This is a genomic window from Cryobacterium aureum, assembly GCF_002954245.1.
Classification (GTDB): domain Bacteria; phylum Actinomycetota; class Actinomycetes; order Actinomycetales; family Microbacteriaceae; genus Cryobacterium; species Cryobacterium aureum.
In genome coordinates, this window is the sequence record NZ_PPTG01000002.1 from 57,672 (window position 1) to 168,333 (window position 110,662).

At 65.4% G+C, this 110,662-nt stretch carries 124 protein-coding genes and 2 tRNA genes (2 of these 126 only partly in view); 40 read left to right on the forward strand and 86 right to left on the reverse strand.

Translation table 11 applies throughout. The features are described from left to right. Nucleotides 1-114: the 3' end of a hypothetical protein gene (locus CJ028_RS01000; protein WP_205683902.1), read on the forward strand. The gene continues 591 nt to the left of window position 1, outside the view; the window shows 114 of its 705 coding nt (coding positions 592-705); the start codon falls outside the window, past its left edge; the stop codon is at nt 112-114. A gap of 7 nt (nt 115-121) precedes the next feature. After that, complete coding sequence (locus tag CJ028_RS01005) at nt 122-1,066, forward strand: aldose 1-epimerase family protein (RefSeq protein ID WP_105033423.1); 945 nt, start codon at nt 122-124, stop codon at nt 1,064-1,066. 10 nt (nt 1,067-1,076) lie between these two features. Here CJ028_RS01005 and CJ028_RS01010 read toward each other — a convergent pair whose 3' ends face one another. Continuing rightward, complete coding sequence (locus CJ028_RS01010) at nt 1,077-1,988, reverse strand: LysR family transcriptional regulator (RefSeq protein ID WP_105033424.1); 912 nt, start codon at nt 1,986-1,988, stop codon at nt 1,077-1,079. A gap of 168 nt (nt 1,989-2,156) precedes the next feature. Between CJ028_RS01010 and CJ028_RS01015 the strand changes: the two genes are divergently transcribed. Beyond that, the gene (locus tag CJ028_RS01015; RefSeq protein WP_205683903.1) at nt 2,157-3,095 is read left to right on the forward strand and encodes a DMT family transporter; all 939 of its coding nucleotides are present in this window, start codon (nt 2,157-2,159) and stop codon (nt 3,093-3,095) included. A 63-nt stretch (nt 3,096-3,158) separates the two neighbouring features. Here CJ028_RS01015 and CJ028_RS01020 read toward each other — a convergent pair whose 3' ends face one another. Then, nucleotides 3,159-4,664, reverse strand: coding sequence for an APC family permease (locus tag CJ028_RS01020; RefSeq protein WP_105033425.1), 1,506 nt, complete (start codon nt 4,662-4,664; stop codon nt 3,159-3,161). A 205-nt stretch (nt 4,665-4,869) separates the two neighbouring features. Beyond that, nucleotides 4,870-5,814, reverse strand: a complete 945-nt coding sequence (locus CJ028_RS01025) for an AraC-like ligand-binding domain-containing protein (RefSeq protein WP_105033589.1) — start codon at nt 5,812-5,814, stop codon at nt 4,870-4,872. A 264-nt stretch (nt 5,815-6,078) separates the two neighbouring features. Between CJ028_RS01025 and CJ028_RS01030 the strand changes: the two genes are divergently transcribed. After that, complete coding sequence (locus CJ028_RS01030; RefSeq protein WP_105033426.1) at nt 6,079-6,297, forward strand: hypothetical protein; 219 nt, start codon at nt 6,079-6,081, stop codon at nt 6,295-6,297. A 110-nt stretch (nt 6,298-6,407) separates the two neighbouring features. On the opposite strand, the gene CJ028_RS01035 is transcribed toward CJ028_RS01030, so the two are convergent. After that, on the reverse strand, nt 6,408-7,004 hold the full coding sequence (locus tag CJ028_RS01035; protein WP_105033427.1) for a TetR/AcrR family transcriptional regulator: 597 nt from the start codon (nt 7,002-7,004) through the stop codon (nt 6,408-6,410). A 162-nt stretch (nt 7,005-7,166) separates the two neighbouring features. On the opposite strand from CJ028_RS01035, the gene CJ028_RS01040 reads away from it, so the two are divergent. Beyond that, nucleotides 7,167-9,095 carry a primary-amine oxidase gene (locus tag CJ028_RS01040; protein ID WP_105033428.1) on the forward strand — a complete coding sequence of 643 codons (1,929 nt, stop codon included), beginning with the start codon at nt 7,167-7,169 and terminating at the stop codon, nt 9,093-9,095. A gap of 148 nt (nt 9,096-9,243) precedes the next feature. Here the strand turns inward: CJ028_RS01040 and CJ028_RS01045 are convergent, their stop codons facing one another. From CJ028_RS01045 to CJ028_RS01055, 3 genes are all read right to left on the reverse strand, one after another. Continuing rightward, nucleotides 9,244-11,340: a heavy metal translocating P-type ATPase gene (locus tag CJ028_RS01045; protein WP_240607017.1), complete on the reverse strand. Its 2,097-nt coding sequence runs from the start codon at nt 11,338-11,340 to the stop codon at nt 9,244-9,246. A 185-nt stretch (nt 11,341-11,525) separates the two neighbouring features. Beyond that, on the reverse strand, nt 11,526-12,122 hold the full coding sequence (locus CJ028_RS01050; RefSeq protein WP_105033430.1) for a DUF305 domain-containing protein: 597 nt from the start codon (nt 12,120-12,122) through the stop codon (nt 11,526-11,528). 64 nt (nt 12,123-12,186) lie between these two features. Continuing rightward, the gene (locus CJ028_RS01055; RefSeq protein WP_105033431.1) at nt 12,187-12,726 is read right to left on the reverse strand and encodes a hypothetical protein; all 540 of its coding nucleotides are present in this window, start codon (nt 12,724-12,726) and stop codon (nt 12,187-12,189) included. A 212-nt stretch (nt 12,727-12,938) separates the two neighbouring features. Between CJ028_RS01055 and CJ028_RS01060 the strand changes: the two genes are divergently transcribed. The 3 genes from CJ028_RS01060 (at nt 12,939) to CJ028_RS01070 (ending at nt 16,185) form a co-directional block, all read left to right on the forward strand. After that, nucleotides 12,939-14,219 (forward strand): DUF445 domain-containing protein, encoded by a 1,281-nt coding sequence (locus CJ028_RS01060; protein ID WP_105033432.1) that lies wholly within the window; start codon nt 12,939-12,941, stop codon nt 14,217-14,219. Between the two features lie 91 nt (nt 14,220-14,310). Then, nucleotides 14,311-15,534: a GAF domain-containing protein gene (locus CJ028_RS01065; RefSeq protein WP_105033433.1), complete on the forward strand. Its 1,224-nt coding sequence runs from the start codon at nt 14,311-14,313 to the stop codon at nt 15,532-15,534. An 81-nt stretch (nt 15,535-15,615) separates the two neighbouring features. Continuing rightward, a complete protein-coding gene (locus CJ028_RS01070) occupies nt 15,616-16,185 on the forward strand; it encodes a pyridoxamine 5'-phosphate oxidase family protein (RefSeq protein WP_105033434.1) in 570 nt (189 codons plus the stop codon). A 68-nt stretch (nt 16,186-16,253) separates the two neighbouring features. Here CJ028_RS01070 and CJ028_RS01075 read toward each other — a convergent pair. Next, a tRNA-Lys gene (locus CJ028_RS01075) sits at nt 16,254-16,326 on the reverse strand. A 96-nt stretch (nt 16,327-16,422) separates the two neighbouring features. On the opposite strand from CJ028_RS01075, the gene CJ028_RS01080 reads away from it, so the two are divergent. The 4 genes from CJ028_RS01080 to CJ028_RS01095 all read left to right on the forward strand — a co-directional run bounded on the left by CJ028_RS01080 (nt 16,423) and on the right by CJ028_RS01095 (nt 19,911). Further along, a complete protein-coding gene (locus tag CJ028_RS01080) occupies nt 16,423-17,052 on the forward strand; it encodes a DNA-directed RNA polymerase subunit beta (protein ID WP_105033435.1) in 630 nt (209 codons plus the stop codon). Nucleotides 17,053-17,457: 405 nt separating this feature from the next. Then, nucleotides 17,458-18,042 (forward strand): sigma-70 family RNA polymerase sigma factor, encoded by a 585-nt coding sequence (locus CJ028_RS01085; RefSeq protein WP_167395120.1) that lies wholly within the window; start codon nt 17,458-17,460, stop codon nt 18,040-18,042. Further along, the gene (locus CJ028_RS01090; protein ID WP_105033437.1) at nt 18,039-18,959 is read left to right on the forward strand and encodes an anti-sigma factor; all 921 of its coding nucleotides are present in this window, start codon (nt 18,039-18,041) and stop codon (nt 18,957-18,959) included. The genes CJ028_RS01085 and CJ028_RS01090 overlap by 4 nt, the downstream gene beginning before the upstream one ends. Before the next feature lie 64 nt (nt 18,960-19,023). Then, nucleotides 19,024-19,911, forward strand: a complete 888-nt coding sequence (locus tag CJ028_RS01095) for an aminodeoxychorismate lyase (protein ID WP_105033438.1) — start codon at nt 19,024-19,026, stop codon at nt 19,909-19,911. Between the two features lie 116 nt (nt 19,912-20,027). Here CJ028_RS01095 and CJ028_RS20830 read toward each other — a convergent pair whose 3' ends face one another. Together CJ028_RS20830 and CJ028_RS01100 are read right to left on the reverse strand one after the other, a co-directional pair. Next, nucleotides 20,028-20,192, reverse strand: a complete 165-nt coding sequence (locus tag CJ028_RS20830) for a hypothetical protein (RefSeq protein WP_161498853.1) — start codon at nt 20,190-20,192, stop codon at nt 20,028-20,030. Between the two features lie 31 nt (nt 20,193-20,223). Further along, nucleotides 20,224-20,481, reverse strand: coding sequence for a S24/S26 family peptidase (locus CJ028_RS01100; protein ID WP_105033439.1), 258 nt, complete (start codon nt 20,479-20,481; stop codon nt 20,224-20,226). Nucleotides 20,482-20,485: 4 nt separating this feature from the next. On the opposite strand from CJ028_RS01100, the gene CJ028_RS01105 reads away from it, so the two are divergent. The 4 genes from CJ028_RS01105 (at nt 20,486) to CJ028_RS01120 (ending at nt 24,706) form a co-directional block, all read left to right on the forward strand. Continuing rightward, nucleotides 20,486-21,088: a hypothetical protein gene (locus CJ028_RS01105; RefSeq protein ID WP_129590335.1), complete on the forward strand. Its 603-nt coding sequence runs from the start codon at nt 20,486-20,488 to the stop codon at nt 21,086-21,088. A 175-nt stretch (nt 21,089-21,263) separates the two neighbouring features. Then, nucleotides 21,264-22,574, forward strand: coding sequence for a UDP-glucose dehydrogenase family protein (locus CJ028_RS01110; protein ID WP_105033441.1), 1,311 nt, complete (start codon nt 21,264-21,266; stop codon nt 22,572-22,574). A 181-nt stretch (nt 22,575-22,755) separates the two neighbouring features. Then, nucleotides 22,756-23,862, forward strand: a complete 1,107-nt coding sequence (locus CJ028_RS01115) for a YeiH family protein (protein ID WP_105033442.1) — start codon at nt 22,756-22,758, stop codon at nt 23,860-23,862. 58 nt (nt 23,863-23,920) lie between these two features. After that, the gene (locus CJ028_RS01120) at nt 23,921-24,706 is read left to right on the forward strand and encodes a glucosamine-6-phosphate deaminase (RefSeq protein ID WP_105033443.1); all 786 of its coding nucleotides are present in this window, start codon (nt 23,921-23,923) and stop codon (nt 24,704-24,706) included. Nucleotides 24,707-24,990: 284 nt separating this feature from the next. Here the strand turns inward: CJ028_RS01120 and nagA are convergent, their stop codons facing one another. After that, nucleotides 24,991-26,244 carry an N-acetylglucosamine-6-phosphate deacetylase gene (gene nagA / locus CJ028_RS01125; RefSeq protein WP_105033444.1) on the reverse strand — a complete coding sequence of 418 codons (1,254 nt, stop codon included), beginning with the start codon at nt 26,242-26,244 and terminating at the stop codon, nt 24,991-24,993. Between the two features lie 70 nt (nt 26,245-26,314). Beyond that, the gene (locus CJ028_RS01130; protein ID WP_105033445.1) at nt 26,315-27,100 is read right to left on the reverse strand and encodes a DeoR/GlpR family DNA-binding transcription regulator; all 786 of its coding nucleotides are present in this window, start codon (nt 27,098-27,100) and stop codon (nt 26,315-26,317) included. A 256-nt stretch (nt 27,101-27,356) separates the two neighbouring features. On the opposite strand from CJ028_RS01130, the gene CJ028_RS01135 reads away from it, so the two are divergent. Further along, complete coding sequence (locus tag CJ028_RS01135) at nt 27,357-29,570, forward strand: acyltransferase family protein (protein WP_105033446.1); 2,214 nt, start codon at nt 27,357-27,359, stop codon at nt 29,568-29,570. A gap of 88 nt (nt 29,571-29,658) precedes the next feature. On the opposite strand, the gene CJ028_RS01140 is transcribed toward CJ028_RS01135, so the two are convergent. Next, nucleotides 29,659-30,282: a flavin reductase family protein gene (locus CJ028_RS01140; RefSeq protein WP_105033447.1), complete on the reverse strand. Its 624-nt coding sequence runs from the start codon at nt 30,280-30,282 to the stop codon at nt 29,659-29,661. Between the two features lie 94 nt (nt 30,283-30,376). Between CJ028_RS01140 and CJ028_RS01145 the strand changes: the two genes are divergently transcribed. From CJ028_RS01145 to CJ028_RS01175, 7 genes are all read left to right on the forward strand, one after another. Then, nucleotides 30,377-31,144, forward strand: a complete 768-nt coding sequence (locus CJ028_RS01145) for an HAD-IIB family hydrolase (RefSeq protein WP_105033448.1) — start codon at nt 30,377-30,379, stop codon at nt 31,142-31,144. A 240-nt stretch (nt 31,145-31,384) separates the two neighbouring features. Next, complete coding sequence (locus CJ028_RS01150) at nt 31,385-32,440, forward strand: acyltransferase family protein (RefSeq protein WP_161498854.1); 1,056 nt, start codon at nt 31,385-31,387, stop codon at nt 32,438-32,440. Continuing rightward, complete coding sequence (locus CJ028_RS01155; protein ID WP_105033450.1) at nt 32,437-33,354, forward strand: alpha/beta hydrolase; 918 nt, start codon at nt 32,437-32,439, stop codon at nt 33,352-33,354. Before CJ028_RS01150 ends, CJ028_RS01155 begins: the two co-directional genes overlap by 4 nt. Nucleotides 33,355-33,459: 105 nt before the next feature. Then, complete coding sequence (locus tag CJ028_RS01160) at nt 33,460-34,950, forward strand: tyrosine-protein kinase domain-containing protein (protein ID WP_105033451.1); 1,491 nt, start codon at nt 33,460-33,462, stop codon at nt 34,948-34,950. 101 nt (nt 34,951-35,051) lie between these two features. After that, complete coding sequence (locus CJ028_RS01165) at nt 35,052-36,038, forward strand: glycosyltransferase (RefSeq protein WP_205683904.1); 987 nt, start codon at nt 35,052-35,054, stop codon at nt 36,036-36,038. After that, nucleotides 36,035-37,150: a hypothetical protein gene (locus CJ028_RS01170; protein ID WP_205683905.1), complete on the forward strand. Its 1,116-nt coding sequence runs from the start codon at nt 36,035-36,037 to the stop codon at nt 37,148-37,150. The genes CJ028_RS01165 and CJ028_RS01170 overlap by 4 nt, the downstream gene beginning before the upstream one ends. Further along, the gene (locus CJ028_RS01175; protein ID WP_105033453.1) at nt 37,147-38,328 is read left to right on the forward strand and encodes a glycosyltransferase family 4 protein; all 1,182 of its coding nucleotides are present in this window, start codon (nt 37,147-37,149) and stop codon (nt 38,326-38,328) included. The genes CJ028_RS01170 and CJ028_RS01175 overlap by 4 nt, the downstream gene beginning before the upstream one ends. Here the strand turns inward: CJ028_RS01175 and CJ028_RS01180 are convergent. Continuing rightward, entirely contained in the window at nt 38,323-40,239 is a 1,917-nt protein-coding gene (locus CJ028_RS01180; RefSeq protein ID WP_105033454.1) for a right-handed parallel beta-helix repeat-containing protein, read from the reverse strand. The two genes, CJ028_RS01175 and CJ028_RS01180, sit on opposite strands and share 6 nt — an antisense overlap. A 578-nt stretch (nt 40,240-40,817) precedes the next feature. Next, nucleotides 40,818-42,380: a right-handed parallel beta-helix repeat-containing protein gene (locus tag CJ028_RS01185; RefSeq protein ID WP_105033455.1), complete on the reverse strand. Its 1,563-nt coding sequence runs from the start codon at nt 42,378-42,380 to the stop codon at nt 40,818-40,820. Nucleotides 42,381-42,853: 473 nt separating this feature from the next. Between CJ028_RS01185 and CJ028_RS01190 the strand changes: the two genes are divergently transcribed. Then, on the forward strand, nt 42,854-43,312 hold the full coding sequence (locus CJ028_RS01190; RefSeq protein ID WP_105033456.1) for a hypothetical protein: 459 nt from the start codon (nt 42,854-42,856) through the stop codon (nt 43,310-43,312). Next, complete coding sequence (locus tag CJ028_RS01195) at nt 43,305-43,619, forward strand: transcriptional regulator (protein ID WP_240607018.1); 315 nt, start codon at nt 43,305-43,307, stop codon at nt 43,617-43,619. Before CJ028_RS01190 ends, CJ028_RS01195 begins: the two co-directional genes overlap by 8 nt. A 106-nt stretch (nt 43,620-43,725) precedes the next feature. On the opposite strand, the gene CJ028_RS01200 is transcribed toward CJ028_RS01195, so the two are convergent. The 14 genes from CJ028_RS01200 to CJ028_RS01260 form a co-directional block, all read right to left on the reverse strand. After that, nucleotides 43,726-44,775, reverse strand: a complete 1,050-nt coding sequence (locus CJ028_RS01200) for a glycosyltransferase family 2 protein (protein WP_161498855.1) — start codon at nt 44,773-44,775, stop codon at nt 43,726-43,728. Next, nucleotides 44,772-45,821 (reverse strand): polysaccharide pyruvyl transferase family protein, encoded by a 1,050-nt coding sequence (locus tag CJ028_RS20835; RefSeq protein ID WP_161498856.1) that lies wholly within the window; start codon nt 45,819-45,821, stop codon nt 44,772-44,774. The genes CJ028_RS01200 and CJ028_RS20835 overlap by 4 nt, the downstream gene beginning before the upstream one ends. Continuing rightward, the gene (locus tag CJ028_RS01205; protein WP_105033458.1) at nt 45,818-47,053 is read right to left on the reverse strand and encodes a glycosyltransferase; all 1,236 of its coding nucleotides are present in this window, start codon (nt 47,051-47,053) and stop codon (nt 45,818-45,820) included. Before CJ028_RS01205 ends, CJ028_RS20835 begins: the two co-directional genes overlap by 4 nt. Then, nucleotides 47,050-49,974 (reverse strand): oligosaccharide flippase family protein, encoded by a 2,925-nt coding sequence (locus tag CJ028_RS01210; RefSeq protein ID WP_105033459.1) that lies wholly within the window; start codon nt 49,972-49,974, stop codon nt 47,050-47,052. The genes CJ028_RS01205 and CJ028_RS01210 overlap by 4 nt, the downstream gene beginning before the upstream one ends. Then, on the reverse strand, nt 49,971-51,002 hold the full coding sequence (locus tag CJ028_RS01215; RefSeq protein WP_205683906.1) for a glycosyltransferase family protein: 1,032 nt from the start codon (nt 51,000-51,002) through the stop codon (nt 49,971-49,973). The genes CJ028_RS01210 and CJ028_RS01215 overlap by 4 nt, the downstream gene beginning before the upstream one ends. An 86-nt stretch (nt 51,003-51,088) precedes the next feature. Continuing rightward, a complete protein-coding gene (locus CJ028_RS01220; protein WP_105033460.1) occupies nt 51,089-52,528 on the reverse strand; it encodes an O-antigen ligase family protein in 1,440 nt (479 codons plus the stop codon). Nucleotides 52,529-52,658: 130 nt separating this feature from the next. Then, nucleotides 52,659-53,225 (reverse strand): YdcF family protein, encoded by a 567-nt coding sequence (locus CJ028_RS01225; RefSeq protein WP_129590337.1) that lies wholly within the window; start codon nt 53,223-53,225, stop codon nt 52,659-52,661. Next, nucleotides 53,222-54,316, reverse strand: coding sequence for an acyltransferase family protein (locus CJ028_RS01230; RefSeq protein ID WP_105033462.1), 1,095 nt, complete (start codon nt 54,314-54,316; stop codon nt 53,222-53,224). The genes CJ028_RS01225 and CJ028_RS01230 overlap by 4 nt, the downstream gene beginning before the upstream one ends. Before the next feature lie 13 nt (nt 54,317-54,329). Beyond that, nucleotides 54,330-55,184: a hypothetical protein gene (locus tag CJ028_RS01235; protein ID WP_205683907.1), complete on the reverse strand. Its 855-nt coding sequence runs from the start codon at nt 55,182-55,184 to the stop codon at nt 54,330-54,332. A gap of 70 nt (nt 55,185-55,254) precedes the next feature. Beyond that, nucleotides 55,255-55,728 carry a VanZ family protein gene (locus tag CJ028_RS01240; protein ID WP_105033464.1) on the reverse strand — a complete coding sequence of 158 codons (474 nt, stop codon included), beginning with the start codon at nt 55,726-55,728 and terminating at the stop codon, nt 55,255-55,257. A 30-nt stretch (nt 55,729-55,758) separates the two neighbouring features. Next, a complete protein-coding gene (locus CJ028_RS21265; protein WP_338064122.1) occupies nt 55,759-55,950 on the reverse strand; it encodes an MFS transporter in 192 nt (63 codons plus the stop codon). 184 nt (nt 55,951-56,134) lie between these two features. Beyond that, nucleotides 56,135-56,208, reverse strand: a tRNA-Pro gene (locus tag CJ028_RS01250). 63 nt (nt 56,209-56,271) lie between these two features. Further along, on the reverse strand, nt 56,272-57,264 hold the full coding sequence (locus CJ028_RS01255) for a metallophosphoesterase (RefSeq protein ID WP_105033465.1): 993 nt from the start codon (nt 57,262-57,264) through the stop codon (nt 56,272-56,274). Further along, nucleotides 57,261-59,867, reverse strand: coding sequence for a transglycosylase domain-containing protein (locus tag CJ028_RS01260; protein ID WP_240607019.1), 2,607 nt, complete (start codon nt 59,865-59,867; stop codon nt 57,261-57,263). The genes CJ028_RS01255 and CJ028_RS01260 overlap by 4 nt, the downstream gene beginning before the upstream one ends. A 71-nt stretch (nt 59,868-59,938) precedes the next feature. On the opposite strand from CJ028_RS01260, the gene sp36 reads away from it, so the two are divergent. Further along, nucleotides 59,939-60,106 carry a Sp36 family protein gene (sp36, locus tag CJ028_RS21055; protein ID WP_167395121.1) on the forward strand — a complete coding sequence of 56 codons (168 nt, stop codon included), beginning with the start codon at nt 59,939-59,941 and terminating at the stop codon, nt 60,104-60,106. 2 nt (nt 60,107-60,108) lie between these two features. Next, on the forward strand, nt 60,109-60,579 hold the full coding sequence (locus CJ028_RS01265) for a RidA family protein (protein WP_105033467.1): 471 nt from the start codon (nt 60,109-60,111) through the stop codon (nt 60,577-60,579). A 6-nt stretch (nt 60,580-60,585) separates the two neighbouring features. Here the strand turns inward: CJ028_RS01265 and CJ028_RS01270 are convergent, their stop codons facing one another. Together CJ028_RS01270 and acs are read right to left on the reverse strand one after the other, a co-directional pair. Then, on the reverse strand, nt 60,586-61,800 hold the full coding sequence (locus tag CJ028_RS01270) for an acyltransferase family protein (protein WP_161498857.1): 1,215 nt from the start codon (nt 61,798-61,800) through the stop codon (nt 60,586-60,588). Between the two features lie 201 nt (nt 61,801-62,001). Then, nucleotides 62,002-63,975 carry an acetate--CoA ligase gene (gene acs, locus CJ028_RS01275; protein ID WP_105033469.1) on the reverse strand — a complete coding sequence of 658 codons (1,974 nt, stop codon included), beginning with the start codon at nt 63,973-63,975 and terminating at the stop codon, nt 62,002-62,004. A gap of 482 nt (nt 63,976-64,457) precedes the next feature. Between acs and CJ028_RS01280 the strand changes: the two genes are divergently transcribed. The 3 genes from CJ028_RS01280 to CJ028_RS01290 all read left to right on the forward strand — a co-directional run bounded on the left by CJ028_RS01280 (nt 64,458) and on the right by CJ028_RS01290 (nt 67,119). Next, nucleotides 64,458-65,675 carry a TadA family conjugal transfer-associated ATPase gene (locus tag CJ028_RS01280; protein ID WP_105033470.1) on the forward strand — a complete coding sequence of 406 codons (1,218 nt, stop codon included), beginning with the start codon at nt 64,458-64,460 and terminating at the stop codon, nt 65,673-65,675. Between the two features lie 42 nt (nt 65,676-65,717). After that, entirely contained in the window at nt 65,718-66,884 is a 1,167-nt protein-coding gene (locus CJ028_RS01285; RefSeq protein ID WP_105033471.1) for a type II secretion system F family protein, read from the forward strand. Between the two features lie 109 nt (nt 66,885-66,993). Then, nucleotides 66,994-67,119: a DUF4244 domain-containing protein gene (locus CJ028_RS01290; RefSeq protein ID WP_240607020.1), complete on the forward strand. Its 126-nt coding sequence runs from the start codon at nt 66,994-66,996 to the stop codon at nt 67,117-67,119. A 15-nt stretch (nt 67,120-67,134) separates the two neighbouring features. Here the strand turns inward: CJ028_RS01290 and CJ028_RS21665 are convergent, their stop codons facing one another. Then, nucleotides 67,135-67,392, reverse strand: coding sequence for a helix-turn-helix domain-containing protein (locus CJ028_RS21665; RefSeq protein WP_148666430.1), 258 nt, complete (start codon nt 67,390-67,392; stop codon nt 67,135-67,137). Between the two features lie 127 nt (nt 67,393-67,519). Between CJ028_RS21665 and CJ028_RS21860 the strand changes: the two genes are divergently transcribed. The 4 genes from CJ028_RS21860 to CJ028_RS01315 all read left to right on the forward strand — a co-directional run bounded on the left by CJ028_RS21860 (nt 67,520) and on the right by CJ028_RS01315 (nt 68,924). Beyond that, nucleotides 67,520-67,687, forward strand: coding sequence for a helix-turn-helix domain-containing protein (locus tag CJ028_RS21860; protein ID WP_369126450.1), 168 nt, complete (start codon nt 67,520-67,522; stop codon nt 67,685-67,687). Nucleotides 67,688-67,990: 303 nt separating this feature from the next. Continuing rightward, nucleotides 67,991-68,179 carry a hypothetical protein gene (locus CJ028_RS20575; protein WP_129590338.1) on the forward strand — a complete coding sequence of 63 codons (189 nt, stop codon included), beginning with the start codon at nt 67,991-67,993 and terminating at the stop codon, nt 68,177-68,179. Continuing rightward, complete coding sequence (locus CJ028_RS01310; RefSeq protein ID WP_129590339.1) at nt 68,176-68,592, forward strand: hypothetical protein; 417 nt, start codon at nt 68,176-68,178, stop codon at nt 68,590-68,592. The genes CJ028_RS20575 and CJ028_RS01310 overlap by 4 nt, the downstream gene beginning before the upstream one ends. Nucleotides 68,593-68,675: 83 nt before the next feature. Beyond that, nucleotides 68,676-68,924, forward strand: a complete 249-nt coding sequence (locus CJ028_RS01315; protein ID WP_105033477.1) for a hypothetical protein — start codon at nt 68,676-68,678, stop codon at nt 68,922-68,924. A gap of 92 nt (nt 68,925-69,016) precedes the next feature. Here CJ028_RS01315 and CJ028_RS01320 read toward each other — a convergent pair whose 3' ends face one another. The 6 genes from CJ028_RS01320 to CJ028_RS01345 all read right to left on the reverse strand — a co-directional run bounded on the left by CJ028_RS01320 (nt 69,017) and on the right by CJ028_RS01345 (nt 71,663). Continuing rightward, nucleotides 69,017-69,505, reverse strand: a complete 489-nt coding sequence (locus CJ028_RS01320) for a hypothetical protein (RefSeq protein ID WP_105033478.1) — start codon at nt 69,503-69,505, stop codon at nt 69,017-69,019. A 107-nt stretch (nt 69,506-69,612) separates the two neighbouring features. Then, complete coding sequence (locus CJ028_RS01325; RefSeq protein WP_105033479.1) at nt 69,613-69,945, reverse strand: hypothetical protein; 333 nt, start codon at nt 69,943-69,945, stop codon at nt 69,613-69,615. Between the two features lie 465 nt (nt 69,946-70,410). After that, nucleotides 70,411-70,614, reverse strand: a complete 204-nt coding sequence (locus CJ028_RS01330; protein WP_105033480.1) for a hypothetical protein — start codon at nt 70,612-70,614, stop codon at nt 70,411-70,413. Between the two features lie 2 nt (nt 70,615-70,616). Then, entirely contained in the window at nt 70,617-70,934 is a 318-nt protein-coding gene (locus CJ028_RS01335; RefSeq protein WP_105033481.1) for a hypothetical protein, read from the reverse strand. A gap of 2 nt (nt 70,935-70,936) precedes the next feature. After that, nucleotides 70,937-71,269 (reverse strand): hypothetical protein, encoded by a 333-nt coding sequence (locus tag CJ028_RS01340; RefSeq protein WP_105033482.1) that lies wholly within the window; start codon nt 71,267-71,269, stop codon nt 70,937-70,939. A 4-nt stretch (nt 71,270-71,273) separates the two neighbouring features. Next, on the reverse strand, nt 71,274-71,663 hold the full coding sequence (locus tag CJ028_RS01345; RefSeq protein WP_105033483.1) for a hypothetical protein: 390 nt from the start codon (nt 71,661-71,663) through the stop codon (nt 71,274-71,276). Nucleotides 71,664-71,790: 127 nt separating this feature from the next. Between CJ028_RS01345 and CJ028_RS20845 the strand changes: the two genes are divergently transcribed. Both CJ028_RS20845 and CJ028_RS01355 read left to right on the forward strand, forming a co-directional pair. After that, complete coding sequence (locus tag CJ028_RS20845) at nt 71,791-71,937, forward strand: hypothetical protein (protein WP_161498859.1); 147 nt, start codon at nt 71,791-71,793, stop codon at nt 71,935-71,937. Nucleotides 71,938-71,991: 54 nt separating this feature from the next. Then, a complete protein-coding gene (locus CJ028_RS01355) occupies nt 71,992-72,426 on the forward strand; it encodes a hypothetical protein (RefSeq protein ID WP_105033485.1) in 435 nt (144 codons plus the stop codon). A 95-nt stretch (nt 72,427-72,521) separates the two neighbouring features. Here the strand turns inward: CJ028_RS01355 and CJ028_RS01360 are convergent, their stop codons facing one another. From CJ028_RS01360 to CJ028_RS01425, 15 genes are all read right to left on the reverse strand, one after another. Then, nucleotides 72,522-74,762, reverse strand: coding sequence for a hypothetical protein (locus tag CJ028_RS01360; protein ID WP_129590340.1), 2,241 nt, complete (start codon nt 74,760-74,762; stop codon nt 72,522-72,524). Then, complete coding sequence (locus CJ028_RS01365; protein WP_105033487.1) at nt 74,762-75,844, reverse strand: hypothetical protein; 1,083 nt, start codon at nt 75,842-75,844, stop codon at nt 74,762-74,764. The genes CJ028_RS01360 and CJ028_RS01365 overlap by 1 nt, the downstream gene beginning before the upstream one ends. 41 nt (nt 75,845-75,885) lie before the next feature. Further along, nucleotides 75,886-76,626, reverse strand: a complete 741-nt coding sequence (locus tag CJ028_RS01370; RefSeq protein WP_161498860.1) for a peptidoglycan DD-metalloendopeptidase family protein — start codon at nt 76,624-76,626, stop codon at nt 75,886-75,888. 2 nt (nt 76,627-76,628) lie between these two features. Continuing rightward, complete coding sequence (locus CJ028_RS01375) at nt 76,629-77,660, reverse strand: hypothetical protein (RefSeq protein WP_105033489.1); 1,032 nt, start codon at nt 77,658-77,660, stop codon at nt 76,629-76,631. 7 nt (nt 77,661-77,667) lie between these two features. Then, nucleotides 77,668-78,522 (reverse strand): hypothetical protein, encoded by an 855-nt coding sequence (locus CJ028_RS01380; RefSeq protein ID WP_105033490.1) that lies wholly within the window; start codon nt 78,520-78,522, stop codon nt 77,668-77,670. After that, nucleotides 78,523-81,708, reverse strand: coding sequence for a phage tail tape measure protein (locus tag CJ028_RS01385; protein WP_105033491.1), 3,186 nt, complete (start codon nt 81,706-81,708; stop codon nt 78,523-78,525). A gap of 183 nt (nt 81,709-81,891) precedes the next feature. Beyond that, nucleotides 81,892-82,428, reverse strand: a complete 537-nt coding sequence (locus CJ028_RS01390; protein WP_105033492.1) for a hypothetical protein — start codon at nt 82,426-82,428, stop codon at nt 81,892-81,894. 83 nt (nt 82,429-82,511) lie between these two features. Next, nucleotides 82,512-83,258 carry a hypothetical protein gene (locus CJ028_RS01395; RefSeq protein ID WP_105033493.1) on the reverse strand — a complete coding sequence of 249 codons (747 nt, stop codon included), beginning with the start codon at nt 83,256-83,258 and terminating at the stop codon, nt 82,512-82,514. Between the two features lie 78 nt (nt 83,259-83,336). Next, the gene (locus tag CJ028_RS01400) at nt 83,337-83,765 is read right to left on the reverse strand and encodes a hypothetical protein (protein WP_105033494.1); all 429 of its coding nucleotides are present in this window, start codon (nt 83,763-83,765) and stop codon (nt 83,337-83,339) included. Next, the gene (locus tag CJ028_RS01405) at nt 83,758-84,162 is read right to left on the reverse strand and encodes a hypothetical protein (RefSeq protein WP_105033495.1); all 405 of its coding nucleotides are present in this window, start codon (nt 84,160-84,162) and stop codon (nt 83,758-83,760) included. Before CJ028_RS01405 ends, CJ028_RS01400 begins: the two co-directional genes overlap by 8 nt. Before the next feature lie 10 nt (nt 84,163-84,172). After that, nucleotides 84,173-84,514 (reverse strand): hypothetical protein, encoded by a 342-nt coding sequence (locus CJ028_RS01410; protein WP_105033496.1) that lies wholly within the window; start codon nt 84,512-84,514, stop codon nt 84,173-84,175. Next, nucleotides 84,514-84,930 (reverse strand): head-tail connector protein, encoded by a 417-nt coding sequence (locus CJ028_RS01415; RefSeq protein WP_105033497.1) that lies wholly within the window; start codon nt 84,928-84,930, stop codon nt 84,514-84,516. The genes CJ028_RS01410 and CJ028_RS01415 overlap by 1 nt, the downstream gene beginning before the upstream one ends. A gap of 2 nt (nt 84,931-84,932) precedes the next feature. Continuing rightward, nucleotides 84,933-85,106 carry a hypothetical protein gene (locus CJ028_RS20850; RefSeq protein ID WP_161498861.1) on the reverse strand — a complete coding sequence of 58 codons (174 nt, stop codon included), beginning with the start codon at nt 85,104-85,106 and terminating at the stop codon, nt 84,933-84,935. 2 nt (nt 85,107-85,108) lie between these two features. Continuing rightward, the gene (locus CJ028_RS01420) at nt 85,109-85,495 is read right to left on the reverse strand and encodes a hypothetical protein (protein ID WP_105033498.1); all 387 of its coding nucleotides are present in this window, start codon (nt 85,493-85,495) and stop codon (nt 85,109-85,111) included. 2 nt (nt 85,496-85,497) lie between these two features. Continuing rightward, nucleotides 85,498-85,836, reverse strand: coding sequence for a hypothetical protein (locus tag CJ028_RS01425; RefSeq protein ID WP_205683908.1), 339 nt, complete (start codon nt 85,834-85,836; stop codon nt 85,498-85,500). A gap of 150 nt (nt 85,837-85,986) precedes the next feature. Between CJ028_RS01425 and CJ028_RS01430 the strand changes: the two genes are divergently transcribed. Beyond that, nucleotides 85,987-86,505, forward strand: coding sequence for a hypothetical protein (locus CJ028_RS01430; protein WP_105033499.1), 519 nt, complete (start codon nt 85,987-85,989; stop codon nt 86,503-86,505). On the opposite strand, the gene CJ028_RS01435 is transcribed toward CJ028_RS01430, so the two are convergent. The 8 genes from CJ028_RS01435 to CJ028_RS01470 all read right to left on the reverse strand — a co-directional run bounded on the left by CJ028_RS01435 (nt 86,502) and on the right by CJ028_RS01470 (nt 93,676). Then, entirely contained in the window at nt 86,502-87,716 is a 1,215-nt protein-coding gene (locus CJ028_RS01435) for a phage minor capsid protein (protein WP_105033500.1), read from the reverse strand. The genes CJ028_RS01430 and CJ028_RS01435 overlap by 4 nt on opposite strands. A 23-nt stretch (nt 87,717-87,739) precedes the next feature. After that, nucleotides 87,740-88,069 carry a hypothetical protein gene (locus CJ028_RS01440; protein WP_205683909.1) on the reverse strand — a complete coding sequence of 110 codons (330 nt, stop codon included), beginning with the start codon at nt 88,067-88,069 and terminating at the stop codon, nt 87,740-87,742. A gap of 75 nt (nt 88,070-88,144) precedes the next feature. Continuing rightward, nucleotides 88,145-88,411 (reverse strand): hypothetical protein, encoded by a 267-nt coding sequence (locus CJ028_RS01445; RefSeq protein WP_105033501.1) that lies wholly within the window; start codon nt 88,409-88,411, stop codon nt 88,145-88,147. A gap of 75 nt (nt 88,412-88,486) precedes the next feature. Next, a complete protein-coding gene (locus CJ028_RS01450; RefSeq protein WP_105033502.1) occupies nt 88,487-89,425 on the reverse strand; it encodes a major capsid protein in 939 nt (312 codons plus the stop codon). Nucleotides 89,426-89,443: 18 nt separating this feature from the next. Then, nucleotides 89,444-90,163 carry a hypothetical protein gene (locus CJ028_RS01455; RefSeq protein ID WP_105033503.1) on the reverse strand — a complete coding sequence of 240 codons (720 nt, stop codon included), beginning with the start codon at nt 90,161-90,163 and terminating at the stop codon, nt 89,444-89,446. A gap of 65 nt (nt 90,164-90,228) precedes the next feature. After that, complete coding sequence (locus tag CJ028_RS01460) at nt 90,229-91,821, reverse strand: phage portal protein (RefSeq protein ID WP_105033504.1); 1,593 nt, start codon at nt 91,819-91,821, stop codon at nt 90,229-90,231. Nucleotides 91,822-91,854: 33 nt separating this feature from the next. Then, nucleotides 91,855-93,135, reverse strand: a complete 1,281-nt coding sequence (locus CJ028_RS01465; protein WP_161498862.1) for a PBSX family phage terminase large subunit — start codon at nt 93,133-93,135, stop codon at nt 91,855-91,857. Then, on the reverse strand, nt 93,125-93,676 hold the full coding sequence (locus CJ028_RS01470; RefSeq protein WP_161498863.1) for a helix-turn-helix domain-containing protein: 552 nt from the start codon (nt 93,674-93,676) through the stop codon (nt 93,125-93,127). Before CJ028_RS01470 ends, CJ028_RS01465 begins: the two co-directional genes overlap by 11 nt. Before the next feature lie 120 nt (nt 93,677-93,796). Between CJ028_RS01470 and CJ028_RS01475 the strand changes: the two genes are divergently transcribed. Beyond that, the gene (locus CJ028_RS01475) at nt 93,797-94,390 is read left to right on the forward strand and encodes a hypothetical protein (protein ID WP_129590343.1); all 594 of its coding nucleotides are present in this window, start codon (nt 93,797-93,799) and stop codon (nt 94,388-94,390) included. 213 nt (nt 94,391-94,603) lie between these two features. Here the strand turns inward: CJ028_RS01475 and CJ028_RS01480 are convergent, their stop codons facing one another. The 11 genes from CJ028_RS01480 to CJ028_RS01525 form a co-directional block, all read right to left on the reverse strand. Further along, nucleotides 94,604-94,822: a hypothetical protein gene (locus tag CJ028_RS01480; RefSeq protein WP_105033508.1), complete on the reverse strand. Its 219-nt coding sequence runs from the start codon at nt 94,820-94,822 to the stop codon at nt 94,604-94,606. Between the two features lie 165 nt (nt 94,823-94,987). After that, nucleotides 94,988-95,179 (reverse strand): hypothetical protein, encoded by a 192-nt coding sequence (locus CJ028_RS01485; protein WP_105033509.1) that lies wholly within the window; start codon nt 95,177-95,179, stop codon nt 94,988-94,990. 463 nt (nt 95,180-95,642) lie between these two features. Continuing rightward, entirely contained in the window at nt 95,643-95,864 is a 222-nt protein-coding gene (locus CJ028_RS01490) for a helix-turn-helix domain-containing protein (protein WP_105033510.1), read from the reverse strand. Continuing rightward, nucleotides 95,840-96,703 carry a hypothetical protein gene (locus CJ028_RS01495; protein WP_105033511.1) on the reverse strand — a complete coding sequence of 288 codons (864 nt, stop codon included), beginning with the start codon at nt 96,701-96,703 and terminating at the stop codon, nt 95,840-95,842. The genes CJ028_RS01490 and CJ028_RS01495 overlap by 25 nt, the downstream gene beginning before the upstream one ends. Next, nucleotides 96,700-96,963, reverse strand: a complete 264-nt coding sequence (locus CJ028_RS01500) for a hypothetical protein (RefSeq protein ID WP_105033512.1) — start codon at nt 96,961-96,963, stop codon at nt 96,700-96,702. Before CJ028_RS01500 ends, CJ028_RS01495 begins: the two co-directional genes overlap by 4 nt. Continuing rightward, complete coding sequence (locus CJ028_RS01505; RefSeq protein WP_205683910.1) at nt 96,960-97,427, reverse strand: ASCH domain-containing protein; 468 nt, start codon at nt 97,425-97,427, stop codon at nt 96,960-96,962. The genes CJ028_RS01500 and CJ028_RS01505 overlap by 4 nt, the downstream gene beginning before the upstream one ends. Before the next feature lie 11 nt (nt 97,428-97,438). Next, nucleotides 97,439-97,720, reverse strand: a complete 282-nt coding sequence (locus tag CJ028_RS01510) for a hypothetical protein (protein WP_105033514.1) — start codon at nt 97,718-97,720, stop codon at nt 97,439-97,441. 157 nt (nt 97,721-97,877) lie between these two features. After that, on the reverse strand, nt 97,878-98,576 hold the full coding sequence (locus tag CJ028_RS01515; protein ID WP_105033515.1) for a hypothetical protein: 699 nt from the start codon (nt 98,574-98,576) through the stop codon (nt 97,878-97,880). Continuing rightward, nucleotides 98,573-98,974, reverse strand: a complete 402-nt coding sequence (locus tag CJ028_RS01520; RefSeq protein ID WP_129590344.1) for a hypothetical protein — start codon at nt 98,972-98,974, stop codon at nt 98,573-98,575. The genes CJ028_RS01515 and CJ028_RS01520 overlap by 4 nt, the downstream gene beginning before the upstream one ends. A gap of 2 nt (nt 98,975-98,976) precedes the next feature. Then, entirely contained in the window at nt 98,977-99,099 is a 123-nt protein-coding gene (locus tag CJ028_RS21670; protein WP_276309357.1) for a hypothetical protein, read from the reverse strand. Further along, nucleotides 99,096-99,383 carry a hypothetical protein gene (locus CJ028_RS01525; RefSeq protein WP_105033517.1) on the reverse strand — a complete coding sequence of 96 codons (288 nt, stop codon included), beginning with the start codon at nt 99,381-99,383 and terminating at the stop codon, nt 99,096-99,098. The genes CJ028_RS21670 and CJ028_RS01525 overlap by 4 nt, the downstream gene beginning before the upstream one ends. A 281-nt stretch (nt 99,384-99,664) precedes the next feature. Between CJ028_RS01525 and CJ028_RS01530 the strand changes: the two genes are divergently transcribed. Next, complete coding sequence (locus tag CJ028_RS01530) at nt 99,665-99,976, forward strand: hypothetical protein (RefSeq protein ID WP_105033518.1); 312 nt, start codon at nt 99,665-99,667, stop codon at nt 99,974-99,976. 5 nt (nt 99,977-99,981) lie between these two features. Here CJ028_RS01530 and CJ028_RS01535 read toward each other — a convergent pair whose 3' ends face one another. The 14 genes from CJ028_RS01535 to CJ028_RS01595 all read right to left on the reverse strand — a co-directional run. Then, the gene (locus tag CJ028_RS01535; protein ID WP_105033519.1) at nt 99,982-101,649 is read right to left on the reverse strand and encodes a DNA cytosine methyltransferase; all 1,668 of its coding nucleotides are present in this window, start codon (nt 101,647-101,649) and stop codon (nt 99,982-99,984) included. 73 nt (nt 101,650-101,722) lie between these two features. After that, the gene (locus tag CJ028_RS01540) at nt 101,723-104,332 is read right to left on the reverse strand and encodes a DNA methyltransferase (protein WP_105033520.1); all 2,610 of its coding nucleotides are present in this window, start codon (nt 104,330-104,332) and stop codon (nt 101,723-101,725) included. Nucleotides 104,333-104,395: 63 nt separating this feature from the next. Further along, nucleotides 104,396-104,911 carry a single-stranded DNA-binding protein gene (locus tag CJ028_RS01545; protein ID WP_105033521.1) on the reverse strand — a complete coding sequence of 172 codons (516 nt, stop codon included), beginning with the start codon at nt 104,909-104,911 and terminating at the stop codon, nt 104,396-104,398. 322 nt (nt 104,912-105,233) lie between these two features. Beyond that, nucleotides 105,234-105,563, reverse strand: coding sequence for a hypothetical protein (locus tag CJ028_RS01550; RefSeq protein ID WP_105033522.1), 330 nt, complete (start codon nt 105,561-105,563; stop codon nt 105,234-105,236). Continuing rightward, nucleotides 105,560-105,943: a hypothetical protein gene (locus CJ028_RS01555; RefSeq protein WP_105033523.1), complete on the reverse strand. Its 384-nt coding sequence runs from the start codon at nt 105,941-105,943 to the stop codon at nt 105,560-105,562. The genes CJ028_RS01550 and CJ028_RS01555 overlap by 4 nt, the downstream gene beginning before the upstream one ends. Then, nucleotides 105,940-106,671 (reverse strand): phage replication protein O, encoded by a 732-nt coding sequence (locus CJ028_RS01560; protein ID WP_129590345.1) that lies wholly within the window; start codon nt 106,669-106,671, stop codon nt 105,940-105,942. The genes CJ028_RS01555 and CJ028_RS01560 overlap by 4 nt, the downstream gene beginning before the upstream one ends. 149 nt (nt 106,672-106,820) lie before the next feature. After that, on the reverse strand, nt 106,821-106,970 hold the full coding sequence (locus CJ028_RS20855) for a hypothetical protein (protein ID WP_161498864.1): 150 nt from the start codon (nt 106,968-106,970) through the stop codon (nt 106,821-106,823). Next, entirely contained in the window at nt 106,967-107,149 is a 183-nt protein-coding gene (locus CJ028_RS01565) for a hypothetical protein (RefSeq protein WP_105033525.1), read from the reverse strand. The genes CJ028_RS20855 and CJ028_RS01565 overlap by 4 nt, the downstream gene beginning before the upstream one ends. Further along, a complete protein-coding gene (locus CJ028_RS01570) occupies nt 107,146-107,550 on the reverse strand; it encodes an HNH endonuclease (RefSeq protein WP_105033526.1) in 405 nt (134 codons plus the stop codon). The genes CJ028_RS01565 and CJ028_RS01570 overlap by 4 nt, the downstream gene beginning before the upstream one ends. Continuing rightward, a complete protein-coding gene (locus CJ028_RS01575) occupies nt 107,547-108,197 on the reverse strand; it encodes a hypothetical protein (RefSeq protein ID WP_105033527.1) in 651 nt (216 codons plus the stop codon). The genes CJ028_RS01570 and CJ028_RS01575 overlap by 4 nt, the downstream gene beginning before the upstream one ends. Nucleotides 108,198-108,265: 68 nt before the next feature. Then, nucleotides 108,266-109,171 (reverse strand): DUF2303 family protein, encoded by a 906-nt coding sequence (locus CJ028_RS01580; protein ID WP_105033528.1) that lies wholly within the window; start codon nt 109,169-109,171, stop codon nt 108,266-108,268. Further along, nucleotides 109,164-109,544, reverse strand: a complete 381-nt coding sequence (locus CJ028_RS01585) for a YfdP family phage-associated protein (RefSeq protein ID WP_105033529.1) — start codon at nt 109,542-109,544, stop codon at nt 109,164-109,166. Before CJ028_RS01585 ends, CJ028_RS01580 begins: the two co-directional genes overlap by 8 nt. 65 nt (nt 109,545-109,609) lie before the next feature. Next, complete coding sequence (locus CJ028_RS01590) at nt 109,610-110,077, reverse strand: hypothetical protein (protein ID WP_105033530.1); 468 nt, start codon at nt 110,075-110,077, stop codon at nt 109,610-109,612. Then, nucleotides 110,070-110,662, reverse strand: partial view of a hypothetical protein gene (locus CJ028_RS01595; RefSeq protein WP_105033531.1) — the 3' portion only. It continues 460 nt past the right edge of the window; only the last 593 of its 1,053 coding nucleotides appear in the window; the start codon falls outside the window, past its right edge; the stop codon is at nt 110,070-110,072. Before CJ028_RS01595 ends, CJ028_RS01590 begins: the two co-directional genes overlap by 8 nt.

Sequence of the window (110,662 nt, forward strand, 5' to 3'; positions counted from 1 at the left end):
CTGTGCGCCACGCCGCTGCCGGGGGCATTCCAGCGCCAGGTGGAGCGCTCTGGCTTGCCGCTGTCCGATGATGCCACCATCGTACTGTTCACCCGCTCACCGACCGACGATTAGGCAACGCATGCACGCACCCACCGGAATCCAGTACGTGTTGACCCGTGAGACTCCGAGCGGCCCGGCCTGCGCGGTCTTGACCGAGGTCGCGGCCGGTCTCCGGGCATACTCCGTGAACGGCATAGACCTCATAGAGACCTTCGACGAGTCCGTGCAGCCGCCGATGGCGGCCGGAATCGTGCTCGTGCCCTGGCCGAACCGAATTCGCGACGGTAAGTGGACGCAGAACGGGGTCACCCGCCAGCTCGCCCTCACCGAGCCGGCCCGCCACAACGCCATCCACGGGCTGCTGCGCTTCGCGCCGTACCGTGAGGTATCCAGGCAGAGCGACGCCGTGACGCTGGCCGTGACGGTCTTTCCACAGTCCGGCTACCCATTTCACCTCGAGACGGAGGTGACCTACGCGCTCACGGCCACGGGCCTCAATGTCACGCACCGGGTGCGCAACGTGGGAGCGGAGCCAGCGCCGGTGGCGGTGGGGGCGCATCCGTATCTGAAAATCGGAGACGTGCCGACGGGCGACCTCGTCGTGCGAGTGGATGCCGCGACCCACGTTGACGTCGATGACCGCCTCAATCCCATTGGTGAAACCCCGGTTGACGGCACCTCCTTCGACCTGCGCGCGGGCGCCCTGGTCGGCGATCTCGATCTCGACGACGGCTTCGGCGGGGTCGGCGCTGTCGGTGAGCATTCTCTCACCGCGCCGGATGGCCGGAAGGTCACCCTCTGGGGTGATGAGAACATGCGCTACGTACAGGTCTTCACGCCGCGCATTTTTCCGGTCACGCAGGGTACCGCCGAGCCGGATCGCGGCCTGGCAATCGCGATCGAGCCGATGACCGCTCCCGCCGACGCGTTCAACTCCGGTGCGGGCCTGCACTGGGTGGCGCCGGGGGAGCAGTGGGTGGTGTGCTGGGGTATTCGTCATGGCGGGTTTGAGCTGTCGGCCTAACGCTTGCCGGTCACGCGCTTGCTGCCTGATGCTTGCCGGCCACGTCGACGAGTTCGGCGAGCACCCGCCGCACCGAGGCTCGGGCGAGCGTTTCCGGGCGGCTCAGCACATCGATCTGCCGCCCGACCGACAGATCACGAAATGGCACGAGCACGACGCCGTCACCACCCCGCGGCGCCCCGGTGTAGCGCGGTAGCAGCGCAATCGCTGCCCCGGTGGCCACGACCGAGGTCGCCACGAAAAACTCGTTGATGCGGTGCACGATGCGCAGCGGCTGACCGGCCGCCGCCGCGACCACGTTGACCGCCTCCGCGAGCGGAAAGCCCACATGTCCGGTAACCCACGGTTCATCGCGAATATCGTCGAGGGTGAGCGACACCTTTTCGGCCAGCGGATGCCCGACCGGCACGGCCACATCCAGCGGCTCGAACAATAGCGGCGTGACGGCGACGGTCTTCGGCCAGGCCGGATCGTGCGGCACCCGGTGCGCAATCACCAGATCGTAGTCGGCGACGAGGGGCGCGAAGCGCTCCCGCGGCACATCTTCGTCGCCGCAGCCGACGGTCGGTCCGCCACGGGAGTGCATGCGGTTCAGCAGCGGCCCGAACCAGGCGAGACCCGCACTGTGGAACGCGCTCACGGTCACCGGCAGGCCGGGGTCGTTCTGGAACCGCGCCACGGCCTCGTCGGCCCGGGCCATGGCCGTCGATACGTCGGAGGCCGCCAGCGCGAGGGCGTGTCCGGCTGGCGTCAATCCGAGCACCCGGCCGCGCTTTTCGGTGAGCTTGACGCCGGCGCGCCGCTCGAGAGCACTGAGCTGCTGCGACACCGCCGACGACGACACGTGCAGTGCCCGGGCCACGGCGGCGACGCTTCCGCGCTCGCCGAGTTCCCGCAACACGGCCAGCTGACGCAATTCCATAAGCTCAGGCTAAAGCATCCGTTCAACAAATGCCCTCTAGACTTAACGGATGCCGCCTGTGCACCATTGCGTTATGCCAATCACACGGATCCGCCGCTTCGCCACTTCAGGCGTGGTCGAACACGCGGTGGCCACCGTTTTGGACCGGTCACAGCTGGCATGCGCCCGATGACGAACACGCACACCCCCTCCCGGTTCGGCCGCAGCTCCGTGATGCCGCACCTCGGACGCTATCGCGTCGACCTCGTACTGCTGCTCGTGGCCGCGGTGTGGGGCGGCAGTTATCTCAGCGCGAAGGTGCTCACCGAGCAGGCGAGCGTGTCGGCCGTGCTTGCCCTGCGGTTTCTGGTCGCGGCGGTCGCCCTGCTGATCGTGTGGTTCGTGCGACGCGAGCGACTGCCGACGCGGCGGGCGCTCGGGCTCGGATTGCTGCTCGGGGTGACCCAGGCGAGCATCCTCTGGCTTGAGACGCAGGGCGTGGCGTTTACCTCGGCCACGAATGCGGGGCTCATCATCAGCCTCACCATCATCGTCACTCCGGTACTCGAGTCGGTGGCCGCCCGGCGGTGGCTGCCGCGACCCTTCTTCGTAGCGGCGGTACTCGCCGTCGTCGGGGTCGCCCTGCTCGTCTCCGGCAACGGATTCGCGCAGCCCAACGTGGGTGACCTTCTCATTCTCGCGGCGGCGCTCGTGCGCTCCCTGCACGTGACGATGATGGGCCACCTCACGCGTGGACGGAGCGACAGCACGATCACCCTCACGCTGCTGCAGGCGCTGGTCGGTGCGGTCGTCTTCACTGCGTTCGACCTGCCCGGGCTCGCCCTGGCGATCTCGACCTTCGATTTAGCGGCCTGGATCGGAGTGCTCTACCTGGGCCTGGCCTGCAGCGTGTTCGCATTCCTGGCCCAGATGTGGGCGATCCGTCGTACCTCGGCCGCCCGGGCCAGCCTGCTCATGGGCACCGAACCGATCTGGGCGGTGCTCGTGGGGGTGTCGCTCGGCAGCGAAACCCTCGGTCTCATCGGTGCCTTGGGGGCCGTACTCATCATCGCGGGAACGTTCTGGGGCCAACGCATCGAGGCTGGCCACCGTTTGAACGTGCGGTGAGCATCCGCTCAATCAACGACGAGTGGCCCGAAGGCGAAGGCACGGGCAAAGCGGATGCCGCCCCTACGACAGCACGTCCCGCACCAGGTCGTCGTTCTCGTGGTTCTGCAGCCGGGAGAAGATGTAGCCGCCGATCAGCAACACGAACGGGAGGGCCACGAGCACCCAGCCGATGGTGCTGAGTCCCCACGAGGTGGTGGTCGGGTCGACCCCGTCGGCCACAGTACCGGCGAGCAGTCCGAAGTGGCTCATGAGCAGGTATTCGCCGAGCAGCAGGCCGATCGTGGCGAGCACCGGGGCGATCACCGTCTGGAAGATGTTCTCGGGGCCCTTGTTGCGGTGGAAGTAGGCGATGATCGCCACGCTCACCAGAATCTCAATGAGAACGATGGCGATCACCGAGAGGCCGCTGAACCAGTAGAACAGGTTGAGCACCGGATCGAGATGGAACACGGCGAACACCACGAGCACGATGCCGGTGATGACCGAGGTGACGAGCGACGCCGTGCTCGGAGCACCACGCCCGTTGACCTTGCTGAGTGGCTGGGGCAGCGCGCCGCCACGACCGAGGGCGAACAGGTAGCGGCTGGCCGCGTTCTGAAAGGCGAGCAGCCCGGCGAACAGGCTCGACAGCACGAGGATGCCCATGAGCGTCGCCATCCACGGGGCCACGTACTGGGTGGCCAGCGCGAACAGCACCGCGGCCGGATCGGCCAGGGGGACGCCCGCCACGGTCGACAGTTCCACGGTCTTCTCAACCACGGTGGACGCTCCCATGCCGGTCACCATCGCGAAGGCGGTCAGGCCGAACAGAATGGTGATGACGACGACGGCAAGGTAGGTGGCGCGGGGAACAACGGTCTTGGGATCCTTGGACTCTTCACCGTAGATAGCGGTGGCCTCGAAGCCGATGAAGGAGGCGAACGCGAACGCGAACGCGATCCCGGCCGAGCCGGCCAGACCACCGGCGACGATCGCAGCGGGGTTGAACGAGGCCCAGAAATTGATTCCCTCCGGCCCGCCGTCCATCAGAATGGCGACCGCGGTGACCACGAGCGCGGTCAGTTCGAGCAGCATGAGCACGCCGAGCACCCTGGCGCCCACGTCGACGCTGAGCAGCGAGAGCAGCGTCACGACGCCCCAGGACAGGAGCGACCAGGCCCACCAGGGCAGCACGCCCACCTGGCCGGCCATGAGGGCGCCGAAGAATCCGTAGATGGCCAGCTGGATGGCCAGGTAGGCGAGGATCGACACGAACGCCGATGCCGTCCCGAGGTGGCGCCCGAGGCCACGGCCGATGTAGGCGAAGAACGCGCCTGCGTTCGTGACGCGCTGGCTCATCGCGGCGTAGCCGACGCTGAAGACAAGTAGGGTGAGGCCGACAACCACGTAGGCGCCGGGGGCTGCTGCGCCGTTGCCGAGCACGATCGCCACCGGTACCGCGCCGGTCATCCCGACGAGGGGGGCTGCAGCCGCCACCACGAAGAAGACGATTCCGAGAACGCCGAGGCGGCCCTTGTGCAGGGCCGTTTCCGGTGCGCTCGTCTGGTCGGGTTTGGTCTGGGTCATGGCTACTCCTCGTTGAGTACGGGTGCGTGAGCGGAAACGGATGCTGCTGCATCCGTTTCACCTGTGACTCACAGCGTGGCAATCTCTGGGCCAAACGGTTTGCCAATTGCGGCACCGCAGTTGTCGAATTGCGCATGCTGTGACGGTTCGTCGCCGTCGGGGCGCGCGCTGGCGAACGGCGCCGCGCGACTAAAAAATAGAGGGGTCAGGCGCGACGGTAGGTGCGCGGCGTTTCGCCGAAGGCCGCGCGAAAGATGCGGCTGAAGTGCGCGGCGTCGACGAAGCCCCAGCGGGCGGCGATGGTGCCGACGGAACGGTCATCGAGAATGGGGTCGCGCAGGTCGCGGCGGCAGTGCTCGAGACGGCGGGTGCGGATCCAGCTCGCCACGGTGCTGTCGGCTTCGTGGAACACGTTGTGCAGGTGCCGGGTCGAGATGAAGTGGGCGGCCGCGATGCTCGCCGGGCAGAGCTCCGGGTCGCCCAAGTGGGCATCCACATACGAGCGGATGCGCCCCAGCAGATCGCCGTGCGCCCCCTTTTCGCGGCGCAGGTTCAGTTCGCTCTCGAACATGGTCGCGATCAGGTCGACGGCGTTGTAGGCGAGGCGGTGTCCGCTCGCGCCGGAAAGCACGTCGAGGTTCTCGGCGAGCTGAACCATGAACGGGCTGATCAGGCGGCCAAGTCCGGCGTCGCCTGGCAGCCGCACGGCAGTGAGCTGGCCCACCGAATCGGCCGGCAGGTCGAGCACGTCGTGCGGAAACATGAGCACGAGAGTGCGAAAATCCTTCTCGAACTCGAGCGTGTATGGCCGGTTGGTGTCGTACACCGCCAGGTCGCCGGGGCGCAGGGTGGCCTCCCGGTTGTCCTGCACGAGCATGCCGGTACCGGTCAGCTGAAGGTTCAATTTGAAATACTGCCGAGTGGAAGCCGCGATCAGCGACGGAGTGCGAATCACCTGGTGTCCGTTGGCGGTGACCTCGACGATGGAGAGCTCGTCGAGTACGCGCGAGCGCAGGGTGCCGTGGAAGGTTCGGGAAGCACTGCGCACCTCGAGCGGAACGAAAGACTGAGACACGAGGGTGCGCCACTGCGAGAAGGAGTCGGCGATGGCGAACTGCACCCGGTCGGCGGGTGCCGGGGCGGTGCGCATAACGGTGTCGTGCGGCGGCATGATGCTTTTGTCTGCGGCGCCCGTCACCGAGTTCACAACCGTCATCGTCACGCGCAGCTCCTTCGCTGGGTACTGACCAGATCCGCCCCGCGGGCGTTTCCAGGTGGTCTGCAGCCAATGTAGTCCTGCACGGCTCCCTTGTCATTCTTTTTTCGACACTCGGCGAAAATAGATCTGCACGCTGGCCGCCGGAACTGGCTAGGATCCGGATAGTAATTGACCGGTCGCGAGTGGAGCGAAAAAATGGATGAGGATGCTCGCCTGGCCGCTGCCCGCCATGTTCGCAACCGGGTCGCCTGGGCGTCCCTCGCAGCCGCCGCGCTGTTCGCGGTGCTTGGCGTAGTCCTTCGCCAAGGAGCCCTCCTCGCACTGTCGGCCGCCTGCAGTTCGGCCTACCTGTGGACTCTGCTTCCGGTTCGTAGCTCACCGTCCCAATCGAAGGATGACGCGCATACGCAGTGAGCCCGGCACATCCTTGGCGCTGCCGACAGCTGCACGCGCAACCAACGCCTGCCAAGCGCGAGTACAGCATCCGCTCGTAGCCGGTCGCAGCGCGTCGCGATGGGGCAGCGCTACGCGCCGGTCGCCAGCAGGTGCAGGTAGCCGTCCAATTGCCCAACCAGCTGCTCCGGCGCGTGCTCGTCGGGGGAGAGCGCGGCGGTGATCTGCGCGCCGAGCAGCACGTTCAAGAGGTGACCCACGACATCCGTGTCGGTAAGAGCGGTGTGTACCTCGCCGGCCGCGCGCGCCTCAGCCAGGTGGCGAAGCAGCGCCAGCCGCCACTGCAACATGGACTCATCGTGCAGCTGCGCCTTGGCTGCATTGGTGAGCGCCTTCTGCCAGAACGGAATCACGATGCGTGCTTCGCTCACGCGCGTGTCGTCGAGCGGCAGAATCTCGTGGCAGAAGGCGCGCACGGCGGCGAGCCCGGTGAGGCCGGCGGCCCTGCGCTCAATGCGCAGGTTGGTCTGGCTGAATACGTGCCCGAAGGCAAAAGTGAGCAGGTCGTCCTTGGTGCCGAAATAGGGCTTGAGCGCGCCGTTGGCGAATCCGGCCTCGGTGGCGATCTCACGCAGGGTCGCGCCCTCGATGCCGTGCCGGGCGATGATGCGCCAGGTGGCATTGACCAGCTCGACGCGACGCTGGTCATGATCGACGACTTTCGGCATGGACCCTCTTCTGGTGGCGCCGGTTAGAGCTGGGAGCCTCAGCTTGTCAGAAAGTTTCTCGAAAGGCTTGCCAGCAGCAATGCCGACCATTTATATTCTACAACCATAGGAAATAAATCCCCGGAGCTGCAACAGCCGGGCCGATCCAGGAAATGAGACGCAATGCTCACCGCCGAGACTGCCGACACTGTGCCTAGTATCACCGCGACCGCCTTCGCACTGCCCACCCCGCAGGAGCTGCAACTCGTGCGAACGATCCTGGCCGATGCCGGACTGTTCGGCGACAGCTCTCGGGTCGCCTACCTCGGCCTGCTCGACCCGCCGCGAAACGCACACGAACTCGACCGTCGCTTTCGCGTCTTTCTGCACGACGTGTCCGGCGCAGCTCCCACCGACGTGATCGTCTCGGCGACCCACGGCAACGTCGAGTCGAGCGTCACCCTCGACACCGCCCTCACCGGCGAGCTACCCGTGCTCGAAGAAGAATTCGGTGCCGTCGAAGAACTCCTCACGACGGATGCCCGCTGGCTCGCTGCCCTGGCAGCCCGCGGAATCGACGTGGCCACCGTCCGTGTCGCGCCCCTCTCGGCCGGTGTGTTCGAGTACCCGAACGAGAAGGGCCACCGCATTCTGCGCGGCCTGGCTTTCGTGCAGAACTTTCCGGAGGACAGCGCCTGGGCACACCCGATCGACGGCCTCGTCGCCTACGTGGACATCGTCGCGAAGACGGTGGACCAGGTGCTCGACTTCGGCGTCGTGCCTATCCCGGCCGAACACGGCAACTACACCGATCCTGCTCTGACCGGCCCGCTGCGTGAAACGCTCAAGCCGATCAGCATCACCCAGCCGGAGGGCGTGAGCTTCAGCGTCACCGGCGGCAACCACATCGAGTGGGAGAAATGGAGCCTCGACGTGGGCTTCGACGTGCGCGAGGGCGTCGTGCTGCACAACATCGGCTTTCGTGATGGTTCCACGACGCGATCCATCATCCGTCGCGCGTCCATTGCCGAGATGGTCGTGCCCTACGGCGACCCAGCGCCGGTGCGGTCCTGGCAGAACTACTTCGACACCGGCGAATACCTCGTGGGCCAGTACGCGAACTCCCTCGAACTCGGCTGCGACTGCCTCGGCGAGATCACCTACCTAAGCCCGGTGATCACCGACGGCTTCGGCAACCCGCGCGAGATTCGCAACGGCATCTGCATGCACGAAGAGGACTGGAGCATCCTCGCCAAGCACAGCGACCTGTGGAGCGGCATCGAATACACCCGCCGCAACCGCCGCTTCGTGATCAGCTTCTTCACCACCGTCGGCAACTACGACTACGGCTTCTACTGGTACCTCTACCTTGACGGCACCATCGAATTCGAGGCGAAGGCCACCGGCGTCGTCTTCACAAGCGCCTACGCCGGCAAGGGCTATCCGTACGCCTCCGAGATCGCCCCCGGACTCGGCGCCCCCTTTCACCAGCACCTGTTCAGCGCCCGCCTCGACATGGCGCTCGACGGCGACACCAACCGGGTCGAAGAAGAAGACGTCGTGCGCGTACCGATGGGCCCAGGCAACGAGCGCGGCAACGCGTTCACCCGTCAGCGCACCGTGCTCGCCACGGAGTCCGAGGGCGTCAGAGACGCGGATGCCGCCATCGGCCGCACCTGGCACGTCTCCAACCCTAATTCCCTCAACCGTCTCGGCGAACCCGTGGCCTACAAGCTGCACCCGCAGGGGCTGCCCATGCTGCTCGCCGACCCCGAGTCGTCGGTGGCCCAGCGCGCCGCGTTCGCCACCAAGGGCCTCTGGGTCACCCGCTTCGCTGAAGATGAACGCTATCCCACCGGCGACTTCGTCAACCAGCACTCCGGCGGTGCCGGGCTGCCGGCCTATATCGCGGCCGATCGCTCGATCGACGGCGAGGACATCGTGCTCTGGCACACCTTCGGCCTCACCCACTTTCCGCGGGTCGAGGACTGGCCGATCATGCCGGTCGACACCGTGGGCTTCAAGTTACGCCCCGACGGCTTCTTCGACCGCAGTCCCGTGCTCGACGTGCCCGCGAACGTACCGCCGGCATCCGGTGGCCACTGCCACTGATCGGGTAGGCGAGCGCGCCCGCTCCCATCCCTCTGGACGGGGCCCGGGCCCCGTCCACGGGCCCAGCTTAGAAACTGGGCCCGTGGCCATAAGGTGGGCCCGGTGCGCCGATACCACTCACGGCTCGGTGCAGCACCTCAGGGCTTGATCAGTGCTCGCGCACACTCGCCTCCGGTCGCAGATCGAGGCGACGCAGCAGTTGCGCGTTCAGCGCCACGACCACGGTCGACACCGACATGAGCAGCGCCCCGATCTCCATCGGCAGTACGAACCCAATCGGTGCGAGCACGCCAGCGGCGAGTGGAACCGACAGCAGGTTGTACCCCGCCGCCCACCACAGGTTCTGCTTCATCTTGCGATAGCTCGCCCGCGACAACTCGATCACCGAGAGCACCGAACGCGGATCGTCGCTCGCGAGAATGACTCCCGCCGACGCAATCGCCACGTCGGTTCCGGCGCCGATCGCGATGCCGACGTCGGCTTGGGCGAGCGCCGGGGCGTCGTTCACCCCGTCGCCGACCATCGCCACCCGGCGGCCCTCCTGCTGAAGCTCGGCGACTTTGCGCGCCTTGTCCTCGGGGTGAACCCCCGCGAACACCCGGTCGATCCCGAGCTCGGCTGCGACCGACTGGGCCACGGCTTGGGCGTCGCCGGTGATCATGACGACTTCGATGCCCCTTCGGTGCAGGGCATCCACCGCCTGCCGCGACTCCTCGCGGACCTCATCGGCCAGCCCGATCGCGCCAATCACCACGCCATCGCGCAGCACGTGCAGAATGATCGCGCCCTGGCTCTGCCACGCCACAGTTTCGGCCAGCGGTCTGGCCCCGTGCTCGTCGAGCATGCTCGGACCGCCGACGCTCACGCTGTGCCCGTCGACTAAACCGGTCACCCCGACCGCCGCCGCAGTCTCAAACTCGCTCGCGCGCGGCACAGTCAGCCCGCGGTCGCGCGCAGCCGTGACGATCGCGCGCGCAAGCGGATGCTCGCTGTCGCCCTCCACCGCTGCCGCCCACGCGAGCACCTCGTCCTCAGTGTTCGGTATCGCGACCGCAGCGGGAACCGAGCCTGTCGAGCCCGCGCCGGCCTGAGCGCCGTGAGCTGCGGCATCCGCTTTGCCGGCGGCAACGGCAACGTGAGTGACCGTCGGCTCACCCTTGGTGAGCGTGCCGGTTTTGTCGAACAGCACCGACGTGACCTGGCGCATACTCTCGAGGGCGAGGCGGTCCTTGACCAGCACGCCACCCTTCGCGGCCCGCTCGGTGGCAATCGACACCACGAGCGGAATCGCCAGCCCGAGCGCGTGCGGGCACGCGATGACGAGCACGGTGATCGTGCGCACCACCGCATCCTGCGGCTGGCCGAGGAGCGTCCAGACGATCGCCGTCAGTACGCCAGAGCCGAGGGCGAACCAGAACAGCCAGCCGGCCGCCCGGTCGGCGATGCGCTGAGCCCGCGATGACGAACTCTGCGCCTCACTGACGAGGCGCTGAATTCCAGCCAGCGCTGTGTCATCGCCGACCGCGATCACGCGCACGCGCAGGGCAGAATCGGTCGCGACCGTGCCGGCCACGACCTGATCGCCGACGCTGCGCAGCACCGGCCGCGATTCACCGGTGATCATCGATTCGTCGACGTCGGCCGAGCCCTCGGTGACCTGGCCGTCGGCCGGCACGCGCCCGCCGGGCCGCACCACGACGAGGTCGCCGAGCGCCAGGTCGCTCGGCGAGACCATCACACTGTGCTCGCCAACGAGGCCGTCGCCCTCGACCCGTTCGGCTTCATCGGGCAGCAGGGCGGCGAGCGACTCCAGAGCAGTGGATGTCTGCGCCAGCGACCGCATTTCGATCCAGTGGCCGAGAAGCATGATCACGACCAGCAGGGCGAGTTCCCACCAGAAATCGAGTTCGGCATCGATGATGCCGAGGCTCGCGCCCCAGGAGGCGAGGAACGCGACCGTGATGGCGAGGGCGATCAGCAGCATCATGCCCGGCTTGCGGGCCGTCAGCTCGCTGACTGCTCCTGTGAGGAACGGCCGGCCACCCCAGGCATACATGGCGGTGCCGAGCACGGGGGAGACCCACATGATGCCGGCGATATCGGGCAAGGCGTAGCCGACGAGCTCCGAAAACATGTGGCTGAACCCCACGACGGGCAGCGCGATGACGAGCATGGTCCAGAACAGGCGGCGAAACTGGGCCACGTGGTCGCCGTGGCCGGCATGGTTCATGGCTCCGTGGTCCATCCCCGAATGTTTGTCCTCTGGGGGGGCTGTGCGGTTGGTAGTGTCATCGTCCAAATCAGGGTGGGTCATGTTTTTCCTCAAACTGGGTGAAAGCAATACCCCCTAAGGGTATCTCGATCGGTGGGCGCACGCATCCTCTTAGCGCGGATCATCGGCCACGTGACCACTGTTCCGCGCCTAAATTGCTAGTTCGCCACCAGCAGGTCGTCCATCACGGCGATCTCGATGCTCTGCGAGCTCACGATGGCCTCGGCCAGGGCCAGCGCGTCGGCGCTTGATCCATCGCTCAGCTCGGTCTTGGCCATTGCGATCGCGCCCTCGTGGTGCATGATCATCTGGGTCAGGTAAAGTGCGCCGGCATCCGCTCCCGACGCGTCCTGCAAGGCCATCATGTCGTCGTTCGACATCATTCCGTCGGTGCCGTGGTCCATCCCGGCCATGCCGTCTTCGGTGGCATCCCAGTCGTTCAACCAGCCCTGCATTGTGGTGATCTCGGGCGCCTGTGCGGCCTTGATCTGCGTCGCAAGATCGATAATGGCCGGGTCGACGCCGTCCTTGGCGAGCAGGTCGTCGCTCATTTCGACGGCCTGCTCGTGGTGCGGAATCATCAGCTGCGCAAACATCACGTCGTCACTGTTGAAAGCGGATGCCGCACTCACGTCCGCCGCTGGCGAACCGTTCGAGTCGGCCGTCGTCGCGGGCGGGGCGCCCGCGCAGGCACTCAGGGTGAGTCCCACGGTCAGCGCGGCGATGATCAAAAAAGGAACACGTGCGTGAATCATGGTTCAATCCGTTCAATTCAAGTGTCAAAACCGGGTGTCACGGGGCGCCGAGGGCGCGCGGCTTCTAAACGCGACTGATGCAGAGAATGGAAAGACTGGGTCGATGCGAGGACTCTTCGACCGCGAAAATTCGCGAAACCAGGTTGTGGCCGGACGCGACCGAGCGCTGAACCAGCGCGGACCGCCGAAACAGAATCAGCGCCGCGAGCACGAGCAGCATCACGCAGCCCATCACCATGAGGGCGCAGTCGAGCATGCCGACGTGGCTCGCGGCCCTGTTCAAGGTTGTGGCGGTCGTTATTGTCATGGCGGTCGTGACCAGTGCAGTATCGGGCAATGTGGTACTGATTGTTTGGGGAGCGGCCCCAGTTGCATGCTCGGCGCTGTGCGACGACGAAATCGGCAGCGGGATGCCCATCACGTGGGCGCTCGCCGCGGAGTGCATGGCCAGCACGCTCAGCACCAGAGCGGCCAGAGCCACAAGCGCGAGCAGCGCGGTGCGCAGGCGCGGCCCGGCGACGTGCGTCGACGCGGATGCCGCAACGTGAGTTATCACGCTCAGGTCACCTCCGTCGATGCGTGCGATGCGGTCGGAGCGAACCACATACCCCCTCAGAGTATCCGATCGGCGCCCCTCACCGAGCCGTGAGTTTGCGTCCAGCGCGTGCGCCGAGCCGTGAGTTTCGAGTCGTGAAATCGTTCAAATCGGGTCAAGTCTCACGGGTCGGCGCTCAGAACTCACGGGTCGGCGAGGGGATGCGGCACACCGCGCCCAAATGTGCACCGCGCAGCCCTGCAATCGGGCAGGCTTAACTCATGGCCCTGACCGAAGCAGCACCCGCAGAAACCCCGAACGACCGGGCACGCCGCACCGCCCTAAAAAGCATGAAGCGGCTCGCGGCCGGGTTGCTCGCCCTCATGGCCGTCATCTTCACGGTGTCGTTCGCCCTTCAAGACCGCTACCCGTGGCTCGAATACGTGCGCGCGGCCGCCGAGGGCGGCATGGTCGGTGCCATTGCCGACTGGTTCGCCGTCACCGCCTTGTTTCGCTACCCGCTGGCCTTGCGCATTCCGCACACCAACATCATCGCCAACCGCAAGGACGAGATCGGCGCGAGCCTCGGCGAATTCGTCGAGACCAACTTTCTCTCCGAGAGCGTTATTCGCGGCAAACTCGAATCGGTGAAACCGGCCCGCCGCCTCGGGGCCTGGCTCAGCGACGACAAGAACGCCGAACGCCTCACCGACGAACTCGCCGTCGCCGGCCAGGGCGTGCTCAACCTGCTCGGCGACGACGCCATCAAGAACCTCATCGAATCCGTCGCGCGCGAACACCTGGTCAAGCCCGAGTGGGGCCCGAGCCTGGGCAAGGTGGGGGAGCGGCTGGTTACGAGCGGGCAGCAGCACGCGGCCGTCGACCTGCTGCTCGACCGTGCCGACGGCTGGCTGCGCGCCCACCCCGAGGCGTTCGGACGCGTGGTGTCCCAGCGGCTGCCCACGTGGCTGCCTGGATTCGTCGACAAACTCGTCGACGACAAGGCCTACCGCGAAGTGCTCGCGTTTGTGGCTTCCGCGCGAAACGACCGCAGGCATCCGGTGCGCAAAGCGCTCGACGACTATCTCAGCGAAGTCATGCACGACCTGCAATATGAATCGGCCATGATTGCCAAAGTCGAAAACCTCAAGGCCGAAGTGCTCGACAACGCCAAGCTGCGCGAGTTTGCCGGCGACACCTGGGAGGCCATCAAGGCTTCCCTCACGCAGGCGCTCGGCGACCCGACCAGCGCGCTGCGGGTCGGCATCCGCGGGGCGTTGCACGATGTCGGCAACCGCCTCACAACGGATGCCGCCCTCGGCTTGCGCATCGACCGCTGGCTCGCCGACACGGCCAGCCACGTCGTCGCCAACTACCGTCACGAGATCGCCGAAGTGATCACCGAAACCGTGGAGCGCTGGCCCGCCGCGGAGACGGCCGCGAAGATCGAGCTGCAGGTGGGTCGCGACCTGCAATTCATCCGCATCAATGGAACCGTGGTCGGCGCCCTCGCTGGCCTGGCCATTTTTACCCTCGCCCACGCGGTGGCTGCGCTCGTGTGAACTGTAAGTTTGCTGAAAATCAGGGGCGGGGTAAAGGGGCTTGTCCCATTCAGGGCAGAATGAGTTTTTCTGCCGTACCCGAAAGGCTGATATGCGCGACCTGACCCGGTGGGCGCTCCGCTCTCTGATGCGCGTCTGGACGGCATCGGCCGAGCGCCAGGACCGCCACCTGCCCCGCCCGAGCGATGCCCCGCAGGCCCACGCCGGAGGAATCGACAGCGACCGCGTGCTCATTCTCGGCTGCGGACCGGCCGTGGGCTGGGGTGTGCTCAGCCACCAGCTCGCCCTGCCCGGCTGGCTCGCCCGCGAACTGTCGGCCCGCACCGGTCGCGGCGTCGACATCGACCTTGTGGCGAGCCGCACCATGACCGCCGCGAATGCCCTCGTGGCGTTGAACGGAATCCGGCTCGGCCGGTTTGACGCCGTCGTCGTCATTCTGGGCGTGAACGAAGCCCTCGACCTGACCAGCGTCAGCGAATGGCACGACCGGCTGGCGGCCCTGCTCGCGGTGCTGGAGCACGAGACCCCGCGGAACACCCAAATCTTCGTGCTCGGCATTCCGCCCATTCGCAGCATCGAAATCTTCCGGCGCCCGCTGGTGTTCGTCGCCGACTGGTCGGCCACCGACCTCAACGCGGTGAGTGCCCGACTGGCCGAGGAGGCACCGCGCACGACTTTTGTGCCGTTCTCTCCGATGGCGACCACCGAGATCGATCGGCATCGCACCGCGGCCGACTATCGCGGCTGGGCCGCGCTCCTGGCCAGTGCCATGATTGACAGCCTCGACTCGGCGCGCCTCGGCATCACCGGCGACGTTCCGGTACGAGCGGATGGCGCCGGCCAAGAACGCGCGCGCCAGGCGGCCGTCGACGGCCTCGCCATTGTCGACACCCCGCCGGAGGCCCGATTCGACCGGCTGGTTGCACTCGCCCAGCGGCTCTTCGATACCGAATCGGCTCTGATCAGCATCATTGATCACGACCGACAGTGGCACAAGGCTCGAGTCGGGTTGGAGACGACCGAATTCCCCCGCTCCGACTCGCTCTGCGCGATCACCATTGACGGCGACGGGCCACTCATTATCGAGGATGCCCGCAGTGACGCCCGGTTCAGCGATAACCCGCTGGTCCACGGTGACCCGCGCATCCGCTTTTATGCCGGGTTTCCCATCGAGTCCCCGTCGGGGGAGCGCATCGGGGCGCTCTGCGTGTTCGATCAGAAGCCGCGTTCGCTCGCTGAAGTCGACCAGGTACTGCTGCGCGAACTCGCTCTGCTGGTGCAGCGGGAGCTGCGGCTGCCGCCCGGGACGGGGTAGCTGCCCCGTGGCGTCGCGGGATTTCGGCACCGACGTGCTTTTCGAGAATCGGTGGGTAAGTTAGCCGGGTAGGCTCGCGGCGTGAGTGATTCTCTGCGTCGACGCCTGCGGGCCCTGCCCGATTTTCCCACCGACCTGCCGCGGTTCGATCCCGCCACGGCTCCGGCCGACCCGGTCGTCCTCTTTCTCGCGTGGCTCGATCACGCCCTGGCCGCCGGGGTGCCCCAGCCACACGCCTTCAGCCTCGCGACGGCCACTGAAACCGGTCAGGTCTCGTCGCGAATGCTCATCCTGAAGAACGTCGAGCCTGGCACCGCTCCCGAGAGGACTGCGGGCGGGGCAGCACCTGCCAGCAGCTTCGGATCCTGGCAGTTCGCGAGCACCCGCGGGTCCCGCAAGGGGCGCGAACTCGGCATCAACCCGCACGCGGCCATGAACTTCTTCTGGGCGAACCTCGGGAGGCAGGTGCGCGTGGTTGGTGAGGTCGCCTTGCTGTCGGCCGCGGCATCCGCTCTGGATTGGGAAGAACGCCCAGGGGCCGACGGCCGGGCCAACCCCGACTGGCAGCTCTACGCGCTGCACCCCGCCGAGGTCGAGTTCTGGCAGGCGAGCGGCGACCGCCGCCACATCCGTCACCGCTACGCCCTCTAAAAAACAGAAATGCGCACCGAATCCTGGGGATTCAGTGCGCATCTGCCGCGCCACGTGCGCGATCATTGTGGGCCCCGTCGGGCTCGAACCGACGACCCAAGGATTAAAAGTCCTTTGCTCTACCAACTGAGCTAGAGGCCCGTAGGTTCTAATCTACCGTGGATTCGCGTTCAGCTTTTCTGGGTAGCGTTGATGGCAGCAAAAAACCCATCGTCTGAACCCGAAGGAGAACCCGCCGTGGCCGACAACTTTCACAAGCCCACCCTGTTCTCGGCGAACAAATTCGAAGCGTTCCAGGGCGGCGACGACCCGGCCGCCATCAGCCGCGTCGCGCACGAGACCGCCCAGGCCCTGCTCAACCGGGTACGCAGCGACCCCGATCCGGAAACGGTCGAGCGACTGGTCGCCTACACCGACGAGAACGGCATCGATGCGGTCGCCGAGCTGTGGTCGCGGGCCACGCCGCGTAGCCTGCCGGGTGCGCTCTGGCGCATCTATCTCATCCGCATGCTGATCCGGCAGGATCCAGAGGGCTGCGCCTACCTCTACCAGCGGGGAACGGATGCCGCCGCCACAATCGATCCGCTGGTCGCGGGTGCCGCCGTGCCCACCGGCCCGGCCGAGATCATGATTCTCGCCGACGAGATTCTGCGTGGACTCTTCACCGGTGACTTCGCGGTGGCGCTGGATCGCGCGGCTGCCTACTGTCGGGTCACAGCCGTCGGGGCGGCGAGCATCGCCGATGATCTCGAGCTGACCGAGCCGCACCGTTCCTCGGAGCTGACCACGCGGGCGCTGCGGTTCTCCACGACCGCGGCCGAGTTCGCTGCCTGTGCGCGCCTCTGGCGCCGCGACTCCCTGGAGTAGCCCGCCGGCCAGCGCCGCCCGGCGCGGGAGGTACGCCAGAACGCGGGGGTTGCGCCAGTGCATCGTGAATTTCGCTGCCAGCCACGCGAACCCTTGGCCGCTCAAGCCCAAAATCCGCTGTGCGCCAACGGCGAACATTCGACGCCGCCCGCTGCGCTCGAATACACTGGAGTCTGGTCGGGCCGCAGTAATCCCGGGTTCCATTATTCGCCGCTTCGAGCGGCCTCGCGCCGAGAGGTGCTCTGCGGCCCGGTCTTCCTCAACACCTCGAGGCGTCAAACCGGCAGCGTATCGCGGCCGCAGGCACCAGCTTTGCCGAATTACTTGCCGCTAAGACCAATCCGTTACCGACTTCGCGCCGAACTCTAGTCATGGAACGGGATAAGACCTGACATGCTAGATCGCATGACTGTTGAATCCGCCGGAGACCTCGCGCCGCCAGCCCCTGCCACCAAGGAGGAGTTGCTCGGTCGAGTAGCCCACGGGGACCAATCGGCCTTTGGAGAACTGTATGACCAGATCGCCCCTCGGGTGCTTGGCCTGGTTAAGCGTCTGCTCGTCGACCACGCCCAGTCGGAAGAAGTGACCCAGGAGATTTTTCTGGAGATCTGGCAGTCGGCTTCGCGTTACGAACAAACGCGGGGTGGCGCGAGCACCTGGATCCTCACCATGGCACACCGGCGCGCGGTCGACCGAATTCGGTCGTCGCAGTCCGGACGTGACCGCGATACCAAAATCGGAATCCGTGACCTGGCCGTGGCCTACGATCACGTGGCCGAAACCGTTGAAGTACGACTCGAACATGAAAGGGTGGAGAAGGCGATGACTCGATTGACTCAGCTGCAGCGTCAGGCTGTGAGCCTCGCGTATTACGGCGGGTTCAGTCACAGCGAGGTCGCCGACATGCTCCACATCCCGTTGGGTACTGTGAAAACGAGGCTCCGCGACGGCCTCATCCGTCTGCGCGACGAATTGGGGGTGGCAGCATGACCGATCGTAACCAGACCCATCCGGCCGACCTTGCCGGAGCCTATGCCCTGCACGCCCTCGACGATCAGGACACGGCCGCGTACGAAGCGCACCTTGCCGAATCCGAACGGGCTCGCGTTGAAGCCGCCGAGCTGAACGACACCGCGGTAGCCCTTGGCCTCGCCGTGGCCCCCGTGCAGCCCTCGGGCGCGCTCAAGGCAAACCTCATGTCCCTGCTCGCGTCGACCCCGCAGCTTCCGCCGCTCACCGCTGGCACAGCGGATGCCCCCGCCTCTGTTTCCAACGCAGCTCCCGTCATTCCCTCCGTCGCCCCCGCACCCGCGCCCGCCGGACCGACCTCCGCGACGCCGACCTACGGTACCGGCGCGCCCGCTGGCGCTGCGTCAGCGGTAACCGACATTCGCACCGGCACCGCGTCCGGCCCGCACCGGACGGCAACCGAGCGGGCGCAAGCCCGCTGGTTCAAGCGTCCGGCACAGTTCATGCTGGCGGCCGCGGCCGCGGTTGCGCTGTTCATCGGCGGATCCTTCTTCGGTCAGGTGCTGAACAGCAACCAGTTCGAATCGCAGCAGGCCTCCGGGCTCGCCCAGATCAACGCGGCCGACGACTCGCAGCGCGCAGCGACGACCACCGCCGACGGTCAGGAAGCCACCCTGGTCTGGTCGAACACGCTTGGAATCTCCGCGGTGCTGGTTGACAAACTGCCAGTGCTGCCGAGCGATCAGGACTACCAACTCTGGTACATCAATGGCGAGGGCGCCGCTTCGGCCGGAACCTTCGACTCGACCGGCGACGGTACGGCCTGGCGAGTGCTCGACGGCACGATGCACGCCGGCGACCAGGTGGGTGTCACCGTGGAACCCAACGGCGGATCCGACCAGCCCACGACCAACCCGATCGTCGCTTTCCAGAGCTAGGCTACAGGCCGCATCTGCTTCGGCGACCAGCTACCGTGAGCGGATGCCCAAGTAGGCTCGGGGCATGAGACTGCCCTTCACGCTGCTGATCGACCCCGTGCCCGTCGACTCGCTGCAGCAAGATTTCGCGGACACGTTCCACGAAATGGATTCGACCGCCCCGGCGCTGCGCGTCGGCGAGCTGAGCACCCAGCGCGGCGACGGAATCTTCGAGACTCTCGCCGTCGTCGACGGCCACCCGCAGGAGGTCGAGCCGCACATCAGCCGGCTGCGCAACTCCGCGCGCATCTGCGACTTGCCGGTGCCAAATGCCGAGCAGTGGCGTGCCGCGATCGCCTATGCAGTCGAGCGCATTCCGCAGCGGGGCGAGATCGCCCTCAAGTTCGTGCTCAGCCGTGGCGTCGAGCACGGCCCGGCGCCCACGGCCTGGCTGCATGCGGCCGCGGCGGCGGATTTCACAGCGGTGCGCGCGAACGGCGTGCGCGTGATCACGCTCGACCGCGGCTACCCGCGCGGAGTCGCCGAGAAGGCACCCTGGCTGCTAATGGGCGCGAAAACCCTCAGCTACGCGGTGAACATGGCGGCCATTCGCGAGGCCCACCGTCGCGGTGCCGACGACACCATCTTTCTCACCACTGACGGTTATGTAATGGAGGGTCCGACGTCGAGTGTCGTGCTGCGCATCGCGGGGGAGTATGTCACGCCCGCGCCGAGCGGCGCCATTCTGCACGGCACCACGCAGCAGAGCATGTTTGACTACCTGCGCGCGCAGGGTTATGCGGTCGAATACCGCGATGTCACCCTCGAGGAACTTCGCCAAGCGGATGCCGCCTGGCTCGTCTCCAGCGTGCGCCTCGCCGTGTCCGTGGTCGCCCTCGACGGCTCTGATTTTCCGGCCGATCAGGCGCTGACCGATGCCCTGAATGCCTACCTGCTGGCCCGCACCGCGTAGTCGCGAGCTTCGCCGCGCCCGCTACCGGTCGGGGCGCCACCTCTGGCTGGCGCGCTGACCCGCAGCTGGCGCGCTGACCTTGTCGGGCCGGGCTGCGGCATCCGCCGTGCACCGCGCTAAGCGGATGCTGCGCGCCGCCGGCCCGGCAGCGGCAGCACGGCGAGCCCGACGATGATGGCGAGCAGAAAGAGGCGGGCCGGCAGCGACTCGGTGCTGCGCAGCAGGCCCGCAACGGGCTGCCCCACCACGCCGGTCACCGTACCGACGACCCGGCGCTGCACGAGCTTGGTGACATCGGCGCTGCTGTTGGCATCACCCTGGGTGGTGGCCTCGGTGCCGTCGACCGCGATGATGCGGTAGGTGTAGACGGCCCCCGGTTTCGTCGCGCATGGTCACCACGGCATCGACAACGAGGTCGTCGCCGGTCGGTGGCACCAGCAGCACGATGTCCCGATACAGGTAGGTGGGCGCCATCGATCCGCCGTCGACGCTCACGAGCTGCTGGCCTGACACCCAGCTGAACGCTGTGGGACCGATCAATGTCAGCAGAATTAACCCGATCAACAGCATGCGCGTGGTCGCCAAAAAAGCGCGCAGCGGTGATCGTGTCACGATTCCTACCGACCCTGCGGCGGGCAGGTACTTCGTCATCGTCGGCGCCGAGAACAGCGCGTGGGGAGCCACTCAAGTAGACATCGTTGCCGCCACGACTGACCCCGGCACCGACTTCGCGTTGACCGTCAACGGCCTGCACAAGAGTGGAGCGGCGATCGGGGTCGACGCGAACACCGTGCTCGTGCTCGAGACCAACGGCTCCGTCACCGTGTCGGGGGAGGGCTTCGCGCCGAACACCGACGTCGAGGTCTTCATGTTCTCGACGGCGACCGCGGTCGGTTCCGCGTTGGTGAACTCCGCCGGAACCTTCAGCAAGAACTTCGCCGTACCCACGAGCATCACGGCCGGCCTGCACACCCTGCAGGTCATCGGTCTGGCCCCGAACGGATCGACCCGAGTGCTCGACCTGGGCGTGCGGGTGGTCGATGCTGCGACATCCACTTCGTCGCTCGCGAAAACCGGCGTCGACCTCGGCGGCGTGCTCGGCGGTGCCCTGCTGGTGCTGCTCGCCGGCCTCGCCGTGACTGTGCTTCAGCGCCGCCGCGTGGTGGCCACCGCGTAACCCGCGCCACGGCGCGGATGCCGCGCCCGCTGCCGGTGGCCGCGCCCGCTATATGTGGCGCGCTTTCCAGCACGGGGCGCGGTGAGCGGCCGGGCGGCGGCATCCGCTTGGTGACCTGCCCGAATTGGGGTGACCTGTCGCGCCCACTAGGCTCTGGGATGACCGAGAGGAATAAATGAGAATTTCTGTCATTGGATGCGGCTACCTGGGCGCCGTACACGCGTCGGCCATGGCCGAACTGGGGCACGACGTCGTCGGTATCGACGTCGACGCCGCCAAGATCGCCCAACTTGCCATCGGCAAGCCCCCATTTTTCGAACCCGGCCTGCCCGAGGTTCTCACGTCAGCCATGAACAGTGGCCGTCTGCGCTTTAGCACCGACATAGCGGATGCCGTCGGCTCGCAGGTGCATTTCATCGCCGTCGGTACTCCGCAGAAGCCTGGCAGCTACAGCGCCGACCTGCGTTACGTCGACGCGTCGATCGAATCGCTCATTCCGTACCTGGCCGACGGCGACCTCGTCGTGGGCAAAAGCACGGTGCCGGTGGGAACTGCCGCGCGCCTGGCCGAGCTTATCGAGGCCGGCAGCGGCGCCTCGCTGGCCTGGAACCCCGAGTTTCTGCGCGAGGGCTTCGCCGTGCAGGACACCATCAGCCCCGACCGGTTGGTGTATGGGGTCGCTGCCGGATCTCAAGGCGAGCACGCGGTTAATCTTCTCAACGAGATCTACGCCACGGCGCTCGCCGCCGACACCCCCCTGGTCATCACCGACTACGCCACGGCCGAGCTCGTCAAGGTCGCCGCGAACGCGTTTCTGGCCACCAAGATCAGCTTCATCAACGCCATGGCCGAGATCGCTGAGGTCACGGGCGCGGACGTCACGCAGCTGGCGGATGCCATCGGCTACGACGGCCGCATCGGCCGCCGCTTCCTGGGTGCCGGCGTCGGCTTCGGCGGCGGATGCCTGCCGAAAGACATCCGCGCCTTTACCGCGCGCGCCGAAGAGCTGGGACGCGGCGAGTCCGTGGCCTTCCTCAAGGAGATCGACAAGATCAACCTGCGTCGCCGCCAGCGCGTGGTCGATCTCACCGTTGGGGCGCTCGGCGACGGCGTCTACAACGCCAAGGTCGCGGTGCTCGGCCTGAGTTTCAAGCCGCACTCCGACGACGTGCGTGACTCCCCGGCGCTCGACGTGGCCGTGCAGTTGCGCGGACTGGGGGCCGACGTAGTGGCGACTGACCCGCAGGCCATTGAGAACTCGCGGGCGCGGCATCCGCAGCTGGAGTATTCTTCGTCGCTCGAAGACACCCTGCGGGGAGCGGATGCCGTCGTGCTCGTCACCGAGTGGCCCGAGTTTCGGCACCTCGACCCGGTGTGGGCCGGTGCGCTCGTGAAAACGAAGACCGTGATCGATGGCCGGAACGCTCTCGATCCCGCCGTCTGGCGTGCGGCCGGCTGGACCTACCACGGCCTCGGCCGCCCCTAGCCCCAGGTCTCGTCCCGGCTAACTCCCGCTGCTGCACTGCGGACGGGGCCCGGGCCCCGTCCGTGGGCCAAGTTTATAAACTGGGCCCACGGTTATACCATGGGCCCGGGCGTTCAGAAGTGCTGCGCGCGGTTCGGGCGCCGGCCCCGTGCAGAAGTGGCGCCCGCCTAGACTCAGAGGAATGTGGCTTCGGGGAGTGCTCGTCGCGGCCCTCGCCGCCACCGCAGCTTGGGTTGTGCACCTCGCCATACCCGGCATCCCCCTGCTCACGATGGCCGTCGTGCTCGGAATCGTCATCGGCCAGATCCCGTCCGCACGTCCCGTGCTCGCTGGAGCCCTCGCGCCCGGCCTGGCCGTCGCGGCCAAACCGTTCATGCAGCTCGGAATCGTGCTGCTCGGCCTCAAACTCAGCCTCGTCGACATCGCCGCTCTGGGCTGGGTGACGATCGCCACCACCGTCGCCATTGTGCTCATCACCTTTGCCGGCACCCTCGGGCTCGGCCGCTGGTTCGGCCTTCCCGGCCATCAGCCCCTGCTCATCGCCACCGGATTCAGCATCTGCGGCGCCTCCGCGATTGGCGCCATGAGCGGCGTCGTCAAGGCCAAAGACGAGGACGCCGCCACCCCGATCGCCCTGGTGACCCTGTGCGGAACCCTCGCCATTGCCGTGTTACCGCTGCTGTGGCATCCGCTCGGCTTGAGCTCCCTGCAATTCGGCCACTGGGTCGGCGCTGGCGTGCACGACGTTGGCCAGGTCGTCGCTACAGCGCAAATCGCCGGCTCGGCGGCGCTCGCCGTGGCCCTCGTCGTTAAACTCACCCGCGTGCTCATGCTCGCTCCGATCGTCGCCGCAGCCTCGATCGTCGAACGCCGCCGCCTGGCCGGCCTTTCACAAACGGATGCCGCAGCCCCCGTTGACCCCGCAGTTCCTGCCTCCGAGGCGCCCACCGCGGCCGCGGATCCTAGCAGCCCGAAAGTGGAGGGACCCACTGGCAGCGAGCGTGGCGAGAATCCTCCCAGCGCGTCGCGTCGGCCGCCAATCGTTCCGCTGTTCGTCGCGGGATTCATCGTGGCCATGCTCGTGCGCACCCTGATTCCCCTGCCGCTCGAGGTGCTCGAGGCCGCTGACCTGGTGCAGACCGCGCTGCTGGCCATGGCGCTCTTTGCCCTTGGCGCCGCCGTCAACCTCGGCGGGTTGCTGCGCACCGGGGGTAGGGCGCTCGCCGTCGGCCTGCTCTCGTGGGCGCTTATCGCCGCTCTTGCCTTCGCGGCCGTGCAGCTTTCCTGACTCATGATGATTGATTCTGATATTCTTAGATTATAAACAATCAGCAGGGAGCACACGGATGGCTGAAATCGTCGTTGTTGAGAGCAAGCAGGCTGCGGGCGAGTTGGTGGCGCTGAAGATTCGCGGGTTGATCGAGTCGAGGGCCGACACCGTTCTCGGGCTCGCGACCGGGTCGACGCCGCTGCCGGTCTATGCGGCGCTGGCCCAATCGTTGCGCAAGAATCCGATGGACGTATCGCGGGTGCGCGGATTTGCGCTCGACGAGTATGTCGGCCTGCCGGAGGGGCATCCCGAAAGCTATCGCACCGTGATCACCCGCGACGTCGTGCGGCCCCTCGGGCTGACGCCGACGCTCATTTGCGTGCCGAACGGCGAGATAGAAACCCTTGAACACGCTGGCGCCGACTACGAGCGCGCGATCGAGGCGGCCGGGGGTATCGACCTGCAGATTCTCGGCATCGGCCGCACCGGCCACCTCGGATTCAACGAGCCCGGCTCCTCTTTTGCCTCGCTCACGCGCGTCAAGACGCTCGCCCCCAAGTCCCGAGCAGACAACGCGCGGTTCTTCGCCTCGCCCGATGAGGTACCCAGGCACTGCATCACGCAGGGACTCGGCACCATTCGGCGTGCCCGACACCTCGTGCTGCTCGCTTTCGGCGCTGAGAAGGCCGCCGCGATTGCCGCCGCAGTCGAGGGCCCGGTCACCGCGAGCCAGCCGGGCTCGGCCATCCAGTTGCACGAGCACGTGACCGTCGTGCTGGATCCGCCCGCCGCCGCTGCGCTTGCCAACCTCGACTATTACCGCTACATCTGGGCCAACAAACCGGCCTGGCAGGGAATCTGAGCCGCGGGGGCATCCGCTTGTGCGTTTTTGCCGGTAAAACTGCGACACGCCGAGCAAATCTCCGTGAAATCGCGGCGGATCGCGAAATCTACCGGCATCACCGACCGTCCGAGCCTCTTGACCAACCTGCGAAGGGGCTTGACGCGGCCAGGGACCGTGGGTGACGTTCGGAACTGCGGAGATTCGGGCTCGGAACGGAGAATCCGGCCTGATTTGACCACTCGGACCCGCTTTTTCCGCAGTTCAGAACGGTGCCCCGAGTAGTCGGCCGGCTTGGCCTCGGGTTACAGCCGCCGGCCGGCCGCGAACACGGCCTCGACCGTGAATTCGCTGTCCAACAGCACCGCGTCGGCGGCGAATCCGGGCGCGAGCAGCCCGAGATCGTGCGCGCGGCCGATGGCGCGGGCGGGCGTCTCGGTCAGCGCGGTCACCGCCTCGGCGATCGGTAGGCCGACAACCTGAACCGCCCGCCGCAGCGCCGCATCGAGCGTGAGCGTCGACCCCGCGATCGCGCCCACAGCGGATGCCTCGGTACCGAGCAGCCGGGCGACCCCCTCGGTCACGCGCACCGCGAGCGAACCCAGACTGTACGCGCCGTCGCCGAACCCGGTCGCGGCCATCGCGTCGGTGACGAGCGCTACGCGCCCGGGGGCGCCGGCGAACGCGAGCCGCACCACCTCCGGATGCACGTGTACCCCGTCATTGATGATCTCGAGCGTGACTCCGCGCGAGCGCATGGCCGCGACGACCGGGCCCGGTGCTCGGTGATGGATGCCGTGCATCGCATTGAACGCGTGCGTGAGCACCGAGGCGCCGGCATCGAAGGCGGCGGAGGCCACGGCGTAGTCGGCGGCGCTGTGTCCGACCGCGACGACCACGCCCTCTGAAACGAAGCGCGCGATCGCATCCAGCCCGCCGGGCAGTTCGGGCGCGAGGGTGATCTGACGCAGGTACCCGCGGGAGGCGATGAGCAGGCGATCGGTGGCCGCGGCATCCGCTGCCCGCAGCAATGCCGGATCGTGCGCGCCGCGAAACGACTTCTCGAGAAACGGCCCCTCGAGGTGCGCGCCGAGGATCAGCGGGTCGCCGGAGGCCGCCGCAGCAATGGACGAAAGCCGAGTTTCGAGGTCGGGCAGACTCGCGGTCACCAGCGAGAGCACCGACCGGGTCGTGCCGTGCGCACGGTGCACGGCGAGGGCTGTGATGATTGCAGCACCACCGTCGTCGAACGCGGCCCCGCCCGCGCCATGACAGTGCAGGTCGATGAATCCCGGTGTCAGCCAGCGACCGTTGGCGTCGACGATCTCGCAAGCGGATGCCGCGGCGCCAGCCGCCGAGACCCGCCCGGACGCCGAGCCCGTCGCGGGGCTGGATCCCCAGCCTGAGCCAGCCTCCGAACCCGAACCGACGAGTCGATGCCAGCCGTCGCCCGTCCCCACCGACGAGACGGAATCGCCGGTGAACGCGACCCACGCATCAACCGTGATCGTTCCGCCCGATACGAGCCGCGCCGAGTGGATGATCCGGGTGGCCTTCACGACGACACCCGCGTGCCGAAGCCGCAGCCGGCCCTGGCCGATCGGTCGACCGCCGGCACACCGAGAATCCTCACGCGACGATCACCTCGAGCCCCGACTCGCCAAACGCCGCCAGCTGCTCGGCCGAGATGCCGGCATCGGTGATGAACGCGCTGAACTGGTCGAGGGCGCCGAGTGCGGCGAAGGCGACCCGGCCGATTTTGCTCGAATCCGCCACGAGCACCGCCCTGGTCGCCCGCCCGGCCATGAGCGTGTTGACGGCGGCCTCGCGCTCGTCGTTCACTGTCGCGCCGACCAGGGGGTCTATCCCGTTGACCCCGATGAAGGCCAGGTCGAGCCGCACCTGCGCGAGCACAGACTCCGCGTAGGCGCCGACGAGTTCGTAGGAGCGCGCGTGCACGACGCCGCCGGTGACGACCGTCTTGATTTGCGGTCGCATCGCGAGCTGCGCGGCAATATTGATCGCGTTGGTAACGACGGTGAGGTTGGCGTGCGGGCTGGCCTGCGCGATATCGGCGCGCGAGCTGAGCACCCCGGCGATCGCCGTGCTGGTCGTGCCGCCGCAGAGTCCGACGACGTCGCCGCGAAGAACCAGAGCGCTCGCCGCCCGAGCGATCTGCAGCTTTTCGGGCGCGTGCCGCTCCTGTTTGTACCGCGCCGGAAGGTCGTAGGCAACGGACTGCCCGATCGCACCGCCGCGGGTGCGGGTGAGCAGCTGCTGCTCGGCGAGGGTGTCGAGGTCGCGGCGGGCGGTCGCGGCCGAGACGCCGAGCTTGGTGATGATGTCGTCGACCTCCACCTGCCCCGAGTCTGCGAGCAGGTCGAGCACGGCAGTGAGCCGTTCGGCGCGGTTCACGCAGTCTCCTTCAGCGGCGCGCGGGCCGGCCGGGCCGCGTCAGGCACGGCGGGGGCGAGCGTGAGGGGCATGGTTGGGTCCGAAACTGATTGGTAGTGATCGAAAGCAAGTCTGAACAATCACCTTAGCGTGCGTCATTCTCACCGGATCGGTGACAACTGCGCGAGACAGTTGAGCTTGCGTCATAATCGAAAGGACGCGCCCGAAAGTCGGGCCGAACAGGTACCAGTTCCGAAACCCGAGTCGGAGGCTATACATGTCCGTTCAGTCCACCCTGGAGCGCCACAAGCGTGCACCTGACCAGGCCGGCCCCGCCGGTGGCAAGTCCGCCACGCGCACCTTCCGCGGCGACATCGAGGGCCTGCGGGCGGTCGCTGTAATCGTCGTCATTTTCGACCACCTGCTCGGCTGGCCTTCCGGCGGATTCATCGGCGTCGACATCTTCTTCGTCATTTCCGGCTTTCTCATCACGAGCCTGCTGCTCAAGGAACACGCCCGCACCGGCCGCATCTCCCTCGTCGACTTCTACCGCCGCCGCATCCGCCGCATCCTGCCCGTCTCGCTCCTCGTGCTCGTTGTTACGGTGGCCATCGGCTACCTGCTGCTGCCCGGCGCCCGCGCCCTGGGCACCCTGTGGGACGGCATCTACTCGGCCCTGTTCGTGGCCAACTGGCACTTCGCCTTCGTGGGCACCGACTACCTGCAGGCCACCAATGCCGTCTCCCCGCTGCAGCACTACTGGTCGCTCGCGGTCGAGGAGCAGTTCTACTTCGTCTGGCCGTTCCTGCTCATCGTGATCTTCGCCCTGGCCGGCCGCCGCACACTGAGCGCCCGAGCCCTGATCACGACCGTCGCCGTCACTACCGGCGTCATCACCCTCGGCTTTCTGGCCTGGAGCTTCTTCGAGACCTCGACCAGCCCCGCCATCGCCTACTTCTCCACCGGGGCCCGCGCCTGGGAACTCGGCATCGGCGCCCTCCTCGCCGCCGCCGCTCCCGGCCTCGCCAAGCTGCCGGCTGTGATGCGCCCAATGCTCGCCTGGCTCGGCCTCGCACTCATCGTTGCCAGCCTTCTGCTGATCAGCCGCGACTCGCCGTTTCCGGCGCCGTGGGGACTGCTGCCCGTCGCCGGAGCCACCCTGGTCATTGCCGCCGGTATCGGTCAGCCCAAACAGCGACTGCTGTTTCCGCTGACCAATCCGGTCAGCCGTTATGTCGGCAAAATTTCCTACTCCCTCTATCTGTGGCACTTTCCGGTCGTGATTCTGCTCGCCACCGTCTTCGCCACCGACTCGCCGGCCTACCTGCCGGTCGCCCTCGTGCTCATGGTGGCCCTCTCGGTGTTCTCCTTTCACTTCGTCGAGGACCCCATCCGTCACTCGCTCTGGCTCGAAAATGCTCAAACCCGAAAGCGAGAACGGATGCGCCGCCCCGCCACCACACACCGCTCCGGCCTCACCCCAGCCCGGGCCTGGATCGGCGCCCTCGTCGTCGTGACCCTCGTCATCGTCTCGGTATCGTTCATTACACTGAAGGGCGGAACAGCTGCTGCCCCTCAAGCCGACCCGGCCCCGGTCGGCGCGGGCGCCGGCCCCGAAACGCCCGACGCACCAGCTACGCTGCTGGCCACCCGGCAGGCCGCTATCGCCGCGTCCCTGGCGTCGACCGCCTGGCCCGCGACCACCCCAGCGTTCGACGCCCTGGGCGACAACTCCGGCGCCCCGGAATGGGTCGACGACGACTGTCTCTCGGTCAGCGAGAAGAACACCGCCGGGTGTCGCTACGGCGACCCAGCGGCTACCAAGACCGCGGTTTTGCTCGGGGATTCCATGGCCATCAGCTACATGCCCGCCATCCGTGCCGCCCTCGAACCGCTCGGCTACAACGTGCAGTCGCTGACCATGTTCTCCTGCCCGGCCGTCAACATCTCGGTGGCGCCCAAGAACGCCTCCGACGCGTCGGCAGCCACCTGCGACCACCACCACGCCTGGGTTTACGCCGAGGTCGCCCGCCTCTCACCCGACGTCGTGATCATGTCGAGCCTGGCCGGATCGATTGTGCGCCTCGCCAGCGGCAACGAAGGAGCGGCGGCCCTCACCGAGTGGCAGACCGCGACCGCCGAAACGATCACGGCGCTGCAGGGGTCGACCGACCACGTCGCTGTGCTCTCGCCGCCGCCGGCCAGTACGCCGTTCGCCGAGTGCAAGACCCTCACGAGTGCCCCCGCGGACTGCACCTACAGCCCGTCGAGTCTCTACCAGAAGGTGGTCGCGACCGAGCAGGGCGCCGTTGAACGGTTCGGCGACTTCGCCCAGTACGTGAACGTCGTGCCGTGGCTCTGCGTCGACAATGAGTGCCCCGCGTTCATCGACAACACGCCGGTGTTCTTCGACGGTCAGCACTTCGTGCGCGAGGCGAGTGCCCAGCTCGGCCCGCTGCTCGCCGAGGCCCTGTTCCCGCCGGCCGCCTAGCCGGCGCGCGGCGCGGCATCGGCTAGCTGGCCGTTCGGCCGCGCTCATGAACGATGGCGGGACAGTGTCGAAGCCCGTAGCGCACGGGTCAGTGCTCGCGCGGTCGAAACTCGCGCGGCCAGTCGCTCGCCCGAATGCGCTTGATCTCCCTGACCTCGCCGATGGTTCCCCACTCGTCGAGGCCCAGCCGTGACAGCGGTCGCAGCTTGTCAATGAGCGGATGCTCCCCGTCCAGCACCGCAGACGACACCGCCACGTGAGTCACTTCGCCGAACACGAGAGTGCAATCGCCCATCGACAGCGTGGAATGCAGACGGCATTCGATCGCCGCGGGGGACTCGGCAACGCGCATGGCTGCCACGGTCGCACTCGGCTCCCTGGTGAGCCCGGCGCGATCGAACTCGCTCTCCTCCGGCCCAAAGTCGGTGCCGGTGGCGTTGACCTCCAGAAACAGCGACTCCGGCGCGAAGTTCACCACGAAATCCCCGGTCTCGAGAATATTGCGCACGGTGTCCTTGACCCCCACCGAGGTGAATTGCACGATGGGTGGCGAAACGGATGCCACGGTGAAGAACGAATGCGGCGCCAGGTTGTCGACACCCTCCGCCGAACGGCTCGACACCCACGCAATCGGCCGGGGAACTACGAGCGAGTTCAGTAGTTTGTAGAAATCGCGGCGGGGCAGGTTTTGGGGGTCGAAGTCAGTACGCACCCGTTCAGGCTAACAATCCGCCCGACCAAACGGCTCGCCTCCGTCAGCCGAGCCGGCCGGATCCGCACCGGCCGAGCGCCGATAGAGTTACCTGATGCCTATTCTTCCCCGCCTGGTGGCCTTCGACCTCGACGATACACTCGCGCCGTCCAAGTCCGCGCTCGACCCGACCATGATCGACCTGCTCGTGAAGCTGCTCGGTGTTACCGAGGTTTGCATCATTTCCGGCGGCCAGTTCGCGCAATTTCAGGCGCAGATCATCGAGAATCTGCCCGAGATTAGCCTGGAGAAGCTCGCCCGGCTGCACCTCATGCCCACCTGCGGCACCCAGTACTACCGCAGTGACGCCCAGGGCTGGACCCAGGTGTACGCCGAGAACCTCAGCGACAACCAGAAGGCGCGGGCGCTTCAGGCCGTCGAGCAGACCGCCCGCGACCTCGGCTACTGGGAAAGCGACACGTGGGGCCCGATTCTCGAAGACCGCGGTTCCCAGATCACTTTTTCGGCGCTCGGTCAGGCCGCCCCGGTTGCTTCCAAAATCTCCTGGGATCCTACCGGCGAGAAGAAGAATGCCCTGCGTGAGGCCGTGCAGGCTCTGCTGCCCGACCTCGAGGTGCGCTCCGGAGGTTCGACATCCGTTGATATTACCCGGCAGGGTATCGACAAGGCCTACGGCATGAAGCGCCTCGCTGACCTCACCGGGGTCCCCCTCGACGACATGCTTTTCGTCGGCGATCGCCTCGACGAGAACGGCAACGACTACCCGGTCAAGGTTCTCGGCGTGGAGTGTATCGCCGTCGAAGGCTGGCCAGACACCGCGGCCCTGCTCGAGGACCTGATTCCCCGCTACGCAGCCGTCTGAGGCTCCCACCCCACCCCTGCCCCACCCTGACCTAGTGGCCACAACTCCTGCAATTTCACAACGGGAGATTTTGCATGCGTGATTCCGGGGTAGTCCTCGTAGTCTTCGAGGAACTGCAGGAGTTATGCGCGCGGCGGTGTCCGCTGCAGCAGACCTTTCAGACCGACACGCTGGCGGCGGGCCACCCCTAAAAAGCAGGACGAGATATCATCCTGAGTTTTTCTCGTGTACATTTCGCTTGTGAAAGAGATACGAGCCGAGAACCGCGAGTGGATCAACTTCGCCAAGGGCGCGGCGATCATTCTGGTCGTGCTCTATCACTCGTCGTTGTTCCTCAACGACCTCGGCCTGGCCGGCAGCACGCCCCGACTACGCCTCGTGCTCAGCTACTTTCCGATGCCGGTGTTCTTCTTCATCGCCGGTCTTACCGCGCGGCGTATGCTCACCTGGAACTTCACAGACCTGTGGCGTCGCCGTCTGCTCACCCTCGTCTACCTGTACCTTCTGTGGTCGGTCATCCGGGTGGTCTTCTACCTTGTCATTCCGCACCTGCGCGGTACGGAGCGATCCCCGACCGACCTGGTCAACATTGCGCTGTTGCCGGTCTGGCCCACCAGCAGCTACTGGTTCATCTGGGCCCTGGCAATCTTCACCCTGCTGGCCTGGTTGCTGCGCAAACTGCCGGTCACACTGCAAATTGCAGCGGCTGGGGCCGTGGCCGTGCTGTCGACGACGCCGGGAGTGCTCGACCTCGACAACGTCGGCTGGGACCGCGTCACCGCCAATTTCATCTTCTTCATCATCGCCGTCTACTTTCCCCACGCCATCTATCGCCGGGCTGCCCGGGTGCGGGTGTGGCACGCCATCGTGCTCGTGGCCGCGTATGTCGGCCTCGCCGTGCTGCTCGTGCCACTGCACCTCTCCCGCGTTCCTGGGCTCATTTTGCTCGAAAGTGCGGTCGCCGTAGCGATGGGCGTGTCCCTGGCCACCCTGCTCGTGCGGGTGAAATGGCTGAACTTCATGAACACGCTCGGCCAATACAGCTTTCAGATTTACCTGCTGCACCTGTTTCTCGTGGCCGGCGCCCTCGCGCTGCTCGCACCCTTCGCCGAATCGTTCTGGCTCGAACGCGCCGGCAACGCTCTGCCGTTTCTGCTCGCCGCCATCGTGCTCGTCGCCTCGCTCTACCTCGCCAAGCTCCTGCGCCGGTTCTCGTTCCTCTGGGTCAGCCCGTTCCGCAAACGCCAGACCAATTCGGTCTCTCGTCGGGCTCATCTGAACGGAGACCTGTTGTGAAGAAGACTCGCCTGATCGCGGCCTCCGCTGTATTGGTGGCCGCTGGTTTGCTGCTCAGCGGATGCTCCGCCAGCCCCGCCACGCGCGTCGCCAACGCGCACGGCGACTCGGTTGTGTTGCAAAACGACCTGCAATACGGAACGGCCGGCGGCCAGAAACTCCTACTGAACGCCTGCCTGCCCAAAAGTAAAAAAACTCCCACCGCGGCGATGATCCTCGTTCACGGCGGCGGATTCGACAGTGGCACCAAAGACTTCGGCGGCATGACCGCGCTCTGCTCGGAACTGGCCGACGGCGGCATCGCCGCCTTCTCGGTGGACTACCGCCTGGCACCGCGATTCGCTTACCCGGCGCAGGTGAACGATGTCACCGACGCGCTCGATTGGCTGCGGGAGAGCGCCCAGGTCGCACAATTCGGCATCGACCCCGAACGGATTGGATTGTTCGGCAGCTCGGCCGGCGCGATCATCGCTTCCTCGATCGGCACCGACGGCACCGGCAGCCTCACCAGCGGCGATCGCGTCGCGGCGGTCGTGGCGATGTCGCCGGCGGTCGACCTCACCGAGAACGGACTCCTGCTTGGCGACCCGTCGAAGACGGCGACCGCCTCCATTCTGCAATATCTCGGCTGCTCCGACTTCACCGACTGCCCGAATTCCCGCGAGGCGTCGCCGTTGTATTCCGTCGACAAGACCGACCCGCCCTTCTACATCGCCATTTCACAAAAAGAACTTGTTCCCCTCGAGCAGGGGGAGGCCATGGCGCTCGCGCTTAAAGCGGTCGGCGTGCACGTCACTCTCGACGTGAAACCCGGTAAACGACACGCACTGGAGCTCCTCGACGAGACCACGCGAGAGAGTATTCGTCAGTTTCTGATCGACAATTTAGTTAACTCCTCGTCACGGACTGATTAAATCCTCAATACTGACGGTCCAAAAGTGAGGATTTTTATGCCAACATAGGTTTCTGTCGTCGTGCACCCGAAGCACGATGCATCGATCACGCGGGGAGAAGTGCCCATGGAACTGAAACGACTGGTCCGAATACTCCGGAAGCGATGGATTCTCATTGTTGCTTTCGCCCTGCTCGGCGTGGTCGGTGGATCGGCAGCCGCGCTCATCACACCCGTGCAATACCAAGCCTCTACCCGCGTGTTCGTGGCCGCCCAAATTCAAAACGGCTCGACGCCCGGTGATCTCGTGCAGGGCAACAACTTCGTCGTGCAGAAGCTGCCGTACTATCTCGACGTCGCCACGAGTCCCCGCGTGCTGGATCCGGTGATCGGAAGCCTCGGCCTCGATGAGACCGCAGTCGACCTGGCCGAGCGGGTCACGGCCACGACCCAACCCGGCTCGGCCGTTATTGAACTCAAAGCGCTTGCCTCCACAGCGCCTGCTGCCCAGCAGCTCGCGCAGGCCGTCTCGGAGAGTTTCACCGACGTCGTCATCAACCAGCTGGAGAAGCCCGCCGACGGCGGTGCCAGCCCGGTCACGGTCGGTGTGCTCGACCCCGCCGTCGCCCCCGACAACCCCGCGCTGCCGCAGCTCTATCTCAACCTGGCCGTCGGACTGCTCATCGGGCTTCTGGTCGGACTGGTGACCGCGCTCATCCTCGGGCTGCTCGACCGTCGCATCTACAACCGTGACGACATCGAGCGACTCACCGTCGTTCCCGTGCTCGGCGGTATCCCGCTTGAAGCCCGCGCCAACCCGATCATCTCGCCCGACGGCGCGTCCACCGCCCGCGCTGAGGCGTTCCGGGTGCTGCGCACCAACCTCGAGTTCGCCGACGCCGACACCGGCCGTCGCAGCCTCGTCGTGACGTCCTCCGTTTCGGGCGAGGGTAAAACGACCACACTCGTGAACCTCGCCATCGTGTTGGCCGAGAGCGGTGCGACCGTCGCCGTGATCGACGCCGACCTGCGCACGCCGCGGCTAGCCGACTACCTCGGTCTCGACGCCGATCGTGGCCTGACCGATGTTCTGATCGGCGACGTGCAACTCAAGGAATCCCTGCAATCGTGGGGCACGCAGCATCCGCTCACCGTCTTGTCGTCGGGCAAGATTCCCAGCAATCCGAGCGAACTGCTCGGATCGACCGCCATGGGCACGGTGCTCGACGTGCTCAGCAGCAGCTACGACTACGTGCTCATCGACGCGCCGTCGGTGCTCGCGGTGACCGACGCTGCTGTGCTCAGCCGCTGGACCGGCGGCACCATTCTGGTCGTCGGCGCGAACCGGGTGCGCGAACCCGAACTGCTCGCCGCCTTCGACGCCCTCGAAGCGGTCGGCACGACGCCCCTCGGCGTTGTGCTGGCCATGGCTCCCACCCGCGGGCCCGACGCGCTCTTGCAGGGCGGCGGCTTCGCGGCGGCTTCCCGCCCGGCACCCCGTGCCACCCCAGCGAGCGACGCGAAGACGAGCGACGCGAAGATGAGCGACGCGAGTCGTTCGACCCCGCCCGACAGTGAGTCTGCCCCATCAGAGACCCCCACCCGCGTCACCTGGTAGATCCACCCGTTCCTTTCCCGTTTGGCCCACGTTCGAAGACGCACGTTCGAAGACGCACGTTCGAAACAGTTCCGCAAAGGCTTGACCCGAAGGGAGCCTCAGTGTCCGTGCACTCGTCTGACCCGGTCGATTCGTCGCCCTCCCAGCAACGAAAACTTCTGCTCGTGGCCTCTACCGGCGGGCATCTGGCCCAGTTGGTTCGGCTGGCCCCGGGGCTGGGCGCCTCGCCCAGCTCGCTCTGGGTCACCTTTGATTCCATGCAGAGCCGGTCGTTGTTGGCCGGCCAGCGGCGCATCCATGTGCCGTACGTGCGTCCCCGCGACTACCTCGGCATGATGCGCGCGGCCAGCATCGTTCGCCGTGTACTCAAGCACGAAACGTTTGAGGGGGCAGTGAGCACCGGCGCCGGTCTTGCCGTCGCGGCACTGCCGCAGGCCGCGATCAGCGGCGTGCCGAGCCTCTACATCGAGAGCGTCTCCCGCGTCGATGGGCCATCGCTCAGCGGGCGGATGCTCGCCGCCAGCCACCTGGTCAGCGTGCGCACCCAGCATCCTGCCTGGGCCACCAACCGGTGGCGAACGCACCCGAGCGTGCTGTCCACGTACCATTCGTTGATCCGGCCGGCGCCGGAATGCCCCAGCCTGTTCGTCACCCTCGGCACCATCGAGGGTTACCGCTTCGATTCCCTCGTCGACGCCGTGCTGGCAAGCGGCCTGGCCGATGAGCGCACCGTCTGGCAGCTCGGTTTCACCACCAACCGCACCGATCTTCCCGGCCAGGTACGCCAGATGATGCCGACCGCACAGTTCGTCGATGCCGCCCTGACAGCCGACGTCGTGATCACCCACGCCGGTGTTGGTACCTTCATGGGACTGCTCGAACTGGGCATTTTTCCGGTGATCGTGACCCGCCGCAAGCACCGCGGTGAACACGTCGATGACCACCAGATGCAGATCGCGGAGCTTGCCGAATACCTCGGTGTCGCCAGGGCCGTTGACTCGCCCGACCTCACGGCCGAAGTCATCCGCTTCGCTGCCGGCCGTGCCATCGACACCGGCGTGCGCGTTCCGCTGCCCAGCGACCGATGATCCAGGGGTTGTCTCCCGAGCGGATGCAGCGCGACATCTTCGTGCCGGCCCGCGGCCAATACGACAATATCGGTGACATCCTGCTGCGCCGCCAATTGCTCGACTGGTTGCGGGCGAGCGGCCCGCTGCACGTCTATGTCGGCGAGGCGCCCGACGGATATGCCGAGGGGCTCGGCCTCACACCGGGCGACGTGCAGTATCGCTCCTTTCGCCGGTGGTATGCCGCAGCGCTGGCCAGTGCGGTCCGCGGCCACGCCTCGTACGTGTTCAAACCCGGCGAGATTCAACTGACCCTGATCGGCATGAAGGAGCACCTCGCCATGCTTCCGGTGCTCGCACTCGTGCGCGCTCGACATGGCCGCGTCGCCCGGGTCGGGGTAGGCAGCCGCAACTTCGCGCCGCTTCCGCGAGCATTGATGGGGCCGTCCATCGCACTGTCGAACGTGTCGTTGTGGCGGGATGCAGCGACCGCCGGATATCTCGGGCAGGGCAGCATCATGCCCGACCTCGCCTTCGCCGGGGCGAGCAGCGCCGCCGGTTCAGCCGCCGCCGATTTGGGCAGCACGGCGCGCCGCGACGTGCTCGTCGTGTCGATGCGCTCCGACCTGGAGTACCCGAGCGCGGCTTGGCTCGCCGGGGTACGCGCCGTCGCGGCCGACAACGGGCTGCAGATCTGGTGTGTCACCCAGGTGTTGCGCGATGATGACAAGTGCGGACAACTCGCTACCGACCTCGGCGGCGAGGCGCTGCGCTGGAACGGCACCGGCCACGACGAGCAGGAACAGCGCCTGCGTTCCCTGTACGGGCGGGCCGCGCTCACTGTGAGTGATCGACTGCACGTGCTCGTCGGCGCCCTCACCGAGGGGGCGGTTCCGGCCGCGCTTCTGGTCGACGCCAAGTCTGACAAGATTGCTCGGCATTTCGCCGCCGCCGGACTGCACGACGTGAGCATTGTCAGCGCGGGCCTGTCTGCCGCCGAGATCGCCGCACGGCTGCAGAATCTGCTTGGCCGTCGCACGGCTATTCTGGCCGGCCTGGCCGAGGCCCAAGACGAATTACAGACCGTGCGCCGCCTGCTGGACCAGGTGCTCACCACCGAGAGTTTTCAGTGAGCCTCGCCGAGCCGGGCGACACCGAGCCGATCGTTGTCGTGCAGCCATCCGCCGCAGCGGTCCCCGCTGACCATAGCGAGATTCGCAACGAGTCCCGAACCGCGTCCGTTCCCGGACCGACCCGCGTGCCGGTCGCTCCGGCTTCGCAGTCCCAACGCCTGCTCGCCGTGCACATCGGGCGCAGCGGCGCAGTCGCCGGCGGTATGAGTCAGGTTATCAACGGCTACCTGGCACACTCCTTCGCTGACTTTGATCTGCGGATGGTCTCGTCGCGGGACGGCAGCGGCGGGGTGCGGGCGGCGGGGTTGGCAGCATCCGCTTTCTGGAAGGTGCTTCGCCTGGCCAGGCCCGAGCGCACCGTTGTGATCGCGCACCTGTCGCAGGGCGGATCCTTTGCGCGCGAGGGTGCGCTGCTCACCTTGGCCCACGCGCGCGGGTTTGCCACGGTCGCTCAGCTCCACGGCAGCTCTTTTGCCGACTTTGCCGTGAAGCGGCCAGGACTGGTCGGGCGCGTCCTGCGCGCGGCCGACGTGGTGCTGACCCTGTCGGCCGAGTCGCAAGCGGCTGCCGCCGATTTTGTACCCCTGGAGCGCGTCGTGCTCGTGCCCAACGCCGTCGCCGACGGGGTGCGGCGCGAGATCGAACCCCTCGTGGTGTTCGGCGGTGCGGTCATCACGCGCAAGGGCGTCGACGTGCTGGTGGCGGCCTGGCAGCGGCTCGCGCTAGCGCATCCGCTCTGGAAACTGGTGATTGCCGGCCCCATCGTTGACCAACCCGCAGTGCCGCTAACCCGCGGCGAGTTCGTGGGGGCGCTGAGCCACGAGGCACTGATGAAGTTGCTGGAGCGGTCGGCGATCGCCGTGTTGCCCTCCCGCGACGAGGCGATGCCCATGTTCATTCTCGAAGCCATGGCCCGCAGAAACTGTGTCGTGGCGACGCGGGTCGGCGGCGTGCCGGCCGTACTGGCGAACGGTGTGGGCATGATCGTGGAACCCGGCGACGTCGACTCGCTCGAGGTAGCGCTTCGGCACGCGATAACGGATGGCGCCTGGCGCGCCAAAAAGGCGGATCTGGCCAGATCCGCCTTTGAGACTACCTATTCGGCGGCCGCTGTCTTTCCGTTGGTCGAACGCAGCTGGAAGGCTGCACTCGACCGACGAGCAGACCGTGTGTTATGAAATGCAGGCCTGGTTCGAGAAGCCGGAACCGGCAGTCGTTACGGTGTTCGAGCAGTAGACCTTGGTGCCGCTGGCACCCTTGGTGCCCTGCTCGTGGATGAAGAAACCGTAGCCGGCGGCGCCGACCGGGGTGGTGTTGCCGAAGAAGACGTTGCGGAGGCCCCAGCCGGCGACGCTTCCGTTGACTGCGAAGCCGTGCACGGTGCTGTTCTTGCCCTGGTTGTTGTAGATCTGCCAGTCGTTGCCCTTGACTTTGACCCATTCCTCGGCCCGCGGCATGGCGTTGGCTCCGTCGATGACGTTGTCGCGGATGATGCCGTTGGAGGTGCCTTCCTTGACCTCGATCGGCTGGGCGCCGGTGAGGCTGATGTTGTTGGCCATGAGCAGCGTGCGGTCGGTCTTGTCGGGCTGGCAGTTGGTCTGGGCGCACCAGTTGGCGTCTGAGGTTCCGATGTAGATGCCCTCGCCGTAGAACGGATCGCGCTTGCCGGTGTTCTTGATGGTGTTGCCGACCACCTTGCTGTCGGTGGTGAAGGCACGCAGGTGAATGCCCTCGTAGCCGATGTTGTCGACGAGCGTGTCAGCAATCGTGACGTTGCTGCTGCGGATGACGCTGATGCCCTTGAGACTGTTCGTGACGGTCATACCGGCGACAATGAGGTTGGACGAGTTGGTGATCTGAATGCCGTGGTTGTCCTGGATACTGCCGACGTTGATCACTGCACTTCGCGGTCCGCAAACCCAGATCGGGTTGGACGCGGTTCCGTTGACGGTCATGTTGATCTGCTCGTTGTAGGTACCGGGGGCGAGCTTGATAACGGTTCCGGGCTGGGCCTGGGCTACGGCGGCCATGAGTTCCCCGGCCGTGGCCACGTTCACGGTGGCAGCGGGGCAGTCAACGTAGCGGTGGGTGCTGATCGGAGCCGGGGTTGGCGCGGTGCTCGGCACGGCCGACACAATGAACGCGTCGACGATGCTGTTGGTACCGGTGGACCGGGCATCCTTCTGGCCGGTGCGGGTCACCGTGATGGTGTGAGTTCCCGCCGAGAGGCTCGTGGTGCTGAACGCGTTCTGCTTGTACGCGGTGGTCGCCGAGTAGCCGTTGACCGTGGCGACGTTCTTGCCGTCGATCGCGACGGTGCTCGTGCCAGAGCTGCTGGTCAGACGGGTGATAAAGGCGACGCTCGAGCCCTGAAAGGTGAACGAGGCGCTGCCCGCCGTAGTGGTGAACTGAACTCCGCCGCCCGAGTCGTTGACCGAGCCGGAGGTGCGCCAGGTGCCGCTGTACTTGACTGACGCCGAGTTGCTGTCGAAGGTGGTCGTGCCGACCGGAGCCTGCACGGGAGCCGTGGTGGCGACCGGGGCCGGGGTGGGCTCAGGAGCCGGTGTCGTCGTCGTCGTGCCGGCCGGAGTCAGAGTCACGAAGGCGTCGACGATGCTGCTGGTACCGGCGGAACGCGCATCCTTCTGGCCGGTGCGGCTGACCTTGATGGTGTGTGTTCCGCTGGAGAGGTTCGAAGTGCTGAACAGGCTCTGCTGGTACTGCGTCGAGGCCGAATAGCCGTTGACCGTGGCGACGACCTTGCCGTCGATGGCAATGTCGCTGGTACCCGACCTGCTGGTCATACGCGTCACGTAAGCCACGGTCGACCCGGTGAAGGTGAGTGAGGCGCTCGACGTGGCCCCGGCATACTTGATCGACGCGCCGTGGTCAGACGGCGAGCCCGTCGTGAGCCAGGTGCCGGAGTATTTGACCTGCGAGGAGCTGCTGTCGACCACCGTGGTGCCGGCGGGCGCCGTGGCGGCGGAGGCCGAAGCAACGCCGACGGGAATCATCGCGGTGAGGGGAACCAGCGCGGCTATGGCGACGGCGGCGATGGTCGCACGGCGTGAGAAGCGGGGGAACAACATTTTGGACCTTCCGGATATTCATGGACAGTTTGTAGCGTCCGTGAACCCGATGGGTTCCGACGCACATGATCTTCGTGAAGTCCGGCGGTTGTGCTGCCGTGATCACTTCGTCAATTAGCGTCTGAGCTGCTGCGCGTTACCCGTGTGTAAATGGGTTTGTGGGCGCAATTCGAGCGGATGTCACGCCTCCCCTCGCGCGAGCGCGCGCGAGAAGGGCACGGGTCGGTTCCCGCAACCGTGAGCGAAAAAGCTGAGGGGACCTCGACGATTTCGCCCTGATCAGTGCTATTACTCATAGTGGGCTATGCCCCTCGCCTGGGGGCGGGCTGTCGGAGTGGCTGTCTGGGTGGCCGCGGCGCGGCATCCATCATTCCTGTGAAAGTGCCTAGAGTGAATATATAACTGTTGAGGTTTTGTCACCCACAATTCACCGGTGGCTAACGGCACGATAAAAGAGCGTCGAAGCGCGCGAGTGCGCTGACGTCTCATCCGTTTGGCGGGCCGCAACCCCCGCGCACTGGCTCAAGTCCCGCGCACTTCGCCTGCACCGGGGGCCCTGCGTCCAGCGAAGGGTCCGCCTACGGCGTGCAGGTGATGTTGGAGATGCCCTGGGTAGCCCGGGTGACCGAGTTCGAGCACGACACGTCGGTGTCGCTCGACCCCTTGCGGCCCTTCTCGTGGATGAAGAAGGCGTAGCCGCCGGCGTTCACCGCCCCCGAGTTGTCGGTGAAGGTGTTGCGCAGTCCCCAGCCGTCGACGCTGCCGTTGACCGCGAAGCCGTGCAGCGGGCTGTTGGAACCCCGGTTGCCGTCGATGGTCCAGTCGTTCCCTTTGACCTTGACCCACTCCTTGGCATCGCTCATGGCATTGGCGCCGTCGATCACGTTGTCACGAATGACGCCGCCTGACGTACCCTCCTTGACCTCGATCGGCTGGGCGCCGGTGAGGCTGATGCGGTTGGAGAGCACGCGCGTGCCATCGGTGCGATCGGGCTTGCAGTCGGTCTGGGCGCACCAGTTGTTCTCCGACGTGCCGATGTAGATGCCCTCGCCGAAGGGTGCATCGCGCATACCGGTGTTCGAAATGGTGTTGCCGACGACCGTACTGTCGGTCGTGAAGGCGCGCAGGTGGATGCCTTCGTAGCCGATGTGATCGATGCGGGTGTCGGCGATGGTCACGTTTGTGCCGCTGATCACGCTGATGCCCTTGAGACTGTTGGTCACGGTCATGCCGGCGATCACGAGGTTGGACGAGTTCTTGATCTGGATACCGTGGTTGTCCTGGATATCGCCGACGTTGATCACGGCGTCACGTGAGCCGCAGACCCAGATCGGGTTGGAGGCCGTTCCATTGGCGTGCATGTCGATCTGGCGGCGATAGGTGCCGGGGGCCATTCTGATGACGGTGCCGGGCCCCGCACGGTCGACGGCCGCCATGAGTTCGTCGGCAGTGTGTACCGTCGTCGTCGCGGAGGGGCAGTCGGCGTAGCGGTGCACTCCGGTCGACGGCGCGAGCGCGGGTACGGGGGCAGGCGCAGGGGCGGGGTCCGGAGCCGGGGCCACGCTGGTCGTGGCGTTCACGACGAACGCATCGACGATGCTGTTGGTGCCGCTTGAACGGGCATCCTTCTTGCCGGTACGGCTGACCTTGATCGTGTGGCTGCCGCTCGACAGCGTACTCGTGCTGAACGCTGTCTTCTGGTGCACTGTTCTGGCGGAGTATGCGTTCACCGTTGCGACGACCTTGCCGTCGATCGAGACGGTGCTTTTTCCCGAGCTCTGGGTGGTGCGGGTGATGAAGGCGACACTGGTTCCCGTGAACGTCATCGATGCGCTGCCGGCGCTGAACTGAAACCGTACGGAGCCACCCCGGTCGGCGGCATTGCGGGTGCTGCGCCAGGAGCCGCTGTAGGTGATCTTGGCCGAGGAGCTGTCGATGACGGTTCGCGCCGGCCCGGATGCGGCGGCCTCGATGCCCGGGTTGGGGACGGCCATCGGAGCCAGAATAGCCACGGTCACCGCAGTGGAGGCGGCGACGGCAATTAGGGCGTGGCGGGCGGATGTTCGCGTGCGGGGGAGCGGGCGGGAAGGCTGCGTGAGATCAGCGCGTTTGCGGAGGAGACTGTTGCGAAAAACGGGCACGTGGAGTCCTCCGGAGAGTCAGGGTCGCGAATGGACAGCGGGTGCGCGCACGGCGCGGATGCTAATGGTGCCGTGTTGCATCGAGTCTGCGGGCGAGTGCGCCGGAGGGTCGGTTCGTCGGCCCTGTGATTCGGTCAGGTTGTCGATATTCCGGTGATCTGTAGCGAGCCAGTTTTTCAACTGGTCGCTTCGTGCCGGATGCTGCCTGCTCGTTGCGACTGCGATGCGTATTCAGCGTTCGATGACCGAGATCGTAGGGATCCGGCTTGAACTGTTACCCGAGCCTATCGAGAGTCAAAGTCGAATCCGTTTCACTTTCCTGGGAAAACGCCCAGAATGGAGCCTCCCCGCGTGACGCATCCGTGCACGCGTGGACATGGTGAAGTGTTGCTTCAAAGTGCTGAGACAACCGTTTACCCGCTTTCGCGAATAAGTGCTGGAGTTGCCAAATCGGCAAGTGTATACTTACCGATATGGAAACTCCCGAGGTTACCGCAGCCGAAGCCCGTCGCGCGCTCGAGCAGCTCGGTAAGGATCGCGGCCGCGCCGCCGTGCGCATCACGGCGCCGTGGTGGTACTTGTTGATGGAGGGCCTGCTGCTCGCCGCGTTCATTCTGTGCTTCGCCCTCAGTGACCCGGGCTTCTACATCGGTGCCAATGCCATCGGCTTCAGCTACATCGTGCTCGGCCTGTTACGCCGCGTTTTCACGCGCACGACGGCAGAGCCGTGGTCCGACGCCCGCACCTGGCGCGGTGGGCTCGTGCAGGTTGCCATCATCGTGCCGGTTATGGCAGTGGGCGTCCTCGCGCATCGGCAGGTCGACGAGCTGTGGATCCTGGTCGTGACGGCCGCAGTCGTTCTCGCGCTGAAGCTCGTGTTGGGCGTTCGAATGGAACGCGCCTTCGCGCGGTCGGTCGCCCAGGGTGCCTGACGCCGAACAGGCGGCCCAGTTCAACGAGACGATCCACGGCGCCGTGCGGCTGCGGGTGTGTGCCATGCTCCATCAGCTGGGCACGACCGAGTTTCGCCTGCTTCGCGACAGCCTCGAGGTGAGCGACCCCACGCTCAGCAAGCACCTGCGCATTCTGGAGGCCGCCGGTTATGTCGACATCATCAAGGGGATTGTCGACAGCCGCCCGCGCACCCGGGTGCAGCTCACCGAGTCCGGTCGCTGGGCTTTCCAGGGCCACGTGGCCTTCCTGCGCACGATTACGGGCGCAATCAACGCCGAGCCGTGAGTTTCGACCCGAAAAACCGCGGCAAGACTCCCGGGTCGGCGAACAAAACTCACGGCTCGACGGGCGGATGCCTACGCGCACGGCTCGGCAGAGCGGATGCCACTTCTCAGGCCGCACCCTGCGCGGCGGCCAGACGCAGCACCCGGCGGTGCAGCGGCACGCTCACCTTCGCCGAGCCGGCCAGCGCCAGACGCTTCCAATCGCGACGACGCGCAGCGAGCAGCACCAGGCGCCAGGTGAGTCGGGAGCGCAGCTCGGCGACGATCTCGTCGCGTTCGTCGGCGTCGTACGGGCCGTTCAGGGCGTCTTTCAGCCCGGAGAGCAGCACGTAGCGCAGTCGAAAGTAGCCGTACGAGTTCGATCCGATGATGCGGGTGTCGAGGGTGATCGCCACCGTGGTGACAGCCTGCTCCACCAGCAGCAGCGACTCAGCCCGGCGCGACCCCGAGCGGACGATGGACCCGCCGCGCACGACATAGGAATAGAGCACATCGCTAATGACGGCCACGTGAGTGGCGGCGGCGAGCAGCTGAGCGACCATCGCCAGGTCGGAGTGCACCCGGGCCGGGGTGAACTCGATCTCGCGCGTGAGCTCCCGGCGGAACAGCTTGTTCCACAGATGACCGGTGAGCTCGCCGTCGAGCAGCATTCCAAAAGCCTCGGCGCCGGTGATCGGACCGTTCAACAGGGGCGCAGCCAACGGACGCCGCTGCCCGGGATAGACGTATTCGGCGCCGCAGACGATCACGTCGGCACCGGTCGACCGCGCCGCCGCCACGAGTTTCTCGAGCGCCGACACCGCCCAGTCGTCATCGCAATCGACGAACCACAGAAATTCACCCCGGCTCTCAGCCACCGCGCGGGCTCGTGCCCGGGCGACTCCGCCGTTCTGCTCCTGCCGAAAATACGAAACGTTCGCGGCCGCGGCCGCGGCCCGCGCGCCGATTGCGGCCGTCGCATCCGTTGAGCCGTCGTCGACCACGATGATCTCGACCGACTCCGGGGATGCGCCGAGCGTCTGCTGCAACAGTCGATCGATGGCGCCTTGCAGAAAATCCGCCGCGTTGTAGGCCGGAACGATGACGCTCACGACCGGATGCCGGCTCGTGCCAGTGCTGCCCTCCTCCGGCCGCCCGGCGGCATGCGCCCCATTCACGCGGTGAGCTTTCGAATGCTGTCGGTCAGCTCCCGCAACGACGCACGGGCCTCGACGACGTGGCGCAGAATCGGCTCGCGGCGGCTGATCACGTCGCGGGCCCGGCGCTCGAGCGCTGCCGGGTCGAGCAGCGTCCAGCCGATCGTGGCGCCCCTGATGCCGACCGCGTCGAGGGTGCGGGCCGCCTTCGACGGCCCCGCGTCAGCGATCACGAGCGGCAGTGCGCCCTCAGTCAGCCCGATCACGGCGGCATGCAGGCGGTCACTCACCACGAGCATCGACCGCTGGTACACGCCGCGCAGGCGAAGCTCCTGCGCGGCATGGTCCGGGCCGTCCCAGACCAGGGCCGTACCCCCGAGCGAGACCGCGAGTTCTTCGGCGAGGGGCCCGTCGCGTTCAATCTGCGACACGGTCACGATCTCGAGTCCGAGAGTGTCGGCCAAACCCCGCAGTGCCGCCAGCCAGGCCTCGTCGGGGCGTCGCCCGTTGTACCGCACCGAGACAGCGAGCAGCGGGCGATCCGCGGTGGACGCGAGCAGGTGGGCATCCGCGGCTCCCGTGGCGAAGGCCCAGTCGGGAGCGATACGGCCGAGCCCCATCGCCGAGCGGCTGTAGGCGTCGCGCCAGGCCACCAGGTCGCAGAGGCGCAGCGTCGCCGCCACCGGAATGCGCCAGCCCGTCTTCTGCCGCACTCCGAACCCGGCGTGCACGGCATGCCCGCCGCGCAGCCGGTTGAGCGCGAGGTGCGGCGCAAGTCGCAGGTAGCGCAGGGCGTAGGCGCGTTGCAGCTCCATTTCACCGGCATTGAAGGCATAAACGGATGCCTCCCGCAGCGTCGACCGCGAAATTTCGCGTCGCCACTCGGCACTCGTGCGGAACACCCGATCTTCGTCCTGCAGGCCGAGCCCGCTCAGGTACGAGTCCGATCGGGCGCCGACGAACACCTGCAGTTCGCCGGCCCCGCGCAGGGCATCGAGAAAGGCCCGCCGCAGCACGGTGTCGCCGATATTGTCGACCTGGCCCATAGCCGAGGCGAAGATTCTCATGTGCGCTCCACGACCCGCAGCAGCACCCGTTCCAGGTCGGAGCCGCTGGCCTCTTCCGAGAAGCGGGCCAACCAGGGTTCGATGTTGTCGAGCGGTAGCTCGGCCGCCCGCAGGATGGCGTCGGCAAGGTCGACCGGATGCGCGGACAGCGCGAGTTCCCCCGTGATTCCGGGCACAATCGCATCCGCTACCCCGAGCGCCCCCGAAACGGCGACCGCCGGATATCCGGCCGCTGCGGCCTCGACCAGCACATTGCCGAAGCCCTCCCGGCTCGAGGTGAGCAGGGCCACCGCGTTGTCGCCGAAGTGGTCGAACCAGTTCTCCACCCAGCCACGGTGGTGAAAGACCACGTTCTCCTGCCGGGCCGCGGCCTGGACGTCGCCCAGCAGCGGGCCGCCGCCGAACGAGACGACCTCGACGAGCACGCCGCGGCGGGCGAGCTCGGCGGCGGCCGCGATGGCGAGCAGCGGCCGCTTCTGCGCCACCAGCCGGCAGGCCAACACGATCTGAATCCCGTTGGCCGATCCGGGGCGACGTCGGGGCGGCGCGACGATGGTGGTGGCGCCGGCATCGATGGATTCCATGCCGATCAGCTCCCCACCCACCTGGGCGCGCGCGCCCGTCGTACCCTGACCCCGCGGGGTGCCGCGCAGCTTCGCCGTCGCCGGGTTGGCGACGACGGTGATGCGGTCGCCGCGCACCCCGAAAGCCGCCACCATCTCAGCGGCGACCGGATGCGAAATGGCGATCACGTGGTCGGCCCACCGATACAGGCGCTTGGCGAACCAGATCTTCACCCGGTGGGCCAGAGACGAACCGGGCAGTCCGAGCGACACCAGGTTGCGCTCGCTCACCAGCACGCGCGGCCGCAGTCGCACCGGAATCAGGTGGGCCGCCGTCAGCAGCACCAGGTTGGGGTGCGCCTGCAGGGAGATCGCCACGTCGGGCTGCCAGTCGAGCAGGCGGCGGCGCAGTGCGGCGGCCTTGTGCAGATGTCCGTGCTGGGCCGAGAGGGATGAGGCTGCAACCCCGTCGGGCAGGTATTCCGGATTCACCTCGGCGGCGGTGAGTACGACACTCACTTCATAGCCCTGATCGGCGAGCCACCCCATCCAGGTGCGGGCCACAAATTCTGCCCCGCCACCGTGCAGTGACGGTATGACAAAGAGGATGCGGCGCAAGGCTGGGTGCCCGCGCGCATCGTCGGACGGGGTCTGCGAGGAGAGTGTCATGCGGGGCCTTGTCTGTGGGGAGTCGGGCTCAGGGCAGGGGAATGGGGACGCTGTGCACTCGGCAATCCCGAGAAGTTCAGGGCGGCCAAGCGCTGTACCTCGGGTAGCCGCGCGGCGAGACGGTCGCGGTAGCTCGCCCGGTTGGCCAGCACTGCAAGGGCCACCGGAATCATGCGGTCGGCCAGGCCGACGCCCGGTTCGACGCACAGCTCCTGGGTGTCAAAGAGACGCATCATGCCGGCGACCTTGCCCTGGGTTGACAGGGCCACGGCCGGCACCTCGTGGAACATGGCCTGCACGGCCAGGTGCATGCGACCGGTCAGCACGATTTCGGCGCCGGCACACAGCCCGCGCACATCGGCCGGGCTGAGCAGCCGGTTCACCAGGACGACCCGGGAATCCGCCCCTTCAGCCTCGGCCACGCGGTCGAACACCGCCCGGCAGGCGGCCGCATCGTCGCCGCTGGTGCGCACAACGTGCGGCAGTAGTACCACCCGGAGCCCGTCCTCTAACAGCGCGGTGACAATTCGGGCGTACTCCGTGGTCTGGTCGAACCGGCGGCCGACCAGCGCGCTCGCGTTTACGACGGCGTAGCGGGCTGGCGTCGCCCCGAGATATTCCCTTACGGCCAGGCCGGAACTCGTTCGGGCGGCGAACACGGCGTCGGCGACATCCACCACGTTCTCGAAACGATCGGCGCGGGCGCGCTCGCCGGAGACCGGGTCGCGTAGCTGCAACCGCGTTCCCATCCGGCCGGCCCGGGCGAGCGACCGGCGCACCCCCACATTGGCGTGGCCGTTCCAGCTGAAGCCGAGAATGCGCGCTTCGACGCCCACGCTGCGCGCCAGGCTGGCAACATCCGCTCGCCGCGAGGAGGCGCGCACGCTGTAGGCGCCGTCCATGATGTCGGCGCCGATCACGGTCAGTGACAGGGCTCTGTAAAGTACCGGAGCCAGCGAAGCCATGGCCTGGCGGTGCACCCGCCCAGTGCCGTAGACCAGGTGTGGAATCGGCACGAGCTGAGCCCGCCAGGCGTGCTGCGTGGGGATCCGCACGTCGGCCGGCCGACGCACGAGCACCTGCACCGGCCCATCCACGTTTTCGAGAAAAGTCTCGACCATGGCCTGATCGCCGATATTGCCCTCGCCGGGCGGGGCGACGAGCACGTGCGAACGCTGGGCGCGCGCATCGAGCGGGCGCAGCTGGTTTATTGCGCGTCGAAGCGCGCCGCGATCGCGCAGGTAGGGCAGAGCGGATGCCGCGGCCAAGCCGTGGACGACCCGGTCCAACCGGCGGATGATGCGCCGCCGGGTGCGGCCGGCCGTGCGGGTACGCGCGGGGGTGCGGGCGGGGGACAGCTGGTCGGAATCGGTGTTCGTGTCGGTATCAACGGTCGGGCTGCCCGATTTCGACGACCGTGCGGAGCGCAGAAAGCTGCGGGCTTGAGTGATCGAGCGCACATCTCGGCGAAAAATCGGCCAAATCAGCATGACGACGCCGATCGCGGCGAGCAGCGCGACCCCGCCGACGGCGACGCGAGCGAACGAAAGTTCAATCGGAATCCACTGCACGGCGGCCCAACTGACGCCGGTGGCGAAACCGTAGCCGAGAATGGCGCGCACGCCGGCCAGGAACATGGCGCGCGCCGGCGCATCCGTTACCCGGCTGATCCACGCGAGGCCGATCGGCCAGATCAGCGCGACACCGATCGAATACCCGGCGGCGACGCCGTAGACGCCCCAGAGCGAGCCGACCAGCACGAATGCCACGAGCAACGGCCGGGTGGTGAGGGCGAAATACAGGTTCTGTTTGGTGGCACCCTTTGACAGAAAAACCCAGTAGGTCGCATAGGCAGCGGCTTCGAAGAACCCGGCAATGGCGAGAATCTGAAAGATCGGTGCGGAGCCCAGCCACCGACTACCGAGGGCGATGCTGATGATTGGCAGGGCTTGGGCGCAGGAGAAGGCGAGCACGATGGTGACCGCGTGCAGCATGATGGTCTGCCCGAGCAGAATGAACCGGTCGTACTTGGGCGGGTCGTCCTGCAGCCTGGCCAACACCGGCAGGGCCACCCTGGTGGATGGACCGTTGATCTGGTTGAGCGGCAGTAGCAGCAGCTGGAAGGCCCTGTTGTAGAGGCCGAGCGGGCCGGCGCCGAGGGTGGCACCGATCACGATCGTGTCGGTGTTGCGACTGGCGTAGCCGAGCAACTGCGTGCCAGCCAGGTTCGACCCGAATACGATCAGGTGGCGCATGGGCGCGGCGCGGTGATACCAGCCGGGAAACCAGTTGGTGACCGGAATGAGAATGATGATGGTGAGAATGCCCTGGCTGATCTGCTGCCCGGCGAGAGCCCAGTAGCCGAAGCCGTTCAGTGCCATCACGATACCGACGAAGAGGCCGCCGACCTGCGCGCCGATCTCCGACCCGGCGAGGGCCACGAAGTGAAAGTTGCGGTTGAGGTCCGCTCGAAACTGGGTGGCCAGGCCGTTCAGCAGAAATGTTCCGGCGAGCACCTGGCTGAGCAGCACGAGCCGATCGTCGCCATACAGGGTGGCGATGAGCGGGCTGAGCAACATCGCGAGCAGCATGAGCGCAAGCCCGATCACGCTGTTGATCCAGAACAGGTTGTCTTTCTGGTGCTGGCTCAGGTCGCGCACTTGAATGGCGGCCGACGACAGCCCGAAGTTGCGCAGCACCTCACCGACGCCGATGATCGCCGCGACCGAGGCGACCAGGCCGTAGTCGCTCGGGTCGAGCAGGCGCCCAAGCACGACGATGCCGCCGAGCTGCACGCCGATACGAATGAGCTGGCCGACCAGGGTGGTCGATGCTCCGCGCCCGGCGGTGCGGCCGAGTCCTGCGGTCGAGCGGGGTTTCTCCGGAACGTTGGGGGTTCCCGGCTGAATCGTCGCGGTCAACGGATGCTCCGCCCGGCGGTGCGCCCGGTTAGTTGCAGGGCCCGCAGGTAGGTGTGATAGCTCTGCAGGCCGAGCGTTTTCCAGTCGCGCCCGGAGAGTTGCGGGCGCGGGCGCGGGCCGGCTGCGCGCATCCGCTCGAGGGTGCCCAGTAGAATCTCTGGCGTGAGCTCGCCCTCATAGAGGTAGATCCAGTCGGGGCCGACTTCCTCGGCCAGGGCCAGGTTCGACGCCGTCGACGGCACGAGCACCGGGCGATCGAGCGACAGCGCTACGAGCAGCACACCCGAGTTGTGCATTTCGCGGTAGGGCAGCACGACCAGCTCGGCCCCACCGACCTCGACCACCAATTCTTCGTCGGAGACGAAACGCAGCACCGAGCTGATGCGCGCATCGCGGGCGGCTTGCGTGCTGATGATCTCACCGAGCCCGCTCGAGGGCCGACCCACAATGCGCAGCGCGAGGTCCGGGTCGGGTAGGGCCCGGAACACCTGAAGCAGCGTTTCAACGCCCTTGTACGGGCGGATCAAACCGAAATAGAGGATGCGCCCCTGCACCGGGTCGGGCAGCGGCATGCTCCTGAAACGGTCGCGATAATGACCGTGCAAAATGGTGACCGCCCGAGACTCCGGTTCGACCGGTGTGGTCGGGTTGAGCCGGATGATGAGGGCCGTGCGGGCATCGAGCGCGTCGAGCGCGCGGGTTTCGGCGTCGTGACCGGCTTCGTGCGGGGTCAGGTTGTGCGCGGTGCGCACGATCGGAATGCGCTGCAGCCTGGCGCGCAGCAGCAGTGCATACAGCGCACCGCGGCGGAGCCGGGCCTTCAGCGGCCTCGGCGCGCGAATGAGCAGCTCCGGCCAGTGCACGTGAAAAACGTCATAGCGGCCGAGCAGCGCGGTGCGCCAGGAGAAGAATCGCATGGTCACCGCATCGGGTGCGCCCTCGACGACCTGGTTGACGTACCGGGTGCTGCCGTCGGGCGGACTCAGTGATTGCAAGACTGTCAGGTTTACTTTAATCGCGGTCATCATGCCCATTCCCCTTGCGGGCCGGTGAAACGGATCGGCTCAAACGTGAGAATCTGTCGGTTTAGCGTAGCGTGCGGGTGGCTCGAGCGTCAGAGCTGCGCATACCCCCGTTTGGGGTGTACGAAAGCCCGTCGCGTAGTGGGCGCGCGGCCGGGCTCGAGCGGGCCGGCGGCATCCGCTCGGGTGGGGTTCAACGCCAGAATCAGCAGCAGGCCGAGCAGCAGGTGCATCGGTCGCAGGGCGTCGATAGCGTTGAAACCGGCGATGCAGATCGTGTACGCCACCAGGGCTGCGGCCGCGCCGACCGCCCGGCGGGACAACGCGTGCGCGATGGCCGAGCCGATCATGAGCAGGAACAGCACCAGGCCGGGCAGCCCGATGCTGATGAGCAGCTGCAGCAGCGAGTTCTCGATGGTGACCTCGTTGAACAGGCGCCCGGTGATGCCAGAGGTGCCAGGGCCCGAGCCGATCCAGCCGGCGAGGTTCGCTGCCTGCACCGACACCCACACGCCGAGATCGCGGGCCTGTGAAGACAGTTCGGCTTCGACGGAGTTGTTGCGGGCGGTGAAGGCGTCGAACTGGAACAATCCCACCACCGCGATGACAAAGAGCCCGGCCAGCAGCGCGAATTTGCCCCAGCGCTTTTCGCCGCGCAGCATGAGGGCTGCCGCGTAGGCGAAACCGATGGCGATGGCAGCGGCGAGAATCGCCCCGCGCGAGACGGTGGCGACCAGGCCGAGGCCGCTGAAGACGGCGGCGGCGAGGGCGGGCTTGGAGTTCTCCCGAAGCCAGACGCCAATGGCCAGGGCGCAGGCGACGGAAAAAAACAGGGCGGCGAAGAGCGGATGCCCGAATGACGCGTCGGCCCGATACACCGACCAGTGCTGGTGGTCGGTCAGCCCGAGCACCGAGAACAGGCTGCCCCAGATCGGGTTGAAGCGCAAAACACCTTCGACAACCGCGTAGGCGCCGAGCCAGGCGCCGAGCAGCAGCCAGGTTCGACGAATCCAGTACGCCTCCCGGGTGCTGGTTCCGATGCACAGCGGCAGCAACACGGCGGCACTGAAGCTGATCATCCAGCCCAGGCTCGCCTGCAGGTCGGTGGTCCGCGCAAGGGTGAACAGCGTCCAGACCAGAAACAGCAGGGCGAAGTAGCGGGTGGCTGACCGGAAGCGGGCCGGCGGGGTCGCGGGGCCGGCATCCGTTTTCGTCGGTAGCAGGCGTCTTATGGCCCAGATGACGATGATCATGGTGGTTAGCGGCAGAGCGCCGATCGGGCCGTCCTGCGGCAGGATGCGCGCCGGAACCAGCGCGAAGGTCACGAGCGCGACGGCCGGCAGGATGTGCGCCGGCAGCAGGAACAAGGTGACGACGGCGGCAAAGGCGAGCAGGGTGAGCGGAATCAGAATGATGCCAACGGTGGTGATGAATCGTGGCAGCACCACGCTCGCCACAATGACGAACAGGGCGGCGAACACGACCAGAACGACCGGCGTGCTGCGCAATCGGCGCAGAGTGGAATCGAACATCGGCCGCCTCGGATGGTAGTGGCGCAGGAATGGATCGGGTATCGCGCAGCACTATTGGTGCGAATAGCCGCAACGATAACACGTGAGTTTTCCTCAACGCCAGCGGAACAGCTGAAAACCGGTATTCGGGTCAGCAGGACGGTGTGAACTGGGCCTTCACGAATCCGGCACTCTGGTACGCGAATTGGTAGGCCCAGGTGCCGGGATCCATGGGCTGGGCGGCGCCGATCACCGCGAGTTCCCCGGCGAAGCACCGGCTGATCTGCACCCGGGCCCGGCTCACGTGATAGCTCGAGGTGACCACGATCACCCGGTTCCAGCCGCGTTCGGTCGCAAACGCCGCGATCGCCTCTGCCTCACCGCGGGTCGTCGTGGGGTGCGGATCGAAACACTCCACCGTAATCGCCGTGCCCGGTACCGGCACCGCTCGTGCACACAGATTCGCCGGTCGGGTATCACCGCCGAACGCATCCGAGATAAAGATATTCCCGCTGTACCCGGCTTCGGCGAGATGCACGGCCTTCGCCACCACGGCGGCGCTGCCGAGTCCGCCGAGTACGACGATGGCGTCGGCGGAGACCGGTTGGTCCTCGCGGGGAAACATAACGGTTCGCGTGGTGACCGCCAGTAGCCCCACGGTCAGAAGTACCAGGCCGGTGAGCACGATCAACGCGCGCTGCCGGCGGGGTCGTCTCACTCGTTGAGCGGCAGCATCCGCTCTGCTGGTCGGGCTTCCACCGCCGCGGCCGGAGGGCGACCGGAGAACCAGGACGGCACGGAGAACCCGTAGCGCAGCACCGGCAGGTCGCGCACCAGGCGCCAACACAACAGCGAGGCAGCGACGGCGCCTCCGGCGACCAGCACGGGCAGCACCGGACCGAGGCGGTCGAGCCAGGTCTGCCCCCGCCCGAGCAGTAGCAGGCTGGTCAGGGCTGAGACGAAGAGAACGTGCACCACGTAGATGGGCAGGGTGTTGCGGCCCACGTAGGTCAGCCAGGTGAACGCGCGAAAGCCCACCAGGAAGCGCGCCAGGAGCAGGCCGGAGCCGAGGGCGGCGAGGCTCACCAGCACGAGGCTGCCGGTGATGAACGGCACCCGGGCATCGACGGTGAGGATCACCCCGGCCAGCACGAGGAAGCCCGCGCCGAAACCGAGCCCGAGCCAGAGGGCGCCCAACCGGCTCGGCCGGTTGACGAAGGCCAGGATCCGCTCGCGCAGGTAGCAGCCGAGTAGAAAGTACACGAAATAGCGGCCGATGCCGTTCCAGGCGATGTTGCCGGTGTCGGCGCGCGCGAAGAACAACACCGACAGCACGGCGGCACCGCCGATCTGCACCCGCCAGTCGACCCGGTTTCGCAGCAGCTTCGCGGCCACGAAGAACAAAGCGAGGGCATAGAGAAACCAGAGTCCGTTGCTCGGTCGCACCGGGGCGAGCAGCAGGTCGACCGGGTTGGTCTCATCGAAGCCAGCGGGGTTGGGCAGCAGGGAGAAATAACCGAAACGGATGACCGTCCACAGTAGGAGCGCCCACACCAGCAGGCTCAGCCGGGTGCGCCACAGGGCCGGCCAGGTGCGTTTGATGATCGAGCCGGCAAAGAGCCCGGAGGCGAGAAAGAACAGCGGCATGCGAAACACGATGAAGACGAGATTGATCTTGTTCCAGAGTTCGGGGGCCAGACCGGAAAGAACCGTCCACTGCACGGCATGCGCCAGGGCTACGAGCAGAATGGCAATGCCCTTGGCGCCGTCGACCCAGTTGACCCGGGTGCGATCGATTGCGCTGCCCACTAGGACCTCTCTATCAGACCGACCACTGTGCGAAGGTTTTGATCATGTCGGTGTGGGCAAAACCCGGCGTCCCGTGGGCGAGCGTGTGGTACATCACTTGGGCATTGGCGGCGACCGGCTTGATCTTATTAATCAGGGCGAGGCCATTCCTGCTCGGCACGACGACGTTATCGGGGTGGGCATCATCGGAGACGAGCACCTTGACCCGGCTGTTGGTCCATGGGGTCGCGCTGATGCGTGCGGGGTTGGTTCCCTTGATCAGGGTGAGGTCGTTGCCGTAGGCGTCTCCGACGTGGGCCTGGTTCTTGGTGTCGTAGGCGTAGAGCCACTCGTTGTCATAGAGACCGTTGACCATGTACAGGCCGCGAATATACGGGATGAGCTTCTTGCCGTAGGTGTAGCAGGCCAGCGACCCGCCAAACGAGGTGGCGCGCAGAAAGTTGCGGCGCACGGTGTAGAGCGAATTCAGATAGGTCCAGGCGTTCTTCTGGGCCGTGGTGGCGATGGAGTTGGTGTACTGGGTGCCGCCGGCGTTGATGCAGATGGCGATGCTGTTCTGGTCGACCACCAGTTCGCCGGGGTATTTGAAGCCGCCGTTGAGGGCGTTGTGGGAGCTGGAGGCCGCGTGATAGAACCACACGGCACCGATTGCGGCGGTCGAGTTCATTGAGATTGTCTGGGGAATGAACAGGCGCGCGCGGTCGCCGCCGATGTTCACTTCGACGTTGTCGTAGAGCTTCCTGCCCTTCTGGGTGAGCACGTTGGAGAGGCGCGAGATCTCTCCAGGTAGTTTCGGGGCGGTAGCAGCGAACGCGGCGGGTGCGCCGAGCGCACCAAAACCGAGCGTGGCTGCGCCAGCAGTTGACAAAGTGAGAAACTCTCGACGCTTCATTCTGCCGAAGATAGCAGAGAGAAACGACGAGGTCCAACCCGAAATGTTAGCGAAGGTGGATTGGGTGGGGCGTCGGACGTGGTCCCAGGGTGAACCGCAGCACGACGAGCGCGAGAATCGTGCCGAATACTGCACCGATACTATTAGCGACCACGTCGTTCACGGTCGCGAACCGTTCGGGCAGAAAAATCAGCTGGCCCAGCTCGATCATGGCGCTGATCAGGGCGCCGGCCACGGGGCCGAGCCACCAGCGGCGCGCTCCGGCGAGCACAACGACGAGCAGGCCGACCGGAACGAACAGCGCGACATTGGCGGTGAACTCAATGGTGTCGTAGCCGAACCGGTTCGGCATCCCGTGTGCGTGCAACCAGGTCACGAAAGCTCCGATCGACCCGTGCACGTCGCGGTCGACCGGCGTGGGCCAAAACGCGATCAGGGCGAGCGCCGCCAGGTAGACCAGAGTGATCCACAGGGCGCCGCGGCGCAGCAGGCTATGTCGACGTCGTCGAATCGCGATCATGGCCCCTCCTGCTTGTTCGTCAACTCTGCCTTACCCAGCGGTAGCGGCTGGCCCGTTGCCGGCGAACAAAGCCAGGCCCGTGAAGAAGACCCACTTGTGGCCGTACCGGTCGCCGACCCGGCCCGCCGGAATAAGCGCGAGGCCGAAGGCGAGGGCGTAACCGGAGATGATCCACGACAGGGTGGCCCCGCTGGCGTCGAGGCTCGTGCGGATGCTCGGCAGCGCTCACGATAGTCGTGTCCAGCAGCGCCATGAACATGCCGACCAGCAGCACAACCAGCGCCTGCCAGGCGCGGCGTGGAACGACGGATGCTGGGGGGATGACGGGCGTAGAAGACACAGGAGATACTACAACGAAACCCCCGCTCGGCTTGAGCGGAGGTTTCGTTTTATATTGCTATTACTGTCGGGGTAACAGGATTTGAACCTGCGACCTCGTCGTCCCGAACGACGCGCGCTACCAAGCTGCGCCATACCCCGATGGCCCGTGGGCCTCAATCAGTATAGGCGCTCACACCCTCCCGCGACGAATTGAGTCGGCAGTTAGGCGGAGGTGAGGGTGAGCAGCGTCGCCTCGGGCGGGCAGGCGAAGCGTACGGGCGCGTAAATGGAGGTTCCGAGACCGGCCGAAACATTCAGGAATGCCGTACGCAAGCCATGGTTCCAGAGGCTCAAGCCCTTGACCTGGCGCCGTGGAATATCGCAGTTGGTTACGAGCGCGCCGAAACCCGGCACGCAAACCTGGCCTCCGTGGGTGTGGCCGGCGAGAATCAGTTGGGCGCCATGGTTCACAAAGGAGTTCAGCACCCGCTGGTAGGGCGCGTGAGCAACACCGACGGTAAGAGTGGACCGCGGGGCCGCCGCTTCTTCAGGGTCGGGCCAAACGTCGTCGCCGAGCGGATCGTTGGCCCGCAGGTCGTCGATCGCCCGTGTGATCAGGTCGAGCCGGTCCCGCCCGATGTGCGGGTCGTCGACACCGAAGAACTCCACGTGGGTGTCATTCAGATCGAGAGCCTCAGCCGCATTGTTGATGTCGGTCCAACCGAGATCGGCAAACACCCGGCGCAGCGCATCGGTGTCGAGCTCCTCCCGGCGAATGGTGCGCCGGCTCGACGGCCCGCCGAAGTAGGTGAACGGGTTCTTCACCTGCGGCCCGATGTAGTCGTTGGAGCCGTTGACGAACACACCGGGAATGCCCCGGAACGGTGCGAGGGCATACTCGATGCCACTGACGCCGTCTTCATGCCCGAGGTTGTCGCCGGTATCGACGACAAGGTCGGGTTTCAGGGATGCGAGGCTGCGCACCCACTCCTGCTTGTTCTTCTGCCAGGGCGCCATGTGCAGGTCGGACAGGTGCAGCACCCGGATGGATGTCGACCCCGGCGCGAGCACCGGAACGCTCACCTCACGCAGCGTGAATCGGTTGCGCTCCACGAGCGCGCCCCAGGCGAAGGCGGCCAGGCCGACCGCGCCGGCTGCCGCGAGCGACGTGCCGACGAGTCGCCCGCTCTCGCCGAGGCGACGGAGCGCGGTCATCCTTTCTTGCCGGTGTCAGTGCCCTGACCATCGGCGGCAGCCGGCGCGGTGTACTTGCCGATGACGATCGTCACCCCGTCGCCGGGACGGCTGGCCGTTCCCTCGCCTGGCTGGATCGCCACAACCTTGCCGTCCTGCGCCTTGTCGGTGGTTGCCTGTTCGAGCTTGGCCACGCTGAAACCGTAGGGGGCGGCGGTCAGCGCGGTGCGGGCATCCGCTTCGGTCTTGCCGATCACGGCTGGAATCACGACTCCGGTGCCGTCGCTCGAAAAGGCGGTGACGGTGGCACCGCGAGTGGATGCCGCGCCGCCGGCTGGATCTGTGTTGGCCACGGTTCCGGCGGGCATCTCTGAGCTGGTCACGCCGCCGTCGACGAACAGGAACCCGGCGGCCTCAATGGTGGTCTTGGCTTCGGCCATCGACTTGCCGCGCACGTCGGGCACCGGAACGGCGACCGCGTTGATCACGCTGGAGGACGCCTCGGGGAAGTCGTCTCCGCCGTATTTCGCGTTGGCGGCCGACATGACGATCGGCCAAATGCGGTGGCGCGCGGTGGCGGGGTACTTGCCCAGCAGATTGTACCGGCTGCTGCGCTGACTCTTCCAGTTGTTTCCGCCGACGTTGACCACTCCGACCACGGTGGCGACCTTGGTGGTGGCGCCGCTCATCCAGGTGTCCTTGGCGCCGTCAGTGGTTCCGGTCTTACCGATCATGGGAAGGCGGGGAGTCGTATTGCGGTTGGAATCGGTGGCTGTTCCATTGGTCATGACCGTTTTCATGGCGTACTGCATGCCGGCAGCGACCGAAGGTTCGACCGACTGTTGGCAGTTTGACGCGGGGATCGGCAGCTCGGTGCCGTCTGTGCCGATGATTTTCGTGATTGCGACCGCACTGCAGGTCATGCCGTTATTGGCGATGCCCGCGAAGGCGACTGCCATCGTGAGTGGCGCGATCTCATTGGTGCCGATGACCGACGCGGCGCCCTGATCGAGGGCGTTGCCGTCCGCCCGGTGCACTCCGAAATTTTCGGCGGTCTTGCGGATGCCACAGAGGTCGAGCTTCTTGGCCATGCCGATGAAGCCCGTGTTGATGGAGCCCGTGGTGGACTGCAGGGCCGAGTAGTTGGTTCCGCTTTCGTTGGAGTCGTTGCGCGGGTTGAAGGGCGGCGTGTCGTTGTCGTAGTTTTTCACGCCGAGGCAGCTGTCCTGAAAGTTGCCCCAGTTGGACTTGCGGCGGGAATCAACCCGCTCGGTGAGGGCGTGGCCTTCCTTGAGCCATTCGGCCAGGGTGAACACCTTGTAGGTTGACCCGGGCTGGAATCCGCCGGACCCGCCGTAGGCGAAGTCGGTGTTGTAGTTGATGCTCGTGTAGTTGGCGCCGGTGGCCTGCACGGCCGGGTCCTGGCTGTAGTCCTTGTTCTGGGTCATGACCAGCACGTTGCCGGTGCCGACTTGCACGCTGGACACGACGCCGCCGACGTTCCAATCGTTGTAGGTCTTCGGAACGTTGGCGTTGAGCGCAGCGACGGCGGTGGCCTGAAGCTCGAGGTCGAGGGTCGTGTAGACGTCGAACCCGCCGCGGGTGAAGTTGTCAATGCGTTCTTCTTCGGTCGCGCCGAAGGTCACGTCGTTCTTGAGAATCTTGGTCACGTAATCGCAGAAGAACGCGTTGTCGCCGGCGGTCTGGCAGCCGGTGCTCGGCACGGTGATGACGGGCTCGATCGGCGCTGCGATGGCGGCGTCGTAGTCGGCCTGCGCGATCTTGTCGTACTTGAGCATTTCATTGAGTATGTAGTCGCGCCGCACCTTGTTGGCGGCGTAGCCGTTGGCCGCGCCGTTGGTTTCGCTGTCCGGGCGGTCGAGCTGAAACTTGACCGGGTTGTTCACGATCGCCACCAGGCTCGCCGCCTGCGGCAGGGTCAGGTTGAGTGCGTTGGTGTTGAAGTAGTAGTTGGCTGCGGCTTCGATGCCGTAGACCGTTCCGCCATAGCCGGCGATGTTCAGGTAGCCGCGAAGAATGTCTGCTTTCTCGTACTCCTTCTCGATGCCGATGGCGAGGCGCATCTCGCGCAGCTTGCGGTCAGCGGTGGGTAGGGTGGCATCGTCGTAGCACGCGTCGGCCGCGTCGGCGTCGGTCATGACCTCGCACTTTTGAATGAGCACGTTCTTCACGTACTGCTGCGTTATCGATGAGCCACCGCGGGTGCCGCCGCCGGCCAGGGTCTGCACAGCGCCGTTGAAGCTGGACTGAACATCCACGCCGCCATGCTCCATGAAGCGCGGGTCTTCGCCGGCGATCGCGGCGTCCTTAACGAACTGGCTGATCGCGTCGGACGGAACGTCGACCCGGTTCTGCTCGTAGAACGAGGCCAGGAGAACGCGGGTACCCACCGGATCCTCGGCGTTGGTCGACGCGTAGATGTTGCTCTTTTGGGCGAGCCGATCGATGGAGAGGTACTCGGGCAGGTTGTCGAACACGTTGATGGTGTTCGTTGCGGCTATGCCGGAGAGGGCAACGGCTGGGGCGACGGCGGCGGTCACGAGAATGCCGGCGACGGCGCTCATCCCGACGAGACCCAGGAAACCCCCCAGAGCCCCGCTCACGGTTCGATTTTTGGCAGACATACACTTGAGCGTAAGCGACAAATCTGAATGCCCGCCTCAATAGGAGTCACATGCCCGCCTGGGAGTACCTCACAACGCCGTTGATGATCCACAACACGGCCGCCATTTTGAACAATTGGGGCTCTGACGGGTGGGAACTCGTTCAGGTTGTAACCGGCCCCGAAGGCGGCCTGGTTGCCTACCTGAAACGCCCGCTCGCCGCCAAGGAAGAGGCCTGATCGTGTCGAAGATCGAAGCACGTCTGGCCGAACTGGGCCTTGAATTGCCGAGCGTCGTACCGCCGGTAGCCGCGTACCTGCCCGCCGTGATCAGCAACGGGTTCGTCTTTACGGCGGGCCAGTTGCCCATGGTGTCTGGTGCGCTTCCGGCCACCGGCAAGGTCGGCGACGGTCACGGCCTCGTTCCCGCCGCCGACGCCCAAGAATATGCCCGCACCTGCGCCCTCAACGGCCTCGCCGCCATCAAGAGCGTCATCGGCTCCCTCGACCGCATCACCCAGGTGGTCAAGGTCACCGGCTTCGTCGCCTCCGACCCGGCCTTCACCGGGCAGCCGTCCGTGGTCAACGGAGCCTCCGACGTGCTCGTGGAGATCTTCGGCGACATCGGCCGCCACGCCCGTTCCGCCGTCGGCGTCGCGGTGCTGCCACTGGATGCGCCGGTCGAGATCGAGTTCGTCGCCGCCTTCGCCTAACCGCCGTTATTTGCGTTGCTCGAGCCGGGACATCCGCTGTGAAACGGATGCCCCGGCACGCGTTCCGTAGACCTGTGCCGGTCGCTCGACCCACCGGGTCATCGCTTGCGCCATCAGCAGGCTGAGCGGCACCGACGCCAGAGCGCCGAGCCACCAGCGCCCCGGCCCGGCGAGCAGAGCAAAGGCCACCACGATCGGAAAATGCACGAGGTACAGGCTGAAGCTGATGGAGCCCAGCCAGGTGAGTAGTTGGCGCGGCCACTGATCGCGTACCCGCTGCGCAGCCGGCCAGAACGCCACGGTCGCCACGATCACGAACGCGCCAGCCACCCGCAGCGACAGGGTGACGTCACTCCACGCTCCGCTGGTCAGCGGGCGCAGCATCCAATAGGCCACGAGCAGCAACGAGCCGAGCGTGGCCAGGGCCCATCCGAGCAGGCGACCGCCAGCCCGTTCGACCAGTCGATCGCTGCACCGCTGAAGTTCGTCAAAGTTGGCAGCCAGCAGGGCGCCGAGCGCGAACGGCGGCAGGTACATGAGCGGCTGGGTCGTTGTGACGTAGCCGAGGCTGGCGAGGGCACACCAGAAAGCGGCCCAGAGCAGAACACGGCGCACCGGGGCGCCGACCAGGCTGCGGGTGAACGCTGCGAGGGCGACAAACACGGGCAGTAACAGTGAGAACCACATTTCCCAGACCAGGGACCACAGGGGCGGGTTGATATCAGGGCGCCGGGTTTCGCCGATGATGCTGGCTTCCCGCAATAGGTTGTCGAGGCCGAGGTCTGGGGTGTCCTGCCTGGCCAGCCACGGCCCGCCTTCCGCGCCCACCATGCGTGGCACCAGCACGATCCAGATGACAGCGAGGCCCACCGACACCAGCACGGGCACGGCCAGGCGGATGACGCGGCGCACGTAATAGGCCACCCAGTCGTACCGCGCACCATTCCGGCGGGCAACCAACGGGGACCTCACGAGTACCAAGCCGCTCAGCACGAAGAACACCAGCACGAACTCGGGTCCGGCGAGCAACACCTTGAGTGGGGACAGGGTAGCCCACCAGCCAACGGAGTACACGGTCACACCGGCACTCGACTCGTAGGCTGCGGCGATCTGCGGCACCGTCATCGACACGTGGTGCACCAGAACGACCACGGCAGCTACCCCGCGCAGCGCATCCAGCCGGCCGAGGCGACCGCGCCCGGGTGTCGCTGCTTCGGTCATTCCCACACAGTAGGACCTCTGGCTGGTTTCGGGACGGGTGCGTGCATAACTCCTGCAATTTGTGGGGGCCGCGCGAGACATCCGCAGCGTGAAATCAGGGGCCAGATCTGCAACGTCGGTGAATTGCAGGAGTTATGGTTTCCGGGGAACAGCAACGGCCGCCTTCCGGAGGGAAGACGGCCATCGCTTGGTGGTGGCTGGCTACTTCTTCATTTGTGCGGTGATGGTATTCATAACCATGGTGTCGGCGAGGGTGGTGACGTCGCCGACGTCGCGTCCCTCGGCCGCGTCGCGCAGCAGGCGACGCATGATCTTGCCGGAGCGGGTCTTCGGCAGTTCGTCGACGATGTAGATGTCGCGCGGGCGGGCGATGGCACCGATCTGCTGGGCCACGTGCGCCCGCAGAATGCTCACGATGTCCTCGTGCGAGGCGATCTCGGCCTGGCTGAACTTGATCACCACGAAGGCGACGACCGCCTGACCGGTGGTCTCGTCGGCCGCCCCGACCACGGCGGCTTCAGCCGTGAGCGAGTGAGCCACGAGGGACGACTCGATCTCGGCGGTGGACAGGCGGTGGCCCGACACGTTCATGACGTCGTCGACGCGGCCGAGCAGCCAGATGTCACCGTCGTGGTCGAGCCTGGCGCCGTCGCCGGCGAAGTACAGCGGGCCGTCCTTCGCGCCGGTCGTGCCCTCGAACTTGTCCCAGTAGGTTTCCTTGAAGCGTTCGGGGTCGCCCCAGATGCCGCGGAGCATGGCCGGCCAGGGCTGGGTGACCACGAGGAGCCCGCCGTTTCCATGGCCCACATGTACGCCGTCGTCGTCGAGCACGTCGATGGTGATGCCCGGAACCGGAACCTGGGCGGCGCCCGGCTTTGTCTCGGTGAGACCGGCGAGAGCCGAAACCATGATCGCTCCGGTCTCGGTCTGCCACCAGGTGTCGACGATCGGCGTGATGTTGCTGCCGATGACCTCGCGATACCACATCCAGGCCTCGGGGTTGATGGGCTCGCCCACCGAACCGAGCACGCGCAGGCTCGATAGGTCGAACTTCTGCGGAATCTGACGGCCCAGCTTCATGAAAGTACGGATGGCGGTCGGCGCTGTATACAGAATCGAGACCTTGTACTTCTCGATGATTTCCCACCAGCGACCGGTGTGCGGGGAATCGGGGGTGCCCTCGTAGAGCACTTGGGTGGCGCCGTTGGCGAGCGGACCGTAAACCACGTAGCTGTGTCCGGTGATCCAGCCGACGTCGGCGGTGCACCAGTAGACATCCGTTTCGGGCTTGAGGTCGAAGACGTTCTGGTGGGTAAACGCGTTCTGGGTGAGGTAGCCGCCGCTGGTGTGCAGGATGCCCTTGGGCGCGCCGGTCGTGCCCGATGTATACAGGATGAAGAGCGGGTTCTCGGCCGGGAAAGCCTCAGCCTCGTGCTCGGGAGAGGCGGTCTCCATGGCGTCGGTCCACCAGATGTCGCGGTCGTTCCACTGCACGTCCTGGCCGGTGCGCTTGACCACGAGCACGTTCTTCACCGAGGAGTCGTTGGTCTGCAGGGCGGCGTCGACGGCCGGCTTAAGGGCACTGATCTTGCCCTTGCGGTAGCCGCCGTCGGCCGTGATGACGAGCACGGCGTTGGCGTCGTCGATACGGGAGCGCAGGCTTTCGGCGCTGAATCCGCCGAAGATGACGGAGTGCACTGCGCCGATGCGGGCGACGGCGAGCATGGAGATGACGGCCTCTGGGATCATTGGCAGGTAGACGGCCACACGGTCTCCGGCGGTGACGCCGAGCCCGAGCAGTACGTTGGCGGCTTTTTTGACCTCGGTGGTGAGCTCGGAGTAGGTGTAGCTGCGGGAATCGCCGGGCTCGCCCTCGAAGTACAGCGCGACGCGGTCGCCGTTGCCGGCCAGAACGTGGCGGTCGAGGCAGTTGTAGGCGACATTGAGTTCGCCGTCTTCGAACCACTTGGCGAACGGCGGGTTGGTCCAGTCGAGGGTCTTGGTGAACGGCTTGTGCCAGTGCAGCAGATTGCGGGCCTGATCAGCCCAAAACGAGGCTGGGTCCTTCTGCGCGGTGGTGTACAAGTCCGGCGTCGCTACTGTCTGCGCTGCGAACTCGGGAGTGGGCGCGAATCGACGCGATTCGTGCAGGAGGGTGTCAATTTTTTCTGTCATATGTGTAATTCGCTCCTTTGCGGTACGTGCATGCAGGACATTGCCAGCTCCCTTGAACCCTAGCGGTTCTTGGCCAATCTCTGTATACACAAACGAAATACGGAGAAATGGACCCCCGTTTCAGGGTAATTTTGCACCCCCCGCCCGAGTGTCCTCTCTAATGAGGACATTGGACTTGCATTTTGAGCGCGGCTGCGTAAACTAAAACACGTCTGAACGAAAGTTTTGACCAGCATCGCGTACGGTTCCCCCCAATCTGCGCGGTGCTAGGCGGCACCTGTTCCCCCCAATAGGTGCCGCCCCTTCTATTTAAGCCGTTCGACTGTTCGTGGCGCGGGCGCGGAGTTTACGGCGCGGGCGCGGAGTGATCTGGGTGCGAAGTCGCGCTGGTGCGGCTCCTCCCCAGCACCCTAGCTAAGCCGGCTGTCCACCGATTAGGCCGGACAACCCGGCGCCGGGCCGGCTCGCCGTACCGTCGAAGCATGGGCCAGCCATTCGTCGCCGTTCCGTCGTACGCCGTTCTTGGCGCTGCCGTTCCTGGCGCTGCCGTTTCGGATGCTGCAGTCTTGACGGCGGTGGCCGACCCCTGGGCGCCGCCGCCGGTCGACCCGCCGGTGGCACGCCCGGGCACGTCAAGAGCGGCAGTCGCACCGGCTCCCTCGAACTCGGCCCGGCACCGTTCGACGACCACGGATACCGCTGGGGCCAGACCACAAATCGACCCGGCGGCCGCAGTCCCGCCGCCGGGCGGCAGCGAGCGCCTGAACGTGCGGGCGCTGGGCCCGCTGGCCAGCTATGCCGCGGCCCCGGAGACCACTGACCTGTTCGTTAACGGAGATGCCGGCCTATGGATCGACGCGGGGCACGGCCTAGCCTTCGCGCCGGCCTGGCAGCTCGGCGAGCCCGCAGTACGCGAGCTGGCCGTGCGGCTGATCGCCCTCGGCGGGCGGCACATTGACGAAGCGAGCCCGTGCGTCGACGTGCGGCTGGCCGACGGAATTCGGGTGCACGCGGTGCTTCCGCCGGTCTCGAGCACCGGAACTCTGCTCTCGATTCGCCTGCCGCACGCCGCCGACCGCAGCCTTGGTGCACTTGCTGATGCCGGTCTGTTTGGTGTGGGGGAGGCATCCGCTGCCCGCTTGGGCCGGCTGCGCGCCGCGGTTCTGGGCCGACAGAATCTGCTCATCACGGGTGCCGCCGGGAGTGGAAAAACCACGTTGCTGGCGGCGCTGCTCGGCGAAGCACCGGCCGACGAGCGCATCGTCGCGATCGAAGACGTGGCGGAGTTGCGCATTCGGCATCCGCACGTGGTGGCCCTCGAGGCCAGGCAGGCCAATCTGGAGGGGGCCGGGCGCATCGGTCTGGAGGCGCTGCTGCGCGAGGCGCTGCGCATGAGGCCGGATCGGCTCGTGCTCGGCGAGTGCCGCGGGTCGGAGATTCGGGAGTTGCTCGCCGCGCTCAATACCGGTCACGACGGCGGAGCGGGCACGCTGCACGCCAATTCGCTCGAAGACGTTCCGGCACGGCTGGAGGCGCTCGGTTCTCTCGCCGGCATGAGCGCCGCGGCCGTGGCCCGGCAGACCGTGAGCGCGATCGGCCTGGTGCTGCACTTGGAACGCACCGACGGGGTACGCCGACTCGACGCGGTCGGCCGGTTCACCCTCGACGGCCGCGATCGGCTCTCGATCGAGGCAGTCTGATGTCTCGCGTTCGACCAGCCACGATTCGGCGAGAGTACGACCGTGCGCCGGGCTGAGCTGGTACCGCCGATCGAAGAGGTCGCGGCGGTGACCCAACGCCTGGCGGTACTGCTGTCGGCGGGTGTTTCTCCGGTGTCGGCCTGGGGCTACCTGTTGCCTGCGCGGGGTTCGGCCGCGGTTGGTGCGCCGATCGCGGACGAGCCAACGGGCAACACCTCGCAGGGACCGGGCCGGGCTGCGGTAGCCGTACCGATCGGGCGTCGGGCGGGTTTGCCGCGTGCGGCCCCGGTGGGCGCGGCCGGCAGAGCGGGCGCGGTGGCATCGGGGACCACGGGCATCCTGCGGGCTGCAGAGCGCGCAGCGGCTCGGGGCGACAGCGTCGCCGACGCGATTGCCGGTCAGGCACGACGGCAGGGCCGCGACAATTCATCGGAGGGCGGCGCCGGGCGCGCGGCGGCGGCTGCCGTGCGCGGTCGACGACGAGGCGACGCGTCCACTCAGGCTGAGCACGCCTGGCTCGGACTCGCCGCGGCCTGGCAGGTCGCAACCCAGGCCGGGGCGCCGCTGGCCGGCTGTTTGCGGGACCTCGCTGCGTCGCTGCGCGAACTCGCCCAGGTTCAGCGCGATCTCGAGGTGGCGCTGGCGGCTCCGCGCGCGACCGCACGACTGGTGATGGTGCTTCCGCTGATCGGGGTCGTTTTCGGCAGCCTCATGGGCTTCGATTCCCTGCACACCCTGTTCGCGACCGTGCCTGGGTGGGTCTGCCTGGGCGGTGGCGCTCTCCTGATGCTCGCCGCTGCAGGCTGGAACCGCGCGCTGGTGCGCCGGGCAGGCCCGACCGATCTGACGCCGGGGCTGAGGCTGGAACTCATGGCCATTGCCATGAGCGGCGGAGGGTCGATCGATCGTTCCCGCGCACTGGTGCAGGCTGCCGCCGAGCGCTACGGCCTTGCACCGGGCGATGCCGGCGACCCGGTCGACCGGGTACTCGACCTGTCGACGCGTGCTGGGGTTCCCGCGGCAGAACTACTGCGCAGCGAGGCCGAACAAGTGCGGCGCGATGCCCGCAGCGCGGGGCAGCGCCGGGCCGCGACGCTCTCTGTGACGCTCATGCTGCCGCTCGGCCTGTGCGTGTTGCCCGCGTTCATGCTGGTGGGCGTGGTTCCCTTGCTGCTCAGCGTGCTCTCCTCCACCCTGACCACATTGTGAAACTGTCCACAGAAAAGCGGATGCCGCCGCCCGGTCCGGCGGATCGGAGCAGACTGAACGTGCTCGTGCCGCCCAACCCGCGTCGATGGACGCCGAAGGAGACGAGTCTGTGTATACAAAGACCACCCTGAAAAAACTGGCCGACGAGGCCGGAGCGGCGACGGCCGAATACGTTGTCGCCACAATGGCCGCGGTCGGATTCGCCGGGCTGCTTATCGTCATTCTCCGTGCATAAGAGAAGAGTCTCTGATTAGTCCCTGCGCGCCACGATGGCCGCCTCGCGCATGACCTCGGTGATGTCGAGGTGAAGTGCGAAGCAGAGGTCGTCCAGCTGATCAACATCTAGCACTCTGATGCCCCGAAGGTACTTCGACAGCTGTGATTGAGAAATTCCCACGGCAACGCCAAGCATCTCCTGGGAAACACTGGTCTGATGAAAAGCCCGTTTGAGGATGGCCGCGACCGCTACGGTTAGCGGACCAGGTTCAGTTACTCCTCCGGACGACACCGTTCGAAACTATCGCGCCAGGCGGTCGCTGCTTACTTCCTTCGCGATGTGAGTTCATTTGAACTACGCTCAAGGCATGGAGAAGCGGCAACGTCGCCTTCTAGTGGCGCACTCGGTAGATGCTGAGATGGCCCGTCAAGGGTGGTCGCGAGAGCGACTGTCCAAGTCCCTGAAAATTCCCTTAGCCTCACTCGAAAGAATTCTCACGGGCGAGACTGCAGTCGACATTGACACGCTGGATGAGATCGCAGCCGCCCTCGGGGTTGCTGTTGATTCTCTCCTTGGATCCACATAACGGCGACGCTGAGCCATTGTGGATCGGGGATCAATGTCTACTGTCGTTTTGGATTCGTTCAAGCTAGAGGCTGCGGCCCAGAGCGTCGGGATCAACGGTAGGAGTGCGCTCATTCAGCACCTGGGATTGGACTACATGCAACCAGTGACCTTGTTGATGGTGGCTACGATTCTCACCCGTCTGCCTATCCAAGCCGGTGCCGTTTTTCACTTCGCCGAATCTGGTCAGAGCGCAGCGTGATCCCGCGCCCGGTTCGGGCATGGAATTCGCGCCCGCTAGGCTCGTGGCAACACAGGGGGAACGATGATTGAGTATTGGTATATCTCACTTCCGACGCAGGCAGGCAAACGGCTCAAAGGCGAGTCAGTTGAGGATCATGCGAATCGAGAGCTGAATGAACTAGCTGATCGCGGCTGGGAAGCGCTGAGTGCGACACGCCCAAGTGCGATCGGCGCCATCGGGTTCCTGCTGCGCAAGCTAAAGAACTCATGAGTGCCGTGCCACCGAGCAGTCGCATGCCCCCGGGGATACAGGCACCGGGCGGCGCGAGCAAAACCGGGTGCGGCAAGGGCTGCCTCTACGTGCTCGGCGGTTTTGTCGTTCTCGTAGGCATCAGTGCTGCTATCGGCTTCGGTTCGGCGGGTGATTCTAACGACGCACCGAGTATGAATAACAGCTATGAGGCGATCGCACAATGTGAGGCGCGCATCGACAAGCTGCTGAAGGCGCCGGCGACGGCCGACTACAACACTGATGCCATTGGATCAGGTGCTGGGCCCTGGACTGTAACCGGGACGGTTGACGCTGAGAACAGCTTCGGCGCGAATGTGCGAGCTGACTACGGCTGCACGGTGACGATGCAGGGGGACATGGCGACTACGGCTGTGGACTACTTCAACGAGTAACAACGGCCTAATGCCGGATCGACTACTTGACGCGTAGCATCCTGCCCCGCATTTCTTTTACCGCAAACATCATTGGGGGAACCATGACAGACCAGACACCATTCTTTGAGCAGGCATCCGACACAGATGAGCCCACAGAGGGCAACGTCTACTCGACCACGCTGCTCTGGGCGGGCATCGGTGCCCTCGTGCTCGGGTTTGTCCTCTTCGCCTACGGTTCGAGCGAGTACGCCGGGTCGGGGAAGATGGTACTCGGCGGCGGCCTCGTCATGTTTGGCGGGCTGTCGATGCTGCTGTGGCTCACGGTAAAGGCGTTACGCCAGGGTAGGTAGCGCGAGACGCAGAGAAAGCCCCGCCGCTCAATCCGTGAGGATCAGATGGCGGGGCTTTCTGCTTGGCGTTATCTGCCGAATCGGGCGTAGGCCTACTGTCGGCTGATACCGAGAGCGTTGCCGATCTCTTGCCAGGTGCTGCCACCCTCACGCGATGCAGCGACGACGGCAGATTCTGCGTCGTCGATGTCGGCGCGGGTGTCGTGCGTAATCTTGAGCTGCTGAATCGGTGTCGGTTCGGCAACGGTCCAGAAATACTGATTATCGATTGGGTCCTGCCGGCTGGTCACAAGTCCGGATTGCTTCGCTAGCTTTGCAGCGTAGGCGTCCATGTCCTCAACGAGGCGTTCGAAGTCAGAGTCGTAGTCGAAGTTGAAATCGGCATCCGCAATGTTCGGATTGAAGAATTCGCCTTCGCCGTGGAAACCGAGGAGGTCCCATGTCGCGACGAGGGTATTGGTGTCGTCATTATCCATGGTCTGAAAGACGACGCTTGAGGAGGCTGTCACGTACTGCCCTGAGTCGATCTTGGTGCGATCAGGTATCTGAGCGCTAATCCTGGACAATTTGGTCTGCATCATGGAGTAATCGTGTCAGTTTGGACTGACAGATAACAGCCCCGACACAGGGGAGGAAATCACGAAAAAGCCCCGCCACCTCGTGAGAGGGGCGGGGCTTTGGGTGAAGATTATGCAGGCACGCGCTCACTGGACGATGCGGCCGTCTCGATAATTTGGCGGAGCATGGCGAAGTTATCCTCCCAGCCAGGCGTAGCTCCGCCGGACGCGTGGAGAGCTGTTCGCGCCGCTCCCAAGCCGATCGTAAGGGCTGTGACTTCATCCTCGGCGTCTACATCCATGGAGAAGATCGCAATTTGCGTTGAGAGGTCGCCCGCGAGGTCGGCGTTATCGATTCCCTTGCAGTCGTAGAGGGCGTCAGCAATCGCATCGAAAGCTGACTCAAAAGCGTCAGGGGACATGTCCACAGCCTGAGCGGACAGTTCCAAGTGGAAACTAGTCATAGCGAGACCTCCTTGTTCCAGCATTCTAAGCGGAGAAAATGGCGTTTTAGATTCAGAAGATACGAACTTCCGGGCGTGAGATGGATCGTCTTCATATGTAGTCCACAACCGCACTTGCCCATGAAATATTTCTTGCCCTTGACAAAGGACCAGTTTTCACTTTCGCAGATACGGAGTACTGCCTCGATGTGCTTGTCCTGATGGCGCGGCCTCGTTGCCAAGGAAACCCCCACGTCATTTTCTTGCGAACTTGCCTCATACTAGTCCGCAAAGGGGGCCCTCCGCTGCACCCCCCGAACGGGCAGATGTAAATTGATCCAGCCGCGCTCCGGTTGCTGGAACCGTGCCATCGTCGCCCTGAGCGTCAAGGAAGTCCCCGGGCTCGCCACCGACTGAGCGCAGGAGTAGCGACGAAGCCCCGCCACCCAATCCGTGAGGGTCGACTGGCGGGGCTTTGTTGTGGTGCTAAGCGGTTGTGGGGGGTTGCTCTGTGGTGGGGGTGATCGCGGCGTCGAGGTTTGCTTGCTCACCGCCGAATGCGAAGAACTTTGCTGCGGGAGTGGCGACGAGGGCGGGGATCGCTTTTAGGGCGGCACGGCGTTCCTGTTCGGCGGTGACCTCGATGCGGTGAGTGTTGAGCTCGTCGTCGGTGAGTGTGGTGAGCTCCATGGCTACTTGGCATCCTTCGCGGCCGTGCCCGCGGATACTGCGAGGCGGTCGGCGGATTGCTTGAGCAGCAGGTCGTAGCTGGCCTGGGCGGTCGTGATCGCGATGAGGATCAGCAGTGGCCATGCGGGGATGACGACGCCGAACCCGAAGAACGCCAGGGCCAGCACGACGGCCGAGAGCAGCAGGGCGGTGAGGATCGCCACGAGTTTCTTGTATCGGGTCGGCCAGAGCGGATCGATAATGAGCGCTACGGCGTAGGGCGAGAAGAAGTTGAGTAGCACGGTGATGACGGCGGGGATGGTGGGCAGGATGAGGTCCATGGTTACTCCAGGTTCTGGGGGTTGGGTGGGATGGTGGTGGTGTCTACGCAGGGGGCTGCGATGAGCATCCGCTCGAGGCGGGCTGCGTGGTTGGCCCAGCGGTTGGTGTTGCGGCTGAGGCAGTCGGCGCGGCGTTGCTCGTCGCTGGCGCGGGTGCGTTCGACGGTGGCCTGCTGTACGGCGTCGTCGCGCTGGGCTTTCATGCTGGCGTTGTCGCCGCGTTCTTTTTCGGTTTTGCCGGATGCCCTCGACGCGGCGTTGTTGATGAGGGAGGTGATGACTCCGCCGGCGCCGACGAGGGCGACGAACATGGTTGCGATTTGTGCGCCGTCCACGGGGTTATCCTTCGGGGTCGTAGGCGTATCGGCGAATTTGTGTCCAGCGCAGGGTCAGGGTGGTGAGGGCGACGGCGATGATGCACAGCTGCATCAGGTAGGGGCCGGCTTGTTGGATTTGGAGGAAGGTGATCACGACGGCATACATCGCGAAGGCGGTGCCGGAGCTGAGCAGCCCGACGCGTTCTACCCACCAGGATCCACGCAGCACGCTGGACGCGCCGAGGATGCCGCCGACGATGAAGAACGCGCCCCAGAGGAGGGTCAGCGCGGAGCCGAGCGTGTCGTCAATGCTGGTCGGTGGCCCGGTGAAGGCGCTGGACCCGCCGAGCACGAGGATCAGGTAGATGCAGAAGAACGCGAGCCGAGTCGAGCGGGGTTCTTTGATCCGCATGAACAGAGCGTGCAGCCATCTGGGGACGTGGCGCGGCCTAATCATGCGAAGTCCGGCAGTGCAGGGGTGGCTGGCTGAGATGAATATGTTGGGGCATGTTTCTCCTGGGGTGCTGCATGATGGGGGAATGGCGAATCAACCGAAGACTCCGATTACGTCGGTGCGGATCCCGGTGGATTTGAAGGAGGCTGCGCAGGTGAAGGCGGCTGAGAACGGTGAGACGTTGACGGACGTGATTCGTCGTGGCCTGGTCGAGTACCTAGCCCAACCCTAAACGGGGTGTACATACACCTTGCGGTGGGTGTACATACACCCATAGGTTGGAGCCATGAAACTCCTCCTGACCCTCGCCGTTGCCGTCGCTGCTACCGTCATTTTGAGCGGATGCGCGGATGAACTCATCGCCGAGCCGGTCAGTGTCCGGCAGGTGCAGGCTACGAGCGCACCGGCGCCGAGCGTCGAGCCGGTCGCGCCTAGTGAGGTTTTGCAGCCGATCGAGCAGGTCGCCCCGGTCGCACCCGCACCGCCCACAGTCCAGGTCCCTGCGGCACCGGCACCCGTCGCTGCGGTGACGGATGCCCCCGCACCTGTCGTACCAATTCCGGTCGCCCCGATTGTTGAGCACATCGTCGAGGCTGCCCCAGTTGAGGCTGTCGATCCGTTCGCTGCCTGGCTGCTGAACCCGACCTTCGAGTGTGATGAGGGCTTGGCGCCGGGGTGGCTAAGCAATGCCGGCGTCCCCACGGGCTGCGTTGCGAACTGATCTTTCCTGCGCTATTCCAGGGGAATCGGCATCGCGCGTTAGGTTGGCGATTGTGATAGCCAAGACGAAGCGGGCTGCGGCCCGTGATGGTCGGCTTATCGAAGGCGCGTGATTGAGGTTCGAACGGTGTTGCCGGTCGCGGCTCCATTCGACTTGTAGAAAAACAGCGGGACGCGGGTGTCGGCTTGTGTTGTTGTCCAGGTGGTCGAAACGCTGACGAAGTCTTCACCACCATCGAACGATGAGCGAGCAGTCTGGACACCACCGTCATTGCCGATCTGAGCGAATGAGCGTGACGTTACTCCCGCACCGAGCTTCACGGAGTAGGTGAGCATGTAGGTTCCGGGAGTGGCGATGCGTAGTTGCATGCTCCCCGCAACGGTATCGAATCCGCCCAGGTTCGTTTGTGGTGAATCTGCGTTGGTGTTTTGCTGGCCGTAGGTGACGGTGTTGTCGTAGGCCGTCGGATTCCCGGTGAAATATTGCACGTCTCCGATTCGACCGCCAGCTATATTGAAAATGTTGTCGGTATAGATTTTGGTGGCCAACAGCGTGGGCACGGAGATGTCGGCTTGACCACCGCTGGGGAGGTAGTTGCGCCCGATCTGAATGCTGTTTCCGCCGGCCTCCAGGATCAGAAAGCCGGTCGCGGTGTCGGCATTCACCGAGTAGATGCTGTTGGCGTAGCCGCTGGGCGAGTAGAACTTCACGGAGGAACCCGAGACTTCGGCGCGCTGGCCACTTGTCCCGGTACGCATCGTCCCGGTGATGATCGCATCTACGGCCGTCAGTAGCCCATCCGTTCCTACCGAGGTCTTCACTACGCCAGCGTCGTCGTATCCTTTCAGCCCGGTCGTGTCGAGCTGCACACGACGCCCGGAAGCTGCGGTGCGGATGAGAGCGCCGGTGACGGTCATGCCGTCGATGGCCGTTCCGATGAGCTGTATCGCGGTGACGGTATCGGCGGTGATCTTGCCGCCGTCGAGGTTCGCGATCAGGGCGTTCGTGATCGCGAGGTTCGCGATCGCGTTGGTACCTAGCTGCGCGGGAACCCAATCATTTACCGAGATAGACCAGCGCGCGATCGCGTTGCCGTTGTCGGTGTCGAACCAGATGTCGTCGACGGCATGCCCGGTGCCGCTCGGCGCTGAGGCCTGATACCAGACCGTGTTCTTTTCGTTGGCGGTGGTCTGCGCGTTCCCGGCTGTGGTCGCTGCCGAGGCTGCATTATTGAAGGCCGCGTCAGCACGAGATTGCGCGGTCGCAGCGTTGGTCTTAGCGGTGTCAGCCGTGCTCTGCGCTGTGCCTGCAGCTGTGTTCGCCGAGGCCGCATTCGTCGTGGCCGTGTTGGCTTGACCTTGCGCCGTGTCTGCGGCTGATTTCGCTGTTGCCGCATTTGTCACGGCGGTATTCGCGGTGCCCTGCGCGCTGGACGCGGCAGAGTTGGCCGAGGCCGCATTCGAGGTCGCGGTGTTGGCCTGCATTTGGGCTGTGGCTGCCGCCGAATTGGCGGTCGCGGCCGAGGATGCCGCGGCCGTGGCGACGCTGTCAGTCACCGCAACCCAGGTGGTGCCGGTGGTCCACTTCTTCGGGGTGTTCGCCCCGTTCGTGATGTCGATCCACAGCGTGTTCGTGTTGGCGTAAGCGCTACCGGGAGTCGCCGTCTGATAGAGCACTACGGCCTTGGTTGCGGCGAGGCCCGAGGCGGACACGGCTTTCGCATCGGCGGTGCTCGCTGCTGATGCGGCGCTGGTCGCGGCCGACTGGGCCGACACGGCCTTGCCATCCGCTGTCGATGCCGCGCTGGCTGCTGAGGACGCTGCGTTCTGCGCCGTGACCGCTTTCGAGTCCGCCGTCGCGGCGGCAGTCGTGGCGCTGTTCGCCTTGGTCTGCGCTGCGCTGGCTGCTGAGTTCGCAGCTGCGGCGTTGGTCGTCGCTGTGTCTGCCTGGCCCTGCGCAGTGACGGCTTTGCCGTCAGCGGTCGAGGCCGCGGAGGCGGCACTGTCGGCGTCGGTCTGCGCGGCGACGGCTTTCGCATCAGCTGTCGCGGCGTCGGTCGACGCCGAGTTGGCTTTGGTCTGGGCAGTCGCCGCAGCGGTCTGGGCGGTGACGGCTTTGCCGTCCGCGGTAGCCGCATCAGACACACCCTGATTGGCGGTCTCGGTGGTCACCACGACCTGCTCGGTGAGTTCCGTGATGCGTTGCACGGGTGGGCGTAGGGATTTGGCGACGGATGCGGTCAGTTCGCGGAACCCGCGTTCGAGGTCGCCGACCCTGCGCTGCTGGGTGTACTCGTCGGGGAGCATCGCGGATCCAGGTAGTCCAGGGTTTGCCATCAGGTCTCCAAAGTCGTCGCGAGTAGCGTGGGTGTGATTGTCGGGTTGGCGCCGAAGGTTTGCTCCCAGCCGATGCAGCGGGCGACGCCGGCCAGCCCACCCGGGACAGACGGCACGCTCTCCACCTGGTCCGGCACCTCACCGATCGTGCCGCCGATGACGTAGCCGATGTCATCACCGATGCCCCAGTCGGTGTCGAGCTGGGGGGCTGCGTCGGTACTCGCGGTGAGGGAGACTGCTGCGCTGCCATTGCGCAGGATCGCAAGTGCAGCTGCCGCGTGGTCGTCGAGGGTTTCGGTGATGGTGATCGAGGTGGAGGGTGTCCAGCGTTCCTCGAAGGTGGGCCTGATGTCGTCGAGTACGATCTGGTGCGCCGATTGCGGCCGAACGTCGGCGGTGGCGGTGGAGACGGCCATGACGTCGTTGGCCCCGGATCCGTTGGCATAGCTCGAGCGGATCTTGAAGTCGGTGACGCACCCGGGCATATCGAAGGTCGCCTGCGGGCCGAGCCCGGCCGGCGCGGCGACGCCAACGCGATCGCCCACGAGGAGCACGAAAGTGATGCGTTCAGGTTCGTGTTGCCGTTCTCCGACGATAGTCCATTCGGGGCCGCCCTTCAGGCCGGCGAGGGCTTGGAGCACGGAGTATAGGCTTTTGTCTTCGTCGTCGGCGAGCTTGAGATCGCGTAGCTTGCCGTCACCGGGAGTGGTGAAGACTACCCGGATCGGGATGCCGCCATTCGAACCGGCTGCGGCGTACTTGTCGACCAGGGTCTGGACGATCACATTCTGCCCGACTTGGAGGAAGACCTCGTCGCCGACGAACTTTCGGTCGAGGTAGGCCTCGACCGTGGCCAGGCTGATCGGAATGACATCGGTCTGGTTGCGTTCGGCCTCGGTGACCATGCCGCCCCATGTCGGAATATTGTCGGTGAGCAGCCAGAGAACGGATGCCCCCTGCAATACCGCGCGCGGCCAGTTCTCGGGTGCGGTCGGCAGGGGGAGGTTGGCCGTCGTCGACGTGAAGCGTGAGAGTGTCTTGCCGACCTTCTCGACTTCGAGGCCGGGGAGGTCGGCGATCACATCCCCAGTTTTGAGGTCGCAGGATACCCAGGTGAGGGTCGTCATGAGCTGAGAACGGCGACGGCCTGAGCGAATCGCACGGCGTCGACGGAGAGGAGGTTAGCCACGGCGGGCGGCTGCACGACCCGGTATTCCGGGCTTGTCATGCCGTTGTAGGCCGCCACCGTGCCAATCCACATTTCGTAGGCCTCGACCGTTGCAAAGCGGTGCGAGCCTGCGGCAGTCAGGGCAGCGATTTCGCCGGTTTCGCCATTGCGTAGGTACATCGTGGGGGTCTTCACAATCTGTAAGGGCTTGACGGGAACTACGGGAATGTTGGGCGTGGCGACTGCGGTGATGGTGTCGGCCGCGGGCGCTGAGTCCTCGATGGCCGCGAGGATGTACGGGGCTGGGTCGTCGGTGCCGATGCCGAACACGCACGCGGACGAGTTGCCGTGCACGGTGTGGACGTGGGGGCCGCCCCAGGCAGAGCCGGTGAACTCACCCCAGGTAGCAGCCTCACCGACGAACGCACCTGTCGCGATAACGGTGCCCGCTTTCGGTATCCGATTGATGAGGTGGCAGTAGCCCGAGTAATCGCCAAGACCATGCCGGATCGCGAGGGTTTGACCAACCACCGCTGAATGCTTCCACGGCTGGACAGTGCCGCCGCGATAGCACGGGATCTTCTGGCGACCCGCACACCGAATGTCTTGGCCGTGATGCGACACCGGGTAGTAGGGGCCTTTGATGCCGTAGCGATTACCCCACCGCGATTCGGCATAAAACTCGGCGACAGTCACGCTCAGTATTCCCCGGCTGCGAGCGCATGAGTCTCAGCGGTCACTTGGTATGCAGCGGAGACGGTGCCTTCTGAGGTGAACGTGATGGTGCACCCCGTGCTCGCAGGAAGTGTCACATATCCTTTCCGTGCGAATCCGTAGTACTGCCCGCCGATATTGGTATAGATGCGGGCCTGCGGGTTGAAGCTCAGCACTCCCGCTGATGCGGTGACGCCGATACCGGCAGTGCCAGCAGACGAGGGACTGATCAGTCCACTCACATCAACAACGACACGCTGAGCGTAGGGCTGTGCCTGGATGATGACCGGGTCGCCGAGCACGACACCACCACTGACATAGGCGGTGTTGACGAGCTGGAGCGAATCCCGCAGGGGAGACCGACCCAGACCCGCACGGCTCCATGCCGTGCCATTCCAGCGCAGCAGGCCCACAGTCCAGTCATCGATGAGTTGACCTGGGTACGGCGCTGCTGGGTAATCGCTCGCTGTCGGGCAGGGAAGGATCCCGCCCGCCGCGACCGCATACGGCGCAACCCACGTCACGACGGGGGAGCCGGCACCAGACTTGGGCACGTTGATCCGCGCTACCACGAACGTGTGTGCCACCGGTGGCACCGGCGTCGGCTGCCCGGCGACGGCCTGGCCGGCGAGGTACTTGCGGGTGACCGCCGGAACTGTCGACCCGTCTGATTCTGACGGGTCGTCGACCTGCACGTAGAGGATGTCGGTGCGCGCGTATGACGCATTCGCGGCCGCCATCGAGCCTGACGCGGCCGCGTCGAACGCGAAGTCGTACGGCCCCGCCTCAGCGGCGGCCTGCACGTCAGCGGTGCCGGCGAACGGGCCGCACGTCCAGGTCGTCGACGTTGCGGTGACCGTCGTGGTGCTCGTGCCGGGACGCACGCCGGAACGGGCGCCGAGCGGCCGGGCCGCGGTGGCACCCGCGAGGGCGACGGCGGCGGCCTGGCGCAGCATCCGTCCCGAGTAGGCGGGGGCACCGTCAACGGCGTTGACCGGGTGGAGGGTGTCAGTCATGGGGCTCCTAGCTGTCGGCCGGGGTGGCCGTGATGGTGAGCTGCGAGGCAGCGTTGAAGGATGCGGCGGTGAAAGCCCAGGTGTTCACGCCCGGCTCGAACGAGCTCCAGCCGCGCGCACGGATGTACTTGTTGCGCGACGCCTGCCCGTTGGCGAGTACTTCGTGCCGCTCGTAGTCGATGTCGAGCCACTCGCCGGCAGCGAGCACCAACGACGGCGCGAACACGAGCTGCCCACCGCCCGGGCCGGCATGCGTCACGATCGGCCCAACGCACGGGCCATCGATACGTCCAAAGACCGGACCCGCAGTGTTGCCCGGGTTGGTCAAGGTGATCTGCCCGGTGGCCTGCACCGCGCTGATCACGACCGGCACGGTGAAGGGGATGGTCAGTCCGCCGGTTGTTGACGGGAGGGAGGTGGATCCGGTCAGGGGGGCGTGGAGTTTGCGCGGGTCGAGGGCGACGACCTGAATCGACCACTGCGCCACGGTCGTGCTGATCCGCTCGAAGATGACCTTGCCAGCTCGGCGGACCATGCAATGTCGGAACTGACCGTTTTCCTCAATGGTTAGCAGTGAGTCTTCGAGCGTGCACGCCGCGCTGAGTTGTAACTCTGCGCGTTTCAGCTCGGCCCACGAGGATGTGAAGACCTTGCCGCCGATGCCGATGTCCCGGCTCTCCTCGTAGGCAAGCCCGGCCGATCCGCCCTGCCCGCGTACTTTCTGTTCGACCCTGATAGTCGAGGCGGGCGAACCCTCCCAGCCCTCGAATTCCTCCATCAGCCACTCAGTGCCCGTGGTGGGATCGATGGCTGAAAGAGCGAGGCCGGAGAGCACCGGGTGGGTTGTCTCAAGTTCATACATCTAGACCCCCAATCGGTTTTGCTGACGAGCGACTTCCATCGCTGTAGCCCTGGCGCTGACCGCCTCGTAGACGTTGATCGTTTGATCGCGCACGGGGGGCCGCTCTCGCGTCGACCGTGCAGCCGGCGTGCTCCCATTCGCGAACGACTGCGCGTCGTTGGGCACGAGGCGTTGGCCGAACCGCTCGGCGACATCCGCGAGGATCGCCATGGAACGGCCGCGCTTGGACGGGGTGAGCGGGATGTACGCCTCACCACCGGTCTCAGGTTCAGCCCACACGCGTATCGCACCGGCGCGTTCGATCTGGGCCACGTGGCGCTCGGACACGCTGCCTTGGGCGTGGAACGAAACCACGGCGCCATTGGCGTAGGAGCCCATCTGGCCGTTGCCCGATGCCGCCCCGTTCGTATCCGGCATAATCGCACGCATATCGATTCCGGCGATCCGGTCACTAAGTGCCTGCACCTTGGACAGCGCTGCGTCGGTGCTGATCTGTACCTCGGGGCTGAGACCCTCGATCTTCAGGCCGTAGTCGAGAATGATCTGCTCGACGGTAGAGGTGCCAGCGGCGAGCTTGGTAGCGATCTCGTTGGCCGCGTCGGTGCCGAGCTGTGCGCTGGCCGCGTCGATGACGGTCTTACTGTCGGTCAACCGGGCCGCGAAGGCTCCAGTGGCGTTCCCAGCTTTCTCAGCAAAGAGCGTCTCGGCGAGGGCGAGCTGCTCGGCCGACCCATTGACGAGGTCGGCGACGAGCGGTGCGCCTTCCGGGCCCAGCTTGCGGAGTTCCTCAAGAGTGCCTTCAGAGACCTTCCCGGCGAGGGTGACCATGTTCGATTCCCAGTTGTTCTGGTTGTCGACCATCGTCTGCAATTCGGCGAGGTAGTCATCGAGTCCAACACTGAATCCGTCGTAGTAGTCTTCCCACGAGTCGCTGCTGGACTCGGTCGCGTCGGCGGTCGCCTGCGCGGTCGCCTGGTTCTTCGCGATGACAGTGTCGTACGCCCCGCCGAGGTCAACGAATGCGGCGTCCGTGGCGGCGATGTCGTCGAGGTGGTCTTGGTTGGCCTTCGCGGCTGCCTCCGTGGCGGCCGTCTGCGCCTCCGTCGCGGCAGTCGCAGCCTCGGTGGATCCGGTGCCGGCGTCGGTGGCTTCCTTGAGTTCGGCGAATCGTCGGCTGGCGTCTTCGGTGGCGGGCTCGCCATCGTTGAGCACCTTCCACAGGTCATCGGCACCTCCGCGCATCTCGAGCGCGGTAACCCCGTTCTCGGCGAGTTCCTTGGCAAGCTTGCTGTTCGGGTCATGCAGGTCCTCAACAGCTTTGCGAACCTTGGCGAGCGCTGCGGGCTGCTGTAGATATGCGTCTACGAGGTCATCCGCGGCCATGCCCATCTCTTTGGCGGAAGTAATCGAGCCGTCTTTTTGCAGCTTGTCAGCAACCCATGCGCGAGTGTTTTCGTTGATCGCACCCGTCTGGGCGTCCAACGTGTCCGACAGCCCCCGTGCGTCATTGGCGGCATTGGCGCTATTGGTGGCGAAGGCACCGAGAATGACGGCCGCAGCAGTGAGAGCAATGCCAACGATTCCGCCGGCGAGCGCTGTGCCCTTCATCGTGGTGTTCAGAAGGGTCATCGCTGCGCGGAATTCAACAACCTTGGGTACGGCGAGGAGGAACGTGCCACCGAGCAGGAGTGCGGCGGCAGTACCGACGCCAAGCCAGAAGACCGAGCCCTGCAGTCCGTCATCAAGGTTGCTGTACCAGTCGACGACACCGGTGAGGATCTGCACCATGTCGCGCATGACGTCATTCGAAGCCGACCCGCTTTTGATGAAGGCTGCGTCCATGGATCCGCCGAGCATCTCGATGTCACCGGCGAGGTTGTCTAGCTTCATGCGAGCCTGTTCGGCAGCGAATCCGCTGTCGTTGACGTTGGCCGTCCACTCGGCTACACCTTCGCTACCCTTGGCGTAGAGGATGCCGGCAACGTTTGCGGACTCTGCGCCGAAGATTGCGCCGAGCGCTGCGGATCGGGTCTGTTCGTCGAGGTCGCCGAGACCCTTCTGAAGTTGACCGGCAGCGTCCTCCATAGTCGTGAAGTTGCCCTGCGCGTCGAACACATTGATGCCGTACTCGGCCATAGTGGCAGCCGCCGTCTTCGTCGGCGCAGTGAGGGACTGCATGACGCCGCGCAGACCGGTGCCGGCCTTCTCTCCGAGGATGCCGTTTGCGGCGAGCATGGCCAGCGTGCCCACAGTGTCTTCTAGGGGGATCTTCAGGCGGGCGAAGGTCGGCCCGACGTATTCGAGCGCGAGGGCAAGGTCATCCACTGAGCCCTGCGCCTTGCCGGCTCCGGCGGCGAGCAGGTCGGCGACGTGCATGGTTTGGGTGCCCTTGAGATTGAACACGGTGAGGGTGGTGGCTGCGATCTCTGCGGCGCGGGCGACCTCGAGTTCACCGGCAGAGGCAAGGGCCAGAGATCCAACGAGAGAGCCGCCGAGGATGTCCTTGACACTCACACCCGCTTTCGCGAGTTCGGTCTGCGCGTTGGCCGCTTTTGTGGCAGTGAAGACGGTATCCACACCTGCCTGTACAGCGGATGCGCTGAGCGCGTCGAGGTCTTCGCCGCTGGCCATGGTGGCCGCGCCGACCTGAGACACGGCTTGGTCGAAGTCGGCGAACTTGGCGACGGCGACGGTGGCCATGGCTGCGAAGGCGGTGCCGATGCCGAGAGCGACGGTGCCGACCATACGGCCGGCCTGATCCGACTTGACCTTGAGAGCTTCGAGCTCGGCGGCGGTCTGCTTGACCTTGGGTGCTGCAGTCGCGTTCTCGTCGCCGAGCTTCTTCGTGCTCTTGCCAGCCTCATCGACGGGAGCTTTCGCAGCCTTCGAGGCCTTGCCGGTCTTATCGATGTCCGTCGCGAGTGGGGCGACCTTCTTCGATGCCTTCTCAGACTCGTCGCCGACAGCTTTGGTGCTCTTGCCGGCGTCGTCGAGCGGGGACTTCGCGTTCTTCGCGGCGGTGCCGGTCTTGTCGACCTCGGTGCCGAGCGGCGAGACCTTTTTGGCCGTGCTTTCGGCGGTGGTACCGAGTCCGGCGAGTGCCTTATCGGCGGCTTTCGCGTCCTGCTGGAATACCTCCGCTCCCATCATCTGAAGGGCGAAGCTGATTGCGCCTGCGTTGAACACCGGCCATCACCTCTTTCTGTAGCCAGGACGGCTCGGGGTCGTCGATGAGGCGGTGAATGGCGGACCTGATGAAGTGCCATGTACGGGTGTCGAGCGCCCGGTCAAGGTCCGGGATGATGCCGTGCTGCGCGAGGTCGAGTTCGACCTCGCCGAAGAGTTGCGGGAGCGCGAGGGTCCAGAGCTCTACAGCGGTGATGCTTCGGGCGTGGTCGTCGACTGCTTCGGTTTGCGCGACCGCTTGGCGGCCGGCAGCTTGTCGACGGTCGTAGTACTCGCGGCGGTAGGCCGGATAGGTGCCTGTAAGCGGATCAGGTGTTCCAATGCCGTACTGGGCGCGGTCTGCGTTGGTGAGATCCCCAAACTCATGGTCAGGAGCAGGAGTGCTTTTTTTGCGCCAGCCATGCCTTCACCGCCGCTCAGGTAGGCGTTGACGCCGTCGAGGCCGAGCACGGTCTGCCAGTAGAACGACGGCAGGAGAACGTTCTGGCCTTCGTTCAGGCTGAGGTCGTTCTGCACGCGCTCGTAGACGTCGAAGCCGACTGCTTCGGCGAGCACGGCCTCCATCTCGGAGCCAGGGCGTTCGCTGGCGACGATCTGCACGAACAGATCAGTGAGTGCCTGGCCGCGGCGCCCGCCGAGCGGCTTGATGATGAACGGCTCGGCGATGCCGTCGATCTGGATGTGAAGGTCGCGGCCGTGGAGTGTTGCGGTGGTGGTCATGGGGTATCCCTGCAGATAGGTGAAGCGGATGGTGCTGGAGGTGTGGGGCCGGGCGGCCAGTGACGGCCGCCCGGTGGGTGGTGCTACGCGCCGCGCAGGTAGCCGAAGGCGGTGCTGGCGCCGACCGCGTTGGTCAGCACGATCGGCGCGGACCCTGCGGTGCCGGCCGGCACCTCGAGCACGACGATGTTCGGCTCGCCGGGGATCTGCGAGATCGACGTGACGGCGACGCCGCCGATGGTGGCCGCCGTGATGTTGGCCACGTTGTAGCCGCGGCAATAGACATTGGCCGAGGCGATCGCCTGTGTGGGCAGCGCCGACTCGATGATCGGGATGCCGGTGCCAGCGATCGGGCTCGTGATGATGCCGACCGGGCCGTCGCTGGTGAGGGTGAACGCCCACACGAGCTTGTCCTTGAACCCAGTGGTCGACTTCACCGCGGCGACGGAGTAGGAACCTTCCAGTGCGATGAGGCTTTCGTCGCGGCCGTCGAACGTCTGCGCGTCGAGCTTGTTGGCAGCGCCGGTGGAGCGGGCGACCTTGAGCAGCTCGACGAGCCATGCCTGGGCGATGCGGCCGAGAGCGTCGCGCACGCCCTCCACGGTGAAGGTGATGACCTGGGTGTAGGCGAGCACGTTGGTGCTGTCGGTGCCTTTGAGGCCATACGCTTCACGCATCACGGTGATCGGGGTGGGGGTGTTGACGAGGGCGTTGACGTCCCCGGTGATGTTCTCGAAGACGCCCGCGCGCTTGACGCGGAGCATCTCTTCATGGGCGAGAGCGAGGGCGCCCTCGGTGACGACGGTGGTGTCGAAGATGGTCGAACTCATGGTTGGGTCTCCAATTGGGGTGGTGCCGGGCATGCCGGCTGAACCCCACGGTTGTGGGGAGGTTTGAGGGGGCGTGCGTTACTGTGGGCGCCGACCGAGGAAATGGAACGTCTGTGAAGTCGCGCAGCGCCCGGATGAGTCAGCCGACAGCGCGAGCGACGAGAAGAGCTCGCACCACGAGACGTTCATCCCGGGCGGCACGTTCTGCTTCTGGTCCAGCGGGGCACTGATCAGTGCGGCGAGGTTCTCGGCTGCGATGCTGCTGCCCTTGATGCGGGACATGATCTGCACGCGGTAGAGCATGTTCGCGCGGCCGTCAGCGATCGGGGATAGCCACGAGAGCACGATGCAGTTGTCATTCGTCGTGGGCATCGTGGGGCCGTTGGTGTAGATGCCGCGGTCGGTGGCCGCATACGAGCCGGTCGAGTACACGCCGACTCCGCTGTCTGCGAGGTGCTGCGCGAGCGCCCGGCGGAAGATGATCGGGTAGGCGTCGGGGTCAACCACGTTTGGCCTCCGTCCCTACGATCTTGCGCAGCTCCTCGGCGTTCTGCAGGGCAGGGTCCGAGAGGTAGTGCGACTTGCGGCCGTTCTGAAAGTTCGAGTTGCCGAGGTAGTGGCGGCCGAGGTTGTCGACGAGTTCGCCGTCCTCATGCCACCGGGCCGCGTAAGGGGTGTCGTAGGTGACCAGGGTCTCGTCGCCGAGCGCCGCGGCCGGCACGACCGTGCCGGACGCGATGAGGGTGCCGCCGCCGCCCGAGTCGAGCGGGGCCTCGGCAGCAGAGAGTGCGAGCAGTCGTTCGCCAGCAAGGTTCTGCCCCTTGACCGCGCCGAGCAGCATGTTGGCGACCATGCCGTCGAGGTTGTTGGTGAAGGTGACGGCGGCGCGGATCTGGCCTGCCATGGTGGCCTCCCTACAGGTAGAGCTCGATGTGGGACGGTGCGCCGTTGTAGTCGAACAGGGCGGAGTCGATGACTTCGGATGTGGTCTCGCGTGGCGTGCCAGCCCAGACGGTGACGCGGGAGCGAGGCAGCGTGTCATCCGCGATGAGCAGGACGACGAACGCGGTCGACGTGACCTCCTGGCCAGCAGTCGGCGAAGTGGAGCGGCGGTCGACGACGAGGCGCGACTTCTGCTCGACGTATGCGGGCCGGTTTGGTGTGGTTGCCCACGTCTCACCCTCGGCGCCCTCACCCGTCAGACGGGTGATATCCACCCGGTGCGGGAGGTGCTTCTCGCGGAGTCGGCGCGCCATTAGTAATGCACGATCGTGGAGGATCGCAGCCCGGCGTTCTCGAGGATGGTGAAGCACTTCTCCCCGATGCGACGCTTGAGCTTGTCGAGCTCACTGTCGTCGCCGGATGCTGAGCTTGTGGTGCCGAGGGAGACCGATCCGATCTTCACAGCGCCCGCGTGAGACTCGGCACCGGTGACGTCGTCGGTGATGCCCCAATACTCGACGATCGCGCAGGTCGCTTCGACGAACGCCTCGATCACCTTGACGTCGGTGGGCACGCCCTCGGCGTCGGTGTCGAAGATCGCCAGGCGGGTGAGGCGGTCGACCTCGATGGACGCCGAACGGAGGCGCTTAGTGAGCTTGTCGGTGTCGCCCTCGAATGCCTCTTCAGCGTGGCCGGTGTAATCGGTGGGTGTGGCGTAGATGCGGGCCATGGTCAGGCTCCCTTCGCGTCAAGACGGGCGCGGGTTGCGTTCAGGATGTCGAGAGAGCGCACTCGGCGGGTGAGGTCGATGGGAATGAAGTGTTCCCACGGCCCTAGGAAGTGATTCGGGCATCCAGTAGCGGGCACCATGCCACCGTCTGCGAAGACCGGGGCGTCGTCGGCCACGGTCAGACCTCGGTGACGAACGCGTCCGGAGCGTGCGCGCCGATGGCTTCGAGGATCTCAGCCTTCGTCTGTGCACCGCCGAGGTCGAAGCCCTGCTCGCCTGCGTAGGCGATCAGCTTGGCTTTCGTCCAGTTGTCCAAGTAGTCGAGCGCGGGCGCGGTCTTCTCGCCGTCACCCTCGACGTAAGGGGGCAGGTTGCGGCCGGTCCCGTCCAGGTCAGCGGCGAGTTCGACGGACTCTTCGATCTCGTAGCCGTGCATCCGATACGCGTCGGCGAGGTTCTCGTCGTGCGTCAGGTCGACCTCGGCGTACCCGTCATGGAACACGACGTCGCCGAGACGATCGGTGAACGTGCCGGGCCGCGGGTTCGGGTGCTTGATGCGAGACATGGTTAAGCCTTCTCTGTGATCTCGGTGACGGGTGCCCGCCCGTATGCGTGAACCTCGCGGATAGCGTCTGCGGGCTCGTAGGTCGCTGCGAAGATGTCGGGCTTGCACGGGTAGAACTCGCCCTGGATGCCCTTGATGACGACGTCACCAACGTCGGCGCGCATCTTGCCCTCGAGCGTGCGAATCTCCATGTGCTCGGGCACGGCGAGCCGGGATAGTTCCCCGTTCGGCGCTCGGAGTTCGGTGACCTCTTCGCGCCAGGTCGTGTCCGGGTGCCCCGGCGTCTCGCCGATCCAGTCGAGGATGGCGTTGCCGTTGTCCCAGCCGCCGCTGTAGGTCATGGCTTCGATGACTACTGGCTTCTTGCGGTACTTGGTTGCGATGGTGTGCCTCCGTGAGGTTGGGCCACCCCGCCCTGTGCAGGCAGAGCGGGGTGGAGTAGTTGGGCAATATGCTGAGCGGATGCCAAAGACACATCTGACTGCACTTCTATGACTGCGGCTGAATGGGTACCGATTTCGGTTGCTGCTATCGCCTCAACCGCCACCGTGGGAGTTCAACTTTTGCTGATGCGCCGGGAACCCTTGGCGATAAGGCGGATCAAGCTGCTGAGCGAGGCAATCGAAAGCATGCCTCCCGAAGACCTCGGCAGAGTCGAACTATCCGACGCTCGCAGTCACTTGGCCTCGCGTCTTGCTAAGTCGCTCATTGGCCTACGCGGATTCGCGAAATTCTTGCGGCGAGTCGCTTGGATCAGCCTCGCCGCGGGGACCGCTGTCATCGCCGGGTGGCTGATCTTTGTGGCAATCAACCCGAGCGCAGTTTCGGATAGTGAGCCGACGAGCGTGCTTCAGATCGGAATCGCACTGCTCGTGTTAGCACCCATGACGCTTGTTTACTCCGCGATGTGGCCGATGGTCGATCCATTCGTGCTGGCCACCACAACGATTGTCGAGCACATGACCGACAACATTGCACGTGGGGTGGACCGCGTCGTGAATCGTCGCTAGCGGCCGTCGGTAAAGGTAAGTTGCTCGCGTGCAGAGGCGCGCTTGCGGCCGGTGAGTTCGACGTGCTCGCGCATCTGCGCCTGCTTGGCTCGCACCTTCAGGGCGGCGCGCTTCTGGTCGGTGGGGTCGGCCGCGATGGACTCGCGCCGCTTGTACTTGCGAATGTCCCGCTCGATGGAGCGCTGCTTCTCGCGGTCGGCTTCGGCCTGCGGATCGTACTCTTGGCCAGCCTGGGGAATGGTGAGGCCCGGCATGTACGCGATGTCCTGATGTCGGCAGTTGGGATGGTGGAGCCCAGCGCCGCGCGCAGCCTCGATGGTGGCGATGATCTGCACGGTGATGTGCTCGTCGCTCGTGGCGTGCTGCACGACGACAGTGCCCGTGCTCCCGTCTGTAGACAGGATCTTCCCGACCCACGGTGCACACTTCGAGCAGGAGTCGAGAGCGCCGACGACGGTGACCAGGTTCACGCCGACCTGCTGCATCCGCCAGATTCCGGCGTCGTTGAATGCCCGGTTCACAGCTGTACGCCCGGCCATCTCGGCGTACGAGCCGATGCGCCAGTTGCACCCGCTCTTGTCGACGAATCCGGTAATGCCCTCGGACAGGAACCGCTGCACGGCGAGCTGCTGCGACTGCAGGTTCGTGCCCGCCCCGAGGATAGTGTTCGACGCGGTGAACGAGATGACGCGCTGGTAGGCGTCCTGCGGGTAGCGTGCAATCCGCAGCGCCATGTCTTCGAGCCGGGAGGTGAGGTCGAGGGTCAGCATCGTCGCGGCCTGCGACGACGAGCCGGTGAGAGCCGTTGTCTGTGGGAGGCGGGTGGCCATGCCGAGCCGTTCGGCGGCGGCGGCCTCGCCTTCCGTCCAGGCGAGCGTGATGACCTCGAGGGCCAGATCGCGGCTGTGCAGCTTCTCGGCCATCTGCGCGGCAAGGTATTGCAGCTCACGGATCGACTGGGCCCTGAGCGCCTGCAGCTCAGCGAGCGCCTTGTTTCGTGCGACGGCCCGGGCGAAGAGGTCCGTCATGTGCGGCGTCATTGCCGTGGTGCGGATGGTCTCTTGGAGTTCGAGGTCACGATACGCGCGGACAGCGACGGCCTTGATCAGCTCGTCCTCGGCACCGGCGTAACGGGCCGCGAGGTTGACGCCGAGCTCCTCTATCAAATCTTCGGCAGGTAGCCCAGCGGGATCGGGTACGTATTGCGCCATCCGCTGGCCTCCCTGCTATTCGATCAGGCGCGGGGCGGCCACGACCAGCAGCCGGACGCGGGCTCGGCGGTGAACGGCACCTCACCGGGGAAGAACATGCCGGTGGGGTTCAAGACGCAGAGTGACACGAACGGGTTTCCGTCTTCGTCCGAATCGTGGACGGCGGTGATGATCGCGGCACGGGGCTCCGGGTAGTACTCGCCGCCCGGGTATTCTCCACCGGGCGCACCCTTGACGTGGTAGTGCACGGTGCGGCCGATGCTCGGGGTTTGCACGAGCGCGCGGGCATCCCGCTCGAATTCCTCCGAGTCGAGTTTGAGCTTGACGGTGATGCTGCCGATTGATGCGGCCATGCTGTCCTCCTGCAAGGGGTTGAAGTGTGGGGTGAGGCCGCGACGGTGTGCGCCGCGGCCTCAGGTGGTGCTGGGCTACTTGGCCGGTGGGGTCTTGCCGGCGGCGGCGAGGTCAGCGGCGGCCTTCGCAGCAGCCTCTTCCTCAGCGAGCGCAGCAGCAGCGAGTTCCGCAGCGGCAGCCTCGTCGGCGGCGCCCTCGGTCTTCGCGGCCTTCGCGATGAGCTTCTTCGCCTCGGCGGGGTCGATGGTCACCCAACGCGCGAGCTCTTCGAGGTCTTCGCGGGGTTCGTCCGAGATGATGATCTGTTCGCCCGGTTCGAGCGACTGGTATGCGTGAGCCATGATTCTGTTCTCCTATTCGGGAGGGAAGGTGAAGGGGGAGCGGGCGGCCGCCGAAACGACCGCCCGCAAGGGGTGCTACACGGTGCGGTTAGCGCCCTTGAGCAGCACGGCGCGGTTCGCGTCGAGCAGCTTCACGCCGAACAGCATGTCCGCCGAGATGACGGTCTGCTTGTACTTGATGTCCCAGCCGTACGAGATCCGGATCGAGAGGCCCTTGTACGAGACAACGGCCACCTGACCCACGTTCGCGCCGGCAGGCATCTGCAGCGGTGCGGAGCCGAAGGCCAGCGCGGTCTTGTGGAAGGCCAGGCCGATCTCGGTCGTCGGGTCACCGATGGCCGGGGCTACGGGCGGCTGGCCGACGTTGCCGGTGCGGAACGCCTCGAACCCGAACAGGTCCCGGCCAAGGGAGCCCTGACGCAGAGCCGCGGTGTCGCCGCTCTTCTCGGCGCTCTTGACGATGTCGCTGTTGAGCCACTTCGCCTTCATGGTCGGGCCGACGACCGCGAAACGCTCGGACTCGGGCACGGCCTTGAGGTCGAGCAGACGCCCGGCCTCGATGAGCACCTCGGGCTTGTCCCACGTCTGCAGGTCCGCAGTGGCCTGCGTGCCGAAGCCGGCGACCTGAGTGACGCCGGAGCGCAGCCCAAGGATCGTCTTGTCGATGTCCTGCGCGATGGCCTCGATCATCGGGTTGAGCAGCTGGACCGAGAAGTCCGCGATGCTCAGCGTCATGTCCTCGTCGGTGACGGGAACGGACACGTCCGCGATGCTGTTCAGCACCAGAGGGATCTTGCCCTCGGTCGCATCCTGCAGCTCGATGCCGGTCGCACGGTTGAACCGCTTCGACTGGAACACAGCGGGCGTGCGGATGTCGATGGTGTTGCCCTTGGCCTTGGTCGCGAACTCCGACGTCAGGTCAGTGTGCACGAGGCCGTGCATCGGGGTGGATTCGTACAGGGTGGCGAGCGCCTCTTCGGCGATCTCCTGCACGGTAAGGAGGGTGTTAGCCATGGTGGTGGCCCTTCTGCGCTACTTGGTAGCGCGCTTTTCGCGAATCGCCTTGCGACGTTCGTCGATGGTGAGCGGGCCCGGGGTGGGTGTTCCGCTCGGTGGTGTTCCTCCGCTGGACGGGGCCACCTGGACGGCGCGCAGCTTCGGGTTTGACGCGACCGACGTCTTCACGAGTTCGTCCACTAGGGAGCGGTACTCGGCATCAGTCGTGTCGATGGCCGCGAGCTTCGCCTGGAAGCTTGCGGAGTCTGTGAGGAGGTCGTAGTCGGCGCCATGCTTGCCGACGACCTTGAGCAGGGCGTTGTCGAGGCGTGCAGCCTTGATGTCTGCGCCCTGCGTGGTGATGGTGGAGTCTTTCTCCTGAATCGCGGCCGACAGCGACTCGACCGTGGTTTCGTCCTCAGCAGCGACGAGGCCGAGCTTCTGGCCCAGCTCCTTGTACGCGGCTTCGCTGGCGGTCTTCCCGGCGGCCTCGGCGTCTTCCTTGCCTTTGACGCGGGCGGCGGCGTTCTCGTCGCGGAGCTTCTTCACGTACGCAGCATCGAAGGTCTCGACGGGTGGAGTGACGACCTCGGCGGGCGGTGCCGGCTTCGGAGGGACGACCGGCTCGGCAGCCACCACTGGGGGAGTGACGGGCACAGCCGGAGCTGCACCCTCTTCCCCCTCGATGAAGCGGATACCCATCAGGGCGAGCTTCGATGGGCGGAAAGGGCCGAACGTGTGATTGCGGATGGTCATGGTGCTCCTTCGCGGCTCCTGGCCGCATTGGTGACGACTGCCCCTGCGGCAATCGAAGTGAGTGGTTAGCCGGTGAACGTGGTCGGGTCCAGTGCGGAACCCATGCCGTTCTCGGCCTTGATGAGGTCAGCCTCCGCCTGCGCTTCTTGTGCGGTGAGGTTCGGCTGTACAGCGCGCACACCCGAGATGACCGAGCGAACCCGCGCGAGCATCTCGGCCTGCGTGGTCTGCGCCCGGACGAGCGGGTTGACCTGCGACACCTCAGCGAACGTGATCTTCGGGAGGTCTTCGATCAACGCGCCACCCTTGCCGGGGAACACGAGGCCGTCGATTGCCAACGCGGTACGGGCGAGCCGTGCAAGAGCGGGCCGGACGTACAGCGCCTTCTTGTCGCGGGTGCGCTCACTGTCGGCCTTGTCGTCCGTGACCTCGGTGGCGGTCTTGGTGCCGCCGTCGTGGATGCCGAAGTGCGACACGGAGTAGCCGGCGGCCATCGCAATCTCACGCTTGAGCGCGACGATGGTGTCGAGGTGCTCCTGCACGCGGATCGCGAACTGGCTGATGGTGATCTGCCCGCCCTTGCCGTCATCAACGAGGCCGCCGAGAGGTGAGTACACCTGACGGCCCATGTCGAACGAGCCGCCCTGGCCGCGACCGTTGAGCTGCAGGTACGACTCGGGGACCGACAGTCGGCCCATGCCGTTGTCGAAGTCGCGCATGAGGGAGGACCAGAGCGCGTTGATGCGGGCGAACAGCGGCTCGAGTCCGAAATAGTCCGACCGGCCGAGGTTGGCGAGGTCGCCCTTCCGGTCCCAGATCGGGTGCGGAAGAACGTTGGGCATGTGCTCGACGGTGAGGTACGGCACACCGGTCTGCACGACGACGTCCATTGTCTCGGCCATGGGCAGGGACTCAGCGTCGACGACGGGCAGCAGCGTCAGGTAGTGCTCGGTCTCCGTGATGGTGTTGAGAGGGACCTGCTTGCCGCGCTCGCCCTTGCCGCCCTTCCAGAGGCTGAAGGTGATCGAGCCGGGCGCGTGACGCTCCATGAGCCGGTAGCGGTCATCCTTGCGCTCATACTCAGACCACAGCGTGACCGCCGAGAGAGCGCCGTGACGCCACTCGGGAATGGCGCAGTCGGCGCGGTACGCGCGGAACCAGACGTGGTCGCGGAACGTCTTGTCCCACACGACAGCGAGGTACGTCCAGCCGTGAGCGGCGGAGTACTCGCCGGAGCGGAGCAGTTCAGCGTGTGCGGCATCCGAGGACATGATCTCGTCGAGGCGAGCCTGCGCGCGCTTCCGCTCCGGATCGGCAGCGATCGTCACGCCGTCCTTCTGTGTGTCCATGCTGTCGGGCAGCACGATCGAAGGGGCCTCAGCGAACAGCAAGTCGGAGGACAGCTGCGCAAGGTCGCCCGCGACGGGGATGGACAGCGACGAGCGGTTCTCACCGGTGACTCCTACCGGTGTGCCGACGATGCCAGCAGACACGGCGCCCATAATTCCGCCGCTGTACGGCTGGCCGCGGTGCATGTGCGTGGCCGGCGTGCCCTGCTGGTCAGGCAGAGCGTCGACGTCGTTCGCGTACAGGGCGTCGTAGATGAGGAGCTGCTTGAAGGCAACGTCGAGCGGAGCCGGGGGAAATTGGTCAGCCATGAGACCTCCAAGGGGTTGTGACCCCGCAGGGTGTTAGGCGGCTTCGAGTGCGTACTGCCAGTTCGAGCGGGGTGTGTAGATGCCGTAGCGGCCGGCGTCGAGGGAGTCGTCTTCGTCCTTCACGACTTCGTCTTCGCCCTTGGCGGTGGCTTTCGGATCCCACCGGTACTCGGTGATCTCCGAAGCCCAGCCCTTGCAGCGGTCGGTGACGAGGAGTTGATCGTTGGAGAGCAGACGGGAGATCGCGCCGACACCTTTGAGGACATCGTTGTGAGCGGTCTGCAGGGACATCTCGTTGAACTTCCGCAGCTCGGCGGAGAAGTGTGCGGCCGCCGGGTCGACGATGGTGTACTCCGGGGCGAACTGCGCTTCGTGCGGGGAGTGATTCTCCCGAGTCCATGCCCGGTACAGCACCGCCTGGTCAGACGGGGCGAGTGTGGCACCGTAGTGGTCGCGCGGGTCGTAGCGCCATTCGTCCATCAGAACGAGCCGCGGCTTCTTCTCGGCCGTGATGCCGACGCGGAGAGCAGCGGAGGTGTGCGAGACAGCGAAGTCGATGCCGTCGGCGAGGACGCGGGCGATACGTGGCATCTTGTCGAACTCGATGACATGCCGCGTCGGATCCCACATCGGATAGACAGCGCCGGCAGCGTTCGTCCACTGGCCGAGGATCATACGGTCGTAGAAGACACCGGAGAACGAGCGCTTCATGCGCGCTTCGTAGCCCTCGGGCAGCTTCGGGTTGTCGGCCATCGTCAGGTGGAAGTGAATGACGTCTTTTTCGTCGGCCTTGAGGATCCATTCCTTGCGCATCCAATGGTTCATGGATGCCGGGTTCATCGTGGCGAGGATGCGGGCGCCGTCGACGCGGAGTCGAGTGACGAGCATGTTCCAGAACGCCTCAGGCAGCAGCGTGGCTTCGTCCACGAGGGCGAGCACCACGGTCTTACCCTGAATCTTCGCGACGGACTCGGCGTTGTTCGCGCCGATCAGCAGAACCTCCCGGCCGAGGATGACCGCCGACGTCGCGCCCGGGGTGTAGGCGACCTGGTTGCAGATCGTCGCACCAAAGATGTCTCGATCCTGCAGCAGCACGAAGATGTTGGCGTAGATCGTCGCGATCGTCTTGCCGACGACGATGATCAGGCCCTTGCGGGGAGCCATGCGAACAGCGATCAGGAACGCGATGACCTGCGCCACCGTCTTGCCGGCCGACACAGCGCCAGACCAGAGCGAGATCGTCCGCTTGGCGCTATCCACGATAGAGAGCAACTGCTTGCGAGAGACCTGACGCAGCAGAGCGTCAAGCTCCATCAGTCGGTGTCTCGTCCTGAGCGCGCAGAGCATCGGCAGCAGCGGCGAACCCAGCCGCCAGAGTGTCGAGCGTACCGACCGCTTCGTCGAGGCCTCCGTTGTCCTTCTCGAGGATGCGCGTGGACTTATCGAACGCGACGCCGGCCATCATGAACACCGACCGCTTCACCTCGACCGGAGGGACCGCGAGAGTGTGCTCCTCGTAGGTGTTGTCCTTGCCTCCGAAGTTGAAGACCAGATACGGGTGAGTCAACGAGTCGACCTCGGCATGAGCGACGACCATCAGCTTCTGGGTGAGCAGCATCCGCGACTCAGCGAGGTCGATGGTGTGAGCGCGCGTCGCGAGGTCCGTCTTGGATCGATCGAACGATAGCCCCTCACGCTTCGCCCACTTCGACACCGTCGACGCAGCGAAACCGAGCGTATCCGCAATACCGCGGCAAGAGAGGCCAGCAGCATGCAGCGCGAGCGCCTCAGCGCGTTTGGAGACGAACGTTGCCTTGCGCACGACGATCACCTCGGTTTCGGATTGTGGATGCACGGCGACGCCTGGACGCTGTGGGGAGAGTGCGTGTGAAGGACGCGGCTCGAAGTGTCGGCAGCCGTTCGTAGACTCGACCTGGCGGTGCGATTGCAGTGCTACGACGAGAGGGTGTTGATCATGGACGATTCACAACGAGCAGAGCTTGAGGCTCAAGTCGCAGACCGGAAGAGTCAGGTGCAGGAGGCGTGGGCGCGATTCATCGCTGAGGAGCCCCAGTTCGTGCGGACGGAACTGGAGTCCCAGGCGCGTCTGACTGCTATTGAACAATCCGCGGTGACGTCGACGGTTCCGGGTGGCGTGCCCAGTCTTCGCGCGGAGATGGCGGCAGTGATCTCCAAGATCGTGGAGTCGACTGACGACTACTTCCGTGCGGTGTCGGACGAGGATATAACGAACGGATGGAACCGGCGCGGAGTGGGGAAGGGATTCAATCAGCTGGTTCAGCCGTTCGGAGATCTACTCATCGGACTTGGATTCGATTCGGGGAGCAAACCTGCGCACCCTGGGCTTGGCGGTGACTGGTATTTCTACGGCGAGAGTAACTTCCACACCAGCCTCCAGCGTCGCGGCGGGGGGCTGCCGATGGCCGAGTCGTTCGCTCCATACGAGCAGGCTGTGGAGCGCCTGCGTCAAGGTGAGGACGTACTCGAGAAGCACAACGCGACTGTCGAGCGCGCGAACGTCGCCGCGAGCTGGGACGCTGGCGAGTAGCCGAAGTTCCGGCGTGCTACCCGGTCTGCTTGGTACAAAGATCGGGTGACTTCCGCGTCTTTACGTTTGATGATGCGACTGGGCAAGCTCGGGAGATGCTCTAAACCCGTGATTCCTGAGCATTTGTACCAAGGCGTGCGAGGTTCTACACCTCGTCAACCTCGTGTTCGGCGTCGAACTGAGCGTTGTACGCTTCCTCGATCTCGGCAGGGTTCACGGCTTCGCCACCAGGCTGAACCCGATACGTGCTGTCACCGGGGGCTTGGTGTCGTGGTCGAACTGCATTGCGCGCTGTGTGATGGCGATTGCTCCCTGTTTGTCCGGTTCGGGAGCGACTTCTTCGACCGTGTGCCGGTGGCCAGAGCGCCATTCCTTGACCCGCGAGAACCGCGCTGTCTGGATGAAGGCACCGCAAGAGCATGACTCGCGCATGGCAGGGCCTTTCGTGAAGGGTTCCGGCACGCCGCGCAGGTATCACGGCACACGAAAGGGATAGCGCCTCAGGTGGTCCTTCACTGCAATGCGGACAGTGTCGACGCGAGCGTGTCGGAAAGGGGGACCGTCCTGGGGAGTAGCCGGGGCGGGCGAACTTGGGGGCTACTCGTCGCGGCCGTAGGCCTTATCGCGCGAGTTGCGGGCGACTCGAATGAGCCGGTTGATGCCTGAGCGGTCGAAGTGGACGCCGTTCACGTAGACGCCAGGCAGCTCGTGACCCCACGAGATTGTGAGGGCAGGTTCGGTACCGTCGCCTTCCACTGCAGTGGCTGGCCAGAATGTTTCCTTGGGCATGGTGTCTCCGTCACGGAGTAAACCGCATCACGCGGTCTGCCCGGCATTGTGCCGGGAAGTTGGGGTGCGTTCGCGAGGCCGGTGGATATACCGCCCGGCCCCGCTCTGCGCTGATTACTGCCCGCTCTGTTGCCGCCGCTGGGCACCGCGGTGGACGGCTGTTCCCGTTGGGTTCAGTGGCAAGTTGGTCCCGGCCGCGACGTTCACCCGATGGTGCCCTCGAAGGGCCTCTTTGGTTGCGGGGATGCGTGGCCGGAAGTGTGGGGTTGTCCCAGTGGGACACCTGCGGGACATGCCCGGGTGTCCCACTGGGACAAGAAAAGCCCCGGTCACATCCACCGGATTCGGTGGGAAAGACTGGGGCTTGTTGAGCAGTTGCTACAGCTCTGCTGCTGCGTTCAAATGTACCACGAGATGAAACATTTCCACCTATTCACAAGCGAACTCGTTGGGCGGGTTTCGATCAGCCGCGCACCTCGGGCTGCTGCCCGTCGAACAGTGCCCGTTCCGTTGCGAGGACATCGGATCGTCGCACGAGCACGCGGCCGCCGGACTTCATGCGGCGCACGTACTTGAGCGACACCCAGCGCACGATCGTGGTGCGGCCGGTCTTCGTGACGGCGATCGCTTCCTTGATGCTCATCCAGTCGGCCGAGGTCGTCACGCCGCGCCCAGAGCCGCGCACTCGGATGCTTCCTTCGCCGCTTTCTCTCTCGCCCTGGTCTCCGCCTTGATGCGCCGCTTCACGATTGCCCGTGCTGCGCGAGCCTCCGCAAGCTGGGCGGCTTTCGTCTTGCGAATGGCCGAGGTGACCTTGTCGAGTTGCGAGGCCGCGAGGATGGCGTAGAGCGTCGGGTCAACGACGAACTCACATGCCGGCGTTGAGCAGGCAATGTGAAGGGGCCCGTCGAACTCGAGCGGCGGTTTCCACACGAGGCTCAGCTGGCGGCATTCCCAACAGCGCACGTTCTGGACCCGGTGTTCGACATCGGCGAACGGATGCTGTGCGAGCGCGTGCTGCATCGTGCGGAAGAAATGCACCGCGTCCTCCCCGCCCGCCTCACGAGACACCCACTCGTTCACGTCGAAGTCGAGTTGAGCCTCGGTGACGGCCTTCACGTCCTCAGTCGTCGCCGTGCTCAAGAAGCCGGGCGCCGGGTGCCCTAACAGCATGATCAGTTCGTCAGCCATGCGCCATGTGTTCGGCACCGGGAGGATCCAAGTGGCCGCCGCGCGCACGCCGTTCTTGTCGAGTTGCTGCGCCCGCTCCACCGATCGCAGGTGCGTGATCATGTCGAGGGCGATCTTCAGAGCGCCCCTGGTCTTCTCGAAGCACGTGTAGCAGAGCACCCCGAACTCGGCGGGTGCCGGCAAGCACCCGCCACACTCGTTGCTCGTTGGGTAGGAGCATTCGGCCTCACGGTCGTACTGCCATTCCATGCCGTCGCAGTTACTGGCGTGCTGGCCGTTGACGATGCAGCTGCGCACGTCGTCGAGATCGTTCGTGATGCAGACGAGGGTCATGTCCTGTCCCTAACTCGGATGACCCACGTCATCCGTTGCGGTTGATATTCGGCTTCTTCGAGGTCGTCGGCGTCGAGTGTTCGCCCGTCGATGATGCGAGAGGTGATCTCGTTCACCACGTCTTCCTCGCTCATGATTGCCAGGTCGGATTCCTTGATCCGGAACTCGATGCTCCGGTCGGGTTTGATGGTCAGCTTCACCCGGTCACGCATCGAGCGGATGGGTGCCGGGTGCTGGCCGGACTCGATTGCGCGGCTCACGTGCGGGCCAATTGCCGGTTGATCTGTTCGACCACCTCAGCGGGGAGTGTTCGTAGCCCGAGCGCGCCGCAGTACGGGATCGGCTCGGCGAGCGGGCGCGGGTTCGCGAGTTCCATGTGCCACATGCGCCCGTTCGACTCGGCCCACGGCGAGCACAGTCTCCGGTCCGAATCGCACGAGTCGCGGATGCCATTGGGCACGCCGGTCTCGTAGCAGCGCGGAATCGGGGTGTCAGTAGTCCGGTGCACACCCGCAAGATCGACGACGCCGATGATCGCACCACGGGCTTGCCACGCGGCGGCGGGGATAAGTTCGCCCACCGGCCAGAGCCCTTGAGCACTGGTATCCGGCGTTAGCCCTGCGTGAATGGCAACCGGACCGCGATAGTCGCCCGCGAGGTTCCGCACCCGGTTCTCGACATCCTTCCCGCCGTGCACGATGGCCCACGCCCACGGCTGCTTCACGGTGAGGATTCTCACTTGGTCACCGCCCGGTACGGATTAGCGTGCGGATGCTCCGCGGCGTTCGAGTCCGTGGACAGGCCTCGCTCATCGAACAGCGCGTCGGCGTCGCCCGCTTCGTAGCCCTCGTCCCAGACCTCGGCATCGTGCGCGGCCCGGTCAGCGGCCACCTTCGCTCTCGCTGCCCTCATGACACTGCCGAACATCTCGCGGTCCTTTGCGTCCATCGGCTCGGCACCGCGCACGCTGATGACCTCGCCGTCGACCTCGACCGGGCGGCACTGGTCGGCGCTCATCGTTCGGCCTCCGCTTCGGCTCGTAACTGCGCAGCCTGCAGTTCCAGTTGAGCGGCGGCGATGGCTTTGTTGATCGGCTTCCCGTCGTTGCCTCGGCCAGCCCTGCACCAACTCGGCGAGTACTTGTGCGCCGGTCCGTCGCAGTAGCAAGTCGCCATTACTCGCTCACCGCCCGGTACTCGGCAGCCGCTTCGGTCATCTCGCGATGCACGTCGCCGTAGACCTGATCGACGCTGGACGTGCCCGGTCGCTCGTTGCCGGTGTACGGGTCCAGGTTCCAATTCAGCGGGGGCATCATCTCGTCGCGCGCCTTGTCCAGCGCGGTCGCCGCCACCTCCCGATCGTGCGCGGCCAAGGCGTCAGTAGGCGACTGCGCGAGGATGCCAAGCATCTCGTCCTGCTGCACCCACGTTTCGCCGTTGTCGCTGCCGTCCGAACGCATGCAGACCGTGAAGGGCTCAATGGACTTGGCCGCCGCGATCACCGCATTGGCCGCGTCCAGTTCGATCCTCATTCCCGTGACCTTCGCGAGCATCCACACGTAGTCCTTCTCGCGACCGTACTTCTCGGTTGCGAGTTCCGTCGTGCATACCTGGTGATCCGCGACGACCGCAGACCGCGCCGCAAGAAACTCCGCGTTGACCTCTCGGGATGCGTCGCGCTCGGCGATTGCCTTGTCAGTCGCCTCGATTGCCTTTCGTGCCGTCGCCCATGCGATCTTCGCGTTGAGCTTCTGCGCAGTCGTCTCACTGGTTGCCGCCGCGTGCCCCAGCCGGAATTCCGTTTCCGGGTTGCAGCTCCGCGTCGATCCCCGCTTGGCCTTACGAGCTGCCCAGTCTTCATCTGCTGTGGTCATTGGTCTGCCTGCTCTCTCTCGTTTGTCGGCCACTCGACCGGTTTTGATGTTTCGATGCGCGCTGTGACGCCCCACTCTTGGAGGTCGTGCAAGACCCGCTGCGCTGCCGCCTTGCTGAAGTAGTGCTTCCGCAGAGGCACTCGCGGGACATTCATGATCGGGGCGTCGAAATCGCCGATGGTGTCGCCGGGCTTCTCCGGGAATTCCCAGCCGGTGCCGTTGTTCGATTCCTGCGGCATCCACTCGGTGATGTCCAGCGACTCCGGCAGCCATGACGGCCATACGCCGCCATCGTCGCCGAGGTAGCGATCGACCGCGGCCTGCCAGACCTCCTCGGGCTGATCCTTGAACGGCTTCCCGTCCGGCGTCGGCCATGCGTCGATGACCAGACGATGCACCTTCACGAGTCGCCCCGCTTCATCTCTGCCCGCACGGCTTTCCAGTGCTCTACGTCATCGCAGAACCCCAGCTGAGTCGCCAGGGTGATCATGCGGTCCAGTTGCGGGATCGTGTAAGCGCTCACTGAGTGGCCCCTCGCGCAGCCTCGGCCGCAATCTCCTCGACCACGCGATTGAGGGCATCGACCGGCCAGCCTTCATGGTTCGCGCCGAGCTCGTAGGTCGCGGATTCCTTGGCAATGATCGCCAGGACACCCGTGATCGCCCCCGCTTTCGCAGCCGCCACTACAGCAGCGATACCGGCATCCAGTGACGCCTGCTGCACTTCGGTCGTGAAAAGCTGGTCAGGCGGAAACGATGCCTCGCATGCGTTGTGCTCGTCAATAAAGATGGTTTCGTAGTCGATCATGTTGTCTCTTTCGTTGTGGGGGCTAAGCCCCGGTGGTCGTACTCAAGGGCGGCGGCTACGTAGTCGTAGACACAGAACACGGTGCCGGGGATGCGGCGGAAGGTGTGATGACTTGCCGGATGGGGTCCACGTCATGCGCCTACTGCAGGGGCCTCGCGCGACGCCGCGCCGCCTGGAAATGCCTTTTACCATATAAAAGCTGAGAAGTGGCTGTGAAGTATGATATACTGTCACTATGGCTCGGCATATCGCCCGACCAAAACTGAAGAAAGATGGACTCAATGCCCGCTACCAATCACCCCAGCAATCTGACTGAGCAGAACCTGCCTGTGCTAACCAATTTGCCCGCCATGATCATCAACGGCATGGGAAACTACGGCATCATCGAGTACGACAGCATTGAACTTGCTGCCTCCTTGGCGGATCGCGCATTCAAGCGTTGGGACGAACTGCCGGACGATCCTGACAGCATTGAGACGCTCCGCTCCGCCGTGAATAATCTCGCTGACGCGATAAGCACAATTTCTGGGCAGCTGATGCAGCTCGAACGCGGGATCAGCACTGGCAGAATCGCAGTGGCAGATCGCGGCTAACGCCCTCATGCGGCGAGCCCGAACACTGCACCCAGCGACTCGGCGACGGCGGCGCCCAGGTCTCGGGAGTTCGGCGGGGTGACGGCGTTACCGCTCTGCTTGACCTGCTCGCGCTTCGTTCCAAGCAGCACGTAGTTACCGGCGAACCCCATGCCGCGCTTGATCTCGTCCGGGGTCAGCATCCGGAAGATGCAATCCTCGATGTCGACCGACCCCGTGAGCAGCGAATACCGATCGACGGTCGTCAGCGTGCGGTGCGGTTCCGTCGTGGGCGCCGGGATGCTCGTGCCGTAGTACGGGACCAGCAGCGACTGGTGACCGGCCGTAGTAATGGTCCTGAATTCCTCAGTCGCCGGTGTCGTCATCTCGGCACCGCCAGTGTTGTTCCGCATGACGAGCGCATGATGGTTGCCATTCGCTGCGACGGTATCGATCGGGGAGCTCGCGGGCTTCGCGACGCCGTGGTTACGTAGCGGGATCACGATTGCCGTCTCGTTGCGGGTCGACTGCGTGCGCATCGGCTCGGATACCAACCCGGCTGACTTGCCCTCGCGGCCCTCGACCGGGATGAGCAGCCCGTCAGTCTCAACGGTCGTGCGTGTCGGCATGGGGTCGGTCAGCGAGGTTGCGTCGTCGCGCCAGGTCCCGCCGCTGGGTACGAGCAGGCCCTTCGTCTGGGCCGTCGTCTGCGTGTGCAGTGCCGCGTGACCGGACTGCACTGTGCCGTCGCCACGGATGCCATCCGTGATGAGTGGATGCGGTGCGGCCGGCTTCCAATACCGGTCGACGCCCTTTTCGATGCGGGTCATAGTCTTCGGTGACAACGGCTTCTCACGGTCGCCAATGCGGGTGCCGTGAATGTTGAAGTCGATCGCCGACGACGCCGGCAGCCATCCGGGCTCAACGACGGCCGCGCACTGACCGCACCGAAACACGTACTGCGCTTTGTACCGACCCCAACGTTCGGCCTTCTTGAACGTCTGCACGGCCTTGATCACCCCGTGCGTCTCGCACAGCGCCATCGGCCGCGTCCACTTCTCGAGATTCGGCTTCGTGTTGCCCTTGCGCCAGAACACCACGTACATGCGGTCACGCGACTGTGGCGCCGGATCTCCGAGCGCCTGAGCGTGCATCGAGTTCACCCACGCGATCTCGTGGTCGTAGCCGAGGGACTCCATCGCCATCAGCCATGCGGGGAACTGCACCCACCGGTAGGCGTCGACGACGTTCTCGATGATGATCGCCTTGTATTGGTGATACTCGGCGAAGCGGGGCACATCCCACATCGTCGCCCGGGAGCGTACGGCCGCGGCGTCGGGCAGCTTGTCAGCCATTCCGGGGAGCTGAGACTGCAAGTCGCGCTGCCGTTTAATGCCTTTCGCCACCGAATGGTTCGTGCACTCGGGACTCGCCCAGAGAATGTCCGTCGTCGGGAACCGCGACGGCTCGACCTGGCTGATGTCCGCCGAGTCGTGATCCGTCTCGGGGTGGTTGATTTGGTGCGAGTCGATCGCCATTTTCCAATGGTTGGCCGCGATGACGACACGGTAGCCCGCGGCCACGAGGCCCGACGATGAACCGCCGGCCCCGCAGAACAGGTCCGTCACCGTCAGGCCATTGCTAATTACGGTCGCGCCGCCGAAGGCCGGCCGATCCAAGGTTGTCGTGCTCATGATTCCCTCTCTGGGGTACGAGTAAAGGCACCGACCAAGTGGCGGGTGCCTTGTGAATAGGTGGGCGATTTTGCTATGCAGCGGGGTTCTCCGCGACGTCGATCAGGTCGAACAATGTCGGAATTGATGCGCGCGCGTCGTGACGGCGCAAGTACACCAGCGAATCAGCGACAGACGCAGGATTGAGCTCCGACCCATGTGCGCGGCGGCCAGCCTCAACAGCACAGAGCGCCGTGGAACCGATCCCGTTGAACGGGTCGTAAACCAAATCGCCGGGGTTCGAGTACTCCGCGATTAGCCGACGGGGGATGCCAAGCGGAAACGGGCAGATGTGGTTCTCAACATCCCTGCGTTTCTGCTCCGAGTTGAGCGTGTCGATGCGGAGAATGTCGTGCCACACGTCCGATCGCCACGACCCCGGATTCAGCGACGCGAACGAACCGGGGAGCGCGTTTTTTGCCAGAAGGAGCTCGGCCAGGCGCACGTGCTCGTCGTAGTTATAGACGGTAGCCAGGGCCTGCTTCGTGAATAGGCGAGTGCGCGTCTCGGGGTCGAGGGCGGCGAGTTCGTCAATAGACAATAGGCGATCGCCTGACTCGCGCCACTCAGCCGCAGCGTCTATCTGCCACCGGCCAACGGAGTAGTCACCCTTATCCTTGACGATGCGCTCGTCAGCCCACCCGACCGCGCGGTTCGTCTGCGGCTTGTGGAACAGGAGGATGTACTCCGGTGATCCAACGCCCATCGGCGAGTGATCCTTGAGCATCTTCGAGTACGACAGCCGGTACGTTTGGGCGTTCTCACGCACGACATCGGTGGTGACGGTGATCATCCCGTAGTAGTCGAAACCGTGGCTGGTGTAATGGGCGATCGCTTCCGCGTGAAACATGGAGACGGTGTAGACGCCGGCACCAGTGACGGACCCGAAAAGCTGCCGGTCTTTCACGTGCACGGCCATCATCCGGCCCGGCATCAGGCACCGGTACAGATTGGGAGTGAGGTAGTCGTTCTGCCACCAGAAGTGCGCGTTGTTGTCGGTATGCCCCATGTCGGCGTAGTTCGGCGAGTACTCGTAGTGGTTGCCGAATGGGATTGAAGTTACGATCAGGCCGACAGAGTCGCTTTGGAGGTGGTCGCGAGCCTCCGCTACGGAGTCGTTGAGTGCCACTGTCCACGCGTCGCCGGTGAACACCTCGCGTTCGACGCCCATGGCACGGGTGAGTTCTGCGCTGATCGCGGTCGGGTTCAGGCCGAACTCGCGCAGCACGTCTGACATGGTGTCGGTGAGCTCGTCGTGCTCGCGCCACTTGCTCTCCAGCTCGGCCCGCACTTCAGACTCGGACTCGGCAAAAATCAGATGCACGTCGCACTGATGCGTCTGGCCGAATCGTTGAATGCGGTGGATGGCCTGGATGGTCTGCTCGAACTTGTAGGTGACGCCGACGAAGATCGACGTGTGAGCCTGCTGCAGGTTCAAGCCCTTACCGAGCATTACCGGCTTGCCGATCAGCGCGTAGGTCTCCTTATTGCGCCACTCGTCGAGGCGGCGCTCTGTCTCGTCGTCGGAGAGCCCGCCATACACTGATGAGGATGTGAAGCCGCCCTCCTTGAGTGCCCGCTGAATCGCGTCCTGCTCGTCGTTCAGGTCGCACCAGAGGATGATCTGCGCGCCCGGTTCCCAGAGGTGATGACGGCGCACGAGATCCATGAGCGCAGCCACGCGTGCGTCGAGGGTGTTTCTCTTCTCCCTCGCCGCATCCACCATGGACAGCGCCCCACCGCGCACGAGCACGCCCTGCCCGTCGCGTTCAACCTGATCGGACTGCATGTCAATCTCGACCTGATGCCACTCCACGATCAGCTCGGGCAGGTCGTAACCAGCGTCAGAGAACCCGAGGTCGGAGGGCCGCTGCAGAAAACATGCCCAGGTGTTCAGCCACAGCCAGAATTCTCGCTTTTTGTGCGGGTGTAACTGTAGGTTGCCTGCCTTGGATGGGTCGCGCTTGAAGAACCGAGTGAGGGCCGCGCCAGTATCCATGATGCCCAGGAACCCTGCGTAGTGGATCAGTTCTTTGTGCCGGTTCGGTGACGGCGTGGCGGTGGCGACGAACCGGAACGGCACCGAAGCGAACATGCCGAGGAACTCTTGGTACGTCTTCGAGCCGAACGACCGCAGCACGGCAGCCTCATCGAGAGACACTGCAGTGAAGAGGTCAACGTCCAGGCGCCCGTCACGCACGGACTCGTAATTGGTGACGTAGATCCCGGCCCAGTCCGGGTCGACCTCTTCCGTGCGTCGTACGAATCGCACCTCAAGTCCAAGCAGGTCACGGCCGTCGCGGATCAGATCCCCACGCACACCGAGAGGCGCGACAATCAGCGCTCGAGTGAGCTGCACCGGCGACTTCGGGTGTGTGAGGATCAGGCGCAGAACCTCAAGCTGCATGATCGACTTGCCCAGACCGTACCGCGCGAAGATCGCGCGCCGGCCGCCGCGGACCGCCCACTTCACGATCGCTGCCTGATGCGGCTTGAAATTCGGGCTGCCGTCCTGGAAGATCGGCGAAAGATCAGCGTCGTCGACGTCGAAGCCGAACTTGCGATCGAAGGCGACCTTGTCGCGGAGGAACGATGGATAGTCGAGGGATTGGTCATTGCCGGTGTTGAGGGTGAGGATGCTCATGGTGTCCTGCTCTCTGTGAAATTGTCGGGCGGGGGCGACTTGTGCCGCCCCCGAGTTACGCGCTTAGAACGGTGTTTCGTCCGAGAAGTTGCCCGGCTTGTTCCACACGTCGCCGCCGGATGCCGGCCCTGCAGCGGCGGTCGCGGCGGGGCTGGTCGGCGCCCACGGCTCGTCATTGCCCTGGCCGCCCTGAGCGGGAGCGCCCCGGTTGCCCGACTGCGCCCGGGTGAGGCTCGCAGTGGCGTACCGCAGCGATGGGCCGATCTCGTCGATTTCCAGTTCCATCGACGTGCGCTTTTCGCCTTCCTTCGTTTCATACGAACGCTGCTTGAGGCGGCCCGAGGCGATAACTCGGGTGCCCTTCGTGAGGCTGCCGGCCACGTGCTCGGCGAACTCGCGCCAGACGGATGCGCGGAGGAACAGGGCGTCACCGTCGACCCATTCGTTCTTGGCCTTGTCGAACGTGCGCGGCGTGCTTGCGATGGTGAAGTTCGCCACGGCCAAGCCGTTCTGCGTGTAGCGGAGTTCAGGGTCAGAGGTGAGATTGCCCACCACCGTAATTACTGTTTCGCCAGCCATGGTTATTTGCTCATTTCTTTGGTGGTTTTGCGGATGGTTGAAAGCGTCACGCGCCCGTCTCCGTCGATTTCACGACTCCGTCGTGCGGCTGGGTCGAATGTGGGTATTACCCCGCCAGCGGGCGCAGGGTGGATTGTGGCGGGCAAACCGCGCACACTCCGCGAGTGCCGTGCAGGCTCGTACACCTGCGGATGGAACCGCTTGTCATGCTGGGCGCAAACCTTCACCGTCGCCGACTGGCCCGATGTCTCCGCCCTAAAATCAGGGCACGTCGTGCAACAGATCGTGAAGTTATCGCGGCCATCGTTCGTCGCTTTCGCGGTCATTTCTTGGTCTCTCTCTCGTTGAATTCCTGCTGAATGCGATGTCGTGCGAGGGTTGCCGCGATCGGCTCAGAACCGCCAGGTGTGTAGGCCATCGCCTCGACCGTCGCGGCGTGCAGCCGCATAGGTCCGTCGACGTCGCCAGCGATCGAAGCTGCAAGGCCGCGGCTCTCGAACCGGATCACCTCGAGCTCGTGGCCGGCGAGCATGGTTCGGTGGTCGTTACCGCCGAATGACTCCCGCCTGACCTCCGCCAGGGCGGGGAATCGTTCGGCCTCGACTTTGACCGTGTCGATGTCCCTCAAGAACTGGTCCAGGGCGTCGATCACGGCGCCACCGGCTTGCCCGTTTCCGGATCGACGCCCCGTGCGATGCGGTGCTCGCGAATCGAGGCCTGAGTCTCGGCCTCGAACTTGGCCCGGTCGAGGGTGATTTGCCGGGGCAGGATCGCCCGATTCTTCGCCCTGGCGACACGCTCCGCTGCAGCGAGCCGGGCAGTCAGTAGCTTCACGTTCGCCCGGATGTGACCGGCCGTCAGATACGCCGTTGACTCGCGGCTGTGCATGAGCACCGCCTCGTAGGCGAGATCGAACGGCAGATCGCCGATCTTCTCGATCCACGACCGGAGCACAATGCCCTCGCCGTCGATCTCTCGGTTGTCGTCCAGCTGGATGCGGGCGAGGATTCTGCCCGCTTCGTCTGCGTTCATGACGCGATCGCCTTCCTGTCGATTTCGGCCTGCAGCCGTTGACCCTGAGCAATGACGCCTCGGGCTCGGTCGGCTTTGGACTCCTTGCCGCCCTGTTGCAGCCGGGTGGTGCGCTCCCGGTCGGCGTGCAATCGCAGCTCGTCGTACTTCGCCCGGAACTTTGGCATCGACAGGATGTTGCCCCGCCAGAAGCTGTCCGCTTGGCACCACCGCATCAACCGCTCGGCGGCCAGAGGGTCGCGGCCATCGTTGACGAGCATTAGCCGGGCGGCAGTCAGCCAGCCCTTGTTGATCGTCGGTGTCTTCGATCCGTTTTCGATGACGAGATCGCGGAGCAGGATGCACAACCGTTCGACCTCGGGGCGAAGCTCCGAGATGGGCTCGGGAGAATCTTCGACAAGAAGCTCTTCAGTACTTAATCGGCTTGGCTTGGTAGGGCTTGGCTTGGCTTGGCTTGGGTGTTGTGACGGACGCTCTTGTCCCACGTCGGTCCCGCTGTCTGTCCCGTGGGACAAAGGCGGGACAGGATTTGCCTTCTGATCAGCTCTATTATCTCGCCACGTCTTCTTCCGCAGGGTTTCCTTCTTGCGTTTGCCCTCAACTTCCTCCCTCGTGCGTTGCCAGCCCTCCCAATCATGGAAGACGAATCCTGAGGGGGTTCGTTCCCATAGGCCAGCCTCGACAAGGGCATCGGCGGATACTGTTTCTGCGCCCCATTCATCGATCATGAACGCCCCGATATGACCGTCCGTGAGGTGCTTCGCGCACGACGCCCCGGCGATAGTCCAGAGCCCCACCGCGGCCATTCGGTCACCCCTGGGAATGCTCAAAACCTTCGGGCTCGTGGGGAACCCGTCATCTACGTTGAACCAGACCACTACGTTTTACCTCCTTCCTTGATGTCAAAGTCGCCTCTCTCCAGTTGGAGGGCGAGGGCGTCCAGTACCGCCGCGGCCGGCAGGGATGCCTGCTTGTTCGCGCGGGACTTGATGTGCTTGATCAGCGCGGCCTTGTCGAGGTCCTTCACGACACCTCCAGCGCTCGCGCATGGGCGTCCGCGTATTCGATGGCATCCGCGAACGAATACAGGTGATAGCTGTGATGGAAGTACACCGGTAGCGACGAGTGGGACACTCGCCAGTACCATCCGGGCGAGCCCCACATGAACGACCAGCGCTTGCGGATGACCCACTTCTCTGGCTTCACGACGCACCGTACATTCGAAGCGCGGCGTCCTCTTCGGTGATCACTGCGATCTCGCCGTCGTCGGAATACAGCACCCAGGACAGGTGCAGTCGCCCGCCGTAGATCGGCATCCACCGTCGCGCCGGCCACTCGCTCGGCTCGGCATAGCTCGGGGCGGCCCAGCCTTCGGCTTGCGCGTCGAGAGGATGCTCGGTCGCCCACTTGTGGCAGCCCAGACCGAGCACGTGGAGATTGCTCACCACGGTGCGGCCGCCCTGCGACCGGTTCACACGATGGTCGCGAGCGGGCGGCCCGCAGTCTCGGCGGCATCGCTGGCATGTGTCCTTATCGCGCAGCGTGGTCAGCTCGTAGGCGTCGTTCTCTTCGGCTTTGGTCGGCTTGGCGACCTTGGGGAGGATCATGCTCCCCACCTCACGGCTTCCATCGCCTCAAGGTTCAGCAGTGGCAACGACTCTTCGACCGGCCGGCCGAGGTGCCGGGCGCCCATGGCCGCGAAGATCACGGCATCCGCTTCGTCGTTGCCGGCGGGGTCGGCTTGCGGGTAGCGCTTGATGACGGCGGCGAGCACGATGTCCTTCTTGGCCGTGCCCTTGCCGGTGGCGTATTTGCAGCGCTGGCCCGAGGTGATCACGACGGGTTCCTGGTCGAGGAACTCGCTGATGTACTTGACGACGAGCCACCAGTGCGCGTGGATCTTGTCGAGGGATGAGGACTTGGCGGCGAACGCCATGCCCTCGATGATCACGAGGTCAGTGCTGGTGAACTTCACGGCATCATCGATCTGCTTCGCGATCAACTCCGAGCGGGCGAGGAAGCTGCGGAGTGTGCCGGCGTCGGCCTTCGACTCGATCGTGTGAGTCTCGATGACGCCGTTCGCGATGACGGCGAGCCCGGTCGACGTCATGCTGAGGTCGATGCCGATCACTCGGCGGGGCGTGAGGGTTTGAAAGCTGGAAGGCATCATGCCTGTGTCGGTTCCGATCATGGTCTGGCTGATTTCGTGTTGAGCATTGGTGCCTCCCGGCGGTGGTACGCCGAAGGCCGCCATGCGTGGTTGCGCGGGCGGCCTTCGGCGAGGGGTGTTATGGGTGCGCGGTTAGGCCGCGCGGAGGGTGGCTACGGCTTCCCGAAAAAGATCGGGGCATCCGTGCCGGTGTGGACGAGCTTCTTCTCGGGGGTTTCCGTGACGCCGTCGACGCCGATAACGATCACCGTCTCTTCCTTGCCGTCGCGGATCTCGTCGATGATGTCGGTGAATGCCGCGTCGAGGATGTCCTGAGGTCGCACGATCGCGAACCCCAGACGCAGGTCGCCGCCGTTGAGCCGGAAGCGGAACTGCGCCGTCACGTTGTAGATCGGGCCGCCGATGTACGGGCGCAGCCGGAGCTTCAACTCGGTCGGGATCGGGATGTTCCCCTTCTGCCCGGCCTTGGCCGTGATCGTCTCGTCGAACCCGAGGTTGATCTGGCCCGACCCGGTGTTCACGGCAGACTTGAAATCGACCTTGTTGTTCGCCTGGAACGACGTCGCGAGTTCCAGCAGCGTGGCGCTGTCAGGGGAGATGCAGTCCGTCGCGCGCTCCTGAATAAACTCGGCGAATTGCTCCTGATTGAACCAGGCCGAAGTACCGACCGTGGTGAGGTCGCGAGCCAGCCACGCGAGCCACGGGATCGTCTTCACCAGCTCGAGCTTCACGGTGTGACCCTGCCAGCCGTTCGGCTTGTCGTACCCGGTGTTCGAGTCGAGCACCGCGATCACCGTGCTCGCGACCTTGTCGGCGAAGACCTCGGTCTGGTCGGTCGCGTGCCGGTCGAGGTACGTCACGAACGAGTAGGCATCCGTCACGATGCGCCGGCCAGTAGCTCGGCGCGGGCCCGGACCGTACTGGTCCGTATCGATGACACGAACGCCGCCGTCGACATCGGCGACCGTGTAGACCTCGCCGATGTCGACGCCCTGCGGAGAGAGCGCCTGTCCTGCGAGAGCGGAAACTGCCTGTGCTTCGGTAGTGAAATCAGTCATTGTCGAGATCCTTTACTACGCCAGTGGCGTGGTCGTATGCGGGCATGTCGTGCGCGTCTTCCTCGAAGAGAGGCATCGACGTGTTGCTCACCCGCGAAAGGTTGTTGAGCTGGTCTGTGTAGGCGATGGAGCCTTCACGGTTTCGTTCGGGCAGCTTCGCGGTGATCTTGTCGGAGAAGATCACCTCAGAACCGCCCGGGTTGACGAGCTTCACGTCGAACCGGACGACGAGGCTGCCGGCCTTACCGGTGTCCTTCACCGCGGCGATCAGGTCGCGGAGGTTCTCGGCGAGTTCGACGTCAGTCTTGGGCCGGATCGACGCGAGGATGGCGGCGAAACTGCCGCCGACCTCGGACTTGCTATTCGTGGACATGTGATTCCTTACTGCGTTGGATCTTGCATGACCCTGCGCCGGCGGCTGCAGGGAGATTATGGGGGTCACGTTCCGCTCACGCGGTGTTCCGTGTCCGCTGCGCGCCAGTCGGCGCGGTCGGTGCGGTGATTGTCGAGCGCCGACTGGATCGTCAGCAGGAAGTTGCGCATAGCCCGCTCGCGCTGCTCGGCCAGCAGGAACTGCAGCCGTAGCTCGTAGGCCTTGTCTCGGGCCCGAACGATCTGCTCACCCTCGACGCGCGACATCTTCTCGGACCCGGCGCGGAGCCTGACCGTCTCGGCGTCGAGGTAGTGCTCGTGGTCAGCCTTGGCCTTGGCGAACACCTTGCCGGCGTCGTTTAGTTCCCAGTTGAAGTCGAACCGGATCGCGGCCAGGCGCTGCCCGAAGGTCGCGCCGGGCCCAAGCCGTTCGATCGTTGCGATGAGCTTGGCGTGCAGCGGCACCTCAGGGTCGGGGTGATCCATGCCGATGTCACGGAGCACGTCAAGCAGCTGGGGCGAGATGTCAGGCACCGGTGATCTTCATCTCTGCCGCGTACTCCTCGGCGCTCTCGCGCTCGTACTTGGCCAGCTCGGACTCTTCTTCTGCGGGCTCGGGGTCGTCGGGTGACGGCGCTGTCGGTGCCGCGGCGGCGGGCTCGTCGTCAGGCACGATCACGGCGTCGATCACGTTCTCATCCGGCGCGGCCTCTGCTTCGGCGGCAGCAGCCGGCGGGGGAGTCTCCCGTGAGTCTTTCGTGAGCGTCGAGGCGTGCGTCATGATGGCCGTGCGGATCGCCTCAGTCATCTCGGAATCGCGCACTCGTGTGCCGTCCTTTGCCTCGAACCCTTGGATGCGCTGGCTCAGCACTGAGAGGTCGTACTTGTCGTCCGTCGCCTCGATGAGCGCGAGCCAGTCCTCTGTCGGTTCGGGTGCAGCGTCGGGTGTCGCGATCATCTCGCCGGCGTCGGTGACGAGCCCTCCGATCTCATCTGGAGTGTGCATGCCCATGATCACGTCCTGCGCACCTTCACCGCAGACCTCGCCAACAGCGCGCCACTTGCACATGTTCTCGGTATAGGCCTGCCACGGCTTCACGCCGCCCTTCGACCCGGTAG

Bases quoted from the DNA above. Each gene is read 5' to 3' on its own strand.
- CJ028_RS01180 (WP_105033454.1), bottom strand. From the start codon at position 40,239: ATGTTGTTCCCCCGCTTCTCACGCCGTGCGACCATCGCCGCCGTCGCC.
- CJ028_RS01270 (WP_161498857.1), bottom strand. From the start codon at position 61,800: ATGACCGAAGCAGCGACACCCGGGCGCGGTCGCCTCGGCCGGCTGGAT.
- CJ028_RS01415 (WP_105033497.1), bottom strand. From the start codon at position 84,930: ATGGCCCGCATCTACGCCACACCCACCGATTACACCGGCCACGCTGAA.
- CJ028_RS01205 (WP_105033458.1), bottom strand. From the start codon at position 47,053: ATGACACTCTCCTCGCAGACCCCGTCCGACGATGCGCGCGGGCACCCA.
- CJ028_RS01330 (WP_105033480.1), bottom strand. From the start codon at position 70,614: ATGGAGCTCACCACACTCACCGACGACGAGCTCAACACTCACCGCATC.
- CJ028_RS01190 (WP_105033456.1), top strand. From the start codon at position 42,854: ATGGAAACTCCCGAGGTTACCGCAGCCGAAGCCCGTCGCGCGCTCGAG.
- CJ028_RS01570 (WP_105033526.1), bottom strand. From the start codon at position 107,550: ATGATCCTCCCCAAGGTCGCCAAGCCGACCAAAGCCGAAGAGAACGAC.
- CJ028_RS01435 (WP_105033500.1), bottom strand. From the start codon at position 87,716: ATGGCGCAATACGTACCCGATCCCGCTGGGCTACCTGCCGAAGATTTG.
- CJ028_RS01375 (WP_105033489.1), bottom strand. From the start codon at position 77,660: ATGACTGACACCCTCCACCCGGTCAACGCCGTTGACGGTGCCCCCGCC.
- CJ028_RS01525 (WP_105033517.1), bottom strand. From the start codon at position 99,383: ATGATCGACTACGAAACCATCTTTATTGACGAGCACAACGCATGCGAG.
- CJ028_RS01430 (WP_105033499.1), top strand. From the start codon at position 85,987: ATGACTGCGGCTGAATGGGTACCGATTTCGGTTGCTGCTATCGCCTCA.
- CJ028_RS01110 (WP_105033441.1), top strand. From the start codon at position 21,264: ATGAGAATTTCTGTCATTGGATGCGGCTACCTGGGCGCCGTACACGCG.
- CJ028_RS01255 (WP_105033465.1), bottom strand. From the start codon at position 57,264: ATGACCGCGCTCCGTCGCCTCGGCGAGAGCGGGCGACTCGTCGGCACG.
- CJ028_RS01090 (WP_105033437.1), top strand. From the start codon at position 18,039: ATGACCGATCGTAACCAGACCCATCCGGCCGACCTTGCCGGAGCCTAT.
- CJ028_RS01095 (WP_105033438.1), top strand. From the start codon at position 19,024: ATGAGACTGCCCTTCACGCTGCTGATCGACCCCGTGCCCGTCGACTCG.
- CJ028_RS01420 (WP_105033498.1), bottom strand. From the start codon at position 85,495: ATGTCTCGCATCAAGCACCCGAACCCGCGGCCCGGCACGTTCACCGAT.
- CJ028_RS01320 (WP_105033478.1), bottom strand. From the start codon at position 69,505: ATGATGCAGACCAAATTGTCCAGGATTAGCGCTCAGATACCTGATCGC.
- CJ028_RS01395 (WP_105033493.1), bottom strand. From the start codon at position 83,258: ATGAGTTCGACCATCTTCGACACCACCGTCGTCACCGAGGGCGCCCTC.
- CJ028_RS01555 (WP_105033523.1), bottom strand. From the start codon at position 105,943: ATGAACGCAGACGAAGCGGGCAGAATCCTCGCCCGCATCCAGCTGGAC.
- CJ028_RS01425 (WP_205683908.1), bottom strand. From the start codon at position 85,836: ATGACCTACAGCGGCGGCTGGGACAACGGCAACGCCATCCTCGACTGG.
- CJ028_RS20835 (WP_161498856.1), bottom strand. From the start codon at position 45,821: ATGAGAATCTTCGCCTCGGCTATGGGCCAGGTCGACAATATCGGCGAC.
- CJ028_RS01135 (WP_105033446.1), top strand. From the start codon at position 27,357: ATGTCCGTTCAGTCCACCCTGGAGCGCCACAAGCGTGCACCTGACCAG.
- CJ028_RS01515 (WP_105033515.1), bottom strand. From the start codon at position 98,576: ATGACCACAGCAGATGAAGACTGGGCAGCTCGTAAGGCCAAGCGGGGA.
- CJ028_RS01585 (WP_105033529.1), bottom strand. From the start codon at position 109,544: ATGTCCACGAATAGCAAGTCCGAGGTCGGCGGCAGTTTCGCCGCCATC.
- CJ028_RS01360 (WP_129590340.1), bottom strand. From the start codon at position 74,762: ATGGCAAACCCTGGACTACCTGGATCCGCGATGCTCCCCGACGAGTAC.
- CJ028_RS01115 (WP_105033442.1), top strand. From the start codon at position 22,756: ATGTGGCTTCGGGGAGTGCTCGTCGCGGCCCTCGCCGCCACCGCAGCT.
- CJ028_RS01460 (WP_105033504.1), bottom strand. From the start codon at position 91,821: ATGGCTGACCAATTTCCCCCGGCTCCGCTCGACGTTGCCTTCAAGCAG.
- CJ028_RS20575 (WP_129590338.1), top strand. From the start codon at position 67,991: ATGATTGAGTATTGGTATATCTCACTTCCGACGCAGGCAGGCAAACGG.
- CJ028_RS01535 (WP_105033519.1), bottom strand. From the start codon at position 101,649: ATGAGCACGACAACCTTGGATCGGCCGGCCTTCGGCGGCGCGACCGTA.
- CJ028_RS01440 (WP_205683909.1), bottom strand. From the start codon at position 88,069: ATGGCCGCATCAATCGGCAGCATCACCGTCAAGCTCAAACTCGACTCG.
- CJ028_RS01280 (WP_105033470.1), top strand. From the start codon at position 64,458: ATGGGCCAGCCATTCGTCGCCGTTCCGTCGTACGCCGTTCTTGGCGCT.
- CJ028_RS01085 (WP_167395120.1), top strand. From the start codon at position 17,458: ATGACTGTTGAATCCGCCGGAGACCTCGCGCCGCCAGCCCCTGCCACC.
- CJ028_RS01220 (WP_105033460.1), bottom strand. From the start codon at position 52,528: ATGTTCGATTCCACTCTGCGCCGATTGCGCAGCACGCCGGTCGTTCTG.
- CJ028_RS01450 (WP_105033502.1), bottom strand. From the start codon at position 89,425: ATGGCTAACACCCTCCTTACCGTGCAGGAGATCGCCGAAGAGGCGCTC.
- CJ028_RS01100 (WP_105033439.1), bottom strand. From the start codon at position 20,481: ATGCTGTTGATCGGGTTAATTCTGCTGACATTGATCGGTCCCACAGCG.
- CJ028_RS21860 (WP_369126450.1), top strand. From the start codon at position 67,520: ATGGCCCGTCAAGGGTGGTCGCGAGAGCGACTGTCCAAGTCCCTGAAA.
- CJ028_RS01215 (WP_205683906.1), bottom strand. From the start codon at position 51,002: ATGATGACCGCGATTAAAGTAAACCTGACAGTCTTGCAATCACTGAGT.
- CJ028_RS01390 (WP_105033492.1), bottom strand. From the start codon at position 82,428: ATGACCACCACCGCAACACTCCACGGCCGCGACCTTCACATCCAGATC.
- CJ028_RS01005 (WP_105033423.1), top strand. From the start codon at position 122: ATGCACGCACCCACCGGAATCCAGTACGTGTTGACCCGTGAGACTCCG.
- CJ028_RS01120 (WP_105033443.1), top strand. From the start codon at position 23,921: ATGGCTGAAATCGTCGTTGTTGAGAGCAAGCAGGCTGCGGGCGAGTTG.
- CJ028_RS01545 (WP_105033521.1), bottom strand. From the start codon at position 104,911: ATGGCTGGCGAAACAGTAATTACGGTGGTGGGCAATCTCACCTCTGAC.
- CJ028_RS01560 (WP_129590345.1), bottom strand. From the start codon at position 106,671: ATGATCGATGAATGGGGCGCAGAAACAGTATCCGCCGATGCCCTTGTC.
- CJ028_RS01455 (WP_105033503.1), bottom strand. From the start codon at position 90,163: ATGACCATCCGCAATCACACGTTCGGCCCTTTCCGCCCATCGAAGCTC.
- CJ028_RS01045 (WP_240607017.1), bottom strand. From the start codon at position 11,340: ATGGACCACGGAGCCATGAACCATGCCGGCCACGGCGACCACGTGGCC.
- CJ028_RS01315 (WP_105033477.1), top strand. From the start codon at position 68,676: ATGACAGACCAGACACCATTCTTTGAGCAGGCATCCGACACAGATGAG.
- CJ028_RS01495 (WP_105033511.1), bottom strand. From the start codon at position 96,703: ATGACCCTCGTCTGCATCACGAACGATCTCGACGACGTGCGCAGCTGC.
- sp36 (WP_167395121.1), top strand. From the start codon at position 59,939: ATGCCCGCCTGGGAGTACCTCACAACGCCGTTGATGATCCACAACACG.
- CJ028_RS01380 (WP_105033490.1), bottom strand. From the start codon at position 78,522: ATGTATGAACTTGAGACAACCCACCCGGTGCTCTCCGGCCTCGCTCTT.
- CJ028_RS01010 (WP_105033424.1), bottom strand. From the start codon at position 1,988: ATGGAATTGCGTCAGCTGGCCGTGTTGCGGGAACTCGGCGAGCGCGGA.
- CJ028_RS01410 (WP_105033496.1), bottom strand. From the start codon at position 84,514: ATGGCGCGCCGACTCCGCGAGAAGCACCTCCCGCACCGGGTGGATATC.
- CJ028_RS01480 (WP_105033508.1), bottom strand. From the start codon at position 94,822: ATGCGCGAGTCATGCTCTTGCGGTGCCTTCATCCAGACAGCGCGGTTC.
- CJ028_RS01465 (WP_161498862.1), bottom strand. From the start codon at position 93,135: ATGGAGCTTGACGCTCTGCTGCGTCAGGTCTCTCGCAAGCAGTTGCTC.
- CJ028_RS01485 (WP_105033509.1), bottom strand. From the start codon at position 95,179: ATGCCCAAGGAAACATTCTGGCCAGCCACTGCAGTGGAAGGCGACGGT.
- CJ028_RS01060 (WP_105033432.1), top strand. From the start codon at position 12,939: ATGGCCCTGACCGAAGCAGCACCCGCAGAAACCCCGAACGACCGGGCA.
- CJ028_RS01035 (WP_105033427.1), bottom strand. From the start codon at position 7,004: ATGCCGAAAGTCGTCGATCATGACCAGCGTCGCGTCGAGCTGGTCAAT.
- CJ028_RS01530 (WP_105033518.1), top strand. From the start codon at position 99,665: ATGCCCGCTACCAATCACCCCAGCAATCTGACTGAGCAGAACCTGCCT.
- CJ028_RS01405 (WP_105033495.1), bottom strand. From the start codon at position 84,162: ATGGCAGGCCAGATCCGCGCCGCCGTCACCTTCACCAACAACCTCGAC.
- CJ028_RS01145 (WP_105033448.1), top strand. From the start codon at position 30,377: ATGCCTATTCTTCCCCGCCTGGTGGCCTTCGACCTCGACGATACACTC.
- CJ028_RS01475 (WP_129590343.1), top strand. From the start codon at position 93,797: ATGGACGATTCACAACGAGCAGAGCTTGAGGCTCAAGTCGCAGACCGG.
- CJ028_RS01015 (WP_205683903.1), top strand. From the start codon at position 2,157: ATGACGAACACGCACACCCCCTCCCGGTTCGGCCGCAGCTCCGTGATG.
- CJ028_RS01510 (WP_105033514.1), bottom strand. From the start codon at position 97,720: ATGAGCGCCGACCAGTGCCGCCCGGTCGAGGTCGACGGCGAGGTCATC.
- CJ028_RS20845 (WP_161498859.1), top strand. From the start codon at position 71,791: ATGGCGAATCAACCGAAGACTCCGATTACGTCGGTGCGGATCCCGGTG.
- CJ028_RS01575 (WP_105033527.1), bottom strand. From the start codon at position 108,197: ATGGCGGCCTTCGGCGTACCACCGCCGGGAGGCACCAATGCTCAACAC.
- CJ028_RS01325 (WP_105033479.1), bottom strand. From the start codon at position 69,945: ATGACTAGTTTCCACTTGGAACTGTCCGCTCAGGCTGTGGACATGTCC.
- CJ028_RS01160 (WP_105033451.1), top strand. From the start codon at position 33,460: ATGGAACTGAAACGACTGGTCCGAATACTCCGGAAGCGATGGATTCTC.
- CJ028_RS01030 (WP_105033426.1), top strand. From the start codon at position 6,079: ATGGATGAGGATGCTCGCCTGGCCGCTGCCCGCCATGTTCGCAACCGG.
- CJ028_RS01020 (WP_105033425.1), bottom strand. From the start codon at position 4,664: ATGACCCAGACCAAACCCGACCAGACGAGCGCACCGGAAACGGCCCTG.
- CJ028_RS01355 (WP_105033485.1), top strand. From the start codon at position 71,992: ATGAAACTCCTCCTGACCCTCGCCGTTGCCGTCGCTGCTACCGTCATT.
- CJ028_RS01345 (WP_105033483.1), bottom strand. From the start codon at position 71,663: ATGCGGATCAAAGAACCCCGCTCGACTCGGCTCGCGTTCTTCTGCATC.
- CJ028_RS01445 (WP_105033501.1), bottom strand. From the start codon at position 88,411: ATGGCTCACGCATACCAGTCGCTCGAACCGGGCGAACAGATCATCATC.
- acs (WP_105033469.1), bottom strand. From the start codon at position 63,975: ATGACAGAAAAAATTGACACCCTCCTGCACGAATCGCGTCGATTCGCG.
- CJ028_RS01025 (WP_105033589.1), bottom strand. From the start codon at position 5,814: ATGCGCACCGCCCCGGCACCCGCCGACCGGGTGCAGTTCGCCATCGCC.
- CJ028_RS01310 (WP_129590339.1), top strand. From the start codon at position 68,176: ATGAGTGCCGTGCCACCGAGCAGTCGCATGCCCCCGGGGATACAGGCA.
- CJ028_RS01580 (WP_105033528.1), bottom strand. From the start codon at position 109,171: ATGACTGATTTCACTACCGAAGCACAGGCAGTTTCCGCTCTCGCAGGA.
- CJ028_RS01335 (WP_105033481.1), bottom strand. From the start codon at position 70,934: ATGGACCTCATCCTGCCCACCATCCCCGCCGTCATCACCGTGCTACTC.
- CJ028_RS01540 (WP_105033520.1), bottom strand. From the start codon at position 104,332: ATGAGCATCCTCACCCTCAACACCGGCAATGACCAATCCCTCGACTAT.
- CJ028_RS01040 (WP_105033428.1), top strand. From the start codon at position 7,167: ATGCTCACCGCCGAGACTGCCGACACTGTGCCTAGTATCACCGCGACC.
- CJ028_RS01170 (WP_205683905.1), top strand. From the start codon at position 36,035: ATGATCCAGGGGTTGTCTCCCGAGCGGATGCAGCGCGACATCTTCGTG.
- CJ028_RS01240 (WP_105033464.1), bottom strand. From the start codon at position 55,728: ATGATCGCGATTCGACGACGTCGACATAGCCTGCTGCGCCGCGGCGCC.
- CJ028_RS01065 (WP_105033433.1), top strand. From the start codon at position 14,311: ATGCGCGACCTGACCCGGTGGGCGCTCCGCTCTCTGATGCGCGTCTGG.
- CJ028_RS01050 (WP_105033430.1), bottom strand. From the start codon at position 12,122: ATGATTCACGCACGTGTTCCTTTTTTGATCATCGCCGCGCTGACCGTG.